Origin of the sequence: Herbaspirillum sp. NPDC101397, from assembly GCF_044767325.1 — a bacterium.
Lineage (GTDB): Bacteria > Pseudomonadota > Gammaproteobacteria > Burkholderiales > Burkholderiaceae_D > Herbaspirillum.
In genome coordinates, this window is the sequence record NZ_JBIWNS010000011.1 from 1 (window position 1) to 108,304 (window position 108,304).

A 108,304-nucleotide genomic window follows, 5' to 3' on the forward strand; every position below is an offset into this window, starting at 1 on the left:
GCATCATCACCGATCTGGGTGTCATTGACGTGACGCCGGGCGGCCTGAAGCTGATCGAGCTGGCCACGGGCGTGACCAAGGAAGACGTGATCGCCAACACCGAAGCCGAACTCGACGTCAGCGCAGTGTAATTCACAAAGTTTGTTCTGCGTTCTCTTCGGAGAGTGGACGGCACAGGGGTCGAAGCCTGTGCCGTTTTTTATGCGCGTTTGATACTTGTGGGTCAGCGCCGCGCCAATCGTTCGCGCACGTGCTCTTCATGGAACACCGTGTGGGCCGGCTTGACCAGATCGCTGCGGCTGACGATGCCGATCAGCTGCAGCGATGATGCGTCGGCTACGACCGGCAGGCGTTCAACGTGATGCGCCGCCATGCGCCGCGCAATCGACTGGCAGGTTTCGATGGGGAAGGCGAGCAGGGAAGTGGACGGCGCCAGCAGTGCGCCGATCGGCGTCGCGCCTTCATGTTTATCGAGATGCGCGAGCAAGGTGCCGCGATCCAACATGCCGACCAATTTCCCATGAGTATCGCAGACCGGAAACGCCCGGTGCCGTTGCGTCGCACCGAAGTAGGCCGAAGCGATGTCGTCCAGGCTGAGCGAGGCGGGGATCGTCACCGCGTCGCGCGTCATCACTTCTTCCACGAACATGCGTTCTTGCGGATCGACGCTGTATTCGCGATAGATGTGCAGGCCGCGTCGCGCGATCTTTTCCGTCATGATGGAGCGGCGCATGACCAGCACCGTGAAGCCATAGGAAATCCCGGTCGCCAGCAGCAGCGGCAGGAAGGCGTTGAAGTCGCCCGTCAGTCCCAGCGCAAACACCGCCGCCGTCAGCGGCGCGCCGAGCACGCCGGCCAGCACCGCCGCCATGCACACCAGCGGCCACAGGGTCGGATCGCTGCCGGGGATCACGTAGGCGATCGCAGTCCCGAGTCCCGCGCCCAGCATCAGCAAGGGCGCCAGCACGCCGCCGGAGGTGCCCGAGCCGAGTGCAATTACCCAGATCACTGCCTTGACCGCCAGCAAGGCCAGCACCGCCGACATCGCCAGATGATGGTTGAGCAGATCGGCGATGACATCGTAGCCCACGCCCAGCGCGCGCGGCTCGAAGTAGCCGCCGATCCCGACCGCCACCGCGCCCAGCGCTGGCCACCACATCCAATGCAGCGGCAAGGCATGGAAGCGATCTTCGATCCAGTACAAGGCGACCGACATTGCCGATGACAGCGCGCCGCTCAGCAGGCCGGCGACGATGCACACCAGCAGCGCCGACAAGCCGACCGGATCGGTATGCAGCGGAAACAGCGGTCCCGGTTCCAGCAGCAGCGGTCGGGCGAAGCCGGCCACCGCGCACGCCAGGATGACCGGCAGCAAGCTGCGCGGCCGCCATTCGAACAGCAGCAGTTCCACCGCCAGCAAGACGGCCGCAACCGGTGTGCCGAATACTGCCGTCATGCCGGCTGTCGCGCCTGCAACCAGCAGGGTCTTGCGCTCCGCCGCGCTGACATGAAAGTGCTGCGCGATCAGCGAGCCGATGGCGCCGCCGGTCATGATGATCGGTCCTTCGGCGCCGAACGGTCCGCCGCTGCCGATCACGATGCCCGACGCCAGCGGTTTGAGCACCGCGACCTTGGCGGACATTTTGCTCTTGCCGAACAGGATGGCTTCGATCGCTTCCGGAATGCCGTGACCGCGGATCTTGTCCGAGCCGAAGCGGGCCATCAATCCGACGATCAGCCCACCAATAACCGGCACCATCACCACCGCCATTCCCAATGTGTGGGTGGCAGGCGAGCGATCCGCAAACGACAGCGTCTGGAAGAAAAAAAGATTGGTAAAAAAATGAATCAGGTTCAGCAGCACGAAGGCGGCGACGGTACTGATGCCGCCGATCACGACGGCAATACCGGCAAGGAAAAGTACGCGGCGGTCGAGGCCGAAGTCACGTTGGTGGCGGCGCATGAGGAATTCGGAAAGGGGAAAAAGGACAACGGCATCCAGGAAAACGGGTGCCGTGAAATATATCACATTGTGATGTATTTAATGAATTCGAGCAAAGAAACGATTTTGTACTGACATTGTTTCTAGGTTTGATGCGGAATGTTTTCGCAATGCGACACTGATGAAATCGAGTTACAAAGACAGGACGAACGCTGGTAACGATTGGTAACTATTCGCGGCATCCGGTTACATGAGGCGCGTTCATAATACAAAGCCCTCACAACCGATGGAAGACACCATGAAGCTGGAGACCAGTCAAAATGACGGCGTGATGATCGTACGCGCCAACGGCCGTCTGGACGCCAACGGCGCAGGCGAATTTATGGTTCAGTTACGCGAACAATGTGATGGTACGGCGAAAAAACTGATCCTCGACTTCAGCGGCCTGACCGAACTCGGATCGGCGGGCTTGCGCGTGCTGTACCTGCTCAGCAAAAAAGCGCAAGGCGCACGCGATTGCTTGCTGGTGGCCGGCATGCGCCCGAGCGTGCGCGACGTGTTTGAAGATACCGGCTTTGTCGCGCTCTACAAAGTCGTCGATACCGTCGAAGAATGCCTGGACGCCAGCCACGCATGATGCGCAGGATGCACCCCGTGCATCCCTTGACCTTGCAGAACTGTCTACGCCACCAGCGGCGTGGCCGTCATCGGGACGAACTTCGGCAGGCTCTCGATGCGTGCGATCCAGGCGCGCACGTGGGTGTACGCTTCGAGGCTGACGCCGCCTTCGGGCGCATGCGCGACATAGCTGTAGCAGGCGACGTCGGCAATCGTCGGACGTGTTCCCACCAGGAAGCTGCGGCCAGCCAAATGCGCATCCAGCAGTTGCAGCAGCGCCGTCGCCTTCTGGGTCGCCAGTGCGTAATCGTGCGGTGCGCCGAACACCTTCACCAGGCGCGCCTTGCCGGGGCCTTCCAGTACTTCCCCCGAGGCCAGTGACAGGAACTGCTGCACGCGCGCCGCATCGGCGGGATCGGATGGCAGCCAGCCAGATTCGCCATATTGCTTCGCCAGATACACCAGGATGGCGGTCGAGTCGTACAGCGTGATGTCGCCGTCCTCGATCACCGGTACTTGGCCGCGCGGATTCTTGGCGAGGAAACTCGCCTCTTTCTGCGCTTTGTTCGGCAAATCCACGTAAATGAACTCGTAAGGCAGGTCCAGCAGCGTCAGGAACAGCTGGACGCGATGGCTGTGACCGGACAGCGGAAAGCCGTACAGGCGGATGGGTTGGGCAGGTTGTGCGACTGGAGGGGTAGGCATTGGAAAACTCCTGAAGGTGACGGTGCAGAACGAGAAAAATCCGGAAGTCCGGTAATTATTCCAAACGTTGTACCGAACGATCGGTACAATAAACAATCAAAAGTAGACTGTCAAATAAATCTATAATCCTTGAAACGCAAAACAACGCCGCCACCTGCCCGGTGCAGCCGCCAACGACGTTGCCTCTCAACGAAGTCATATTTATGCCCGCGCCCACCCTGTCCCGAGACGAAGTCGTCCAACGCATCCTCGCCGAATTCCGTCGCTCGGGTTATCAGGGCGCGACCCTGGCGAGCCTGTCGGAAGCGACTGGCCTGGGCAAGTCCAGCCTCTATCACTACTTCCCCAACGGCAAGGCCGACATGGGCGAAGCAGCGTTGCAAGCCGTAGGCGTGTGGATCGGTGAAAACGTCCTGCCGGCATTGAGTGAATCCGGCTCGCCGGAAAAGCGACTGAAGAAATTCAGCGCCGGCCTCAGCGAGTTCTACGCCAAGGGTTCCAGGCCCTGCCTTACCGACTTGTTCACCATCGGCGAAGCCGGCGAGCTCTATCAGCAATACCTGAAGCAGCGCCTCGGCAATCTGATCAAGGCGCTGGCGGCCGTCGTCACCGAAACAGGGATCGGCGCGGAAGAGGCGACCCGCCGCGCCGAAGACGCCATGATCACGCTGCACGGCTCACTGGTCGTCTCGCGCGCGTTGGGCAGCACCGCACCGTTCACGCGCACCATGCGCAATTTTCCGGCCGTCCTGCTCGGACAATAATCCGCACCCACCCTCTTTAACTTACCCTCCGGCGCTGATGCGCAGCCGCCGGGTATCGAATAGCGAATATCGGTATCAGGTGCCGGCTGCCGCGCGCCATTAGGCATTCCCTATCGTTCCGATTGAAATGATGAACTTGCTTGACATTCGGCTAGTTACTATTATCATGAAAGTAACTGGCCGAATCGTCGGGCGTTACCCCTCACCCTTTCTGGAGAACATCATGAGCAACACAAACAACAAGCCCGGCACCGCCCTCATCACCGGTGCCTCGACCGGCATCGGCGCTACCTACGCAGGCCGCCTGGCGCAACGCGGCTATGACCTGATCCTGGTGGCGCGCGACGTCAAGCGCCTGGAAACCCTGGCCGAACGCCTGCGCAAGGAAACTTCGGTCAAGGTCGACGTCCTGCCCGCCGATCTGGTCAACAAGGCCGACCTGCTGAAAGTCGAGCAACGCCTGCGCAGCGACGCCTCGGTGACGATGCTGGTCAACAACGCCGGCATGTCGATCTCGGGTGAACTGGCCGACGGCAACGTCGACCAATACGACGCCATGATCCAGCTCAACATCACCGCCGTCTTGCGCCTCGCCGCAGCGGTCGCGCCCGGCTTCATCGCGCGCAAGGGTGGCACGCTGATCAACGTCGCCTCGGTGCTGGCGCTGGCGCCTGAACTGTTCAACGGCGCCTACAGCGGCACCAAGGCCTTCGTCCTGAACCTGAGCCAATCGCTGCAAAAGGAACTGGGCAATCATGGCGTGCGCGTGCAGGCCGTGTTGCCGGGCGCTACCCGCACCGAAATCTGGGAACGTTCCGGCACCGACATCGCCAACCTGCCGGCCGAAATGCTGATGGAAGTGGACGATCTGGTTGACGCCGCCTTGTCGGGTCTCGACCTGGGCGAACAAGTCACGATTCCATCGCTGCCTGACGTCGGCCAATGGGAAGCGCTGACTGCAGCGCGCCAGGCCCTGGCCCCGAACCTGTCGCTCAGCAAGCCCGCCACGCGCTACCTCAAGTAAGCCGATCCGCGCATGCGTCACAAATGCATAGCTGATGAAGAATGCCCCGTTGCTTGCACACTGCAGATGGTGGGCGAGTGGTGGAGCATTCTGATTCTGCGCGATTGCCTGCGCGGATTGACCCGCTTCGACCAGTTTCAGAAAAATCTGGCAATATCCCCCAACATGCTGACGCGCCGACTGCAGACACTGGTCGACGCCGGCCTGCTGGAGCGGCGTCAATATTGCGAACATCCGCCACGCCACGAATACATCCTGACCGAACGCGGTCGCGATTTCCGCATCGTGATCGCGGCGATGTACGACTGGGGCAGCCGCAATCTGCCGATCGAAGGACAGGCGGATTCGCCGCGACCTTCATCGCTGCCGGGCGAGGATGCCGAACGCTATTTGCAGGGAAAAAACGAGGAGATCTAGCAATGCGAATTCTGGTAGTGGGAGCCGGCGCAGTCGGTGGATATTTTGGCGGCCGCATGGTGGCGGCGGGACGCGACGTGACCTTCCTGGTGCGTGAGAAACGCGCACAACTGTTGGCGCAGAACGGCCTGCAAATCAAGAGTCCGGTCGGCGACCTGAGCTTGCCCAATCCGCCCACCGTGTTGAAGCAAAATCTGCAGCAAGCCTATGACCTGGTCATCCTGAGCTGCAAGGCCTACGATCTGGGCGACGCCATCGAGTCCTTTGCCGCCGCAGTCGGACCGGACACGATCATCCTGCCACTGCTCAACGGCCTGCAACATCTCGACGTGCTGGCCGCGCGTTTCGGCGCAGAGAAAATCCTGGGCGGGCAATGCGTCATCGCCAGCACCGTCGGCACCGATGGCGCCATCCGTCATCTGAATACTTTCCACGGCATGACCTTCGGCGAGCGCGACGGCGCGGCATCATCGCGCGTGCAGGCGATTGAGCAGCAACTCGCAGGGGCCGGCTTCGACGTCAATGTCAGCACCGCCATCCTGCAATCAATGTGGGAAAAATGGATCATGCTGGCGTCGCTGGCCGGCAGCACCAGCCTGATGCGCTCCAACATCGGCGACATCATGCAGGCGGCCGGCGGGCTGGAATTCGTCAGCGGTTTGCTCGATGAAGCCAGCGGCGTTGCTACCGCCAACGGTCATGCGCCGGGCGGGCCGTTCTTCGAACGCACGCGCAAGATGCTGACCGAGGCAGGGTCGACACTGACCGCGTCCATGTTCCGGGACATCGGCAACGGCGCACGCATCGAAGCCGATCACATCATCGGCGATCTGCTGCGCCGCGGCCGTGAAGCGGCAGTCAAAACTGACTTGCTGCAAATCGTCTACACCCATCTCAAGACCTACGAGGCGCGTCTGCTGAACCAGCCGGCCTGATCGGCCATCATCACGAAATGCACGCGCCTTCAAATGAGGCGCATGCATTTCTATCTACCATCTACCATCCACCACCCAGCGAACGGAACGTCGACACCGCTGCACGCGCATCGTCGGCGCGCACCTGCGCCAGCTGGTCGCGCGCATGCAGCAGCAGGCGGTCTTCTTCCAGCACTTCGGTCAGGCTCAGTACACCGCCCTGATACGCATCCTGCGCCGCACTGCGTGCGCGCTGTCGCGCGGCGACCTCATCAGTCAGCTCGGCGCTTTGTTTCTCAAGTTGCACCAGCGTCACGATGGCGTTCTCGACGTCTTCAGTGGCGCGCAGAATCGATTGCCGATAGCGCGCCAGCGCTTCCTGGTTGACGCCTTTGGCGCGCGCGACCTCGGCGTCGATGCGGCCGAAGTCGAAAAGGCGCCAGCGCAATCCCAACGCCGCCTGCGGCTGAAAGCTGTCAGCGCTGAACAGGCCGGCCGCGCCCAGGCTCTCAAAACCGAGCAGGGCCGACAGCGACAACTTCGGGTAGTACTCGGCCATGGCCACGCCGATGCGCGCATTCGACGCCGCCAGCTTGCGTTCGGCCGCCAGCACGTCGGGGCGGCGGCGCAACAACCCCGCGCTGCCGTCGGCAACGCTGATGGCCGGCACCGCGATATTGTCGGTCGCGCCTGCATCCAGTTCGCGCGCATAGGTTCCGGGTACCGCGCCCATCAATACGTCGAGGCGATTGAGCTGGCGTTCGAGTTCGGTGCGCAGCGGCGGGATGCCGGCGCGCGCCTGCGACAATTGCGCCTGCGCCAAAGCATCTTCACGTTGATTGGACAAGCCGTCGTGCAAACGCAACTTCACCAGCCCCAGCAACTTGTCGCTGGTCTGCACCTGGTCTTCGGCAATGCGGATGCGTGACTGCGCGCTGCGAATGCGGAAGTAGGCGTCTGCCGCTTCGGCTGCAATCGAAATGCGCACGCCGAGGTGATCCGCCTCGGCGGCGTCGCGCTCGGCATCGGCCGCTTCGACGCCGCGCTTGAGCGAGCCCGCCAGGTCGGTTTCCCAGCTGGCGCCGACGCTGACGTCATACAAGGTCTGGGTGCGCTGATAGCCGGGGAAGCTGGATGCAATCTTGCCCAGCGGGCTGTTGAGCGACTGGCGCTGGCGTCCCGCTTGCGTATCCAGGCCGACCTGCGGCAGCCGCTCGGCGCCGGCGTGACGCGCCACTGCTTGCGCCTGCTCCACGCGCGCCAGCGAGGCGGCCAGGTTGAGGTTCTGCTCCATCGCGCGCTGCACGATGCTGCTCAATATCGGATCGTTGAAGCCGGTCCACCACTGTTCGAGTTGCGGCATTGATGCCGAAGGTGCGTACGTTGCCGATGTTGCCGGGCGTTGTTCCAGCAACGACGCGTTGTGGAAGGCGCCGGTCGTCACCGCCGGCGCCTGGTAATCCGGGCCGCTGGCGCAGGCCGTCAAGAAGAGTCCCGCCGCCAGCGCCACCGCCGTCAGGCGTGCCGTGCGCAGTGCGGTGCCTGCAGTGATGCCTCTATATGTGCTGTCGCCCATGTCGCTTCCCCTAAACAAGTGTCGGATGTCGTGTTTTAAAAAGTTACTTGCAAAATGATAGTGTCTAGTTTAATCTAACTATCAAAATGAAAGCAACTAGCAATCTCAAAAATTTTCGCAGTAAAAAAATGCCGCAAGGCGACATCCATCGGGCGCAAGACAGACACTAGAGAAGGACTGGGGCAACAAGATGACAACGCAAGTAACTACAGCAGTCGGCGGCAACGAAGCCAATGGCGCAGCGCCGAAGGGCAAAAAGAGATTCGTCAAATTCGCAGTGCTGGCGCTGGTCCTGCTGGCCGCAGCCGTCTATCTGATTTACTGGTTTGCCGAAGGCCGCCATTGGGAGCACACCGATGACGCCTACGTCGGGGGCGACATCACCGTGATCGCGCCGAAGGTGTCGGGCAACATCGTCAAGGTGCTGGTCACCGACAACCAGCGCGTCAAGGCCGGCGACCTGCTGATCAAGATTGATGACCGCGATTACGTCGCGGTGCTGAACAAACTGGACGCCGCAGTGCAGGCGCAGCAAGCCGCGCTGGCCAACATCGATGCCGAGCGCCGCCTGCAGGAAGCGGTGATTGAGCAGGGCAAGGCCGGTGTCGCCGCCAGCAATGCCGACCTCACCCGCACCCGCGACGACCAGACGCGTTATCAGAGCCTGTCGTCCAAGGCGGCAGTATCGGTGCAGAGCTTCCAAAAAGCCGACGCCGACTACAAGCAGGCGCAGGCCAACGGCCAGAAGGCGCAAGCAGGCCTGGTAGCCGCGCAACGCGAGCTCGATGTGCTCGCCACGCAAAAGCAGAAGGTCCAGGCGGCCATGCAGCAAGCCATCGCCGAACGTAATCTGGCACAGCTGAATGTCGGCTATACCGAATTGCGCGCGCCGGTCGACGGCGTCGTCGGCAACCGCCGCGCGCGTCTGGGGGCGTATGCCGCCACCGGCGCGCAGTTACTGTCAATCGTGCCGGCGGAGGGATTGTGGGTCGACGCCAACTTCAAGGAAAGCCAGATCGCGCATTTCCAGGCCGGCATGACAGTGAAGATCAAGGCTGACGTCTTGCCCGGTGAAACCTTCCAGGGCCATGTCGCCAGCATCGCACCGGCAACCGGCGCGCAGTTCAGCATCCTGCCGGCCGAAAACGCCACCGGCAATTTCACCAAGATCGTCCAGCGCGTTCCCGTGCGCATCCTGCTTGACGGTGAAGCCGCCCGTCTGGGCAAGCTGCGTCCGGGCTTGTCGGTGACGGCGGAAGTGGATGAGCGCACAGGCAACTCCAACAGCAACCGGAGCTGAGCATGAGCGCTGCTGCCACGGGGGCCCTGGCATCGCCCGGCGAGCTCACGCAAAAAGCCAAGATCCTCGCCTTCGCCACCATGTGCGTCGGCATGTTCATCGCCCTGATCGACATCCAGATCGTGTCGGCTTCGCTGGCCGACATCGGCGGCGGCTTGTCGGCAGGCGCCGATGAAACCGCGTGGGTGCAGACCAGCTACCTGATCGCCGAGATCATCGTCATCCCGCTGTCGGGATGGCTGGCGCGCGTCATGTCGACGCGCTGGCTGTTCAGCGCCTCGGCGGTCGGCTTCACCATCGCCAGCATGCTGTGCGGCCTGGCGTGGGATATCAACAGCATGATCTTCTTCCGCGCGCTGCAAGGCTTCCTCGGCGGCTCGATGATCCCGATGGTGTTCACCTCGGCGTTCTTTTATTTCTCCGGGCATCAGCGCGTGATCGCTGCGGCGACCGTCGGCGCGTTGTCTTCATTGGCGCCGACGCTCGGACCAACCGTGGGGGGCTGGATCACCAGCAACTATTCGTGGCACTGGCTGTTCTTCATCAACCTGGTGCCGGGGATTTTTGTCGCGGTGGTGGTGCCGATGCTGGTGCGCATCGACAAGCCGAATCTGTCGCTGCTCAAGGGCGCCGACTATCTTGGCATGATCCTGCTGGCAGCCAGTCTCGGCTGTCTGGAATATTCGCTGGAAGAAGGGCCGCGGCTGGGTTGGCTGGGCGACGACATCATCAGGACCACCGTGTGGATTTCCATCGTTGCCGGCATCGGCTTCATCTGGCGCAGCCTGGCGTACGACAACCCGGTGGTCGACCTGCGTGCGCTCAAGGATCGCAACTTTGCACTCGGTTGTTTCTTTTCCTTCGTCACCGGCATCGGCATCTTCGCCACGGTCTATCTGACGCCGGTGTTCCTGGCGCATGTGCGCGGCTTCAGCGCGCTCGACATCGGCCTGGCGATCTTTGCGACCGGCCTGTTCCAGATCTGTGCGATTCCGTTCTATACCTATCTGGGACGGCGCGTCGATCTGCGCTGGCTGATGATGTTCGGCATGGCCTGCTTCGCGCTGAGCATGTGGAACTTCACGCCGATCACGCACGACTGGGGCTGGCGCGAGCTGATGTTGCCGCAAGCGCTGCGCGGCTTCGCACAGCAGTTCGCGGTGGCGCCGGTGGTGACGCTGACTTTGGGAGCGCTCAAGCCCGAGCGCCTGAAGCAGGCCTCGGGTTTGTTCAACCTGATGCGCAACCTGGGCGGCGCGATCGGCATCGCGGTGTGCGGCACCATCCTCAACGATCGCACCAACCTGCATTTCCTGCGCTTGGCGGAACATCTCAACAGCGCCAATGAATCGATGAACAATCTGCTGCAAAACACCGGCGTCAACATGCTGACATGGGGACTCGACGGCGGCAGCGCGCCGACCGGCGCCTTGCAGCAATTATGGAAGCTGACCATGCGCGAAGCGCAGACGCAGACTTTCGCTGATGCCTTCCTCGCGGTAATGGTGTGTTTCCTGGTGGCGATCGTGCTGATTCCGCTGATGCACAAAGTGGCGCCGCCGAAAGCGCCGTCAGCCGACGCCCACTAAGCCGGTTCGTTAGTCGATGCGTTAATCCGGATCAGCCGGCCATGCGATCGCGAGCAAGCTGGGCGGAGCTCTGACGCACTGCCCAGCGCACCGGCATGGCAGCGATGCCGACGGCACGCTGCAGCAGTGCCCGCTGCAGCGGCCGCAACGGCGTCATCCCCAGTTGTTGCTTGGCCCAGTCGGGCAGCAAGTCCACGCCGGCGCGCGTCATCAGGCGCGTGAACGGCAACGCCAGCGCATTCGGCGCCGGCGCATTCAACACCAGCTCGACCGTCTTGAGCGTGCGCTCTTCGCAGCGCAACTGCGGGCGCATGCTTTCTATATAAGTTTCCAGATCTTTCAGATTGCGCGGCACGTCGACGGCGCCGAGCTTCTCCGCAACCAGCGCAATTTCATCGAGGTAGCGGTTCTGCATCGCCAGGCTGAAGTCCGGATTGCGATAGCGCACGTACGCGCGCAGGAAGCACCACACTTCCGCCGCATGCACCCACGTCAACAGCGCCGGATCGTCGGCGGCATAGGACCGGCCGTCGGCCGCAACACCGCGTACACTGGCGTGGATGCGGCGTACGCGCTCGATCAGGCGTTCGGCGTCGGCGCTGCTGCCGAAGGTCGTCCCGGCGATGAACTGCGCAGTGCCGCGCAAGCGGCCAAGCATGTCTTGCTGAAATGTGGAATGATCCCACACGCCTGCCAGCGGCAGCGGGTGCAGCATCTGCAATAACAGCGCACTGACGCCGCCGATCAGCATCGATGTGAAGTCGCTGTGCACCTGCCAGCAGGGTGAATCCGGACCGAACAGGCCGGGATCGCCCTTGGGCAGCCGGAAGTCCGGACTGCCGGGTGGGCGGCTGATGCTGATGACGCTGGCTTCGATGCGGGTACGCAGTGCTTCCATGGGACTTCTCGCAGGACGGAATGCCATGGTAAGGCTTTTGTCAGTTAGCTGCAGCAGCGTGGTAAATAAGCAGAAAAGGGCTGGATGGCCCAAGAGTAGTGGCTTTAAAGCAAATTATTCTGAGTATAATAAAAGTCTTATTTCAGGGAACCAAAGTACATGTCAATGGTCGAGTTGGCGCTGCGTCGCCCTTACACCTTTATTGTGATGGCGATGCTGATCGTGCTGTCCACGCCGCTCGTGCTCATGAAAATGGCGACGGACATTTTCCCGGAAATCAATATCCCGGTCATCAGCATCATCTGGAATTACAACGGCCTGTCCGCCCAGGAAATGGGGCAGCGCATCGCCTCCCAGAATGAGCGCGGCCTGACCACCGTGGTCAGCGACATCGAACACATCGAATCGCAATCGCTGGCCGGCGTTGCCGTGATCAAGGTGTTCTTCCAGCCGACCGCCAACATCCAGAACGCCATCGCCCAGACCGTCGCCTCGGTGCAGTCGCAACTGCGCCAGCTGCCGCCCGGCATCACGCCGCCGCTGGTGATCAAGTATTCCGCTTCCAGCATTCCGGTCATGCAACTGGCGCTGTCGAGCCCGACGCTGCCCGAGCAATCGCTGTTCGACGCCGCCGTCAACACGCTGCGCCCGCAACTGATCACGATCCCGGGCGTCGCAGTGCCGTTCCCTTACGGCGGCAAGACACGCCTGATATCGGTCGACCTTGACACCCAGGCGTTGCAGGCGCGCGGCCTGTCGCCGGTCGACGTGGTCAATGCCGTCAACACGCAAAACCTGATCCTGCCGTCCGGCACCGCCAAGTTCGGCGCCACCGAATACACGGTCAAGATGAACGGCTCGCCGGAAGCGGTGGCCGGCCTCAACGACCTGCCGGTGCGCACCAGCAACGGCGCCACCACCTATCTGAAGGACGTCGCCTACGTGCGCGACGGCTTCTCGCCGCAGACCAACGTGGTGCGCCAGGACGGCGTACGCGGCGTCCTGTTGTCGGTGCTGAAGAACGGCGGCGCCTCCACGCTGGACATCGTCAACAACCTGCGCGCGTTGCTGCCGCAAGCGCAGCAGACCATGCCGGCCGACGTCAAGATCACGCCGCTGTTCGACCAGTCGCTGTTCGTGAAAGCAGCCGTCAAGGGCGTGGTCGCCGAAGCGCTCATCGCCGCCGGCCTGACCGCGGCGATGGTGCTGCTGTTCCTTGGAAACTGGCGTAGCACGCTGATCATCGCATTGACGATTCCGCTGTCCATCCTGGCCTCGATCCTGATCCTTTACATGCTCGGCGAGACGCTCAACCTGATGACGCTGGGGGGCCTCGCGCTCTCGGTCGGCATCCTGGTCGACCAGGCCATCGTGACGATTGAGAACATCGAGCGCCACATGCACATGGGCAAGCCGCTGCATGATGCGATCATTGTCGGCGCCGGTGAAATCGGCGTGCCGGCCTTCGTCTCGACCGTGTGTATCTGTATCGTGTTCGTGCCGATGTTCTTCCTGTCGGGCGTGGCGCGCTTCCTGTTCGTGCCGCTGGCCGAAGCGGTGGTGTTCGCGATGGCGGCGTCGTACATCCTCTCGCGCACGCTGGTGCCGACGCTGGTGATGCTGCTGATGGGTGGTGTCCATGGGGCGGAGGGTGGCAACAGCGGCGGCAAACCGAGCCTGCTGCAACGCCTGTACCGTGGCTTCGACAGCCGTTTCGAACACGTGCGCCGCGCCTACACGCTGGTGCTGTCGTCGCTGCTGTCGCATCGCCGTCGCTTCGCGCTGGCCTTCCTCGGTTTCTGCGTGCTGTCCTGCCTGCTGTATCCCTTCCTCGGCCGCGACTTCTTCCCCAACGTCGACGGCGGCCAGATTCGTCTGCACATGCGCATGCCGACCGGCACCCGCATCGAGGAAACCGCGCGCGCCGCCGATCAGGTTGAAGCGGCCATCCGCGAAATGATCCCGGCCCACGAGCTGGAAACCATACTCGACAACATCGGCGTTCCGAACAGCGGCATCAATCTCTCGTACAGCAACGCCGGCACCATCGGCACGCTGGACGGTGAAATCCTGATGTCGCTGCATGAAGACCATCGCCCGACCGAGCAACTGGTCAGCATGCTGCGCGCCGAATTACCCAAGCGCTTCCCGGGCATCGAGTTCTTCTTCCAGCCGGCCGACATCGTCACGCAGATCCTGAACTTCGGTTTGCCCGCCGCGATTGACGTGCAGTTCACCGGTCCCAACCTGCAGCAGAACGCCGAGTTGGCGGCGCAGCTGACCAAGCAGATCCGCCAGATTCCCGGCGCGGTCGACGCCCACGTGCATCAACGCCTCGACGGTCCGGCGCTGGACATGCAGATGGATCGCACGCGTCTGCAGCAGTTCGGCCTGTCCGCCGCCAACGTCGGCCAGAACGTCCTGATCGCGCTGTCCGGCAGTTCGCAGACGACGCCGGCTTTCTGGCTCAATCCGCAAAACGGCGTGGTCTACAATGTCGCCGTGCAGTCGCCGCAATATCGCGTGGATTCGCTCGATGCGCTGCTCAATATTCCGGTCGGCACAGGCGGCGCCGCTACCGCGACCGGCGCACCGACCATCACGCAATTGCTGGGCAACCTGGTGGACGTGAAGCCGGCCCGCCAGCAGGCGATCTCCTCGCGCTACAACATCCTGCCGGCCATCGACGTCTACGTCAGCGTGCAGGGCACCGACCTGGCCAGCGTCGCCGGCAAAGTAGAGAAGCTGGTCGCGGAAATGCGTCCGAAACTGCCGCGCGGCAGCCAGATCGCCGTGCGCGGCCAGGTGCAGACCATGCAGTCCTCGTTCATCGGGCTGGGCGTCGGCCTGGCGATGGCGATCGTGCTGGTGTACCTGCTGGTGGTGGTGAACTTCCAGTCGTGGATCGATGCGGCGATCATCATCGCCGCCTTGCCTGCTGCGCTGGCCGGCATTGCCTGGATGCTGTTCATCACCGGCACCACCTTGTCGGTGCCGGCGCTCACCGGGGCCATCATGACCATGGGGGTGGCGACCGCCAACAGTATTCTGATCGTCTCGTTTGCACGCCAGCGCCGCGAAGAGGGTGCCACGCCGCTGGCCGCCGCGCTCGAGTCCGGCGCCACGCGCATCCGGCCGGTGCTGATGACGGCGCTGGCGATGATCATCGGCATGATTCCGATGGCGCTTGGCCTGGGCGAAGGCGCGGAACAGAATGCGCCGCTCGGACGCGCCGTGATCGGCGGTCTGATCTTCGCCACCGTATCGACTTTATTCTTCGTTCCCGTCGTTTTCGCGGGCGTTCACCAACGACTGGCGCGCCGCAAAGAAGCGCGCCAGCAACACGGGCACGGACCGGCCGACCAGCCGCCTCAGCCTCAGCAGCCGTAACAGGAGATTTGAAGCAATGTCGCAAGAACGTCATTCCCAACTCGGCATCCATCCCCTCGACCCGGGCGAGGCTGGAGAGCTGTTGAAGCGCCGGCAGATCGTGCGCCGCACCCGCATCATCGTCATTGTCATCCTGGTGCTGCTGGCCGTCGGCGCTGCGCGCACCGTGATCAGCCGCGTGTTCAACGCGCGCGAACTGCAAGCCGGCACCACCGAGCGCGCCAAGCAATACGTCAAGACCGCGGTTGCCAAGAGCAGCGACGCGACCCAGACACTGTCGTTGCCCGGCACCTTGCAAGGCTATGTACAGTCGCCGATCTCGGCGCGCGCCGGCGGCTACCTCAAACGCTGGCACAAGGACATCGGCGCCCGCGTCGAAAAGGGCGAGCTGCTGGCCGAACTCGACACGCCGGAAATCGACCAGCAACTGTCGCAGGCCGTCGCCGCGCGCCAGCAGGCCGCCTCCAGCCTTGAACTGGCCAAGAGCACGGTCGACCGCTGGGAAGCCCTGCGCAAGAAGGATGCGGTTTCGCAACAGGAACTCGATGAACGCCGCAGCGGTTATTCGCAAGCGCGCTCCAACCTCGCCGCCGCTGACGCCAACGTCGAGCGCCTGCGCCAGGTGGAAGGCTTCAAGCGCATTGTCGCGCCGTTCGCCGGCGTCATTACACGCCGCAACGTCGACGTCGGCGACCTGGTTGATCCGGGCGCAGGCGGCGGCGCCGCACGCGCGCTGTTCCTGCTGTCGCAGACCGATCCGCTGCGCGTCTACATCAATGTGCCGCAGTCGTATTCCAACCTGATCAAGCAGGGCCAGAAAGTGGTCGTCACGCAAGCCGAATTGCGCGGCCAGAAGTTCGACGGCAAGGTGGCGCGCACCGCCGCCTCGATCGACACCACCACGCGCACCATGCAGGTCGAGGTGTCGCTGCCCAATCCGGACGGTGCGCTGATGCCGGGTGCATTCGTGCAGGTGGCCCTGCCGCTCAAGCCGAGCGGCGCGCTGGTGGTATCCACCGATGTCCTGCTGTTTCGCCGCGACGGCGCGATGGTGGCGTCGGTCGACGCCGGCAACAAGATCCGTCTCAAGCGCGTGCAGCTCGGTCGCAATTTCGGCCAGACCGTGGAAGTGCTGGAAGGCATCAACGGCGATGAGCGCTTGATCCTCAATCCGTCGGACTCAGTGGCCGAAGGCGATGAAGTGTCGGTCGCCGCTGAAACTGCCGCACCGAAGGACAAGGAAGGCAAGCCCGCTGCGGAAAAGGCCAAGTCGTGATGCTGCGCCTGCGCTCGATTGTTATTGCCGCGGGTATCGCTGCTGCGCTGGCCGGTTGCGCCGTCGGTCCTGACTATCGCAAGCCTGACGTCGACATGCCGGTGACCTGGCAGCTCGATGCGCCATGGCGGCAAAGCACGCCCGCCGATGAGCAGGCCAAGGGACCGTGGTGGGAACGCTTCGGCGATGCCAAGCTGAACGCCTTGCAACAGCAGGCGATCGACGGCAACCAGACCCTCGCCATCGCTGCCGCGCGTCTGACGCAGGCACGCGCGTCGGCCAACGTGGCCTCCGCCGGCATGTATCCGCAGGTCGGTGTCAGCACGCGCGCGTCGCGCCTGCGCATCGCCGGCAATCGTCCGCTGACCAATTACAACTCGCCCAACTTCGCTACGGTGCAGAACGATTTTGCGCTGGGCCTGAACGTCAACTATGAAGTCGACCTGGCCGGTCGCGTGCAGCGCAACGTCGAAGGCGCACGCGCCTCGTCGCAACAATCGGCCGCCGATTTCGAGAATACCCGGCTGCTGCTGAGCGCGGATCTCGCCGGCAACTATTTCAACCTGCGCGAACTGGACGTCGAACTCGACGTGCTGTCGCGCTCGATTGCATTGCAACGCAAGGCGCTGGAACTGGCGACTTCACGCCATGACCTGGGCGCCACGTCGGGTCTCGACGTCGCGCAGCAGCAGGCCTTGCTGGACACCACACTGACCCAGGTCGACGTACTGCGCAAATCGCGCGCGCAATTCGAGCATGCCATCGCCACGCTGGTCGGCACGCCGGCGCCGCTGTTTTCCCTGGCGCCGGAACTGGTGCCGATGACACCGCCGGCAGTGCCGCTGGGCGTGCCCTCGGACTTGCTGGAGCGTCGTCCCGACATCGCCTCGGCCGAACGCGCGATGGCCGCCGCCAATGCACAGATTGGCGTGGCCAAGGCGGCATTCTATCCGAGCATCATGCTGGCGCCGTCGTACGGCGTCGACAGCCGCAACATCGACACCTTGTTCAACGCGCCCAGCGTGGTGTGGTCGCTCGGCGTGTCGCTGGCGCAGACCCTGTTCGACGGCGGCCGCATCAGCGCCAACGTCGACTTCGCCAAGGGCGGCTATGCAGCATCGGTGGCTTCCTATCGGCGCGTGGTGCTGACCGCGATGCAGGAAGTGGAAGACGGCATCACCGGCGTCGCCGCGCTGGACCGCGCCTACACGCAAGCGCAGGCGGCCATCGTCAGCGCGCGCCGCGTGCTTGATCTCGCAAATAGCCGTTATGAAGGTGGCGTGTCGACTTACCTCGACGTGATCTCGGCGCAGCAATCGCTGCTCAACAGCGAACGCCAGGCGGCGCAATTGTTGGGACAGCGCATGCTGACTTCGGTGTTCCTGATCAAGGCCTTGGGCGGCGACTGGCCCGACGCCGGGATCGTGCTCAAATAGGGCAGTCAGGCTGACTACCGGGACCGGCCCTGTGCCGGTTCCGGTTGGCCCGCCTTCGGGGACGCAACGTCAAGATGTGTCTCAAATTTGTAACAGTTAATTCAAATAATAACGATTATCAATTAGAATTGCTGCTAACCAACAGCGTTGCACCGTCCATCTCGTGGTCGTTTTTGAGAAATCACGAACGGGCACTCCGGGTTTATCCTTCCGCTGGCGCGCCTGTGTGGCGACGGCATCGATCTGTCGGTAAGCAAATAAAATAATTCCTCCCGCCGCCAGCCAGTTCTGAATTTCAGATGTAAGCCAGCCGAAACTTTTACCAAGAGTTCCGTTCATGGCCTACATAAAAAATCGCAAACATGCGCAGCCGCGCTTCAATACCCGGATGACGGCGGCGATCGCCGGCGCGCTGCTGCTGCCGGCTGCCGCCCACGCCCAGCAATCGCAATTGCCCAGTGTCGAAGTGACCGCGACGCAGGACGGCGGCTACAAGGCGGAGCGTGCTTCGTCCGCCAAATATACCCAGCCGCTGGTCGATACGCCGCAAACCTTGCAAGTCATCAAGCGCCAGCTGATCGACCAGCAAAACGCCACCACACTGACTGAAGCATTGCGCAACAGCCCCGGCGTGAGCACCTTCTATCTCGGCGAGAACGGCTCCACCAGCACCGGCGACGCCATCTACATGCGCGGGTTCGACGCTTCCGGCGCCATCTTCGTCGACAGCGTGCGCGACCTCGGGTCGGTCTCGCGCGACATGTTCAACATTCAGCAGGTGGAAGTCCTCAAGGGACCGGCCGGCACCGACAACGGCCGCGGCTCGCCGACCGGATCGATCAACCTGGTCACCAAGCAGGCGGAATTGAACGACTCGTTCGGCGCCTCGGCCACGTACGGCAGTTGGGGACAGAAGCGCGCCACCGCCGACTGGAACAAGCTGCTCAACGCCGACAACGGCACCGCCCTGCGCCTGAACCTGATGAAGCAGGACAGCGGCGTGCCGGGTCGGCACGAAGTCAACAACGATCACAGCGGTATTGCGGCTTCGCTGGCCAACGGCCTCGGCACCGGCACTCGTATCTTCCTGGACTACCTGCACATGGAGCAGAACGACGTGCCCGACGGCGGCGTCCCGACGATCGGCCTGCCGGGCTATCGGAGCCCGCAAACGGCCGCTGCCGGCGCCACCCCGGCCATCCCGCCGCGTGCATACGTGACCAGTGCCCCCAGGGTAAATTCGTCGAACTTCTATGGCCTCACCAGCGACTACAACGACGTCTCCACGGACCGGGTGACCTTGCGCGTCGAGCATGACTTCTCACCGGACCTGAAGCTGCAGAACACCACGCGTTACGGCAGGACCCACCAGAACTACCTGCTCACGTCCTTCATGGGAAGCGCCGCCAACCTGGTGACGCCGAATCCGGCGGATCGGTCGACCTGGACCATCGCCCGTTCGAATCCGACCATCAAGGACCAGACCAACACCATCCTGACCAACCAGACTTACCTCACCGCCAACTTGCAGACAGGCGCCATCAAGCACACGCTGATGGGCGGAGTTGAGTTTACGCAGGAGAAGCAGGACAACGTCGGCTACGACACGAGCGGGAGCTTGCCTGCCGCCAATTTGTACAATCCGAATCCCAATGCCGGGCGCGGGACCTGGACGATGACGCCGAATTCCGGCTTGAATTCGTCCGGCAAAACCAGCACGGTCTCGGCTTACCTTTTCGATACCCTCAAGTTCAACGATCGCTGGTCGGTCAATGGCGGGGTGCGTGTCGACCACTACGATACCGACTCCGCCAGCGGCTACAAGTGCGTCACCTCCGGACGCGGCACGCTCTGTCCGACCGGTGTGGCGGCGGGAACGCTGTTCCGCCAGAATTTCAGCACCAACGGCAACTTGTTCAACTGGAAGCTGGCCGGCATCTACAAGCCGACCGAGAACAGCAGCGTCTATGCGCTGTATGCGACGTCGCAGTTGCCGCCGGGCGGCAACAGCTTCGCCTTGAGCGCTACCGCCAACAGCGCCGATAATCCGAACTTCGCGCCGCAAAAAACCAAGACCGCGGAAATCGGCACCAAGTGGGATGTGCTGAACAAGAAGCTGGCATTGACCGCGGCCCTGTATCGCACCGAGGTCAACAACGAGGTGGAGCTGGACGCGACGTCCGGCCAGTACTTCCAGACCGGGAAAAAGACCGTGCAGGGCATCGAGCTGGGTGTGACCGGCGAAGTAACGCCCAATCTGTCCCTGACCGCGGGCTATACCTACATGAATACCAAGGTCAACAGCGGCGCGGTGGTGACCGCCAACGGCGAAAACAACCTGGCCTACACGCCCAAGCAAGCGTTCACTTCGTGGGCGACCTACAAGCTGCCGCAAGGCTTCACCGTCGGCGGCGGCGCGCGTTACGTGAGTTCGCTGCTGCGCGGCAGCGACGACGTCCTGAGCGGCACACCGCAGTATGCCGATTCCTACTGGGTGTTCGACGGCATGGCCGGCTACGTGGTCAACAAGAACCTCGACCTGCAGTTGAATCTGTACAATATTTTCAACAAGGACTACGTGGCTGCGATCAACAAGAGCGGCTATCGCTATACCCCGGGCACGCCGCGCGCTGTGACGCTGACCGCCAACCTCAAGTTCTGACGCGGTGCCGAACCGGCGCCTGCCGCCGGTTCGCGCGCGTGGTCCATAATGGGCGACTGTCGCGGCAAGAACACGAAACACGGCCCCTCCCGCACGGAGGGGTTTTTCATTGGAGAGCAATCATGATGCTGCATATTCCGGAAGTGTTGACGGCAGCCGAGGTAGCGTTCATCCGGCAGCAGCTGGCGGACGCCGACTGGGTCGACGGCAAGGCGACGGTCGGCGAGCAGGGCGCGAAGGTCAAGCGCAATCGCCAGCTGCCGGAGTTTTCACCGCTCAGCGTCAAGCTCGGCGAGATCGTCCTGGCGGCGTTGAAGAAGAGTCCGCTGTTCTTTGCCGCTGCGCTGCCGAAGACCACCATACCGCCCTTGTTCAACAGTTACGAAGGCGGCGAACATTACGGGCTGCACGTGGACGGTTCGGTGCGTGCCGTACCGGGAACCTCGCTGAGCATACGCACCGATTTGTCATCGACCTTGTTCCTGTCGGAACCGGACGAATACGAAGGCGGCGAGCTGGTGGTCGTCGATACCTACGGCACCCATGAAGTCAAGTTGCCGGCTGGCGATCTGATCCTGTATCCATCGACCAGCCTGCACCGCGTGGAGCCGGTCACCGGTGGCGCCCGCGTGTGCTCCTTCTTCTGGACGCAAAGCATGGTGCGCGACGACTGGCAGCGCAGCATGTTGTTCGAGCTGGACCAGAACATCTCCAGCCTGCGCGCGAAGATCGGCGACACCGAAGAAGTCCTCGGCCTGACCGGCCACTATCACAACCTGCTGCGGCAGTGGGCCGAAGTGTAGGGAACACCGCAAAGGAAAAAAGGGATGCCGTTTGATCGCGGCATCCCTTTTTCTTTTCCGGCCGGCTGCTTCAGTGCGCCGCAGTCGTATCCGCCACCCGCGTCGGCTTCGGCGCAAACCACACCGCCGCGGCCGCCAGGCCGAACGAGATCGCCGCCATCATGAAGATGTGATTGGTCGACAGCATGATGCTCTGCGACTGCAGCATCTGCTCCATGTTGGCGCGCGCCTGGTCGAGCGACATGCCGGCCTGCGTCAGCGTGTTGCTGACGTCGCCGAACTGATCGACCAGGCCGGCCAGTTCCGCATGGTAGTAGATCGACTTGTTTTCCCAGCTGGTGTTGACCAGCGAGGTGGCGATCGCACCCGACATGGTGCGGCAGAAACTCATCAGGCCGGCCGCCGAGGCGGTCTCCGATTCCTCCACGCTGCTCAGCGCCAGGCCGGTCAGCGGCACGAAGAACAGCGGCAGCCCGATGCCCAGCATCAGCAGCGGCCAGCCGATCTGGAAGTTGCTCATGTCGGTGGTGTTGAAGCTGCGGAACAGCGTCACCGCCCCCAGCCACATCACGCCGATGAACACCAGCTTGCGCGGATCGACCTTGGTCGACAGCTTGGCCACGAAGGGCGCCGTCAGCACCGCCAGGATGCCGGTCAGCGCCGTGGTCTCGCCCGAGTGCGTCGCGGTGTAGCCCATGTAGCCCTGAAGCCATAAGGGCGTGAGCACGGTGGCGCCGAAGAACGCGCCGAACGCCAGGCAGATCGTGGTGACGCTGGCGGTGTAGCCGCGGTGGCGGAACACGCGCAGGTCGACAATCGGATTGCGTTCGGTCAGTTCCCAGATCATGAAGGCGATGAAGCCGGCCGCGGCGATCAGCGCCAGCACCACGATTTCGGTGGAGGCGAACCAATCCTTTTCCTTGCCTTCGTCGAGCATGAACTGCAGCGCCGCCACCCAGATCACCATGAGGATCAACCCGATCTTGTCGATCGGCAGTTTCAGCAGCGGCGACTCGTAGCGCTTGAGCATCTTCCAGCCCATGTAGCCGCACAGCAGCGCCACCGGCACGTTGATGAAGAAGATGTACGGCCAGCTGTACTGGTCGCACAGTACGCCCCCGAGGATCGGGCCGGCGATCGGCGCGATCAGCGTGGTCATGGCCCACAGGCCGACCGCGGCGGGCGCTTTCTCCTTGGGGAAAATGCGCAGCAGCAGGGTTTGCGAGAGCGGCATCAGCGGACCGCCGGCCAGGCCTTGCAGCACGCGGAAGGCGATCAGCATGCCCAGCGAATTGGCCATGCCGCACAGCGCCGAGAACACGCCGAACAGAATCATCGAGGTGATGAACACGCGCACCGTGCCGAAGCGGTTGGCCAGCCAGCCGGTCAGCGGCACCGTGATCGCCTCGGCCACCGCATACGAGGTAATGACGTAGGTGCCCTGGCTCGACGAGGCGCCCAGCGCACCGGAGATGGTCGATACGGACACGTTGGCGATGGTGGTGTCGAGCACCGCAATGAAGTTGGCCGCCGCCAGCAGCAGGCCGGCGCCGACCAGCTGCGCCCCCTCCAGCGGCTTCAATGATGCATCGGAAAAATGGGATGACATGGTTGCCGCCTGATTACAGAGTCGGGGACTTTGCGGCGGATGAATTCATCGCCGTGTTTTCGGCACCGCTGCCACTCTTGCCGCGCGTGTCGATCGAAACGTCCATCGACAAGCCCACGCTCAGCGGCCTCTCTGCCAGTTCCTTGCGGTCGATCGAGATGCGCACCGGCAGGCGTTGCACCACCTTGATCCAGTTGCCGGTGGCGTTTTGCGCCGGGATCACAGCGAACGCGGAGCCGGTGCCGCCGGCCACGCCGACCACGGTGCCGTGATATTCAACCGCGCTGCCGTAGATGTCGGCCTTCATCGTCACCGGCTGGCCCAGGTGCACTTGCGACAACTGGCCTTCCTTGAAGTTGGCGTCGACGTGCATGGAGCGGGTCGGCACCACCGACAGCAAGGCGGTGCCGGCCTGGACGCGCTGGCCGACCTGCACCTGGCGGCGGGCGATCACGCCTTCGACCGGCGCGCGCAATACGGTGCGCTCCAGATCCAGCTTGGCTTGGTCGCGCTTGGCGCGCGCCAGCGTGACTTCCGGATTGGTGTCGACGGTGGTGTTGGCGGTCAGCACGGTGCTGGCCTTTTGCGCGCCAACGGTGGCATTGCGATTGGCGTCGGCCTGGATCCGACCGGCTTCGGCGGCCTTCAGGTTGGCCTGCATGGTCAGCACGGTGGTGCGCGCGTTAGTCAGTTCTTCACCCGAGACCGAACCGGATTTTTCCAGCGCTTCGCGGCGACGCAGGTCGAGTTCGGCGCGTTGCAGGTCGGCTTGCGCCGACAGCAGTTGCGCGGCGGAGCGTTTTTGTTCGGCTTCACGCGCCTGCACCTGCGCGACGAAACCGGTGTCGTTGGCGAAGTAACTTTGCACGCGGCGTTCGGCGCGACCCAGGTCGGCTTCGGCCTGCGCCAGCGCCAGTGTTGCGTCGCGGTTGTCGATCACGACCAGCACGTCACCCTGGTGGACGTATTGGGTATCGACCACCTTGACTTCAGACACGATGCCGTTGACGGCCGGCGTGACCTGCGAGATTTCAACGGCGGTGTAAGCGTTGTCGGTGGTCACGTAGCGCGAACCGATGAAATACCAATAGGTGCCGTAGCCGATGGCGACCACGGCGACCACGCCGGCGAAAATGGTGAACAGCTTCTTGCGCTTGCCGGATGCGTTGCCGGTGGTGGAGTCAGTCGTGGAAATGGTTTGAATGGCTTGGGAGTCACTGTGCGACATGGCGTTTTCCTTCGTGGATATATTTGTCTGTAGGGAGTCGATGCTGTGCGGCGCGCGCTCAGCTGGCGTGCTGGTAGCCGCCGCCGAGTGCACGGACCATCGACACGTCGAGGGCGAACAGGCGCGAGCGCAAGGTCGACAATTCGCGCAGGTTGGTCAGCAGCGTGTCTTGCGCGTTAAGCACATCGAGGTAATTGGTGAGGCCGCCTTCGTAGCGGTTGCGCACGATGCGATAGGCATCCCGGGCGGCGTCCGCAGCCGCTTCGGTGCGGTTCAGGCGGCCGCTCAGGGCGCGCTCGCTGACGGCGACGTCGGCCACGTCCTGCAAGGCTTGCGTGACGGCGCTGTCGTAGTTGGCGACGGCTTCGTCATAGCTGGCGCTGGCCGAACGGAACTGGCCGCGCAGGCGTCCGCCTTCAAAGATAGGTAGCGAAATCGCCGGTCCGAAACTGCCGATGCTGGAACCCGATTGCGTCAGCAGATTGGTGCCCAGCGATTGGAAGCCGAAGTAGGCGCTCAGGTTGACGTTCGGGTAGAACTGCGCGCGCGCCACTTTGATCTGTTTTGCGGCGGCTTCGGCGCGCAGGCGTGCGGCGACGATGTCGGGACGGCGGCCCAGCAGGTTGGCGGGCAACTCCTGCGGCAGGTTGAACGGCTTGCTCATGTCGATTACCGGACGCGCGAGTTGCAGGCCGCGATCCGGACCGGTGCCGGCCAGCGCGGCCAGCTTGTTGCGTTGCAGGGCGATCGATTCGTCAACGGCCAGCAGGTCGGCTTCGGCCATCGCACGGCGCGCCACCACTTGCTTGACGCTGCCTTCGGTTTCGAGGCCGTTGAGGCGGCGCTGCATGAATAAATTCTCGGTTTCCTGGCGCACCTGCAGTGCCGCCTGTGAGGTGTCGCGTTGGCTGAACAGGCGCTCCAGTTCGGCGTAAGCGGCGGCGATCGAGGTCGCCAGCGTGATGCGCGCCTGGGCTGCGTCGGCGCGTGCGGCTTCAAGTTCGGACGTGGCGGCCGCCAGTGCGGCGCGGTTCTTGCCCCAGAAATCGATTTCGTAGCTGAAGTCGAGCGTGACACGGGCTTCGTTGTTATAGCCGCGTGGCACGAAGTCGGGCGGCACGCCGTTGTTGTAGCTCTGCTTCATGTGATCGAGCGAGGCGTTGCCGGTGACTTGCGGCAACAGCGCCGCGCCTTGTTGCTGCGCCGCGCCTTCGGCTTTCAGCAAGCGGGCGCGCGCCACCGCCATCGACGGCGCGCCGCGCAATGCTTCGCCCATCAGCGTGTTGAGCTGCTTGTCGCCGTAGGCAGTCCACCAGTTGTCGTCGGGCCAGGCGACAGCGCCTGCATCGACGGTGTTCAGCGATTGCGAAGACTGATAGGCATCGATGGCCTTGGGTTCGGCGCGCGGGCCGAGGTCGGAAAACTGCGCGCAGCCGGCCAGCGTCAGGGCGGCGACGGCCAGCGCCGACAGCGTTGCAAGGCGGGGCAGACCCGGCAGGCGAACTCGGGATGCTTCTTGATCCCCTGAAATAGATGGAACTTGCATGATCGAAATCCACTCATAAGTAAACTGTACAGTTCAGTATAGTATTGACTTTTAAAGAGCGTCAAGCAAAACTAGGGGAAAATGAGGCACGGAAAACGGCACAATGCGGCGTAAATGCTGCAAGCGCACAAAAAAGCAACATCCCCCGGGGAAAATCAGGCGAAGCCAGGCAAGCAAAGGTTTCGCCGCAATGGCAAAGACATCACATGCGCAAGAAGAGTGAAGAGCGGCGGCAATCGATCATCGATGTCGCGGCGGAAATATTTAACGAGATCGGATTCGATCGCGCCTCCATGGCGGAAATTTCGGCGCGCCTGGGCGGCTCGAAGGCGACGCTGTACAACTATTTTTCTTCCAAGGAAGAGATCTTTCTGCAGGTCATGAAGCAGCAGGCCGGCATGCAGTTCGAATCGCTGTTCGCCATTCTGATCCAGGACGACGGCAGCGCCGACATGCGCGACACGCTGCGCCTGTTTGCCAACAAATATCTGCATCTGATCCTGTCCCCGGAAGTGATCGCGGTGCGCCGTCTGCTGTATTACAACGCCGAACGTTCCGATCTCGGTTGCATGTATTACGAGAACGGACCCAAGCGCGGCTGGCAGGTGATTTCCGAATTCATGAAGCGGGCCATGGACCGCGGCGAGCTGCGCGAAGCTGACCCCTGGCTGACAGCGATCCAGTTCCGCGTGCTGGTCGAGGCGGAGTGGGCCGAGGGGCGCATCCTCGGCGTGATCACTTCGATGCCGCCGGCCAAGATCAAGGAGTCCGTCGAACGCTCGCTGGATGCCTTCTTCCGCATCTACGGGGTCTGACCGCAACGCGTTCGCCGATGTCTTGTCACGACGTCATCATCCGATCACATTGTCATGTGAAAATGCTTCGCCGCCAATTCTGAATCGCCTTGCAGGCCAGCAACCACGGCCCTTACGAGCAGACTTCCCGCAAAAATGAACGGTAAACAACCGCCTTCTTCAGCGATGAAGAAGGCGCCCGCATGCGTACCATCGTGGGACGATGCCGTCATTGACGACGCCGTCTTTGCGCGTCCTTTCCGCTGCGCACCATTTTCACCATCTTCATCCGAGGCAATCACATGCGCTGGTTCTACAACCTTAAAATCGCAAAAAAGCTGGTCCTGTCATTTTTGGCCGTCATCATCCTCACCGCAGGACTTGGCGCTTTCTCGATCGTCGAACTGATCAGGGTCAACCGGGCCTCGAGCGACATCGCCACCAACTGGATGCCGAGCGTCAAGGTCGGCCTGCAACTGCAGGCGTCGATGGCGCGCTTCCGTATCTCGGAGTTGCAGCACATCCTGGCGACGGAAGAAAAAGATTACGACGACGCCGAAAAAGCCATGAAGACGCGCATGGAAATCATCCGAAAAGACCAGGCGTCGTACGAGCAGATGATCTCCGAACCGGAAGAGAAGGTGCTCTATCCGCAGTTCCAGCAAACCATGCAAAAGTATCTCGCCGAAAACAAGAAAATCATGGAGCTCTCGCGCGCCAACCAGAAGGATGAGGCGCGCCTGCAATTCAAGGGCGAATCGAACAAGCTGTTCCGTCAGGCGGTCGAGCAACTGGGCGGCCTGGTCAAGATCAACGACGACGGCACCGAGCGTTCCAACACGGATGCCGACCGTACTTTCAACGAAGCGCGCAACTGGATCCTCGGCCTGCTGATTGCGATTGTCGTGATCGCCATGGCGCTTGCGGTATGGGTCGCGCGCATCGTTTCGGTGCCGCTCAACAAGGCTGTCGATGTCGCCCAGCGCGTGGCCGAAGGCGACCTCGGTGCCGACATCCGTTCCGACAGCAAGGATGAAACCGGCCAGCTCATGCACTCGCTGAAGATGATGAACGACAGCTTGTTGCGCATCGTCGGCGAAGTGCGCATCGGCACCGACACCATCGCCACTGCATCGACCGAAATCGCCAGCGGCAACCTTGATCTGTCGAGTCGCACTGAACAACAGGCGGGCTCACTGGAAGAGACTGCATCAGCGATGGAAGAGCTTACCTCTACCGTGAAAGCGAATGCCGATAATGCCCGCCAGGCCAACCAGCTGGCCGTCTCCGCGTCCGAAGTCGCGCAACAGGGCGGCGCGGTGGTCGGGCAAGTGGTCGACACCATGGGCTCGATCAACGAGTCCTCCCGCAAGATCGTCGACATCATCAGCGTGATTGACGGCATCGCGTTCCAGACCAACATCCTGGCGCTGAACGCTGCGGTTGAAGCGGCGCGTGCGGGCGAGCAAGGCCGTGGTTTCGCGGTGGTGGCAAGTGAAGTACGCAGCCTCGCGCAACGTTCCGCAGCAGCAGCCAAGGAGATCAAGGTGCTGATCGACGACTCCGTGGAAAAGGTCGGCTCGGGCAGCAAGCTGGTCGAGCAAGCCGGCGCCACCATGGCGGAAGTGGTCGCCAGCGTGCGTCGCGTGACCGACATCGTCGCCGAGATCAGCGCGGCCAGCACCGAACAGAGCACCGGCATCGAAGAAGTCAACCGCGCCATTACCCAGATGGACGAAGTAACGCAGCAGAACGCCGCGCTGGTGGAACAGGCTGCTGCCGCCGCACAGTCGCTGCAGGAGCAGGCCGGCAAGCTGACGCAGGTGGTCAGCGTGTTCAAGCTCAGGCGCTGACGCTGAGATTGCGACAACAACGCGGGCCGGGAAGGAAGTGCCGCAGTTTCCCGGCCGGCAAGCCCTAAAAAGCCCGTGACGTCTGTTGCGGGCTTTTTTACGTGCAACGTTCGGACCCCGCGTAATCGCGCGTAATGTACCTGTCAGGAATGCGAGCCTACAATCAGCCGCGCCATATCGCGCTCAGGCTGTGTATCCCCGTCAATGGTATACAGCGAGTGATTTTCGTCCCGATCGTCAATTACTTTCACGCCCCTCTATGCGAGTCGATAATGAGACAAGCGTATCGCCTCATGTGAATTCTCATTGCCGAATGGAAATTATTTGTGAGACTATGCGAAATCGGACTAGATTTTGTTAGTAACTAACGGGGTTTCAATCAGAGCGAATTTCCAACCGGGTTCGACCGGGCAAACCGATGACGCCGGCAACGCACGCACTACCCTTGCGCTGCTGCCGCCCGCGATCACGATGGCATGCCACTCCTCAGCCATTCGCCAAGGTAAGCGCAGCAGGAACCAGTGCCCGACGGCAGTAACGGGAGCCATGCGTCCGACGCACGTGCTTCCGCATGCTCCACATGACCACACCTACACAAAGAAAAAATACAATGTTCCAGTGGCTACTGCTTAAAGAAAACGCCTTGAGCGCGGCGGAAAACACGGTCTGGAAAGAGAGCGCGCTGCGTATCATTCTGGTGTCCGGCCTATTGCTGGAACTCGGCATCGGCCTGCTCAGCGCCATCGACGCGTTCAAGGTCGGCGCGTACTACATCATCGCCGTCGTGGTCGGATTCTTCATCGCGCTGATGCTGGGCGTGCTGGCATCGATACGGCGTCCCGTGATCGGCAGCGCGATCCTGATCGCGACGATTTATGCGGCTTCATTCTGCATGGTGTATTTCATTAATGACTCCGACATTGCCAAGTACGGCATCATGTTCGTCTACACGGCGCCGCTGATCGGCCGCATCTTCTTCGGTTCGCGCTTGGCGCTGGTGCTGATGACGATCAACGTCTTCCCGTTCATGCTGCTGCTGCGCAATGAGCCGCTGCCGGTCTACCCGGGACTCGCCGCGCCGCTGGCCAATGCGCACGCCTACATTCAGTCGCTGCTGTTCCTGTTCTTCAACATCTGCGTGCCGCTCGGTGTATTCCGCCTGTTGCACGCGCTGGACGCCTCGGTCCGCCGCCATCGCGCAGCCAGCAGTGAGCTCGAAAGCAGCCATGCGCAGTACCAGGAAATCTTTGAAAACGCCGGTGGCGCGATCGTGCTGTGCGATGTACAGGGGCGCATACTCAAGGCCAATACCTTGGCCGACAATCTGATTGGCCGCACACCTGAAAAATCAGCGCAAAAAGACCAGGATGAAAATCTGTTCGCGCTGCTCGAGCACAAATGTCGCAGCGCCGCCGAAAAGGCGGCCGACATCCTGGCGCTCAAGCGCGGCCAGGAATTTTCCGCCAAGGATGGCCGTCTCATCGCGATAGAAAATATCTCGACGACCTCCGAACAGCATTACATCGTGCTGCTGCGCGATATCTCGCAGCAGCGCCGCATCGAAGAAGCGCTCGACCGCAGCAAGGAGCGCGAAACCTTCCTCAGCAACCATGACCAGCTGACGCGATTGCCCAACCGCGACCTGCTGCAACGGCAACTCGAGGAGCTGATGGGCGCCATGTCGCCGCGTCGCCAGCTGGCGCTGGTGGTGATCCGTCTTGACAGCATCAAGTACGTCAACGACGCCCACGGCAGCGCTGCCGGCGATGCGCTGATCGTGGCCTTCGCCGATGCGCTGCGCCGGCTGCTGCCGGATGGCAGCCTGATCGCACGGCTGCGCAGCGTGGTGTTCTGCTTCACGGTCGAGACCAGTCACGCCAGTCGCGACGCCATCCCCCAGATCGAGCACATCCGGCGCAGCCTGCCGCTAGAATTGCTGGTCGGCGGCGAGCGTCATCCGGTGCAGGTGTCGATGGCAATGGCCTTCTCGCGGCCGGGCGAAACCGGCGGCGACGAGTTGATCCAGCGCGGCAAACTGGCGTTGGATTCGGCACGCCGCTCCGGCACCCAGGACATCACCGTCTTCGACGACGAAGCAGCCGCGCTGATCCGGCGGCGCCTGAGTATCGAGCAGTCGATCGTGATGGCGCTGCGCGAAAACGAACTGCGCCTGGTCTATCAACCCAAGGTCACGCAGGACGGTGACATCGTCGGCCTCGAGGCGCTGATCCGCTGGCGCTCGCCGACGCTGGGCGACGTCTCGCCGGCCGAATTCATCCCGGTGGCGGAAGCCAGCGGCGCGATTCATTTCATCACCGCCTTCGTGGTCGACAAGGTGTGCGCGTATATCCGCCAGACACTGGACTCGGGCCGCCGCTGCCTGCCGATCGCCATCAATCTCTCGGCCATCGACATCGTGCGCGCCGATCTGCTCGACCTGGTCAACGCCGCGTGCCAGAAATACCGCGTCAGTTCCGATCACCTGGAGTTCGAAATCACCGAGACCGGACTGGTCGGCAACGAGAACCTCGCCATCAGCCATCTGGAGGCGCTCAACGCCAAAGGTTACGGAATCACCATCGACGATTTCGGCACCGGTTACTCGTCTTTGCAGAAGCTCAGTCGCTTCCCGACGAAAAGTATTAAGATAGACCAGTCTTTTGTGGCGCAGATCGGTATCAGCGAGAAGAGTGAGCTGATTATCCGTGCAGTGGTGTCGCTGGCGAAGATTCTTTCCTGCACCACGGTCGCCGAAGGCGTCGAAACACTGGTGCAGGAAAAATTCCTCAAAGCGATCGGATGCCAGTTCTTCCAGGGCTTCTACTACTACCCGCCGATGGAGTTCCAGCAGGTCAATCAATTGTTGAAAGGTCGTTAGCCTCAGCTGCGACCGCTTCCGTTTTGATGCCGCAAAAGCATGCACCCGAGCACCAGCAGGCGTAGCCCGCATCAAACTGAAGAGAGACAAACAATGAGCAAGAAAAAACCAGCGCCGACGCCTGTTTATCGCGGCGTCTTCCCGGTCGCACCGACCATTTTCGACGACCACGGCGACATCGACCTCGAAGGCCAGCGCCGCTGTATCGATTTCATGATCGACGCCGGCTCCGACGGCATCTGCATCCTGGCCAACTTCTCCGAGCAGTTTGCGCTCACCGACGACGAGCGCAATGCGCTCATCAGTACCGTGCTCGAGCACGTCGCCGGCCGCATCCCGGTGATCGTCACGACAACCCATTTCAGCTCGCGCATCTGCGCGCAGCGCAGCCGCAACGCGCAGGACGCGGGCGCCGCCATGGTCATGATCATGCCGCCGTACCACGGCGCCACCATCCGTGTCGGCGAGCGCGGCATCCAGGAATTCTTCCAGACAGTCTCGGACGCGATCGACATCCCCATCATGATCCAGGATGCGCCGGTCAGCGGCACCACGCTGTCGTCCACGCTGCTGGTCAAGATGGCGCAGGAGATCGCCAACGTCTCCTACTTCAAGATCGAAGTGCCGCAAGCCGCCAACAAGCTGCGTGAAATCATCGCCCTCGGCGGCGACGCCATCGTCGGTCCCTGGGATGGCGAAGAAGCCATCACGCTGATGGCCGACCTCGACGCCGGCGCGACCGGCGCGATGACCGGCGGCGGCTATCCGGACGGCATCCGCCGCATCCTCGATGCCTACGTCGCCGGCGACACCGAACTGGCCGCGCAGCACTATCAGCAATGGCTGCCGCTGATCAACTACGAAAACCGCCAGGGCGGCCTGGCCTCGTGCAAAGCCCTCATGAAGGAAGGCGGCATCATCAAGTCCGACGCCGTGCGCCATCCGCTGGCGGCAATGCATCCGGCCACGCGCGAAGGCCTGATCAAGATCGCGCGTCGTCTCGATCCGCTGGTGCTGCGCTGGGGTAAATAAGCACGCGGCAATCCACGCTGCTGTTGCGCTGCAATTTCCGGCCGCGTCTTTCGCAAGAAGGCGCGGCCGTTTCATTTGAACCATGACAGAGGCATGACATGTGAACGGCAGCGTGACAGAAGTTCTCCGTTATTACGTACATGTCAAATCGTCAATATCGTGCAAAGCCTTGTCGCGCCGACGATATCCATTCGTTGAATACCTGATATGCGTTAATTAAATCTCTCCAGTCCCTTCCGTCCAGTTTCTTTGCGGCTATATTTCCCTCAGACAGAAAATTTTGCAGTGCATCATTCCTTTTCCACAAAAGGGGCGCTGCTCCAAAAAACACAACGGGAAATCTGAGAGGCTCACATGACCAATCAGTACAGGGCGGGAAAAAAAGCATTGGTGATCGGCGGCGGCGCGCCGAATTCGACCTTGATCGCAGGCGCGCTGACGGCGTTCCTCGACGAGGGCATCGAGTTCGACGTGATCTCGGCGTCCGGCGCCGGCGTGCTGATGGGTTTGCTGTATCAGGCGCCGTTGGACTGCACGCCGCGCGAAGCGCTGGTGCGCTGGGCCGAGGTCGGCGTCGCTGACAGCATCTACAAGATGTTCCCGGTCAATTACAAGATTTTCAACAAGCCGGGCCAGGGGGCGCGCAGTTTCCGCGACCAGGTGCCGCCGCAGATGCCACAGATGCCGCCGCTGGCCGGCTTGCCGAACATGGCCGCAGCTTCGGGCATGCCGGCAAATCCTTTCCTCGACGTCTTCACGCAGCGCTTCGCCGAAGCCTCGGGCGCATGGAACGACTGGATGCACCTGATGCTGTCGGCGATGTCGCCGTCGGACCTGTCGTCCAAGAGCCTGGGCCTGTGTGCGCATCATCCCTTCCTCGAACAGGCGATCGACTTCGACGCCATCGCGCGCATGAAGCCGGAGTTCTACATCAACGCCTACAACATGAGCAAGGCCGAGATGCAGGTCTGGGACAAGGATGAGATCGCGCCGATCCATGTACGCGCCGCCTTGTCGTTCCCGTTCCTGTATCCGCCGACCGAGATCGACGGCGACGACTACATCGAAGGCGCCGCGCTCGACACGCTCAATTTCAATCCCCTGATGAGCGGCGGACAGCACGACGACGTCGACACGCTGGTGGTGCTCGACATCCTCGGCGAGGACCGCCTGATCCGCAAGCCGCGCAATCTCTACGACGCCTGGGTGCGTTCCATCATCACGCCGCTGGTGAAGATTTCCAAGACCGAGATGCGCCTGTTCGAACTCGAACACAATACGCATCCGGACACCGGCGAACCGCTGCGCCGCCTGCTCAAGGTCGACCTCATGAGCGGCATCCCCGACGAGCATTGGCCGGAGGTGCTGGACTGGTCGGCGTCGAACATGCAGCTGTTGTTCGACGTCGGCTACCGCGCCGGCAAGGCGTTTTGCCGCGAACACGGCGAATCGCTGCAGGACGCCTTTGAAGGCGCTCCGATGGCGGCGTAGGACCAGACAGGCAACACACAAAAATCCGCAACACCGCAGTCAATAACAGCAACACCGGAATCGCCAGCATCGCCTCCCACAGGAGGAGACAACGCCAGCACCGCAGCCCACGAAGCCGCGGATTCCATTCACTTTTTGAGAAATGACACGACCATGACGATCACCAAACGCCTTATTCTCACTCTCTCGGTGGCCTTGCTGGCGCTCCTGTTTGTCGGCGTCGACGGCCTCTGGCAGCTGCAGCGCGCGCAGCAACGCTTCGACACCGTACAGAACCGCATTATCCCGAGCATCAGCGGCCTCAATGCCGCCAAGGGCTTCCTCGCCGACACGCGCCTGGCCGGTTATCGCCTCTCCGTGTTCTCCAACCTGAGCGACAAGACCGCACTGGACAAAGCCGTGGCCGACGCCAACAAGGCCTTCGACGACGTTGTCGCCAAGTATGAAAAAGAACAGATTTTCGACGACACCGATCGCAAGATGCTGGAAGCCGACAAGGTCAACATGGAAGCCTATCGCAAGGCGCTGATCCCGTTCTTCGCCGCCGCGCATGCGGGCGACATGGACGGCGTGCGCGCCACACTGGTGGCCGGCAGCCCGTTGGCGCTGTCCGCCGCCGGCGTCAAGAAAGGCATCGACGATCACATCGCCTACAACGGCAAGCTGGTCGACAACGTGCGCGCCGAGAGCGTCGCCGCGTACGAGTTCGCGTTCAAGAGCATGGTCGCGGTCATCGTCGTGGCCTTCCTGTTGACCGGCACGCTGGCGCTGACCCTGTACCGCAACATCAGCGGCAGCCTGCGCAACATCCGCAACACGTTTGAAGAAGTCAGCGCCTCGCTCGATTTGTCGCAGCCGATGAAGGTCGATCGCATGGACGAGATCGGCCACGCCGCCACTGCCTTCAACAAGCTGCGCGCGCGCATCGTCGACGTCATCGGCACCGTGCGCACTTCAACCGACTCGGTCAGCGTCGCCGCCAAACAGATCGCCGTCGGCAACACCGACCTGTCGTCGCGCACCGAACAGCAAGCCGCTTCGCTGGAGGAAACTGCATCCAGCCTCGAGCAGCTGACCTCGGTGGTCAAGCAAAACACCGAGAACGCCAAGCAGGCCAACCAGCTGGCGCTGTCGGCGTCGACCATCGCCTCGCAAGGCGGCGACGTGGTGCGCCAGGTGGTCGACACGATGAACTCGATCAACGAATCCTCGCGCAAGATCGTCGACATCATCAGCGTGATTGACGGCATCGCCTTCCAGACCAACATCCTGGCGTTGAACGCGGCGGTCGAAGCGGCGCGCGCCGGCGAGCAGGGCCGCGGCTTTGCCGTGGTCGCCTCCGAAGTGCGCAGCCTGGCGCAGCGCTCGGCCGCCGCCGCCAAGGAAATCAAGACCCTGATCGACGACTCGGTCGACAAGGTCGGCTCCGGCAGCAAGCTGGTGCAGCAGGCCGGCACCACCATGAGCGATATCGTCACCAGCGTGCAGAAGGTCACCGACATCGTCGGCGAGATCGCCAGTGCCAGCGAAGAGCAAAGCAGCGGCATCAGTCAGGTCAACCAGGCCGTGTCGCAAATGGACGACGTCACGCAACAGAACGCCGCGCTGGTGGAAGAAGCCGCCGCCGCCGCGCAGGCTCTGCAGGATCAGGCCGAGACGCTGGAGCAGGTGGTCAGCGTGTTCAAGCTCGACGCCGCGCGTCTGGTGACGACCGCCGCCTCGCAATCGGCCAAGCGCGCCATCGACATCACGCCGCCGGCCGTGCGCCTGGTGTCGCCTGCACCGCGTCGCCTGGAACATGGCGTCGATGCCTGAGCGTGATTAAAAAGTCGTTGTAAAAAAGGCCGCACTGCTGTGCGGCCTTTTTGTTTGGCGCGGATTTTTGCGGCTAAAGATTTTGCGGCATGAAGCGGCCGCGTCGGCTGACGTTGCGTCCGGCTTCACGGAACTGGCCGTCGCCGGTGTAGTGCACGGTCTGAGGATATTTCGGCGAAGGCGCGGCATGCGCCTTGACCACTTCGAAGATGAAGTAGTTGTAGGTATCGATCAGGCAATCATCGTAAAGCTTGCACTCGAGACTGACGAAGCAGTCGTCCAGCAGCGGCGCTTTGACTTTGGTGGCGGCGCTGGTGTGCAGGCCGAAGCGCGAGAATTTGTCGACCTCGGCGCCGGAACAGTTGCCGATGTCGGCAACGGTGTCGAGCATGTCGGCGGTGGGGATGTTGATCACGCATTCGCGGCTGCTGCGGATCAGTTCGAAGCTGTGATTGCCGGCGGCGATGATGCAACCCACCAGCGAGGGCGTGAATTCCATCACGGTATGCCAGCCCAGCGTCATCACGTCGGTCTCGTCCTGCCAGCGCGATGTCACCAGCACAATCGGGCCGGGCTCAAGATAATGGCGGATGTCGGAAACGGGGTAATCGACCTTTTTGCTCATCACGGATCACCGGTGCGGAAATGAAGATGATCCATTTTAGGCCCGTGATGGCGGCCATTTCTGTAGGACAACAACTGATTTTCGTGCCGAAATGCGCTGCAGACAGCGCAACGCATTAGCGGCAAATCAAGTTATTGTCGATCGGTCATGCCAGTGCGGCAATGTCCGCGTTGTGGATGATGCCGGAGGCCTGACCTCGCTTGAGGACATTGATCATGGCGCGCCCCAGTTGTTCGGTGGTGGTGATGTGGCGTGGGAACATTCCGCGCAACAGCGACAGCAGCGGTCCGGCCAACAGGTAGAACCAGCGGTAGGCAGGTGTCTTCGAGACTTCGCCGTGCATCGGCTGGATCGCGCCGGGACGGAACATATGCGCCGCCTTGAACGGCAGCGCCAGCAGCGCGTTCTCGGTCTTGCCCTTGACACGCGCCCACATTACGCTGCCGCGCTCGGTGCTGTCGGTGCCGGCACCAGAAACGTAGGAGAAACTCATCTGCGGATTGAGCCGGCACAGCGTTTGCGCCGCCGCCATGGTGAGGTCGTAGGTGATGCGGGTGTACTCAGCTTCGCTCTTGCCGCCGGCCGACACGCCGAGGCAGAAGAAGCAGGCGTCGAAACCGCGCAGCTGTTCTTCGACCGCGTCGTAGCGGTACAGGTCAGGGACCAGCAGTTCTTTCAGCTTGGGATGCTGGACGCCGACCGGCGTGCGTCCGACCACTTGCACGGTGGTGATGGCGGGATCGCGCAGGCATTCGCGCAGCAGGCCCTGGCCGACCATGCCGGTGGCGCCGAAGATGAGGACGTTCATAGAGAACTCATTTCATAAATAGGTGTGAATGCGAGCGAGCGTGTCCTGTCTGGGATGAGATGCAAGGCGCGAATCCGGGTCAAGACTGGGCGTCTTGACCCGGATTCGTCACGCTGCAGATCGCCCAAACAGGCCGCTCCCTACGGGTTCTTCCAAGAAAGGGCGCTGGCCGCGTTGCACCCTGCAAGGGTGCAACATGCTGCACGAAGCCCCTGCTACATCCTTGCCAGTGCCCTTTCTGCGAAGAACGCATCTCACACCTATTTGTGAAATGAGTTCTACATTCCCTGAGTTCACGGCTATCTGGGAATGAATCGGGATTGCACAAGGCCGGCGATGGACGGTCGGGACAATAAAAAGCCGGAGACGGCAAACACTCACTGTGTCTGCCGTCTCCGGCCGGTACTTCCCCGAAGGGACGTGCTGCTTAAGTCTGCTTAGCGGCTGTAGTACACGTCGCGATACTCGCGACGGTATTCACGGTAGACCGGACGTTCGCGATATTCGCGCTCAACGTAGACCGGGGCAGGGCGCACATAAACTGGCGCAGGTTGATAGTAGACCTGCTGCGGCTGCTGGTAATACACCGGCTGCGGCGCTTGCTGATATACCGGTTGTGGTGCATAGCTAGGGCCCGAATTGGCGTTGGCGATCATCGAGCCGATCGCGACTGCGCCGATGACACCAGCGGCGATCGCCAGGCCGTTGTTGCCGCCGTGGTCACGTGCCGAGGCCGAAGTCGAAACCGATGCTGCCAACACTGCGGTAACAAGCAGGGCAGGGATGATTTTCTTGCTGATCATGATGATGTCCTTTCAGTTGAGGCGCATCTTATTTCTCGCCACGATTCGAATATATTCTATTTTCGGACGAAGAAAAGCCCCGGCATTACTTGCTTACAATTCTTACCAAGTTGGCGAGGATCACGGCCCACCCTGCCGCCAGCCTGCAACCGAGGCGCGCCCACGTTAGAATGCAGGGCTGCTTTCCCTGGAGAAAGCCAACCGACGCCAGCCCGCATCCATGAATTACACTCCCGGCCGCCTGATGGCCTATGCCTGCCTCGCCCTCAGCATGTCCATGGTGGGCGCGTACGTCGCGTTGACCAAGCCGTTGGCGGCGGCGCTGCCGGTGTTTCTGCTGGCCTGGCTGCGCTTCGGCATAGGCGCGGTAGCGATGCTGCGCTGGCTGAAGAAGCCCGCCAACGAAGCGCCGCTGACACCGCGCACGCGGGTGCTGGTGTTCCTCGAATCCTTCCTCGGCAATTTCCTGTTCACGATTTGCATGATCAGCGGCGTCAGCATGACCAGCGCCGTGTCAGCCGGCGTGATCATGTCGGTGATCCCGGCGGCGGTGGCATTGATGAGCTGGATCTTCCTGCGCGAACGCATCGGCGCGCGCGTCTGGATGGCTGTGGCCTGCGGTGCGATCGGCATCGGGCTGCTGTCGCTGGCCAAGAATCCGCACGCCTCAAGCCTGGATGCCGCCGGCACCGATGCCGCCCATCAGGCCTGGCTCGGCAACATGCTGGTGTTCGCCGCCGTATTGTGCGAAGCCTCGTATGCCGTGATCGGCAAGAAGCTCACCGCCGTGCTCAGTCCCAAGCGCATCAGCTCTATCATCAATCTGTGGGGACTGGTGCTGATGACGCCGTTCGGGTTCTATACCGCGCTGCAATTCGATTTCGCCGCCGTGCACAAGGGCATCTGGCTGTTGCTGGTGTTCTACGCGCTGGCCGCCAGCGTCTGGAGCGTCTGGCTCTGGATGACCGGACTCAAGTCGGTACCGGCCGCGCGCGCCGGCGTGTTCACCGTGATGCTGCCGGTCAGCACCGCGCTGGTCGGTGTGCTGGCGCTGGGCGAGCAATTGACCGTGATCCAGCTGGCCGCCTTCGCGGTCGCATTGGCCGGCATGCTGCTGGTGACCGTGCCAGGCAGGTCCGCTGCGAGCGCCGGTCCGGGTGCAGCGCATTCCTGACCGGTCCTGATTTTTTCACCATGGCGCGCCGCTATCACTACTCCGTCTACGTCATCGAATTGTCGACCGACGTGTTGTACGAGGCGCGCTTCCGCAAGGCCAACCCTGACTATGTGACCGGCAAGCCCTGCGTCTACGTTGGCATGACCGGTCTTAACGTCGACCTGCGTTTCGACAAGCACAAGGCCGGCATCCAGTCCAACCGCTACGTGCGCGACTTCGGCTTGCGCCTGCTGCCCAAGCTGTACGAAATGTACAACCCGATGCCTTATGACGGCGCACGCGACATGGAAGTGGAACTGGCGATCGGCCTGCGCGAAGCCGGCTATGGCGTGTGGCAAGCCTGAGCAAAGGCGTTCCTACCACGCCGATTGCTGCTCGTTGCCCTTATGCAGATGCGTGCTGAAACGCGCTGCGATGAAGTCGACGAAGGCGCTGACCTTGGCCGACAGATTCAGCCGTTCCGGATACACCGCATAGATGTCGGAGTCCGGCAGCGACCAGTCGGCCAGTACTTCCCGCAAACGTCCTGAGCGCAGGTAGGGCGCCACGTCCCACTCCGAGCGCATCAGGATGCCGTGCCCGGCCAGCGCCCAGGCCAGCGCGATTTCGCCGTCGTTGGTGCTGAGCGGGCCGCGCACCTTGACGCCCTCGCTGCGCTTGCCGCGGCTCAGGTGCCAGGCGCCGTAGGCGGCTTCGTTTTCGCGCAGTACGATGCATTTGTGCTTTTGCAGGTCGCGCGGCACCGCCGGCGCCGCCATCGTCTTGAGGTAGGCCGGGGCTGCGCACAGTACCCGCCGGTTGGACGCGATCTTGCGCGCGATGATGCGCGCGTCCGGCAGCTCGCCGACGCGGATGCCGATGTCGTAAGCCTGGTCGGCTAGGTTGAGCGCGCGCTCCGACAGCTGCAATTGCACTTCGACCTCGGGATGGCGCCGGGCGAAGTCGGCCACCACCGGACCGACATATTTGCGGCCGAAGCCGAAACTCGCATTGATGCGCAGCAATCCCTTCGGGACTGCGCGGCTGCGGCTGACGGTCTGTTCCAGTTCTTCGATCTCGGCCAGGATGCGCGCGCCCTCGGCCAGGTAGATCTCGCCTTCGTGCGTCACGCTCATGGTGCGCGTAGTGCGATTGAGCAGCCGCACCCCGAGTCGCCGCTCCAGGTTCGCCAGCCGTTTGGTCACTGCCGGCGGCGTCACGCCAAGTTCGCGGGCGACGGCGGCGAGGCTGCCTTGCTTGACCAGGATATTGAAAAAAGCGAGGTCGGAGAGATGGTTCATGGCGTTTCCGATTATTAAATTGAAGTAACTAATAGGCTTAGTTCGAGTGAATTATAAGCCTGCAAAGCCGCCGTACAATGGCTCCATTCCAGCTCGCCAACGAGGAGTCGCCATGTTTTCAGGATTCGAACGCCAGGTCGCCGCGGTCAACGGCACGACGATCAACTACGTACGCGGCGGCAGCGGCCCGGCCTTGCTGCTGCTGCACGGCCACCCGCAGACGCACGCGATCTGGCACAAGGTCGCCGCCGCATTGGCGGAGCGCTTCACCGTCATCGCCGCCGACCTGCGCGGCTACGGCGACAGCGGCAAGCCGGCCGGCCTGCCCGACCACAGCAATTATTCCAAGCGCGTGATGGGACAGGACCAGATCGACCTGATGGCCTCGCTGGGCTTCGACGAGTTCTTCCTGATGGGACACGATCGCGGCGGCCGCGTCGCCTACCGCATGGCGCTTGATCATCCGGCCGCGATCCGTAAACTGGTGCTGCTCGACATCGCGCCGACGCTGGCCATGTACGAGCAGACCAGCCTGGAATTCGCCACCGCGTATTACCACTGGTTCTTCCTGATCCGTCCGGCGCCGTTTCCCGAGACCCTGCTCAGTTCGCATCCCGAGGATTACCTGAAGCACACCATCGGCGGCCGCAGCGCCGGCCTCAAGCCGTTCACGCCCGAAGCCTACGCCGAATATCTGCGCTGCCTGCGCGATCCGGCCACCATCCACGGCATCTGCGAAGACTACCGCGCCAGTGCGAGCATCGACCTCGAACACGAGCGCCACGATCTCGCCGCCGGCAACAAGATCCGCTGCGACGTGCTGGCGCTATGGGGAAAACAAGGCGTCATCGAACGCTGTTTCGACCCGCTCACGGAATGGCGAAAGTTCACGCAAGAAGGCCGGCTCGGCGGCCGTGCGCTGGCCTGCGGCCACTACGTCCCGGAAGAAGCGCCGGAGGAACTGCTGGCCGAAGTACTGCCGTTCTTCCACGCCTGAAACCTGCTCTGCCAGCCCACAGGAAGACCATCATGCCAACCCGCACCTTCTACCAGAAACTGGTCGACTCGCACACGGTCGCCGTGCTCGACGAGCAGCACGTGCTGCTCTACGCGGATCTTCACATCATGAACGAATACACCAGCCCGCAAGCCTTCAGCAGCCTGCGCGAGCAAGACCGGCCGGTGCTGCGTCCGCGCCAGCAGCTGGCCGTGGTGTCGCACATCATCCCGACGCATCCGGTCGGCAACGCGCAGCGCGTGATCTTCGATCCGCCGTCGGCACTGCAGGCGAGCAACCTGAAACGCAATTGCAGCGACTTCGGCATCACGCTGTTCGACACCACCGACGACGACCAGGGCATCGAACACATCATCGCACCCGAACACGGCTGGGTGCGCCCGGGCATGGTGATCCTGTGCGGCGACAGCCACACGACGACGTACGGCGCGCTGGGCGCATTGGGTTTCGGCGTCGGCACCTCCGAAGTCGAACACATCCTCGCTACGCAGACGCTGGTCTATCGCCTGGCGCAAGACATGCGCATCCGCGTCGACGGCGAGCTGCCGCCGGGGACGTCAGTGAAGGACCTGATCCTGATGATCATCGGCCGCATCGGCGCACAGGGCGCGCGCGGTTACGCGGTGGAGTTCTGCGGCACGACCATCGCCGCCTTGTCGGCCGAAGCGCGCATGACTTTGTGCAACATGGCGGTGGAAGCCGGCGCACGCGCCGCGTTGATCCGCCCCGACGCCACCACCTTCGCGTACGTGCGCAGCCATGCGGCCAATCTCGACGACGCCGCGTTCGCCCAGGCGATGGAAGACTGGCGCGCGCTGCATTCGGATGAAGGCGCGCACTTCGACGTCGAGTACGTTTTTCACGCCGCGCAGGTGGCGCCTTACGTCACCTGGGGCACCAGTCCCGACCAGGCTATCGCGGTGGATGCGCTGACGCCGCCATCGGATGAGGGCGCCACTGCGCAGGCGCTGGCGTACATGGATTTGCAGGCGCAGCAGTCGCTGCTCGGGTTGCCGGTGGATCGCGTCTTCATCGGTTCATGCACCAACGGCCGCATCGAGGATTTGCGCAGCGCCGCCGCCATCATCCGCGGCAAACATGTGGCAGCCTCGGTGCGCGCGATGGTGGTGCCCGGTTCCGGCGCGGTGCGCCGCCAGGCCGAGCGGGAGGGACTGGCGCAGATATTCATTGACGCCGGTTTCGAGTGGCGCCAACCGGGCTGCTCGATGTGCCTGGCGATGAACGACGACGTGCTGGAACCGGGCGAGCGCTGCGCCTCGACCACCAACCGCAATTTCGAAGGTCGCCAGGGACGTGGCGGCCGCACCCATCTGATGAGTCCGGCGATGGCGGCAGCGGCGGCGCTGGCCGGCAGCATCGCCGACGTCAGGACCTTGCATCCGGGAGCGGGAGACAGCCATGCATGAAGCATTGCAAACACAGACACTGCGCGGCGTAGCCGCACCGATCCTGATCGACAATCTCGACACCGACCAGATCATGCCCAAGCAATTCCTGCGCATCATCACCAAGCAGGGACTTGACCGCGGCGTGCTGTACGACCTGCGCTTCCATCCGGACGGCAGCGAGCGCAAGGAATTCATCCTCAATCAGGATGGTTTTCGCGCGGCGAAATTCATCATCGGCGGCCCCAACTTCGGTTGCGGCTCCAGCCGCGAACATGCGGTGTGGGGTTTGCAGCAGCTCGGCATCGAGGCGGTGATCGCGCCCAGCTTCGGCGAGATATTTTTCGGCAATGCGCTCAACAACCGGCTTCTGCTGATCGTGCTGCCGCAGGAGCAGATCGACGCCTTGCTGCAGGACGTCGCGTCCGGTCATCATGAATTGGAGATTGACCTGCATACCTGCGCAGTGCACAGCGCCACGCAGGACTTCAGGTTTCCGCTGGCCGAGCGCCACCGCAAGATGATCGTCGACGGACTCGACATGGTCGGCGCCACCCTGCAGATGCTGCCAGCCATCACCGAGTTCGAACGAGGCCATCGCGCGCGGCATCCGTGGGCCGACGCCTTGCGCTGACGCACCTTCTTCTTCAGGGGATCCGATTCCACACTTCAAACGTCTGTTCACGTGCAATCAGGCCGTCACGCATCGTGAAGTGATGGATCAGGCGCAGCTCGACGCGCACGCCGACCGACAGCGGACAGTTGCGGATGCCGGGACCGGCGATACGGAAGCGCGCCAGCATGTCGTCCACCACGCGCGTCTCGGTGGCGAAGCGGTCCAGCGGTTCGATTTCCACCTCCGCCATCGCGCCGAACATGGCGACATACATCTCACGAATGGCTTGCTTGCCGACCAGCCGGATTGCGCGGTGCGGCGCTTCGAACACGACGTCGTCGGTGTACAGCGCCAGCACGCTGTCGACGTCGCGCGCCTCGTCGCGGATGTGGCGGTCGACGACGTCGAGGTTGTGTTGGATGGCGTTCATGCGGCTTTCCCTTTTTTGGTAAATAAGTCAGTTATTCTGTCTATTATAGACATATAGTCTGTCTATGTGTCAAGATGGAGCATGACCAAGAAAACCAGCAAGCACCTCGCTGTCGGCAGCAAAGACGGCAAGATCGACAAGGCCGGCGTCGGCAAGAAAAGCAAAGTCGCCGCACGCGCCGATACCATCCCGGACCGGCATCGCACGCTCGGCGCATTGTTGCGCGGCGCCTACGATCGCATGGCCGTGTGGCTGTACGGCGAACTGGCGGCGCGTGGTTTCACTGAAGTGCGGGTGGCGCACAGCGCCGTGTTTCGCGCCATCGCCGCCGACGGCAGCCGCGTAGTCGATCTGGCCGCGCGCGCCGGCATGACCAAACAGAGCATGGCCTACCTGGTCGAGCAGCTGGAGGGTTTCGGCTATCTCGATATCGTGCCCGATCCCGACGACGGGCGCGCTAAGCTGGTCACGTTGACGCGGCGCGGCAAGGCACTCCACGCCGCCGCCGTCGAACTGAGCGCGCAGGCCGAACGGCGCATGGGCGGATTGCTCGGCGAAGAGCGCATGTCTTTGCTGCGTGACGCGCTGGAGCAGGTCTACGATGACTGGGATCCGGCCGATACGCCTCAACGCTGATCCCGATGCATTTTCGGCAACATCCGCCGTGAGATGGAAATCGCCCGGTTTTATCCTTCATTTTCTCCATATGGCGCCCCCGGGCGCAGTGATATAACTATCGCCATCGCGCACCTATAACTACATCAGCGCGATGTCGAAAGGACAGGGACATATGGAGAAGCAAGGCAAACGCAGCATGGTGTTGCTGGCCATGGCGGCGCTGCTGGGGTGGCAGTTGCCCGGATTGCAGTCGCCGGCGATGGCTGCCGACAAGAACGTCTCCATCGGATTCGCCGGACCGCTCACCGGTCTGAGCAGCGCCAGCGGCACCAGCATGCTCAATGCAGTCAAGATGGCGGTCGACGAGATCAACGGCGCCGACCTGCGCGTCGGCGGCGACCGTCTGGTGCTCAAGCTGCAGGTGCAGGACGACAAATCCAATCCGCGTATCGCTGAAATCGCGGCGCGCTATTTTGCCAAGAGCGATACCGCCGGCGTGGTCGGTATTTTCAACAGCGCGGTCGCTGTCAGCTCGTCGGTGATCTATCAGAAAGCCGGTATCCCGCATTTCGCCATTTCAGGTACCCGGCGCTTTACCCAGCAGGGCCATGACAGCGCTTTCCGCATCGCCGCCTACGACGAGCAGCGCGCCGCCGTGCTGGCCGCTTACGTCGCGCAGGAACTGCACAAGAGCCGCGTCGCGATCGTGCATGACGACAGCGTGTTCGGGCGCGACTACAAGGAGAAATTCGAAGCTTCCTTCACCAAGCTCGGCGGCAAGATCGTCAGCGTCAATTCGGTCAGCGCCACGACCTACGACTTCAACGACATCCTCAAGGCGATCCGGGTCGGCAAGGCGGACGCGGTGTTCTTTGGCGGACTCGGATCGCAAAGCGCGATGCTGGCGCAAAACATGTACCGGCTGGGCATCGAGGCGCCGCTGGTGACGGCGGCCTCGCTGGTGGGGCCGATGTATTTGCAGACGGCCGGGCCGGGTGCGGAAGGCACGGTGTCAATCATGCCCGGCGCCCATCAACGCAAGTCGAAGCAGTTCGAAGCCTTCGAGAAGAATTACCAGCAACGTTACAACGCCGCGCCCGGCGCGTACTCGGCGGTGGCGTATGACCAGGTGCAGGTGCTGGCGGCCGCGATCGTGCGCGCCGGTTCGGCCAATCCGCGCAAGGTGACCGCGGCCTTGCATGCGATCAAGCACAACGGCCTGACCGGTACGATTTCTTTTGACGCCCACGGCGATCTGCGCGATGTGAATTTCTCTACCTACCAGGTCAGGAATTCGGTGTGGACCATGTACAAGCAGTACCACGTCGGCATGGGTAACTGAGGTTCGCCTGCAAGGTAATAGTCTCTATTGAAGCTTGCCGGCGAATTTCGCCACGGCGGCCATCGCGCAGGCGTCGTCCTTGTCCCCACCCGGAGCGCCTGACACGCCGATTGCGCCGATGATCTGGTTGCCGGCAAGGACCGGCACGCCGCCGCCGAGGATCAGCACATCGGAGACATCCTTGAGATTGGCGCTGACCATGTCGGCAGCAATCAGCCGGGCCGTCTCGGAGGTGCTGCGTTTGAAGGCCACCGCGGTATAGGCCTTGCGGCGGCTTGTGTTCACGGTGCTTGGTCCGGCGCCGTCGTCGCGCAGCACGGCGCGCTCCTGCCCGGCCTTGTCGACCACCGCGACCGTAACCTGGTAACCGTCCTTGCGGCATTGCTCAATAGCGGCAATCGCGATGTCGCGGGCCAGGTCCTGCGAGATCTGTTTTTCGGTCAGGACTTGTGCATGCGCCTGGAGCGATGCACCGGCGGCTTGTGCGGCCAATGCCAGCAGCAGGAAAATTCTCTTCATGTCGGCCTCTGTTCAGTGTGGGCGGAAATAGTAGCGTTCCGCTCCTTCCGGATGGGCGTGCTTCGGCAGAAGCCGGGTTATTTTCGTGGGCCAACGAGAAAAATCAAATAGATGATCAAGAGATGTATAGAACGCATTTCGCCAGCGGTCAATTCGCGCATGTGGCCGACGATGCCGCCGGAAATCTACAGCGCTGACTCCTGATCGCCGTGGACAGAATGATGATGCGCCCGCGCCAGCAGCTCGAATGAGCGCAGGCGATCTTCCAGTGCGTAAGTCCAGGCGGTGATGCCGATCTCGTCGGCGCCGGCGTTGTTGGCCAGCCGATGCAGCTTGCCCATGACCTCGTCGGCGGTCCCGACAAAATTACGTTCGAGTTGCAGCTCGATGCGTTCGCGCTGCTGCGCCGTGTAGGGATAGGCCAGCGCGGTGTCCACCGACTCCAGCGGCTCGCGCACACCGTCGTCGAGACGCGTGCGCCACAAGCCGCGCGAGGCGAACAGGCGGCGCGCTGCTTCATGCGTATCAGCCGCCAGCGCCCAGGCCATCATGGCCGTATAGGGCGCTTCGCATAACGCACCGGGGCGGAACGCGGCGCGGTAGGCGTCGAACGCGGCCTCGGAAATTCCCACGCTTTGTTCTGCCGAATAGTTGAAACACATCGGCAGACCAAGCTGGCCGGCAGAACGCGCACCGTCGATGGAGGTCACCAGCAGCCAAGCTTGCGCGACGCCGGGATTGTGCGGCAGCGTCTTCAATCCGGCCAATTTGTCATCGTCGCCCGGCGTCTGCTTGGACAGCCACGTACACAGCTCACGTATCTTTTGTTCAAACTTCAGGCGGTCGCCGTCGCCTCCGGGATTGAGCGCGCGGAAGGCATTGCCGTCACCGCCCGGCGAACGTCCAAGCCCGAGATCGATGCGTCCGGGCGCGAGCGCCTCCAGCACATTGAACTGTTCCGCCACCTTGAACGGCGCATAGAACGGCAACAGGACGCCGGCGGCGCCGATCCGGATGCGCGAGGTCAGCGCGGTGAGCGCACCGAGCAGAACCTCCGGCGCGCTGCCGACGATGGCGGGATTGCTGTGATGCTCCGACACCCAGAAGCGGTGATAGCCGATCCGTTCGCAGTGCTGCGCCAGCTGCAAGGTATCGCGCAGCGCGTCGGCGTGCGTCGTGCCGGCGGAATAAGCCGACTGGTCGAAGGCGATCAGGAGTTTGCGCGCAGCGGTCATGGCGTGCGCAGGGGAATCACATAAGGAATATCGCCGTCGCTGCCGATGCGCGCGCTGACGCCGTAGACCGCCTCGATGTGCTGCGGCGTGAGCACCTCGCGCCAATGTCCCTGCGCCACCACACGGCCTTCCCTCAGCATCACCAGGCGATCGGCGAAACGCGCCGCCAGCGCCAGGTCGTGGATGGCGATCAGCACGCCGCTGCCTTGCGCGTCGGCGATTTCGCGCGCGGCGGTCATGGCTTCCAGCTGATGATGCAAGTCGAGATCGCTGGTCGGCTCATCCAGCAACAGCAAACGCCCCTGCTGCACCAGCGCACGCGCCAGCAGCACGCGTTGCCGTTCGCCGCCGCTGAGTTCGTCGCAGGGGCGCAGCGCCAGCGTCTGCAGTTTGAGGCGCTCGATGGCGTCGAGCACGATGCGGCGATCACGATCGCCGCTGTTCCAGGTGCGGTGCGGCGCGCGGCCCAGCGCAATCATGTCGGCCACGCGCAGCGACATGGCCGGACCGGTATGCTGCGGCACATACGCAATGGCGCGCGCCAGGTTGCGGCGCGACATGTCCTGCAGATTGTCGCCGGCCAGCGTCATGCCGGCGTGCTGCGACGGCATGATGCGGTTGATGCATTTGAGCAGCGTGCTTTTGCCGGCGCCGTTGGGGCCGACCAGGCAGACGATTTCTCCCGCGCCGACTTGCAGGTCGATGTTGTCGAGGATCAGGCGCTTGCCATGACGGTAATGCAATCCGGAGATGTCGAGCATCACAGGCCCGCCTTGTGCCGGCTCGACAGCAACAGATGCAGGAACAGCGGCACGCCGACGTAGGCGACGACGATGCCGACCGGGATGATCACCGGCGCGAACAACAGGCGTCCGGCCATGTCCGACAACAGCACCAGCAACGCGCCGACGATGGCCGAGAAGGGTAACAACCAGCGATGGTCGCCGCCGATCAGCAGGCGCGCGATATGCGGCGCCACCAGCCCGACGAAACCGATCACGCCGGTGAAGCTGACCACCGCAGCGGTGATCATTACCGCCACCACGGTCACCACGGTGCGCACGCGGCCGACCGCAAAGCCCAGCGAGGCGGCAATGTCGTCGCCGCCGGCGGCGAACGCATTGAGCGCCCAGGCATGCCATTGCAGCAGTGGCGCACCAAGCAGCAAGACGCCGCCGGCCACCGCGACTTCATTCCAGGTGCTGCCGTTGAGCGAGCCGAAGGTCCATTGCACGATGGCCGCGAGTTGCTGTTCGGTGGCGACGAACTGCACGCTGGCGGTCAACGCGCTGAACAAATAGGTCAGGCCGACGCCGCCCAGCACCAGCATGGTGGCGCTGACGCCGCGCAGCGCCGAGAAGGCCAACACCAACGTCGCGCACAATACCGCGCTGGCGAAGGCGGCCGCGACGGTCATATACAGGCCGCTCCAGGCGCCCGCGATGCCCGTCGCACCTGACAAGATCGCCAGCGATGCCCCGAACGCCGCCGCCGGCGAAATACCGACCGTGTAGGGACTCACCAGTGGATTGCGCGTGATGCCTTGCATGGCCACGCCTGCCAGCGCCAGGCCGGCGCCGGCCACCACCGCCATGACGACGCGCGGCAGCCGCAGCTGTTGCAGCAGCGAGATTTGCCACGCCGGAATGTCGCTCAGCCACGCCGCCGGCAGTAGCGGCGCGAACAGAGCGCGGAGGCTGGTCGCCATGCCGAATTTTTGCGCGCCCAGCGATCCGGCCAGCGCCATCGCGGCGATCAGCAGAGCGACGCCGGCGACCATCGCCAGCGCATTGCGACGCTGATGACGCTGCAACGCTTGCATGAGAAGAGTCTTGTTCATTTGCGCAGCTCCGCCAGCGATGCGGTGTAACCACCCGGCGCCGGCACCTGTTGAAAATCCTCCAGCCAGGTGCGCATGACCTGGTCGGGATCAATGTCTTTGAAGCGATCCGGATACAGCCATTTGGCGATCTGTAATGCACCGATGATCTTGGAACAACCGCCTGCCAGGTAATAGCTGATGTGATACACCTGCACAGGGAGATTGCGCACCGCCGGAATGCGATCGAAGCCGGGGCGCGCGGCGACCGCTTCCAGTACTTGCAGCGAGAACGCACGGCTATGCGGTTCGTACTGGCCTGGTTCAAGTTTGACGATGACGTCGGGCATGCGCGCGACGACTTCTTCCGGATCGACGCTGAAGCCCTGCACACTGCCGCGCGCCGACGGCTGGCTGAGGACGCTGACGTCGCGGAACACATTGACGCCGCCGCCGACCTCGACCATGTCGTGCCAGCCGGAGCCCTTCAACAGGGTCTTGTAGGCGCCGACTTCTTCAATGTAGACGCGCTTGCGCTGCGCCATCGGCAGGTTCTGCAAGCGCTGCGCCAGCAGGTCGCGGTAGCGGCGATAGAAAGCGTTGAGTTTGGTGGCGCGTTGCGGTTGCTCGAACAGTCGGCCGAACAGCGTGACGTTTTCTTCATGCTTGAGCACGTCCCAGGCAGTGACCACTACCACCGGGATGCCGAAGCGGCCGAGCACGGTGACCGCCTTTTGCCAGTCGCTGTTGCGCGGGAAGAAAACCGCATCCGGCTGCATCGCGACGATGGCTTCGTAATTGGGACTCGACTGCCCCTGTCCTGCCAGCATGGCCGGCGTCACCGTCGGCCAGTAGCTATGGCTGCGCGCGGAGTCGATGTCGACGCCCACCACCGGCTGCATGCCGGCCACGGCGCGCACGAATTCGGTGGTGTAGCGGTTGAAGACGACCACGCGTTTCAGCGGCGTCTTCAGGGTGAGTTCACGACCGACGTCGTCCTTGAACGTCAGGCTGTGAAGGGTGTCTGCGGCATGGACCGAGGGCGCCCGCACCAGCAACGGCAGCCCCAGCGACAGCAGCAACAGCCGTCGTCGTTGGGGCTGCTGCTGTTGCTGCAGCGGAATGATCCGGTCAAAACGCATAGTTGCCGGTGACCGTGTAGGTGCGCGGTGCGCCCAGGATCCATTGCGTCGCCGTGCCGGCGTAGGTCGATGCGGCGTAGACCTTGTCGGTGAGGTTGTCGATGCGCAAATCGAACTTCAGCTTCGGAGTCGCCTTCCACGCCACGCCGGCGTCGAGCACGGTGTACGCCGGCAGGCGCGACTGGTCGGTGTTGTCCGAGTAGCGATCGCTGACGTAATGGGCGCCGGTGCGGGCTTCCACTTGCGGCGTGGCGTTCCACAGCACGAACAGGTTGCCGGTGCGTTTCGGCACGAACTGCGGACGGTAACCGGCCAGCGAGGTCGCCTTGCCGCCGACCGTGGCGACGAAGTTATCGAAGCGCGCCTGCAGCACCGAGGCATTGGCCTCGACGCGCCAGTCGTCGTTGAGCTTGAAGGTCAGCGAGCCTTCCAGGCCGCGCGACGATTGCTGGCCGACGGTGTCGGAGAGGGCGGTGTTGTTGATGTTCGGCGCCAGCAGGTTGTTCTTGATGATGCGATAAGCCGCCAGCGTCCATTCCACGCGGCCGTTCCACAAGGCTTGCTTGACGCCGACTTCGGCCTGCTTGCCCTTGGACACGCCGTACTGCATCTGCGATGCGCTGATGCTGGCCAGCGAGGTGACCGGATCGGATGCCACCGCGTATTGTGCGTACAGCGAGGTGTCGGTCACCGGTGTGAAGACCACGCCGGTATTCCATGACACCGCATTCTGGTTGCCGTTGGCGGTCAGGCGCGTGATGAAGTCATCGCGCTTGGTCTGGTAGTTGTCGCCGCGCAGCCCGCCGGTGATGGCCCATTGCTTGTTCAGCTGATAGCGGTCTTGCAGGAACAATCCGGCCTGGTCGACGGTAACGCGATACAAGGCGCGGATGGCCGGCGAGTTGCCCTGTGCGAACGTGCCCGGATTGAAGTTGAGCGCATTGACGGTGGTGCTGCCGGCGAAGTTGCCCGCGGCGTTGGTGTTGTCGTTGCGGTCGTAGAGTGAGCGGTTGAGGTCAAAGCCGACCACCAGCTGGTTCTTGTTGCCGAACAGCTCGCTGTCGATGGTGGCGTAGCCGTGATCGCCGTATTGGGTCTGTGCGCCGACGATGTCGCGGTAGTTGGAGCGCGCGACGTTGCCGGTGGCCGGGTTGTACGTGTAGGTATAGGTTTCCTTGTAGCGGCGGTCGTGCTTGATCAGGTAGACGTCGTTGTTGAGCACGACCTTGTCGTTGAGCTCGTAACGCGCGCGCAGATAGGTGCGGTTTTCGGTGAAGCGCACCTGGGCGTCATCGACGTTGTAATTCTTGAAGCGCGTGCCGGGTACGATGGCGCCGTTGACGATGGGCGTGCCTTCGTAGCTGCCCGGATGGATATCGGCGTAGTCGTTGGCCAGCGTCAGAGTCAGGTCGCGCGTGGCTTTCCACAGCAGCGAACCGGACACGGTCAGGCTGTCGCTGCGGCCGCGGTCCATCCAACCGTCCGAATTGACGTGGCTGACGTCGAGGCGATAGGCCAGCGTGTCGCTGAGCGGGCCGGTGCTGTCGAAGGCCTTGCGATAGGTGCCGAAGGAGCCGGCCGAAAACTGCACCTCATTGGACTGCTGTTTCAGATTCAGATCGGGCCGCTTGGGCACGACGTTGACCGCGCCGCCGACGAAGCCCGTGCCGTACAGCACCGAAGCGGGGCCGTTGAGGAACTCCACGCGTTCCACATTCCACGGATCGACCGGGAAGGTCACGACGCCGCCGGCGTTGTACAACTGCAAGCCGTCGTACAGTTGCGAAATCGAATTGGGGCCGTAGAAGCCGCGCGCCGACAGCGAGTTGTTGCCGTTGCCGGAAAACGGCACCGAGGTCACGCCGGGCGAGCGCGTTTCGGCGTCGAGCAGGGTCTGGTAGCCACGGTCGCGGATGGTGTCGCCCATGATGACGGCGACGCTGGCCGGGGTTTCCAGCGGCGTCAGGTTGAGACGGCCGCCGGCGGTCGAGGGCGCCTTCAGGCTGCCGCCGTCCTGGGTCGATACCGTGATCTCGGGTAGCGAGGCCTCGGTCGCTTGTGCGAAGGCGGCGCCGGCGTGGAGGGCGGCAAAGGTACCGAACGCGCCGGCCAGCGCATACGGCAAATGAGACAGGCGCGGTTTGCCCGTGCGCAGCGATGCAGAGTGTTTCATGTGAGCTTCCCTTTGATGACCGCCATATCCGTGGCGCGTGGTGTATGGTGGCGGTCTGTTTTTGTACGGCGCGCATCCCCGCGCGCTGTGATCAAAGGAAACGGGCAAAACGGTGAGTGAGTGAAGTGCGAAGACGGCGGACGCACGAATGCGGCAAGCGACGACAGCTCTCGCAAACGGAGGCGGTCGAGCGGATGACGGATTCGGTATGCAGTGCGCAGTGCTTCGCAGTTCACGACATACCCCGGCCGCTCGCTTCCATCCGTTCTGGCCGGTATCCGGGCTAACAGGGCCGATCGCCTCGCCTTCCCATGCCTGAAATCTGAAGCGGCACAGTGGACTATGGAGGAAACCTGTCGCGCTACATCAATGCGCGACGCCTGTTTTACCGTTGCGGGGACAGCACACGTTTGCCGCTGCAACAAACTAATACACAGCGCGTGTTTCCCGTTTAACTGCGGTCAAGGAATCTGACCGCGAGCACCAAAACTCCGCCATGATACGTGCGCAGATGGCTTCCTGCAATGCGGCCGTCCGGGTCCGCCGTTGCTGACATGCTGAATATTTTCCTTCCTGCAACAAGGACGCGTACAGGTGCAAATTCCCGACGCTCGCTATACTTGTCGTCTTTACCGGGAAGGACACCATGAATTCGCGACTCCGCTTTACGAACATACTGCAGTTCACCGCCGTTGCGGCGGTGCTGGCCACCGCAGGTTTTTCCGGCAACGCCGCCGCCCAGGCCACCATCAAGATCGGCGAGATCAACAGCTACAAGGCACAGCCGGCTTTCCTCGAGCCGTACCGCCAGGGCTGGGAAATGGCGCTGGAAGAAATCAACGCCGCAGGCGGCGTGCTCGGCAAGAAGCTGGAAGTGATTTCGCGCGACGACAACGGCAATCCGGGCGACTCGGTGCGTGTGGCCGAAGAGCTGGTCAAGCGCGAACAGGTGTCGCTTCTGTTCGGCGGCTTCCTGTCCAACACCGGTCTGGCGCTGACCGACTACGCCAAGCAGCGCAAGATATTCTTCCTCGCGGCCGAACCGCTGACCGACAAGATCGTCTGGCACAACGGCAACAAGTACACCTATCGTTTGCGTCCTTCGACCTACATGCTGGTGGCGTCGCTGGTCAAGGATGCCGCCAAGCTCAAGAAGAAGCGCTGGGCCATCGTCTATCCGAATTATGAATACGGCCAATCCGCCGTCGCCAGCTTCAAGACGCTGATGAAGGCGACGCAGCCGGACATCGAATTCGTCGCCGAGCAGGCGGCGCCGCTGGGCAAGATCGACGCCGGCGCGGTCACGCAAGCCCTGGCGGACGCCAAGCCGGATGCGATCTTCAACGTGCTGTTCGCGACCGACCTCGGCAAGTTCGTGCGCGAAGGCAATACACGCGGTCTGTTTGAAGGACGCGAAGTGGTGTCGCTGCTGTCGGGCGAGCCGGAATACCTCGACCCGCTGCGCGCGGAAGCGCCCAGCAACTGGCTCGTGACCGGCTACCCGTGGTACGCCATCAATACGCCCGAGCACAAGAAATTCGTCGACGCCTATCGCAAGAAATACAACGACTATCCACGCAACGGTTCGCTGGTCGGTTACAGCGCGCTGATGTCGATTGCGGCCGGGCTGAAGAAAGCCGGCAGCGCCGATTCGGACAAACTGGCGGCAGCGTTTTCAGGTCTGAAGGTGGAGACGCCGGTGGCGACCATCACCTACCGCGCGCAGGATCACCAGTCGACGCTGGGTGCTTTCGTCGGCCGCACCGGCGTCAAGGACGGCAAGGGCATCATGAGCAGCTTCGTGTACGTCGACGGCGCCAGCCTGCAACCATCGGACGCGGAAGTGAAGAAGCTGCGCGCCGCCGATTGATCAGGCAGCGTCAGGCCCGCACCACATTCCTGCCGGCGTTTGCCGGCAGTTTTGTTTCCGGCTGTGTTTCTTCCATCGCCACCCGGTTTCGGCCGCCATTCTTGGCGACGTACAGAGCGCGGTCGGCGCGCGCGTTGAGGCGGTCGGGACTGTCGTCGCGTCGCGCAAAGGCGACCCCGATGCTGATACTGTAGCGGCAGGCGCCGAACTGGCCCGACACGATCTGGGCTTCCGCCTGTGCGCGCAGCGACTCCGCCATGGCAGCGGCATCGGCTGCGCTTGTGGCCGGCAACAGCAAGCCGAACTCTTCTCCGCCCAGTCGCCCCAGCGCATCACCCGGCCGCATGACGCCGCGCGCCATCTGCACGAAGGCGCGCAATACGTCGTCGCCGCCGGCGTGGCCATGGGTGTCGTTGATGCGCTTGAAATGATCCAGATCGATCAGCAGCAGCACCGGCGGCGCTGTCGGCTGTATCGGCTGCCCTTCCGCCAGCAAATCGCGCGCGATGGTTTCGAAGCGTTTGCGCGTGAGCGCACCGGTCAGGTGGTCGTGGTTGAGCGCGTGTTCGACCTTGGCCAGCATGGCGTCATGCACGATCATCACCGCGATCATCGTCAGCGTCGGCATGACTACCGCGCCGACGGTCAGCAAGCTGATGTTCCAGACACTGTTGAGCATGGCCAGCGATTCGTCCGGCGCCAGCGTCAGGAAGTACAGGCCGCGCACCAATTGCGTCGCCGCGAACAGGAAGGCCATCAGCGCCGCGAACCAGAAATTATATGGACTGCGATCGCGCGGGCGATGGCGCAGCAGGATCACGCCGACGGCAGTACAGATGATGGCGTTGAAGCTGGTGGAGGCGGCAACGCGCAGCGGCAGGTTGGCGTCGACGTAGCGCCACACGACCATGGCGACGCCGACCAGCGCCACGCCGGCCAGCATCTGCTTCCACCGCGTCGGGCGGCCGAGAAAACGCGCGCAGCCGGCGTAATAGAAGGCGCCCGCCAGCGACACGATGACGTTGGCAACGACGATGGAAATGGCATCGGGAATTGTATTGCGCAAGGCCAGCAACGGAAGCGACACCACCATTGCCAGGTTGGCGAAAAACCATTCGCGCACACCCGCCACCGGTGAACGCAGCAGGGATCCCAGCACCAGCAGCATCGCCACGCTGAACAGGGCGGTCGTGGTGAGAATCGAGACAACGGTCAGCATGGCGCGCAATGAAATCAAACAGGAACGTATTGTAATGCGCAAGGCCCGGCCGGCGGCGGTCGATGATTTCTTTGCATAAAGTGTCGGCAGAGCAGCGCGCGCAGGCATTCATTGCTCTTTCTTGTATTTTTGTAAAAAGATTTCTGACCATTTCTGCCAGTTCAACCTCATTTCCACCTGGAAATCCGGCGCTAATCCAGCACTGGAAAGGGTTGTGTATAAAAACTATTGAATTGATGAAAACTATCAATTTTTACTATTCATTGATATTCCCTAAGATTGCGTCAGCTAGCGGTTGTTGTGCACCGCAAGATGCGAACAACCGCCAAAACAAGATAAAAAGCGCCGACTCCGGACGGCGTACAACCTCAGGGAGCATCACCATGAACCAATCGCCACGGCCTGCCATCAGCGTCGCAGCCCGCCTCGGAATCAGCTTCGCCATCGTGTTGGCCATGATGGTGGCGCTCACCGTGCTCAGCATCATGAAGGTCAATGCCATCGAAGGCAGCCTGAGCACCATCAGCGACGACAACAACGTCAAGCAGCGTTACGCGATCAACTTCCGCGGCAGCGTGCACGATCGCGCCATCGCATTGCGCGACCTGACCCTGGTGGGCGACGCCGAAGTCAAGGACGTCACCGGCCTGATCAGCAAACTGGACAACGACTACCAGCAATCGGCGCAACCGCTGGACGCTATCTTCTCCGGTGAAAAAGGCAAGAACATCCGCGCCGAAGAACGCGCCGACCTCGCCGCCATCAAGGCCATCGAAGCGCGCGCCATGCCGCTGGTGCAACGCATAATCGTCGCCCGCACCTCGGGTGATACCGAGGGCGCCCGCCAGATCATGCTGCAGCAAGGCAAGCCGGCTTTCGTCGAATGGCTGGCGTCGATCAACAAGTTCATCGACCTGCAAGAACAGATGACCCAGGCTGAATCGGCCCGTGCACGCAACCTGGCGCACGGCTTCCAGGCGCTGATGCTGGTCCTGCTGGCGATTGCCATGGCCACCGGCGTCGTGCTGGCGACATTGATCACCCGTCACATCCGCCGCGCACTTGGCGCCGAACCGGCGCAAGTCAAGGAACTGGCCTTCGCAGTCGACCGCGGTGAGCTCTACCACGCCATCGAGCAGGACAAGGATCTCGGCAAGGGACGCGACAGCATCATGGCCGCGTTGTCGGAAATGAGCAGCAACCTGCGCCGCACCGTCGCCGAAGTCCGCGACGCCGCCAGCGACGTCACCGAGATCAGCGCCCAGATCGCCGAAGGCAATCGCGACCTCGCAGCACGCACCGAAGACCAGGCCGCTTCGCTGGAAGAAACCGCCTCGGCGATGGAGCAACTGACCTCCACCGTCAAGCAGAACGACGACAACGCCAAGCAAGCCAACCAATTGGCGCGCAATGCTTCCGCAATCGCCATGCAGGGCGGCGCGATCGTGGGCCAGGTGGTGCACACCATGGATTCCATCAATACATCCTCGCGCAAGATCGTCGACATCATCGGCGTGATTGACGGCATCGCGTTCCAGACCAATATCCTGGCGCTGAACGCCGCAGTGGAAGCCGCACGTGCCGGTGAACAAGGCCGCGGCTTCGCCGTGGTCGCCACCGAAGTGCGCAGCCTGGCGCAACGCAGCTCGGCCGCCGCCAAGGAAATCAAGTCGCTCATCGATGACTCGGTTGAGAAGGTCGACACCGGCGCCAAGCTGGTCGGCCAGGCCGGCGAAACCATGGAGCAGATCGTCGCCAGCGTGAAGCACGTCACCGACGTGGTCGGCGAAATCTCCGCCGCCAGCCACGAGCAAAGCATCGGCATCGAAGAAGTGCACCGCGCCATCGCGCTGATGGACCAGGTCACGCAGCAGAACGCCGCCCTGGTGGAACAAGCCAGCGCCGCCGTCAGCACATTGCAGGACCAGGCCGGCAGGCTGAACCAGGCAGTCGGCGTGTTCAGCCTGGAAGATCCGGCGCTGTCCGGCTCCGCCCGCATCGTGCCGCTGCGTCCGCTGGGCGTCGACGCCAACGTGGTCAACCCGGCTTTGCAGATCAGGGATGAACGCCGCAGCGCCTGATGCTTCAGGCAGATCGCAAGGAAAAAAGCCCGCGCATGCGGGCTTTTTTTTGGGGGGCTGACGCTCGGCCCCCAGTCGCCTGGGGCAAGGTGAGCATGGTTGCGCGCCACCGGCTGCCGCGTTCTCATGGAGGCAACATCATTGCCCTTCGGAAATCAGGATTTGACTGATATGCCGACTACATTCTGATGAGTATGATTGATTCAAATGCAGCGTTTCCTACCGCAACATTCGACCGAAAGGATTCAATCATGGGCTCCAGCATCAGCTTGACCAGCATCGGAATCATTCTTCTCGACGTGCTCCTCGTGTGGGCCTGTTTTTCGGTCGACAAGCATCTGAAATTCCTCGACGCCGAAGATCAGCGGGCCGAGGAAGAAGACGACCATCGCCTGCGCCTGATTCCCATTTTCAAGGACGTGTCGCAGCATGGTCGCGACGCCCATATTTAGAGCGCGTCGCTCACTGACTCAGATACCGTATCTCCTCGCAGCCCGACACGGCTGCCTCGCCCGCAACCGGCCCATTCCGGTGGCGGGCTTTTTTATTCGCGCATCTCTGCGTGAGCGTCTTTATTTCTCCGCACCCCACAGGCGTCGTCCGGAATTGTCCAGCTCCGTGAGGTACAGGCGCATGTCGAATTCGTATTGATGGTAGTTGGGCTCCATGTACGAACAGAGTTTGTAGAACGCCTTGTCGTGTTCTTTCTCTTTTATATGCGCCAGCTCGTGGACGGCGATCATGCGCAGGAATTCAATCGGCGCGTCCTTGAACAAGGCGGCGACGCGAATTTCATGTTTGGCCTTCAGCTTTCCACCCTGGATACGTGAAATCGACGTGTGCATTCCCAGCGCGTGATTGATCACGTGAATCTTGCTGTCATACCCGACCTTGTTGATCGGTTCGGCATTGCGCAGGAACTCGGTTTTGAGATCCTGGACATACTGGTAAAGCGACTTGTCGGTGCGCAGATCATGCGCCTTCGGGTAACGCTTCATCAGCACCTCGCGCAGGCGATCCTGCGCCAGCAGTTGCGACACTTGCTCGCGTGTTTGTTCGGAATAAGCGTTCAGGTATTTCAGTGATGACATGAGGAGAAAAATTGAAGGAAAGCAATGCGGCCACTCTGGCGCCACCCGACAAGAAAACAAAAAATTGTTTTGCGCAATCTTATCGTCGATAATTATGGGCATGAACGATACTACACAACGCCCCCCACTCCCTGATCGGCTCTCGATCGATCCGCGTAGCCCTTACTTCAATGCCGCCATCTTCGAACACGAAGTCGGCATCAGGCTCAACGACAAAGAGCGTACCGACGTCGACGAATACTGCATCAGCGAAGGATGGATCAAGGTCCCCGCCGGCAAAGCGCTCGATCGCAAAGGCAATCCCTTGCTGACGAAGGTCAAAGGCAAGGTCGAAGCTTTCTACAAGTAAAGAGACTTTTTCAATTCATCGTTATTGACGTCCTCACCAGCGTGCAAGGGCACGTGCACTTCGGTTTTCCCGAAAGTGCATGTGCCCTTTTTGCTGTGGCTCCGCAAGAGCGCGGGTAACTCAGAACTTGGTGGCGATGCCCAGTCCCCACTTGCGCTCGGCGTCGCCCGTGTCCGGCAGCAGGCCGTTCGAATAATCGAGGCTCAGACCCACGTTCTGGTTGAAGTTGTAGGTCAGCGCGCCCTTCCAGTAATGGATGCTGCGCGAACCCTGCAAGGCCTTGAGGCCGGTATAGGTGGTGGTGAAGTCGAATGGCAGCTTCGGATTGGTCGAGGCCAGCGTGAAGCCCGCCTGTGCGCCCAGGCGGATGAAGTCCTGGTGCTGTTCGTAGACCGCCGCTTCGCCGCGGTCGAGATACGTACCGTTGCGGCTCTGGCCGATCAGGATGGGCTTGAAGGCGAGGCCGTTGTTCCAGCGGATGAAATCGTTGAGGATGCCGGGGCGCACCATCGTGTAGGTAAAGTTGATGGTCAGCAGGCGGCTGCCATCGGAACTGTTGACGAGGTAGTCCGGCCGCGCCGTCAGGTCTTCGGTATTGGCCGACCCCGGATGGGCGAAGTGGAATGACGAGAGCACGCCGGCCTGGCCGGTACGGGTGGTGTCCACCGTGATGGCGCCGCCGTTGTAGTTGGTGATGCGGTTCTGCTTGAAGCCGACGTAAGGCACCGCCTCGTAAGTGCTGCCGTTGCCGTCCATGGGACGCTTGTCGAAGGAATACCCGGTGAACACCACGATGTCGTTGGTGCGCGATTGCGCCACGTCGTCATTGGCCAGCGTCAGGTGGGCGCGGTCGACCGATGCATACGCAGCCTGGTTGCTGCGATCGATGGACAGCTGATCGGGGTTGCCGCGAACGCGCACCGGATCCATCCAGCTTGGTTCATGCGACGTCGGCGTTGCCGGCGCTGCGGTACCGGCGGATACGGATGCGGGAGCGGCTGCAGGAGCCGCTGCGGCCGCCCCGGCAGCCGGCGCGGCGGTCATGACGGCGGCCGACGCAGCATGCGGCAGCTTGAGCTGCGCGTCGCTCTGGACGCAGGTCAGGCTGCTTTGATTGTCGGCGTCGAAGAAGGTGTTGGCACCGGCGCCACCGGTCGGCTTGAATTGAGCGTCCTTGCCATCCAGCAGATTCTGCAGGTCGTCAGCAATGTGGTCGGCGTTGCAACTGTCGCCTTTGCATGCGCCGCCCGACGGTTTTTCGGCGGCGCGTTTCTTGAGCAGCCATGACGCCAGCGCCCGGTAGGACGACAGCGGCGCCGGATGTTCACCCACCGCCAGGTAGGCGGTGCTCACCGGATAAGCGGCCAGCAGGCGCGCCGCCAGCTTTTCCTTGTCCACCTTCAGATCGGCGGCGCAGAGCGCCGCGGCGTCGGCTGCCTGAGCCAGGGGCGCAGCGCCGGAAGCGGACAGCAGCAGGAGCGCCGCCAGCGATTGCATTCGTCTTCGCATTGATAACCTTGTCGTCTTTGAAATAGTGGCATTGACCGATCTTCCGGCCAAAAGCAGGTATGAACGCGTCACACCGAAGAATGTTCAATGCCAATTGAAAATTTATGGGAACGACCAGGTTTGCCTGGCCTGCACGGCGGGCGCGCGGCCGCTCACGTCGCAGCGGCATGAGCAGAAGCAGGGCAGGGGGCAGGGGTGGTGGGCAGGCGGACAAAGACAGTCTCTGACGAATCGTGACTGATCCAGCCCTGAGCCCATTGCGCTCACGTCAAATTCAGGCCGCCATCTGCAAGCAATATCTCGCCGGTAAGGTAATCGCTCTCCACCAGCATCATCACCAACTGGGCGATGTCTTCCGGAGCGGCAGCTCTGCGCATGGGCGAGCGGGTGCGCCACAGCTCTTGCGCGGCAACCCATTCGGCGGTGAGCGGCGTATCCACCAATCCGGGAGCAATCGCATTGACCCGGATGTCCGGCGCGAGGGAGAGGGCCAGCAATTTCGTGACGTGATTCAGCGCCGCTTTGGTCGCCGCATAGGGAATCGATGCACCTTTTGGTCGAACGCCGGCATGCGAACTGATATTGACAACGCAAGCGGGGCGGCCTGAAGTTGCGGCATTGCGGAGCGCCGTTTCCGCCAGCGCGGTCAGGTGGAACGGCGCGATCAGGTTCACTTCATTCAATTCGCGCCAGATGGCTGAGTTGGCTGCCATGAGATCATCGTGAGGGACGACGCGGCTGATGCCTGCGTTGTTGACCAGGACGTCGAGACGCCCCCAGCGGGCAACAGCTTCGGCGACGAGTCGTTCCCGGTCGGAGTCGACCGAGAGATCCGCCTGGACGTAGAAGGCGGCAGGCAATTCCCCCGCAATTTTCCTTCCCGCGTCAGATGATGCCCTCGAGTGAATCACGACGGCAAAGCCGTTCTGAGAAAACTTCCTGGCGATGGCGGCCCCAATGCCCGAGGTTGATCCGGTGACCAGCGCGACAGGCAAATTGGTTTTCATGGCGGTTGAGGAAAGGATTGATAACGGAACACAGGATAGCAAGTTCCGGTGTCTTCGCGGCGCAAGCAAGTGGCAGTGTGCCGGGAAAAAAAGGCACATCGCAAGCGACATGCCTGGTCAACGCCGCGGCGCTGTCGTGATTGATCGCAGCTGGCCACCGGGCGCGATGCGGAGGATGGCGCCGGCATCGAAGAGATCCGCAGTCAGGCCAGCTTTCCCGTGGTGGCTTCCAGCAGGGACCATGCTTCGTCGCCCATGCGGCGTTTCCATTCGCCGTAAAAACCGGCGTGACGCAATTTTTCCTGGAACGGCGCCCGGTCGACCTTCGCGAACTGGACCCCTTTGGTCGCCAGGTTGCCGGCGAGTTCGCCATTCAGCTTTTCGACATCGGTGCGCTGTTTCACCGCCGCCTCGTTGAATACCTTGACGACGATATCGCGCGACGATGCCGGTAGCGACTCGAATGACTTCCTGTTGGCGACGGTCCAGAAGCCGTCCCACATGTGGTTGGTGTAAGAGACGTATTTGGAGATCTCATACATTTTGGAGAAGTAGATGGTCGCCAGCGCATTCTCGATACCGTCCGCCATCCGGGTTTGCAGTGCAGAATAAGTCTCGGCCCAAGGAATCGACACCGGCGCGGAGCCAAGCGACTTGAACAACGATGTCCACAAAGGGCTGGGCGGGACGCGGATTTTGAAGGCTCTCAGGTCGTCCGGCGTGCGAATGGGTTTGGACGACGACAGGACCTGGCGGAAGCCGTTGTCCCACATCTTGTCGAACGCAATCAGGTTGGACTTCAGGAAGGCCGCCTGGATGTTTTTCCCCAAAGGACCGTCCATCGCCTGCCATACCTTTGCATAGTCGGAGAACGCGAAGCCGATGCCGTTGATGGCAGCCACCGGAACCAGCGATCCCAGGATCAGCCCCGACTGGACGAAAATGTCGATCGCGCCGGCCCGCACCTGCGACAACATGTCCGCATCCGTGCCGAGCTGGCTGGACGGAAAAATGCCGATCTCGACCTGGCCGTTGGTCAGCTCCCTGATCCTGGCGCTCGCCTCCGTCAGCCGTATATTGAGCGGGTGATCGGCCGGCATGATGTTGGCGCATTTCATCTTGAATTGCGCCTGCCCCCAGACCAGCGAAGGGAAGGCGATTGAAGCGCCGGCGGCGGCTGCGCCGGTAAGGATGAGCTTGCGTCGGTTGATGTCCATGTCTGTCTCCTCGTTTTCGTTTTGTGCTCAGTTTTCGGCAAAAAAATTCAGGAGCTCGTTGGCAATGAACTCCGGTTGTTCTTCCGTGACCCAATGGCCGGCGTCGGGAATCAATCCGCCCCGCACATCTTCCGCAACGCGTTGCAGGGATTCCAGCGTTTCCATCCCGCGACCGAATCCTCTGGCGCCGCCAAGCGCCAGCACCGGCATCTGCAACTTTCCGTCCTTCTGCAGCATCACCTGGTTGTCTTCGGCATCCTGAGGAAGCGCGCGATAGAAGGAATACATCGCCCGCATCGCGCCCGGTTTGACATAAGTGCGCAGGTATTCCCTGCGGTCCTCTTCGCTGATGCAGTTCGGCCGGTAGCCGTAGTTTTCGAAGAACCAGTTGATGATCAGATGTTCCCGGTCCTGGAACAGTGCTTCCGGAAGATCCGGGGTGCGAAAGAGAGAGTGATGCCAACGTCGGCCGTTCTGCGAAAAGTCGGCGCCGTCGCCGGGAATTGCCACGTCCAGAATCGCCAGCTTCTTCACTGCATCCCGATGCTGCGCCGCCAGCGAAAAAGCGGTCGGTCCACCCCAGTCATGTCCGACCAGATGGAAGGCGTCGATACCCAGTTTCTTCAGCAAGCGCCATACGTCATTCGACACGGTCTTCTTGTCGTAGCCGGCGGCTGGCCGGGACGAGTCGCCCAGGCCTCGCAAATCGGGCGCGATCACGCGATAGTGCTGCGCCAGGTGAGGCATCACATACCGCCATTCGTGGGAGGTCTGCGGAATGCCATGCAGCAAAACGACGGGGAAGCCGCTGCCGGCCATGAGGTAGTGCAGCGTGACCTCGTCGAGGTCGGCAAAATGCTGGGTGATGTTCGTCACATTGTCTCCGGGGCAAAACAAAATAAGGATCTTCAGAGATCGCTGAATAAACATTCGGCGTGCTGTCGATGACAGTTTTTGCGCGGCCTCTGTCTGTGGAAATTTTTCTTCTTGCCGCTTTTTCTTAAAAAGTGATAATCATCATAGTTTGCAAATTTTGCATTTGCTACAGACGAAAACGGAAGATGGTTATGCAAATATGGATAGCCATGGGAGACAAAAAATGAGCAATTTCGATTGGGATGATTTCAGGGTATTTCTTGCCGCAGCGCGCACCCAGTCGGGGCTCGAGGCGTCCCACCTGCTGAAGATGAGTCAGTCGACCGTTTCGCGGCGACTGGGAAAACTGGAAAAGGACGTCGGCGCGAAGCTCTTCGATCGCAGCGCCCAGGGGCTGCGTCTGACCACGGCCGGACATCATCTTTTGGAGCACGCCGAGAAGCTCGAAAGCACGCTGTCCGTGATCGAGTCGCAGGTCTCCCAGGGCGATCGCATGGAGCTGAGCGGAGAGATCAGGATCGGCGCCACGGAAGCCTTCGGCACCTTCTTCCTGATGCCGCACCTCGCCAATTTCTGCCAGCGCCATCAGGCCGTGAACATGGATGTCCTGCCGCTGCCGCGATCGCTGAATATTTCAAAAAGGGAAGTCGATACCTCGGTCGCACTGGATCGTCCCAGGACCAACAGTTTTGTCACCAGGAAGCTGGGCGAGTACCGCCTGCTGCCCTATGCAAGCCGCGAGTACCTGGAGCGCCATCCGCCGATCAGGCGCGTCGAGGATTTTCAGGATCACCGCTGGATCGATTTCGTGGATGACCTTCTGTTCTCGCCGCAACAATTCCATTTGCACAAATGGAGTTCATCGCTGCCGCGTTGCCTGCGCAGCACCAGCGTCGTCGCGCAGGCGCAAGCGGTAAAAGCGGGGCTGGGAATCGCCATCATTCCCTGCTTCCTCGGCAGCGTGACGGACAACCTGGTGCCGATCCTGCCGGACAAGGTCGACATCACCCGCTCGCTGTGGCTGGTCGCGCCGCCCGAGCGCCGTGAACTGGCGCGCATCCGGGCGCTCTGGGACTACGTGCGCGATATTGCCGAGCTCAATGCAGACTATCTCGATGGGAAAACAACGGAGATGACCTGGTTGAAATGACCGGGCCGCACGTGGCCGGTGCAAAAAGATGCTATCGGACAGAGAAATAGTTCGGCAATACGCGATTGAAATCGCAAGTGTCGACTGCAACGGAAATCACAAATCGCAGAAAGTCGTCCGCGTCGACTTTCTGGTTCACGATCACATAGGGAATGCGCGGAATTGCCGGCGTTGTATGGATGACGCTCAGTTGCCCGCTGGTGATGTTGGCTTCGAAAATTTTTCGCGGTAAATAGCTGATGCCCATGCCCGACATGGTTAGTGAAGCCAGCGCCGTAAGGTTGCTGCTTGACAGCGTGCTGTCGATGTTGACGCGATTGTCGGTCAGCCAGCGCTTCATGATCATCCCCAGGCCGGAGGCGTTGAGCTGACCGATGATGGTGTAATTCGTCAGTTCCCTGAGTGGAAGCGGTGCGCTTTCTTTCAAGTACGTCGGATTGCACATCCATGAGTATTCCACCGAATCAAGCGGAACAATGTCGAACTGCGGATCACGAAATGCGTCCGGCACCACGACCATATCAAGCCCTCCCGATTTGAGACTCTCGATCAGATGTGCACTGGTGTCCACCACCGGTTCCAGCGTCACGCCGGGATGGCTGCCCCGGATGCGTTGGATGAGCTGCGGTAGCCAGGTCAGGGCGGTCAGTTCGGTTACCCCCAGGCGCAAGGTTCGTGGTGCGACGGGATGCACCTTGCTCATATCCATGATGCGCGTGCGCAGATCAATCATCTCCTTGGCGTGCGACAGCAACTCTTCGCCGCGTGGGGTGAGCTGCGCGCGACGTCGGCTTCTGTCGAACAGCTCGAAGCCCAATACCGACTCCAATTCCTGCAGACGTTTTGAAATGGCCGATTGCGTCGTGTTCAGGCGCGCAGCAGCCGCTTCCAGTCCGGCCAGTTCTGCCGACCAGTAAAACGCTTCCAGTTGTTTGATGGTGATCATGAGTGTGCTTGCCGGAAATGAGCTTGTGCGCATTTTATATGAATTTAACTCCAGTTATTTTGGAAAATTATTCCCTTGTGGAATGTATTCGTGGTGCTTAAGATCATCGCAAGTATCTTGATTGCAGATCAGGCGCAACGCGCTGGTCTGCACGTCAGTCCCATTTTATTGACGCATCCCGACAACCGTTTTTGTTGACCCTTATCGAACCCCATGACTTTCATCGCCGACCGTTTGAATCTGATTAGCCCGTCCCCCAGCATCATGGCCATGAGCCGCGCCAAGGAATTGATCGCCGCCGGTATCGATGTCTGCAACATGGCCGCCGGAGAGCCGGATTTCGCCACGCCGCCGCACATCATCGAAGCGGCTTACGCAGCAATGCTGGCCGGGCAGACGCGCTATACCGCCGTCGACGGCACCGCTGCGCTGAAGCAGGCGATCTGCGAAAAATTCCAGCAAGAAAACGATCTGGCTTACACCCCCGATCAGATCTCCGTCGGTGCGGGGGCCAAACAGGTGCTGTACAACGCGCTCGCCTGTTCCGTCAACGACGGCGATGAAGTCATCATCCCCGCGCCGTATTGGGTGTCCTATCCCGACATCGTCCGGCTGAACGGCGGCGTGCCGGTGTTCCTGGAAACATCCGCAGAAAACGGTTTCAAGATCACGCCGCTGCAATTGCAGAACGCCATCACGTCGCGCACCAAATGGCTGGTGCTCAACTCGCCGAACAATCCCAGCGGCGCGATCTATTCGTCCGAAGAGTTGGCGGCGTTCGGCAAAGTGCTGGCAGTGCATCCGCAGGTCTACATTCTGACGGACGACATTTACGAACATCTGATCTATGACGGCGCGCGCTATGTTTCCTTTGCGCAGGCCAATCCTGCGCTGGCCGATCGTACGCTCACCGTCAACGGCGTCTCCAAGGCGTTTGCCATGACCGGCTGGCGCATCGGTTACGCCGGCGGCCCGAAGCCCTTGATCAAGGCGATGGAAAAACTGCAATCGCAGACCAGCGGCAATCCTTCTTCGGTCAGCCAGGCAGCCGCCGCAGCGGCACTAAAGGGACCGAAGGATTTCTTCAAGGTATGGTTGGCGGAATTCGAGGCGCGTCGCAATCTGATCGTCTCGCTGCTCGACGGCAAAGCGGGCCTGCAATGTTCGCCGCCGGAAGGCGCGTTCTATGCCTACGTGTCGTGCGCCGCCCATCTCGGCAAGACTACGCCGCAAGGCAAGCGCATCGACAACGATGGCGATTTCGTGATGTATCTGCTCGATGAGCATCGGGTCGCCACCGTGCAGGGCGCCGCGTACGGCGTGTCACCGGCCTTCCGCGTGTCGTTCGCCACCTCCATCGATACCGTGCGTGAAGCTTGCCGTCGCATCGTGGCGGCGTGCGAAGCGCTGCGCTGAGAAGAGAACAGGTACGCCGATGAATGCCGACTTTCGTCCGCGCCCATATGGCGGCGATGCTGCGTCGATGGCGCCGCGCCTGTGGCATGAAGCGGATGCACTGGCCCTGCGCGAACCCCTGCTCGCGCAGATGTGCCGCAGCGCCGTGGGCGACGACGCCGGCATGGCGACCCTAGCCGACATCCTGGCGCGCGTGCTGGCGCGACGGTTGTCGGGGCCGGACATCGCGACGTCGGCGCTCGAAGAATTATTCCGTCACGTCTACAGCGTGGCGCAAGCCTTGCCGGAATGGGCGGCGCTCGACATCGAGGCTGTGCTGCGGCGCGATCCGGCGACCGAATCGGCCTTGTCGGTCGTGCTGTATCAAAAAGGATTTCAGGCGATCCAGTTGCATCGCGTCACGCACGTCTTGTGGGAGGAAGGGCGCAAGGACCTGGCTTTGTACCTGCAGAGTCTCGGCAGCCGCGTGCTGGGCGTCGATATCCATCCTGCGTGCCACATCGGTCACGGCGTCATGTTCGACCACGCCACGGGAATCGTGATCGGCGAAACCACGGTGATCGGCAACGGCGTATCCGTCATGCAAGGCGTCACGCTCGGCGGCACCGGCAAGATGAAAGGCGATCGCCATCCAAAGATAGGCGAAGGAGTGCTGATCGGCGCCGGCGCAGTTTTGCTGGGCAATATCACTGTCGGCGCGCACGCCAAGGTAGGTGCCGGCAGTGTAGTTCTGATTGACGTGGCGCCGCAGACCACCGTCGCCGGCGTGCCGGCGCAAGAGGTCAGCGCAGCGACGTTGAAGCAGCCGGCCGAAGAAATGGATCAGTCCTTATCCGACGGCGCAACGAAGCGACAACCCGGCAGATGACGATCCGGGCAGCAGCAGATTCAGGCAGCAATACCGCAACAGGCAGCACGCAAGCTCAGCGCGTTCGCTGAGCACATCCGTCACCACCAATCAGGGGAGTTCTACAGTGAAAAAGCAACTACTTGTAATGACCGTCGCCGCAGCTGCATGCGCCTGTACGTCATCGGTATTCGCCCAGGCCGGCGATACGCTGTCGCGCATCAAGGCGAGCGGCACGATCACCATGGGCGTGCGCGAATCGACGGCGATGTCGTATTCGCTGGGCGACGGCAAGTACACCGGCTTTCATTACGACGTGTGCGCCAACATCATCAAGGATCTGCAAAAGCAACTGAACCTGCCCAAGCTGGAAACACGCTATCAGCCGGTGACCTCGCAAAACCGTATCCCGCTGGTGCAGAACGGCACCGTCGATCTCGAATGCGGCGCCACTACCAATAACGCCTCGCGTCAGCGCGAAGTCTCGTTCGCGGTCACTACCTACGTGGAAGAAGTGCGCATGGCGGTCAAGGCCAACTCGGGCATCAACTCGATCCGTGATCTCAAGGGCAAGACCGTCGTCACCACTACCGGCACCACCTCGGTTCAACTGTTGCGCAAGAACGAACGCGCCAACGGCATTGAATTCCGCGAGCTGCAGGGCAAGGACCATGCCGACAGTTTCCTGCTGCTGGAATCGGGTCGCGCCGACGCTTACGTGATCGATGCCTCCACGCTGGCCGCCTTCATCGCCAAGGCGAAAGCGCCGAAGGACTTCAAGATCGTCGGCGAGGTGCTCAGCGTGGAACCGATCGCCATCATGCTGCGCAAGGATGATCCGGCTTTCAAGAAAGCCGTGGATGACAGTCTCAGGGCGCAGTTCAAATCCGGCGAAGTGGCGCGCCTGTACGACAAGTGGTTCATGAAGCCGATCCCGCCAGCCAATGTCGTGGTCAATCTGCCCCCCTCCGATGCCACCAAGGACGCCTGGGCGCATCCCAACGACAAGCCAACCGAAGACTACATGAAGAAATAAGCGGGATGCACCGGTACGACTTTCGTGCCTGGTCGGGCGCAGCTACCCACCGGAAGCAGCGTCCGACGCTCCGGATTGACGACAGACTTCAATGAGAATCAGCAAGTGAACACATTCGACTGGCAAGTTTTTATGCAAGACCCCGGCGGCAAGCACGCCACCTATCTGGAATGGATGATCTATTCCTGGGGCTGGACGCTCGAGGTCGCCATGCTGGCGCTGGTAGTGGCGATTCTGATCGGCTTCATCGTCGGCACCGCACGCACCTTGCCGAACAATGCGTTGGCTGTCCGGCTGGGCAACGGCTGGGTTGAGTTGTTTCGCAACATTCCTTTGCTGGTGCAGATTTTCATCTGGTATCACGTCGTGCCGGCGCTGATACCTTGGATGAAAGATGTGCCGGGCTTCGTGCTGGTGGTGATCGCGCTTGGTCTGTTTACCTCGGCGCGCATCGCCGAGCAGGTACGGTCCGGCGTTCTGGCGTTGCCCCGTGGTCAGCGCTACGCCGGCATGGCGCTCGGCCTGACCACGGCGCAGTGCTATCGCTACGTGCTGTTGCCGATGGCGTTTCGCATCATCATCCCGCCGCTCACCAGCGAGACCATGAACATTATCAAGAATTCCTCCGTCGCCTTTGCGGTGTCGGTAACTGAATTGACGATGTTCGCCATGCAGGCGCAGGAAGAGACCTCGCGCGGCATCGAAATTTATTTCGGCGTGACCGTGCTGTACATCGTTTCCGCGTTCGGCATCAACCGCGTCATGGCCTTCGTCGAACGCCGCCTGCGCATTCCCGGCTTTAGCTTCAGCGGCGGAGGACAGTGACATGCATCTCGATTTTTCCTTTTACAGCTGGGACCTGATCCGCGGTTTCGTGCTGGGTGGCCTGTGGTTTAGCGTCAAACTCACCCTAGTGGCGACCGTCGGCGGGATCATGGTCGGCACGCTGCTGGCACTGATTCGCCTGTCGGGCATTAGGGCATTGGCTTCGCCCGCCACGGCCTACGTCAACGGCATGCGCAGCGTGCCGGCAGTGATGGTGATCCTGTGGTTCTTCCTGCTGGTGCCGTCGGGTTTTTATCAGTACTTTCCGGGCGGGGCCACGCATCGCGCCGAGTATTCGGCCTACATCACGTTCATCGCCTTCGAAGCCGCCTACTTCAGCGAAATCATGCGCGCCGGCATCCAGTCGATCCAACGCGGCCAGGTCTACGCCGGCATGGCGCTGGGCATGACCTACGGTCAGAACATGCGTCTCGTGATCCTGCCGCAAGCACTGCGCAACATGCTTCCGGTGCTGCTGACGCAAGTGATCATTCTGTTCCAGGACACCTCGCTGGTGTACGCGATCGGCGCCTACGACATGCTCAAGGGATTCGAAACCGCAGGCTCCAACTACAGCCGTCCGATCGAGGCATATCTGCTGGCTGCGGTCGTGTATTTCGTCATCTGCTTCGTGTTCTCGAAGTCGGTGAAAAAACTGAACAACAAGATCGCCATCATCCGCTGACCTCCGGATACCGGATCTGCGCAAGACAGGCGAACCAAAGAAGTTACAGGAGACATTTGCATCGTGATTGAGTTGAACAACGTATCAAAATGGTACGGCGCCACGCAGGTGCTGACCAATTGCAGCGCCCGCATTCAAAGCGGCGAAGTGGTTGTCGTGTGCGGTCCATCCGGCTCCGGCAAGTCGACGCTGATCAAGACGATTAACGCGTTGGAGCCGTTTCAGGAAGGTGAAATCCATGTCGACGGCGCAGCCCTGCACGATCCGCGCACCAATTTGCCGAAGCTGCGCAGCAAGGTCGGCATGGTGTTCCAGCATTTCGAGCTGTTTCCTCATTTGTCGGTGACCGAAAATCTTGTCATCGCGCAGATCAAGGTGCTGGGCCGCAATGCCGAGGATGCCCGTCAACGCGGACTGAAAATGCTCGAACGCGTCGGCTTGCTGGCGCACAAGGAAAAATTTCCCGGCCAACTGTCGGGCGGTCAGCAACAGCGCGTGGCGATTGCACGCGCCTTGTCGATGGATCCTATCGTCATGCTGTTCGATGAGCCAACCTCGGCGCTGGACCCAGAAATGGTCGGTGAAGTGCTCGACGTCATGGTCGGCCTGGCGCACGAGGGCATGACCATGATGTGCGTCACGCATGAAATGGGTTTTGCGCGCAAGGTCAGCAACCGCGTCATCTTCATGGATGTTGGCGGCAAGATTCTGGAGGACTGCAGCAAGGAAGAATTCTTCAACAACCCGACAGCGCGCCAGCCGCGTTCGCGGGATTTCCTGGACAAGATTCTGCAGCATTGAAGCACGGTTTTTTTAAGATAATTTAAGGAGCAACAGCATGAATTTCGGAGTCAAAGGGCGCATCGCGCTCGTCCTGGGCGCGGGTGGTGGACTGGGCAGCGCAATCGCCAAAACCCTGGCCGCAGAAGGCGCGAACATCGCACTGGCCGATCTCGATCCAAAGGCGCTGGAACCGATTGCGGCGGAACTTGCTGCCGCCGGCGTCAACTGCATCTCGTTGCAATGGGATCTGGCCGACGCCGCTGCAATTGAAAGCAACATTGCCGCCATTGAGGCGAAGCTCGGTCCCGTCGACATTCTCATCAACAATACCGGCGGCCCGCCGCCGACGCCTGCGGCCGGTCAGAGCGCGGCGCTGTGGCAAAAGAGTTTCGAGTCCATGGTGTTGTCGGTGATCCAGATTACCGATCGTGTCTTGCCGGGCATGCGCACGCGCGGCTGGGGGCGTATCGTGACCAGCACTTCCTCGGGCGTGGTGGCGCCGATCGCCAACCTCGGTATTTCCAATGCACTGCGCCTGTCGCTGGTGGGCTGGTCCAAGACGCTGGCGCGCGAAGTCGCCGCCGACGGTGTGACGGCCAATATCGTGTTGCCCGGACGCATCGCCACTGCGCGCATCAGTTTCCTCGATCAGGCCAAGGCCGCGCGCGAGAATCGCCCGGTTGCCGAGGTTACTGCTGAAAGCACCGGCACGATTCCCATGAAGCGCTACGGCACGCCGCAGGAATACGCCAACACGGTCGCCTTCCTCGCCAGCGATCTGGCTTCCTATATCACCGGATCGGTCATCCGCGTCGATGGCGGCCTGATCGCCAGCATCTGAAACCAAATGGACACGATCATGGAAAATGTTCCGATTCCGGCGACGCTGTCGCCCGCCATCGTGCAGACTCTCTGCCAGCTGACCACCGCCACTATCAGCACGGTGCTTTTCAAGAAAGGCCTGCGCAACGTCTGGCTGCGCGGCGCCATGCCATTGATGGCCGGCCAGCCGCGGGTTGCAGGTCGCGCTTTCACGATGCGCTTCATACCGATGCGTGAAGATCTTGCCAATCCGCAGGCTTGGTCGTCCCCGCGCTCGACGCGTGTAGCGATAGAACAGATGCCCGCCGGTTGCGTCGCCGTGGTCGATGCAATGGGTGTCACCGACGCCGGCATCCTGGGTGACATCCTGTGCGCGCGCATGCGCTATCGCGGCGTTCTGGGGCTGGTGACGGACGGCGTGGTGCGTGATATTTCCGGCGTACGGTCCAGCGGCTTGCCAGTTTGGGCGCGCGGCACAGCGGCGCCGGCGGCGGTTGCCAGCCTGACTTTCGTCAACTGGCAGGAGCCGGTCGCCTGTGGCGGCGTCGCAGTGTTTCCGGGCGACGTCGTGGTGGTTGATGAAGACGGCGCCATCGTCATCCCCGACGCCTATCTCGACGAAGTTCTCAGCGCCGGTCCTGAACAGGAGAAGCTCGAGGCCTGGGTGCTCTCCAAGGTGGAGGCGGGCGAAGCTTTGCCGGGCCTGTATCCGCCCAACGAAGCGAATCAGGCGCGCTACAAGAACGGCGAATAGCCGTCCGCGCAAATCTCCAATATGCGTTGACGCCGGCCGCATGCAGCATGGCCGGCGGAGCGACTGCGCAATCGTATTCTTGAGGGGGGGACATGTCGGACGTATTGGTGCATGAAATGCCGGCTATCGAAGCGACGGCAACTCCCGCGCGAGCCGGACGCAGGAGATCCTGGAATGACGTTACGGTTTCGTTCAAGCTGACGGTGTCGATGTTTGCACTATTGGCCGCCATGCTGGGCGTGGCGGCGCTACTGCAATTCCTGTTCATCCGGGTGGCCGAGAGCGGCATTGACGATGTCAAGCGCTACGACCGCAACATCGTGCTGGCGGTGCAATGGCTGGGCACAGCGCAATTGTGGACGGAAAGAATGGTGGTTGGCCTCAACACGGTCGATGCCGATCTGATGCTGCACTATGAAGAATCGGTCAAGGCCGGCATGACGGCTATTCGCAAGCTGCGCGGGGAATTCTCCAACGCAGCCTTGAGCGGCCCCGCTCTTGGGCATTTGCAGGCCATCGACGCGCAGCAGGCGCGCCTGATCCGGCTCCACGCCGACGCAACTGCTTTGGCCAACAAAGGTGATCTGATTGGCCTGCAAAAATTGATCGCCAACAGCTTTCAGCCGGGCATCGACGGTTACATCAGAGCGCTCAACACCTTCGCGCGCGATCAGGAGGAAGAGCGCGATCGCGCCGTGGACGCCGTGCAGGAGAAGCGCGATCGCATGATGCTGGCCGGGCTGGCCTGTGCGGGCGGGCTGTTCATCATCGCCGGCTTTATCGTGCTGGGCATCGTGCGTTCGATCACGCGACCGCTTGCGCATGCGATCAACGTGGCGGAATGCATCGGCGCCGGAAAGCTCTCGCAATCCATCGATACCCAGCGGGGCGACGAGTTCGGCCGGCTCTTGCAGGCGCTGGCGAACATGGCGACATCTCTGCACGATGTCGTCACGGAAGTGCAGCACGGCATTGATGCCATCTCTTCTGCATCCGCCGAGATCGCTTCCGGCAATCAGGAGCTGTCGTCGCGCACTGAGCAGACCGCCGCAAGCCTGGAGCAAACCGCGTCCAGCATGGAGGAACTGACGTCTACCGTCAGGCTGTCTTCGGAAAAGGCGGTCAGCGCCAATGCATTTGCGGCCACTTCGACGGTCTCGGCCAAAAACACCAGCGCGATCGTGCGCAAGGCGGTGGCGAGCATGGAGAAGATTTCGATTTCGTCGGGAGAGATCGCCAACATCATCGGCGTCATTGACGGACTGGCGTTCCAGACCAACATCCTCGCTCTCAATGCCGCCGTGGAAGCGGCGCGAGCAGGCGCGCAGGGGCGTGGATTCGCCGTGGTCGCCGGGGAGGTACGTACGCTCGCGCAACGCAGCGCGCAAGCCGCGCGCGAGATCGCGGCGCTGGTGAATACCTCGGTGGCTTCAGTCCACGATGGCGTGCGCCATGTCGATGAGGCTGGCAAAGCGATCACCACCATCGTCGACAGTATCCACAACATGAGCGTACTGATGAGCGAGATCACCAATGCCGCCGGCGAGCAGAATAAAGGTCTGGATCAGATCAATGAGGCGGTTTCGCATCTGGATCAGATGACGCAGATGAACATGGGACTGGTGCAGGAATCGGCAGTAGCATCCGAAGCGCTCCGGCATCAGGCCGACCGACTGTCGGATGTGATCCGGCTGTTCGACGTCGGCGCTGCCGACAACGGAAGAACGAAGTAAAAATTCTGAAAAATGGACGAAAGCGCTTGTGGCAATCACTGCGCTCACACAAAAGAGAGATAGACCCAATGAACGCTACGTCCCAAAAGAAAGCCTGGTATCGCCGCTTAGGCATGCAAGTGCTGTTGTCGCTGGCGCTCGGCATAACGACAGGTTTGCTGGCATCTGGTTTTGCCTCGCAACTGAAAATCCTCGGTGACATTTTTCTGTCCCTGATCAAGGCCGGCGTGGCGCCACTGGTGTTCCTGACCATTGTGCATGGCATTGCTTCGGCAGGCGACATCAACAGCGCCGGTCGCGTTGGTTGGCGCGCCATCGTCTACTTCGAGGTCGTGTCGACGCTGGCGCTGGTCATCGGCCTGGCGGCTGCCAATCTGCTCCAGCTTGGCAGCCACATGAGTCACCTCAACGTCGCTGCCGTGCCGCCCGCTTTCGCAAAGGCAGAAAGTCAGGGATTTTTCGCCTTTGTCATGCACGTCGTGCCGGATAACTTTGTCGCCGCGTTCGCCAAGGGAGACTTGCTGCAAGTCGTGTTGCTGGCGGTGATGGTGGGCATCGGAATTCTGGCAATCCCGATAGCGCGCCGCGAAAAAATCAACAGCGGCCTCGAAATGGTTTCCGAGGTATTGTTTTCGTTCATCAATCTGGTGATGAAATTGGCGCCCATAGGCACGTTTGGCGCGATGGCCTATGCCGTCGGCAGCAACGGAATCACCGTGCTGATCGCGCTGGCGCAACTGGTGCTGAGCTTCTACGGCGTGATCCTGCTGTTCCTCGCGCTGGTGTTGGGAACGCTTTGCAAGCTGGCTGGCTTCAGCCTGTGGCGGTTCCTGCGTTACATCAAGGATGAGATTTTCATCGTGCTCGGAACGGCGTCTTCCGAAAGCGTCCTGCCGCGCCTGCTGGTGAAGTTGGAACAACTCGGCTGCGCCAAGCAAACGGTCGGACTGGTGCTGCCGGCGGGATATGCGTTCAATCTCGACGGCACTTCGATCTTCATGTCGATGGGCTTGCTGTTCATCGCCAACGCCTTCGGCATCCCTCTTACTCTGCAACAGCAGGCCGGCATGCTGGCGCTCATGCTGCTGACTTCAAAAGGAGCCGCCACGGTGGCGGGTGGATCTTTCGTGGTGTTTGCCGCCACCGTCACGTCGACCGGCATTTTGCCGCTCGAAGGATTGGCGGTTATCTTCGGCGTCTATCGGTTCATGTCTTTTGGAATCGCTCCCTGCAACACGATTGGCAATAGCGTAGCGACGGTCGTGGTGGCGAAATGGTCGGGCACGTTCGACGCCGACAAGGCCTGGAGACATCTTTATCCCGAACGGTATTCCATTGAAAGTTAGCAGCTGTACGGCGCCCATGCTGCTGATGAATCACCGCTCCTCATCTGGTCGCGTGTTGCGGGAATGCCGGACTTACCTTCTCTCCTCTTGGTGGCGGCAGATATTGCCATGTATCGCCGCCACTTTTTTTGACTCAATCGGTCAGCCCGGGCTTCCGATGCGGAGCTCTTGGCTATCTGAATTTTCAGACCGACCTCGGCTCATCGCTGGAAATGGCCGTCATCCGTCGGCGTCCGGGAAAAGCGATCCCTTCTTGGGGGAATGGCGTGCATCATGGCCAAGTACAGCCTGGAGTGCAACGAACTCTGAATGTATGTTCCCGAACTAAAAAAGCTACAGCGTTTCGATCCCTCGTTCCAGACACTTCAATTCCGGAAATAGTTGTGAATGTTCAATCCTGGCCGGGCGCGGTCCTCCAGGTTCAATGCGTATGCTGATGATGCGAATCAGGAAAGTGCGCGTGCGTGTGCTCGATCCTGGAATGCCGGTGCACATGCCGATGCGGCTCACCCGGCAGGACCGCGGAGTCATGCGCATGCTGATGATGCTCATCGTGCAGGTGTTCATGCTCATGTTCCGTTTCATCATGGATATGCGCATGCTCGTGCGTCTCCGAGAGATGAAGCCAGATACCGAGCGCCATCAACAGCCCGGCAACGATCAGCGGCGTGGTCAGGGGTTCGCCCAATATCAGCGCCAGCAGCGCGCCAAAAAAAGGCGCGATGGAAAAATAGGCGCCCGTGCGCGCGGTTCCGAGATGGCGCAGCGCCACGACAAACAGAGCAAGGCTGACCCCGTAAGCCAGAAAGCCGAGCGTCATCGCTGCGACCACAACTGCTGGGGAAGGCAAGCTGGCTCCCATCAGCAGCGCAAGTACCAGATTCGTACAGCCGGAGAAGAGACCCTTCACCGACGCGACCCATGACGCATCGTTGAGAGATACTTTGCGAGTCAGGTTGTTGTCCACGGCCCATGCCAGGCAAGCGCCAAGAATCGCCAACGAAGGCCACAGCGCCGACAAGTCGGCGCTGTCGGGCCAGCTGAGAACGACTGCCCCAAAGATGATGGACAGCATGCCCAGGGCAATGCGCCGGTCAAAATTCTCCTTGAAGACAAACCAGGCGAGCAGCGCGGTAAACACGCCCTCCGCATTCAACAGCAAGGACGCTCCCGAGGCAGGCATGGAGGTCAAGCCGGTCATCAGCAACACGGGCGCGACAACGCCGCCGGAAATGATCGCGCCGGCAAACCAGAGTCGCTCCTCGCGCGGCAAGCTTACTTTTTCCGCGCCTGTGATTTTCCGATAGACGGCAAGGCCGATGCCGGAGCCAAGATAGAACAAACCGGCCAGCAACCAGGGAGATGCGTTGGCCAGGATCAATTTGGCGAGGGGAGTCGCTGCGCCAAAAAGGAGGGCGGCCAGCAGTGCCGCCTTGACCCCGCGTGACATCGAATGAGATTGCATGGCGATTCCTGTGCGGAATAGAACAGGAAGTCATTGTACCGGCTTGCCTTGGCCAATCAGCGAATGACGCCTCTGCAGGCGACGGTGATTGATTCACGATCCGGATGGGTCGACTCTGCCAGCTTCTCCGCTGCTTGCTTCACTTGCAATCACTTGCGCGCTTTGCGCCTGCGTCCATCCCTGGCGCGAAACACGTCTTCGGCGTGTTTCAAAAACAAGCCGGCAAGGTGCGAGTGCGGACGATGCGCACCCCAGATGAAGCCGATCCGGCGCACCGGCGCGTGGCTCGGCAGGGGCACCCGCGCGATCGACAGGCCGCCCGACCACAGCGCCGACCAGTCGGGCAGCAGCGATACGCCGAGCCCGTGGTCGACCATGACCGCAATTGACATCAGGCCGTTGATCTCGAGCCGCTGATGCGGACGAATGCCGTGGTCGCGCAGATAGCGATCGGCCAGCTGGCCGCCCCAGACCGTGCGGTCGTAGCGGATGAACGGTTCATTGCGCAGCAGCTCGTGCGGATCGCGACCGGCCATGCCGACCGGCGCCACCACCACCAGCGGTTCATCCATCAGGGGACGCCACTCGCAGGTTTTGGGAATCGCGAACTGCGGCTCGACCACCACCGCCGCATCCAGCTCTCCCGCCGCCACCATGCGGCACAGCTCGACCGAGCCGTTGGACACCACCGACACCGACAGATCGGGATGATCCGCATACAGCTTGCGCAGGACCGGCGGCAGCACGGTGGTCAGGGCCGAGACGAAGGTGCCCAGGCGCAACTCGCCGATCGGCATTTCCTTGATGGCCATCGCGCGCAGATCACGTTCTTCGCGCAACATGCTGCGCGCGCTGTCGAGGATGTTCAGGCCGGCTGCCGTCGGCTTCACGGAACGGCCGGAGCGTTTGAGCAGCGGCGTGCCCAGTTCTTCCTCGAGCGCCCTGACGCGCGCGGCCAACGCCGCCGAGGTCAGGTCCAGGCGGCGCGCCGCCTCGGCGATCGAACCGCACTCCACGGTGGCGACAAAGCTTTGTATGTAGCGGATGTCCATCGGACGATACTAAAAAATATCTTCTTTTAAAGCAAGAAATACCAAATTGTTTTTTGTAATGAAAACGCCCAGTATCCCGTGCATGGCCTGGCGGCAGGCCGGCTTCCACAACAACAGCGCGAGACAAAAAATGAAACCCAGGCAAAGCGGTTTGAAAAAAGGACTGACCAACTACGGCGACCAGGGATTTTCGCTGTTCCTGCGCAAGGCGTTCATCAAGGGCGCCGGCTATACGGACAAGGCGCTTGAACGCCCGGTGGTCGGCATCGTCAATACCGGCAGCAGCTACAACCCCTGCCACGGCAACGCGCCGCGGCTGATCGAAGCGGTCAAGCGCGGCGTCATGCTGGCGGGCGGATTGCCGATGGATTTTCCGACCATCTCGATCCATGAGAGCTTCTCGGCGCCGACCAGCATGTACCTGCGCAACCTGATGTCCATGGATACAGAAGAGATGGTGCGCGCGCAGCCGATGGACGCCGTGGTGTTGATCGGCGGTTGCGACAAGACGGTGCCGGCGCAACTGATGGGCGCGGCTTCGGCGGGCATTCCTTCGATCCAGCTCATCACCGGTTCCATGCTGACCGGCAGCCATCGCAGCGAACGGGTGGGGGCGTGCACCGATTGCCGGCGCTACTGGGGCAAATACCGCGCCGAAGAAATCGGCGCGGAAGAAATTGCCGAGGTCAACAACCAGCTGGTCGCCAGCGTGGGCACTTGCTCGGTCATGGGCACCGCCAGCACCATGGCCTGTATCGCCGAAGCCATGGGCATGACGGTGCCGGGCGGCGCTTCGCCGCCGGCCGTGACCGCGGACCGCATCCGCGTGGCCGAAGAAACCGGCGCGCAGGCGGTGCAGATGGCGCACGACGGCCTGACCATCGACAAGATACTGACGCCCGCCGCTTTCGAGAACGCCATGCGGGTGTTGCTGGCCATCGGCGGTTCCACCAACGGCATCGTCCACCTGACCGCGATTGCCGGGCGCATGGGACTGGAGATCGACCTGGAGGCGCTTGACCGCATGGGGCGCGAGACGCCGGTGCTGCTGGACTTGAAGCCTTCGGGCCAACATTACATGGAAGACTTCCACCACGCCGGCGGCATGGCGACCTTGCTGCGCGAACTAAAGCCGCTGCTGCGCCTGGAGGCCATGACGGTGACCGGCCGCACGCTGGGAGAAGAGATCGAACGCGCCGGCGACGGCTTTCCGCAAGACGTCGTGCGCCCGGCGACCAATCCCATTTATCCGCAAGGCAGCATCGCCGTCCTGCGCGGCAACCTGGCGCCCGGCGGCGCGATCATCAAGCAGTCGGCGGCGGACGCCCGGCTGATGGAACACGTTGGGCGCGCGGTGGTGTTCGAGAACGTCGAAGACATGGCCAGGCGTATCGACAGCGATGAATTGGACGTCACCGCGGACGACATCCTGGTGCTCAAGAACATCGGTCCCAAGGGCGCGCCCGGCATGCCCGAAGCCGGCTACATTCCGATTCCCCGCAAGCTGGCGCGGGCCGGCGTGAAAGACATCGTGCGGATTTCAGATGGCCGCATGAGCGGCACCGCATTCGGCACCATCGTCTTGCACGTCACGCCCGAGTCAGCCATCGGCGGACCGCTGGCCTGGGTGCGCAACGGCGACCGCATCCGTCTGAGCGTGTCGAGCCGGGAAATCGCCTTGCTGGTGACGGACGAAGAACTGGCCCGGCGTGCACAAGAGACGCCGCTGGTCATTCCCACCGCCGAGCGCGGTTATGCCAAGCTGTTCCTCGACACGGTGACGCAGGCGGACCAGGGCGTGGATTTTGATTTCCTGCGTGCGGCCAGGATGGTGGGCAAGACGCCGGAGTGAATTGCTGCAATCCGGCGCCACCAGCTCAGCGCGACAACATGACGTCGATACGATGTTCCTGACGATCATCGACCAGCGTCAGGACAGCCTCAGCTAAGGCTATGCCATCGACGCTGAAGCGACATGCTCCCGGTAACCCGTTTCCCTTCGTTTGCGTGATCATGATCCGATAGGCAGTGTCGCCGTAACGATAGTCGATGCCATAACTGTCCCAGTCATCCGGCACGCAGGCATTGATGGTCAGCTTGTCGCCTTCGACGTGCAAGCCCAGCAGCGATTCAACCAACAAGCGGTACATCCATCCGGCCGAGCCGGTGTACCAGGTCCAGCCGCCGCGGCCGGTGTGCGGCGTGACGGCGTAGACGTCCGCAGCGACCACGTAAGGCTCGACCTTGTAGACCGCGATCTCTTCGGCATTGCGCGCGTGATTGATGGGATTGATCATGCGCATCAGGCTCCATGCCGACTGTCGGTCGCCCATGCGTGCGAAGGCCATGATTGTCCAGATGGCCGCATGTGTGTATTGCCCGCCGTTTTCGCGCACGCCGGGTACATAGCCACGGATATAGCCGGGATTCTGATCGGAGCGGTCGAACGGCGGGTCGAGCAACTGGATCAGCTTGTCGTCGTCGCGCACCAGGCGTTGACGCACCGATTGCATCGCCTGTTGCGTGCGATCGGCATTGCCGGCGCCGGACAGCACTGACCAGCTTTGCGAGATCGAATCGATCTGGCACTCGACGTTGGCGTGAGAACCGAGCGGCGTGCCGTCGTCGAAATACGCACGCAGATACCAGTTACCGTCCCAGCCGTTCTTTTCGATGTGCTGCTGCAGCGTCTGCGCCTGCGCGCGGCACTCGGCCGCGAACGCCTGATCCTGATGGATCACCGCAACATCGGCGAAGCGCTGCATCACTTCGTAGAAGAAGAAGCTGAGCCAGACGCTTTCGCCCTTGCCATGTTCGCCGACCTTGTCCATGCCATCGTTCCAGTCGCAGGAGCCGATCAGCGACAAGCCGTGTACGCCGAATTGCAAACCGTGGCGGATCGCTCGGACGCAATGCTGATAGAGACTGGCGCTGTCGCCCGACCGTTGCGGCAGGTCGTAGTAGGAATCTTCCTCTGCCCCGACGGCGCGGCCTTCAAGGAAGTGTACGGTCTCATTCAGCACGGAGGTGTCCCCGGTGATCGTGACATAGCGATGCACCGCCAGCGGCAGCCACAGGTAATCGTCCGAACAATGCGTGCGTACACCGCGATCGGTTGGCGGATGCCACCAATGCTGCACGTCGCCTTCGACGAACTGATGCGCGGCGCACAGCAATAAGTGGCTGCGCACCAGGGTGGGTTCACTGTGCACCAGCGCCATGCCGTCCTGCAGCTGATCGCGGAAGCCGAACGCGCCACCCGATTGGTAGTAACCGCTGCGCGCCCACATGCGGCATGCCAGCGTCTGGTACAACAGCCAGCCGTTGGCCAGCACGTCCAGCGCCGGTTCCGGCGTGGCGACCTGGATCGCACCCAGCGTGCGTTGCCAGTAATCCTTGACCGACGCCAGCGTTGCCTGTGCCGCCGTCACACCGCGATGACGCAGGATCAACGTGGCGGTATCGGTCTGGCGCGTATCGCTGAGGCCGAGCACGAACACCAGCTCACGCTCCTGGCCGGGCGCCAGGTCGAACGTGGTCTGTATCGCGGCGCAGGGGTCCAGGCCGGCGCCGGTCTTGCCCGACAGGCGCTGCCGTTCGAGCGCGATGGGGTCCTGCAGTGAGCGGTTGCGTCCGATGAACTCCTTGCGGTCGCAGGTGACGGTCTTGGCCGCAGCATCGAGGTCGAAGAAGGCGACGCGTTGCGGAAACTCGGTGTTGTAGTGATTGCTGGCCAGTAGTGCGCCGGTGGCGGTATCGGTCTCGGTGTTGACGTGCATCGCCGTCTTGCCGCGCAAGTCGCCGAGCACCCATTCGACATAGCCGATGGCGGACAAACGACGCTGCGTCTGTGAATCGTTGCGTACGCGCAGCACCATGTATTTCACTGGCGAATCCAGGGCGACGAACATGCTCAGCGCCGAGAAGATAGCGGCCTCGCTATGCTCAAACACGCTGTAGCCGAAACCATGGCGCGTCAGGTATTCACCCGTGCCGCGTCGCGGCAGCGGCGTCGGCGACCAGCTGGCGCCGCTGTATTCATCACGCAGATAGAAGGCTTCACCACCGCCGTCGCTGACCGGATCGTTGGCCCACGGCGTGAGGCGGAATTCATGCGCGTTCTCGGCCCAGCTATAAGCTTGCCCGCTCTCCGACACGACGCTACCGAATTGCGCATTGGCGATGACGTTGCTCCACGGCGCCGGCGTATGACGGTCGTCACCGGTGACGATCAGATATTCACGACCGTCGGCGCTGAAACCGCCCATGCCGTTGTCCAGCAAGGGCGCCGGTGCACGTACTGCTTGCAATGTCGCGACCGCGGTGTCCGCAATGAGCTCGGTCTTCGGCGACAACAACGGCATCTTCACCTCAGGCGCATCGCGCCGTGCAACTTGCTCGGCCAGGGTGCCGCTGCTGTCGTTCAGGATCACGCGCGCCACCGATTGGAACAGGATACGGTCTTCGTCGGAAATCTGATCGAGCAGACGTACGAAGATGCCGCCCGGACGATCAATGGTATGGACGCCGGTGACGGAGGAGATCAGGTTCAGGATCTGCTCCTGCAGCACTTGCCGATAGCCGGCGTGATCTTCGTTCCAGATCACCAGATCGACCGCCAGCCCCTTCGAGCGCCAGTAGGCATGCGCCTGCACCAGCTGGCGCACCAGTTCGATGCTGGCTATGTCGCGTATCTGCACCAGCACGATCGGCAGGTCGCCCGAGATTGCATAACTCCATAGCGCCGACTGGCCGCGCCGGTTGCGCGCGAGGATGCTGGCGTCGGCGCGCAGCAGGGGATTGGCGTAGACCACCGAGTTCGCCAGGCGACCGTACAGTTGCGCATCTGCTTCGCTGGCGTTGAGCTGGCGCAGCACCACCTGGTTGTGGGTCCATGCCAGTTCCATGACGCGATCGGCCAGATGGCGATCCTGGTACTTGCCGATCAGTTCCGCGCAGACATCGCGGGTGGCGGCCACGCCCGTCACCACGTCGATGGTGACGGATTGCTCCGCCTCCAGCGTGATGCGGCGTCGGATCGCCATGATCGGATCAAGCACCGAACCGGCGCTGTTCGACAATGGTCCGGTCTGCCGCATTGCCTGCGGTGTCGCCGGCGTGTTGCCGCGACCGAGGAACTGCATGCGGTCGGTTTCATACGATGCTGCATCAGCATGAGTATCGCTGCCGCCATGTACCGCCATCAGGTGGAACATCCACGGCACGACTTCATTGGCTGATCGGGGCCGGCGCGTGCACAGGATGGCGCCGCGCTGCATGTCGATCTCGGTCTGCACGAACAGGTTGCTGAAGGCCGGATGCATTGCGTCCGCCGCCGATGGCGCCAGCACGACTTCGCCATAGGTGGTGATTTCCAGCGTGCGTGTAGTGCGCGAACGATTGGTGATTTTGGTGCGGCGCAGTTCGATGTCGTCTTCCGGCGAGACCACGATTTCGGTATGCATCTCGATGTCGCGATCATTGCGGCGAAACTCGGCGCGGCCTTCGGAGAAAATCACTTCGTAATGCGTCGGCATGGCCAGCGTCGGCTGATAGGCGGTCGACCAGAACTCCTTGTCGCGGATATCCTGAACGTAACAGAAACTGCCCCAGTGATCGCGTGTGGTGTCTTCGCGCCAGCGCGTGACGGCGACATCGTTCCAGCGGCTGTAACCGCCGCCGGCGCTGGTGACCATCACGTGATAACGTCCGTTGGACAGCAGTTGCACTTCGGGCGTGCGCGGATCGGGACGGCGCACGATGCGAATCTGCTGGTCCTGCGCCGTGGAAGCGACGCGTACATCGGCAAGCTCGGAGGCACTGGAATAATTCGCCCCGGCCTTGGGCACGCGCTCGTGCAGCAGCGACATGGTGGCCTGGAACAGCGGATACGATTCGAAGCGGCGCTGCATCGGCCGGTCCAGCAACAGATACGCCAGCGACAGGAATCCCATGCCCTGGTGATGCGCCATGAAAGAGCGGATCAGGGCATTGCCCTGGCCGCGCGGCAGGCGCGATGGGGTGTAGTCGATGGCCTCATACATGCCGAAGACGCCTTCGAATCCTGCCGTACTCATCGCCTGCAGATTCCCGCAAGCCTGTTCCGGCGCGACCATCAGCGCCATCATCGAGGCGTACGGCGCAATCACCAGGTCGTCGCCCAACCCGCGCTTGAAGCCGAGGCCCGGCACACCGAAGGTGCGGTACTGGTAATTCAGGCTGGCGTCGAAGCTGTGATAACCGGACTCCGACATGCCCCAGTAGACGCCGCGCTGTGCGCCGTAGCTGATCTGCCGTTCCACCACCGAGCGATAAGTCTGGTCCAGCAGGGTGCCGGCAAAGGTCGGCATCACCAGCAGCGGCATCAGATACTCGAACATCGAACCGCTCCACGACAGCAGGATGGGCTCGCCGCCGGCCAGCGTCAGTTGCCGGCCGAGCGCAAACCAGCTGTCTTGCGGCAACTGTCCCTGCGCGATGCCGACGAAGGTCGCAAGGCGCGCTTCCGATGCCAGCAAGTCGTAGAAGCCGGTATCGCGCCGGCGTTCAGTGACGTTGTAACCGATCGCCAGCAGATGCGTGGCGGGGTCGTACAGGAAGCGGTATTCCATGCGTGCGAACTCGCCGGCCTGCACTGCCAGCAGATCGATGGCGGCCAGGCGCGCGGCAGCCAGGTCGCGGGCTTCCTTGAACAGTGCTTGCAGAGCGTCTGGAATGCGCTTGCTTTCCATCGCATTGATTGCGGATTGCGTTTGCAAAATCAGCACCGGCAACTGCGCAATCTGACGCAGGCTGAGTGCGCCATTGAGCGTGGCTGCGAGCGACGGGAATTCCTCGCAGCAGCGTTGGAGCTGATCCGATCGCAGCCAGGGCGCCAGCGCATGCAGTTCGGCCAGCGCTTCGCGGCATTGGCTGGCAAGCGCGCGTTCCCACCGGCGCAGTTGGCTGAATCGTTGCGGTTGTTTGTCGGACGGCGAACCTGGTGTGCTGGTCGTGCTGGAGAACGATACCTGATTCAGCCCGCGGGAAAACTCATCCACGTGCCGATTCAGGCTCTCCAGTACGACGCAGGCCTGGCTCAGCGACGTCGGCGGCGTCGCGCAGGCGCTGTCCAGTTCGCTGGCGAACAACGGCGACAATTGCTGCTCTTCGGTCAGCGGCAAGGTCCGCGACAGTTCCTGCAGGATCAACTGCGCGGCGCGGATGCCGGGGAACAACTTGGCATGCAGTACCGGTGCATCGGCCAGCGCCTGCAAACCGGGCAGCAAGGTCAGCAGATGGCCGGCCAGGTTGCCGCTGTCCACGGTCGACACATAGGACGGCGGCAGCGGATGGAGGTATTGGGTGTCGTACCAGTTGTAGAAGTGTCCCTGGTAACGCTCCAGCGCCGCCATGGTCTGGAAGGTGTTGCGCGTGCGCTCCAGTAACTGGCCGCCGGGGATGTAGCCGAAATCATAGGCGGTCAGGTTGGCCAGCAGCGACAGGCCGATATTGGTCGGCGAGGTGCGCCGCGCCAAGACTTCCACCGGATGTTCCTGCATGTTGTCGGGCGGCAGCCAGTTGTCGGCCGGACCGACGTAGGTTTCGAAGAACAGCCAGGTCTTGCGCGCCAGCGCATGCAGGTAAGCTTGCTGCGCCTGGTCCAGATGCGGCGCGCGCCGCGTGATCGGCTGGCTGATGCGGAACACGATCACCGGCGCCAGCCACCACAGCAGCAGGATCGGCGTCGCGGCCGCCAGCGCCGCAGGATGATGCAGCACGAGATACACCGCCACGGCCAGCGCCAGCAAGGGCGATTGCCACATCGCCGCATAATAGGAGCGCAGTCCGTTGCCGGCGCGCATATTGGCTTCACCGGAACTGTTCCATTCCAGCAGGCTCTTGCCGGAGACATGCAGACGCCATTGCGTGCGGACGATGGCGTCCAGTTGATACCAGCTCTCGTAAGGCAGCAGGCTGATGGCAAGACCTGCATGCACCAGTTGTGCGCCCAGCGTCGTCAACGCTGCTGAAACGTGTTGTTGCAGACGGATGTCGTCGGGTTTTCTGATCAGATTGAGCAGTAACGAACACACGGCCGGCACCAGCGTCACGGCCAGCACGACACCGCTCCAGAACCACGCCTGCGGCAACAGCACCCAGCCGCACAGGGTCAACAGCGTCAGCGCCGGCGCGACCAGGCTGCGGCGCAGATTGTCAAACAGCTTCCAACGCGACAGTGCCGACAGCGGCGTCTTTTCGTAGTGCAGCTTGCCGGCCGCATCGCGCCGGACCGGCACGCGCGGCCACATCCACGCGGCGATCTGCCAGTCGCCGCGGATCCAGCGATGGCGGCGGCTGACGTCGGCGCTGTAGCGCGACGGGTATTGTTCATACAATTGCACGTCGCTGATCAGGCCGGCGCGGACGTAATTCCCCTCCAGCAAATCATGGCTGAGGATGCGGTTTTCGGGCATGCGTTCCTGCAAGACTTTTTCAAAGGCGTCGACGTCGTAGATGCCCTTGCCGATGAAGGAACCTTCGCCGAACAGATCCTGATACACGTCGGAGACGGTGCGCGTATAGGGGTCGATGCCGGTTTCTCCGCCGTACAGCAACTCGTAGCGCGAGGCCTGCGCGCTGGGCGAACTCACGGCAATGCGCGGCTGCAGAATGCCGTAGCCGTCGCTGATCTTTTTCTGAACGGCGTCGTAGACCGGACGATTCAACGGATGGGACATGGTGGCCACGAACTGGCGTGCGGCGTCGCGCGGCAGTTCGGTGTCGGTGTCCAGCGTGATGACGTAGCGGGTGTTGATGAGACCGCCGGTGTCGCCGATGGCGGCGCTGAAGGCTTCCTGTCCACCGCCGCGCAGGAAGGCATTGAGGTCGCCCAGTTTGCCGCGCTTGCGCTCGTAGCCCATCCAGGTCGCCTGTGCCGGATTCCAGCGGCGCGGACGATGCAGCAGCAGGAAGTTGTCGCCGCCGGCGCGCGGATACTTGAGATTGAGCGCGTTCAGCAAGCCGGTGGCGAACGCCAGCAGGGGCGCATCTCCGGGCGTGCTTTCGACGGCCGCGTCGGCAAAGTCGGTCAGCAGGCAAAAGCGCAGATTGACGTCCTGGTTGGCAAGGAAGCGCACTTCCAGCGCCTCGACCAGATTCTCGGCGCCGGCGTTGGTGGTGAGCAAAGTCGGCACCACCACCAGCGTGCGACATTCAGGTGGAATGCCGGCGGACAGATCCATGCGCGGCAACAATCGCGGCGGCGTCAATAGCGGCACCAGCCAGTTGACGAGCGATTGCGCCAGCTGGCTCGCTGGCAGGGCGGCCAGCAATCCCAGCAAGGCCAGCCACAGCGGATGCCACTGTTGTGCGCCGCGCTGGTGCGCCTCGGCCAATACCCACCACGTCGACAAGGCGGTGATCACGAAGATGGCGCCGAGGTACGTCGCCACAGGACGTGTCGACGCCAGTCGCGTCAGTTTTGTGCGCGACGAGACACGCACGGCTGCTGCAGCCCGCAACGATGCCAGGCCCTCGCCGATCAGGTAATAGCCGACATGCGCGCGTCGATCCACGACGTCGTTGCGCGGCGCTGTCGCGGCAGCGCGCGCCATGACGATCGCCTGTCGCGCGACTTCCGTTTCTGACTGCGGCCCTTCACGCGAGATTTTTTCGACCACGTGGCGATAGCGATCGCGCGTGGCGAAGTCCATGCGGGCATAGGTGTCGTCGGGATCCTCACGCAGGATGTGATCGACTGCGCTCATGGTTTCGACGAACTCGCGCCAGTCCATGCTGGTCAGGAAACGCAGGGAGCCGATGCTGTTGCTGATCGAGACCTGGTCGGCCGCCTGGCTCTGGCTTTCCTGCTGCACCAGCTGTTCGATGCTGTTGCCGGACGCGGTCAGGCGTTGCGCCAGCCAGGTCAGGGGCAGCGTAAGCGTCGGACTCTGGCCTTGCAGCCGGCGCACCAGTTCGGCGACGAACGCGCTTTCCATCGGCGGCGCCGAGCGCGCCATGTCGGCTACTTGCAGGATCAGGTTGCTCGGGTTCTTCTCAGCCACGTCGAGCATGGCGTCAGCCCAGGAATGCGCCAGGTTGCGGTTGATCAGCGTGGCCGACAGGCGTGCCGCAACGCGTCGCAGATTCTCGATCAGCGCCAGCCTCAGCATGATGGGAATGGCCCACAGCTCGCCCAGGTTGAGCGTGGTGGTCTGCTGATACGCGATGACGAAGCGGCTCAGGCTTTCCGGATCGACGCGGCCGTCGCCGTGCGAGATCGTCTCCAGCGCGATGTCATAGACGCGCGGACTGCCGGCGGAATGGCCGTTTAGCAGGCGCGGCAATTCCTTGCTGTAGTTCTTGGGAAGATGGCGCTTGGCGGTGCGGATTTGTTCTTCGATCAGGTAATAATTATCCAGCAGCCATTCCGCCGCAGGCGTCACCTGGCGTCCGGCCTTGATGGCCTCGGTCAGGCGCGTGCAGGCATCGATGATGGTGAGTTCGTTGTCGGCCAGTCGCACCAGCAGCTTGTCGGGACCGTAGTCCGGATTGAGCTTGTGGGCGTTGGCCAGCACGCGGCCATGCTGCTCCATTTGCAAGGCGCTGAACAATTCGGCGCGCAGCGGGAGTTCTTCTATGAGGATGTTCTGGTCTTCGTTCATGATTCACGTCTTTCATCCTGCCGGCACCAACGCCCATGCCTGACGCCGGAAGCCGCGATCATGCGATCTGCGGCGGCGGGGAGCAATCGTTTGGTGCAAGCGTATAAACGCCGCCGACAACGCAGTCATGCGCAGTGAGCGGTCAATGGGGTCTGGCGGAAAGAGCTGAATCCAGGTTTGTGTGCTCCGGGTCACACGCAGGATGGCTGGGTTCGATACGGGTTGAATCGCCGCGCACATGCAAGCTGTTGCGGGGCGTTTCAGAAAGAGGATGGATGTATTGCGTCAGGATAGCTGGTTGTCGGCAATCCTCTGGGAGTGTACGTCAATTCCGGCCTGATGATGTCATTCAGGCCGGTTGCGGATAGCTGATTCTGCTGTCAGATATGGCCCCGTCGCGCTTACCTGATCATGGAACGAAAATAAAAGCCCCCGTATTACAGGGCTTTTATTTGTCATATCGATCTGTCAAAGAAAACCGATTGATATCCAGGGGATGAAGGTAATGGCAATCAAGCCCAGCAGCAGCATTCCGAGATACAGCCAGATGCGTTTAAGCGCCACTTCCGGTTTGACTTCACCGATGATGCAGGCGGCGTAGTAGCACAGGCCGAAGGGTGGGGCGAAGACGCCCAGTCCCATCGCCAGGATCACGACCATGGCATAGTGGATTTCATGAATGCCGAGCTGGCGCGCCACCGGGAACAACAAGGGACCGAACAACACAATCGCCGGGATGCCTTCCAGCACGCTGCCGAGCACGATGAAGGCAACGATGGAGACCAGCAGGAAGCCGGTGGCGCCGCCAGGCACCGCCGTCATCATGGCCGCCAGGTCATGTGAAAACCCCGATTGCGTCAAGGCCCATCCCATCGCACTGGCTGCGCCGACGATGAAGAGAATGGCGCCCGACAACGCCGCCGTCTGCACCAGGATAGGCAAGGCCATGTGCCACTTCAGGCTGCCCCGATAAATGATCAGGCCGACGATGAGCGAATAGGCGATGCCGATGGTCGAGACTTCGGTCGCCGTCGCCACGCCTTCCACCACTGCGGTACGGATGACGAAAGGCAGCAGCAAGGCGGGCACTGCGATGGCGAAGGTTTTCAGCACGCGCTTGAGCGGCGCGCGGCTGGTCGCGACGTGGTCCGATCCGGCGCGCCACCATGCCACCACCGCCAGTACGATGGCAAGGACGAAAGCGGGCATGATGCCGGCGGTGAACAGCGCCGCGATCGATATCCCGGTCACGGAGGCAATCGCAATCAGGACCAGCGAGGGCGGGATGGTTTCGCTCATCGCGCCGGAAGCCGCCAGCAGGGAAATCAATTCGCTGTCCTGCATGCCGCGCTTGCGCATTTCAGGAAACAGCACCGGCGCCACTGCCGCCATATCCGCTGTCTTGGAGCCGGAGATGCCGGACACCAACAGCATGGCGCCAAGCAGCACATACGACATGCCGCCGCGCACGTGACCCACCAGTGCCGCCAGGAATTCCACCATCACGCGTGCCAGGCCGGTCGCATGCACCAGCTGGCCCAGCAGCACGAACATCGGCACCGCCAGCAGGATCAGGCTGCTCATGCCTTCATCCATGCGGCCGACGACGATGACCACCGGCGTCGTGGTGGTCGTCAACAGATACGCGCAGGTCGCAATTGCAAAGGCGAAGGCGATCGGCGCACCAGCCATGACGGCCGCGCCCAGCAAGCCGATGAAGAAGATCGGCAACGCGCTTTGTCCCATCGCGGTGAGCATCGGCGCCGCCAGATAGCAGGCACCGGCGATCACGGCCAGCAACGCGGCGACCGTGAAGATGTCGCGCTTGTCGTGATGCATCAGGCGCAGCGCACAGCTCACCAGCGCGATCAGGAAGCCGGCCGGCACGGCCAGCGCGCGCACCATGCCGCTCCAACCCAACGCCGGCGTTTCGACAAAGCCCTGGTCTTCGACATAGTCGAAGCTCGGATGGATCATCATCAGGAGCAGCACGGCCGTAACGCCCACGGCAAGGGTCTCGGCCCAGGCCTGTGCGCGTGGCGACAGCTTGGAGACAAAGAAAGTGAGGCGCATATGGCAGGAGCGCTGCACCGCCAGCGCACTGCCCAGCATCGCCAGCCACAGGAACAGGATCGACGCCAGTTCATCGCTCCAGATCAGCGAACTGTGCAGCACCGAACGCGCGATGATGCCGATGAACAGCAGCACCACCTCGGCGACCAGCACGGTGGCGGTGAGGACTTCCACCGATTTTTCCAGCCAGTGCTGCGCGTTGCCGAGCATGTTGCCGGCCGGACCGTTCAGCGGCATGGGCGGTGCGGCGCTGTGCACGGCGCTCACGACATTTTCCCTACGACGGCCTCCAGCGCGGCCCATGGCGCGGCGCCGAACTTGTCGCGCCATTCCTTGTAGAAGCCGGCATCCGACAAGGCCTTGCGGAAGGAATCACGATTGGCGGTTTCGAAGACGATGCCTTTCTTGATCAGCTGATCCTTGAGCGTGGTGTTGAGCTGCTCGACGTCGCCGCGCTGCTCCATGTAGGCGCGATCGAATTCGCGTTGCACTATTTTCTTGAGGTCGTCGGGCAGGGCGGCGAACGCGCGGCGATTGCCCAGCATCCAGAACGGATCCCAGATGTGGTTGGTCTGGGTAATATATTTTTGCACCTCGTAGAGCTTGCCGGAATCGATGGCGACCAGGCCGTTTTCCTGGCCGTCGACCAGCTTGGTTTGCAGCGCGGTGTAGAGCTCGTTGAAGTTGATCGAGGTCGGATTGGCGCCCAGCGATTTGAACAGCGAGGTAAACATCGGCGACACCGGCACGCGGATGCGGTACCCCTGCAGGTCGGCCGGCGTCTTGATCGGCTTGGAGGCGGACGATATCTGGCGGAAGCTGTTGTCGCCGGCCTTGGCCACCGAGACGAAGCCGCTCTTGTCGATCTGCGCGCGGATCAGCTTGCCGAGATCGCCGTCGACGCTGCTCCATACCTGCTGATAATCGGAATAGGTGAAGCCAACGTTGGTGATGGCCGCCAGCGGCACGACGGTGGAGATGACCGAGCCGGCGATGTTGAGGAATTCCACGCCACCCGAGCGCACCTGGGTCAGCAGGTCGGTATCCGAGCCCAGTTGGCTGGCCGGGAAGAAGCGGATGTCCAAGCGCCCTGCGCTGGCTTCGCGGATACGGTCGGTGGCCTGCTTCAGGCGTGCATTGATCGGCTGGTCGAGCGACTGGCCGGTGGCCAGCTTGTAGTTGAATTCGGCGGCACGGGCCGGCCCGGACCAGACCGTGAACAACGGCAACGTCGCCGCTGCGGTCAGCAGGCTGCGGCGTTTGGCGGAAGGCAGGGTTGAGGATGCGTCCGACGACGAATCCGACAAAAAATCGCCGCGTGGCGGTGTGGTTTGCTTCATGCTGTTGTCTCCAGTTTTTTATAGGTCGGAATCCGGTTTGAAGGCCGCTTTCCTGGTGAAGGCGCCTGGTTGCCGGATACGGTGCAGCTTGTCTGGCTGCCGCAATCGACATCGTGGTCGACTGCTGTCGAGATTCCTTGGTCGCCTTCTGCGAGGTTGCCTGGGGGAGTCCGTGATTGAATGTAAAAGGTTTGTTGGTGAAGTACAATTAATTTATTTTTAAGCATCGTGTAGAAAATTTAAAGAGTTGACGCCATGTATCTTCCTCTTCGCTCGATCAGTGTTTTCCACGCGGTGGCCCGCTCCGGCAGCATTTCGAGCGCGGCGGAAGAGCTCAACGTCACGCCCTCGGCGGTGAGCCAGCAGATCCAGGCGCTGGAGACGCATCTCGGCACCTCATTGATGGTCAAGGTCGGCCGCGGCGTCGCCCTGACCGAAGCCGGCGAGCGCTATTTCTCCATGATCGCTGAAGAGATCGATCGCATTTCCGAGGCCACGCAAAGTATTCGCGGCCTGCGTCCTGTCACGCTGCTGACGGTGCGGGCGACGCCGACTTTATCGAGCAAATGGCTGCTGCCGCGCCTGCGCTCGTTCCTCGACGCCAATCCTGACCTCGAAGTACGGCTAAACGGCACCAATGAAGTCACCGACTTCACGCGCGAGACCGTGGACGTTGAAATCCGTCACGGGCGCGGCCAATGGCCGGGCCTGTTCACCGAAGGATTGACGGAGGAATGGTTTTTCCCGGTGTGCAGTCCCGGTTATGCCGCCGCCGGCAGCATGAGCGTGGCCGATGTGGCACAGCATCGCCTGATCCAGTCGGTCAAGTCGCAGGTGCAATGGCCGTACTGGTTTTCCATGAGCAAGATCACGCCGCCCAACCAGATGCGCCGGGTGCTGTTCGACCGCAGCCACATGGCGGTCGACGCCGCCGCCGACGGCATTGGCCTGGCGCTGGAAAGCAGCCTGATGATGTGGCGCGAACTGCGCGACGGCAACCTGGTTTGCCCGGTACGCCATCCGCCGAAGATTTCCCAGACCACGCAATGGATCGTCTGCCCGGTCGATCATCTGCGTAAAAACAAGGTCAGCGTCTTCATCGACTGGCTGCGCGTGGAAGTCGCGCAATGGCAGGCGGAGCAAGCGCAATATCTCCGTTTGCCGTTTTCAAAATAATCTCCTCCCTCCCTCGTTTCCTTCGCCTTGTTTTTTCTATCGATTAGAAAAACTAAGTATTTCTCTCGTAAATGTTAATTGTTTTAACAGGATGCGCTGAGTAAACTTTTTTGCACGAGTCGGGCGAAGTCCAAGCTGCACGAGAAGCAGTTCGTCCGATGCGTAAAAGTCTGTCGGTTGGCTTGTCCCGCGGCGTCGGTTTTCCGCGTGGTGGTACAAGGCATAGCGGCAATTTCACGCTTTCAGGTATCGCACCCCAAGCCGAGAACGCGGGAGACACGGGCGATGCCTTCTGTTATTGACGAGGATTAACAATGAATCTGTACAGCTTGCTGCGCGAACGCGCGGCGGCCGGCCGCCCGGTGCGCGTCGGCCTGGTCGGCGCCGGTAAATTCGGCTCCATGGTATTGGCGCAGGCCCGGCTGATCGAAGGCATGCACATCGTCGGCGTGGCCGATCTGAATGTGGAAAAAGCCCATGCCGCGCTGGAGCGGGTGGGCTGGGAGAAGGATCGATATCAGGCCAAAACGCTCGGCGACGCCGTCAAGAACGGCACCACCTGCGTGCTCGACAATGCCGCCGCACTGGCCGATTGCCAGGAAATCGAATGCATCATCGAAGCCACCGGTCATCCGATCGCCGGCGTGCGCCATGCCTTGTCTGCGATCAATGGCGGCAAGCACGTGGTGATGGTCAACGTCGAAGCCGACGCCATGTGCGGTCCCTTGCTGGCGGCGCGCGCCAAAGCCAAGGGCCTGGTCTACAGCATGGCCTACGGCGACCAGCCGGCCATCATCTGCGAGCTGGTCGACTGGGCGCGCTCCTGCGGCTTCGAGCTGGTCTCGGCCGGCAAGGGCATGAACTACGAGCCGCGCTACCGCTACTCGACACCGGACACCGTGTGGGGATTCTTTGGCTGGACCGACGAAGAAGTCGCCAAGGGCGATTTCAATCCCAAGATGTACAACTCCTTCACTGACGGCACCAAAGCCGCGATCGAAATGGCGGCAGTGGCCAACGGCACCGGCCTCGATTGTCCGGACGACGGCCTGGCGTTCCCGCCGACCGGCCTGCATGATCTGGCCAGCGTGTTCCGTCCCGCCGCCGACGGCGGCCGACTCGCGCGCGCGGGCTTGGTGGACATTGCGGCCAGCCAGGAGCCGGATGGCCGCGAAGTCTTCAACAATATCCGCTACGGCGTCTTCGTCACCTTCAAGGCGCCGACCGAATATGCACGCGCCTGCTTCAAGCAATACGGCCTGCTGGTCGACAAGTCGGGCTGGTACGGATCGATGTGGCGGCCGTTCCACATGATCGGACTGGAGACCAGCATCAGCGTGTTGTCGGCGGTGCTGCGCGGCGAGTCCACCGGCTGCTCGAAGGAATTCCGCGGCGATGCGGTCGCCACCGCCAAGCGCGACTTGCAGGCCGGCGAGATGCTGGACGGCGAAGGCGGCTACGCCGTGTGGGCCAATGCGATTCCGGCGGCGAAAAGCCTGGCGCTGGGTGCGCTGCCGATCGGCCTGGCGCATAACGTCAAGCTCAAGCGCCCGGTCAAGAAAGACACTGTGGTCCGCTTTGAAGACGTCGAGTTGTCCAGCGATCTGGACGTCGTGAAGCTGCGTCAGGAAATGGAGCGGCACGCCCGCGCCAATCCGGGCGGCAGCATCCTGCTGCGCTAGGAGTCGCGCATGGCAAATGCAACAGCATTTGTCGTCATTGCCGAGTTCGAGGTCAAGTCCGCCGCCATGGCGGACTTTCTCGCGCTGGCGCATGACGATGCACAGCATTCGGTGGCCGACGAAGCGGGGTGTCGCCAGTTCGACGTAGTGAGCTTTCCCGGTTCGACGCGTGTACTTTTTTATGAAGTGTATGACGACCGCGACGCATTTGATCTGCATCTGGAGACGCCGCACCTGGCACGTTTCAGAGCAGGATTTCCGGCCTGCATCGAGCGTGAATTGCCGGTGCGGTTTGGCAGCACCGGTAGCGGAGATGCGACATGACGGCACCCGCAAAAATCAAGACCATCGGTTTCATCGGCACCGGCATCATGGGCTTTCCGATGGCGCGTCATCTGGCGCAAGCGGGTTATCGGGTACAGGCATGGAATCGTACGCCGGACAAGGCGCAGCGGCTCTCCGCGTTCGGCGCCGAGGTGGTTGCCGAGGCCGCGGATGTCATCCGTGACGCGGACGCGTTGGTCTGCATGCTCAGTTCAGGCCCCAGTTGCGATGCATTGCTGCTGGGTGAACAAGGTCTGATCGCCGGCATGCGCGCGGGCTCCTTGCTGCTCGTCATGAGTTCGATTCCGGTCGAGACCGCCCGCCATCAGGCGCAACAGGCCGCCGCGCGCGGCGTGGCGTATGTCGACGCTCCCGTCTCGGGCGGTGAAAAAGGTGCGATCGAAGCCAGCCTGGCGATCATGGCCGGCGGTACGGCGCAAGCCTACCAGCAAGCATTGCCGCTACTGGAAAAAATGGGACGGCCGACGCACGTCGGTCCGGCCGGATCAGGCGAATTGGCCAAGCTGGTCAATCAGATGATGGTCGCCAACAATATTGCCAGCGTGGCGGAAGCGCTATTGCTGGCTGAGCGTGGCGGCGCGGATCCGGCAAAAGTGCGCGAGGCGTTGCTGGGCGGCTTTGCCGACTCGACCATATTGCGCCAGCACGCGCTGCGCATGATCAGCGGCGATTTTGCGCCGGGCGGTCCGGCGCGTTATCAGGTCAAGGACACCAACACGGCGATTCGTTTCGCCGCCAGCGTCGGACTGGATCTGCCGATGCTCAACAAGGCTGACCGGCTGTTCGCCGACATGCTCGACAACGGCGACGGCGATCTCGATCACAGCGGCGTGATACGGGAACTGCGCCGGCGCAACCAGCTTCCTGTCTGAGGATCATCCATGACGAGCCGGTTGCACCGGCTCGCCGAAGCGCAGCAGATGGCTGCGGGTCGGCAAGGAGGGGGTGGTCCTCATTCAGTGTGACTAAGACATGGTCCATGCAATCGCCTCGGAAGCATGCGGTCGACGCCCGGTAATGTCCGCGCGGATTGCCGTGGCGTCGCCCAGATCGGCAGCCGTGAAGGCCAGCGGTATTTTCACGCGTTGCACCCACAACGCTGCGGTGGCGGGGGCGGCGCGTTTCCAGCTCAGGTACATGAAGCGCGCCGCAGCCGTGCCGTGGACAAAGGGGCCGGCGAAGTCGATATTGCCGTTTCCCTTGTCCTTCATCAGAACCACGCACTCGAACGCCATCGCGCCGTCGCGTTTGCGGTTGCCGGCATACACGTTCTGATCTTTATCCTGCAGTCCGACGTCAGCCGGCTCGTCGAGAGACGGCAGCGTTTTGCAAGTCAGGGTCACCTTGATCTCGCGGGCCAATGCGCTCATGCGGGAATCCTTATGTTGATGTTGATGTTGCTGGGAGTGTTGCGTGGGTGATGCGCTTGTCCGCAGTGCAAGCGCGGGACGGACAAGCGTCAACATTAATGCACGAAGGTGATGTCGTCCTTGGCCTGCGGCGGGATCTTGATCGCAATCGCCTTGACCGGGCCGGCCGTCACCACGGCGCCGGCGTGCGGCGTGCCTTTGGGGATGATGATCAGGCTGCCGGGTTTGAACTCCTTGAGTTCTCCGCCCAGCCACATGGATCCGGTGCCTTCGACGATGTACTGGATCTCATCGGTCTTGGAATGGATGTGCTTGTCGACGTTGCCCGACTGCAGATTGATGGTGGCGTTGTCCGTGTTGACCAGAGTTTTCGAGCGCAACTCAGGATAAGGTGTGGCGGGCAGCGCGGCGTGGTTGATGGCATTCAGGTCGATCACGGTCGCCACCAGCGGCGCTTGCTGCGCGTGGGCAGCCGGAACCAGATGTTGCAGCAGTGGCGATGCTGCAATGCCGGCCGCAAATGCGCCGACGATGGCGAACGCGATGAGGGTGTTTTTTTGACGCATGGAGTCTCCGTTTTTTTAGTTGTCGCAGGTTGCGCGGATAGCCGATAGGGGCTGCGTCGATCATAGCATTGCCTACGCTTCAAGGTGGTTGGCGTCCGGCTCCTGGAACATGTCGATCATCCCCCTTGCAGGATCTTCTCCGGCAAGCAATTCATAGAATTTTTCACCTTCCGCCGCGACCTTGGCGCTGCGCTCGAACATGGCTTGCTCAAATTGATGAAGAGCGGTTTCCAGGTCATCGGCATGCAAGGCGATGGCCTTGGCAAGTTCGGCGCCGTCGTACAGCGCCAGGTTGGCTCCCTCGCCGTTGGGGATGCTGAGGTGGGCGGCGTCGCCGATCAGGCTTACTCCCGGCACCCGTTGCCAGCGGTGTTCGTTTGGCAGAGCGTGAAGCGGACGCCATAGCGGGACCGTGTCGCTGTCGGTGATCAGTGCAGTGAGTTCAGGCGCCCAGCCCGTGAACTCATCTGCAATACGCGCGCTTGCCTTCGCCTTGTCCGTGAAGTCGATATCGGCAAACCACTCCAGCGGCTTGGCCAGCATGGCATAAGTGTGCAGCGTGTCATGGCGCTCGCGATGCGCCATGATCGCCTTGCCTTGAACGGGGGCGCCCATTTGCCCGGTGCCGACCGCTACCGCGCTGGCCGGGTGGCGAACGCCCGCATCGAACAGAAACGTCTCCACGTACGACATCCCGGAATACCGGGGCGTGACGGTGGAGAGCAGCGGACGCACCTTTGACCAGGCGCCATCGGCGCCGACCAAAAAATGCGTGATGACGGTTCCGCCATTGGCAAAGCTGACTTCATGGCGGCCGTCTCCCAACGAGCGCACACCGGCGACTTTGTACCCCCACCGTACTGTCCCGGCCGGCAAGGAATCGAGCAGCATCTGCCTGAGCTCACCGCGTTGCACCTCGGGACGGCCGCCGTTGCCGTCATCCGGATTCTCGAACAGCAGGCTGCCGTCGGGACTTAAAACCCGCATCGCCTGCCGTCCCTCCAGGATCAGTTCCTGGAACTGCGTGAGCAGGCCGGCGTCTTGTAGCGCCAGCTGCCCATTGTAATCATGGATGTCGAGCATGCCGCCCTGAGCGCGCGATTCGGCCGAGGGTTCCGCTTCGTAGACGATCGACGTAATGCCGTGCAGGTGCAGGACACGAGCCAGTGTGAGGCCGCCGAGCCCGGCCCCGATGATGGTGATTGAGGTATTCATATGGATTTTCCGGGAAGCGGCTGTTAAGTTTGGAACGACGTTCCAATATATTGGAATGGCATTCCATTTATGTCAAGATGTCGCATGGTAAAAAAAATGCAGCGTCGTCCACGACGTGATGAATCCTTGTCGCGGGAGCAGATCATCGAAGCCGCAATCGAACTGCTCGATAGCGGCGGCGAGCCAGGTTTGACCTTCCGCAACCTGTCCGAGCGCCTAGCCACAGGTCCGGGAGCCATCTACGGACACGTCGCCAACAAGAATGATCTGCTCGAAGCCGCCTGCAGCGCGGTGATTGGACCTGGTGTGAATTCACAGGCGAAGGACATGCCGCCGAAAGCGGCGATTCGCGCCTTAGCGCTGATGATGTTCGATGCGATGGATGCGCATCCGTGGATCGGTTCCGCGCTGGCGTGGGCCGCTGGAAAGTCGACCATGGTGAGCGTGCTGGAGCGTATCGGGCAACAAGTGCACGCGCTTGGCGTGGCACCCGAGAAACACTGGGTCACCGTGTCAGTGCTGTTGAACTACGTCCTCGGAGTAGGCGGGCAGAATGCCGCCAATGCGCAAGCGGCGCGGGCGCGAGAAGCGGAGAGAGATGAATTCCTGAGTACGGTGGCAGACGCCTGGTTGCAGCTCGACCCCGATCGCTATCCGTTCACACGCAGTATCGCTACGCAAATGCGTGTCCACGACGATCGCGCTGACTTCCTGGTGGGAATTGATCTGATCCTGGCGGGCATTGAATCTGCCGGGACGGCAAGACCGCAATAGGGCGAACGCATTCGCTCCTGAAGTTGTTCGCTAACGGCCGACTATGGACATCTGCATGTTCTTCCTTGTTTGTCGCAATCATGTTCAGCATACTGATCCAGTCAGATAATCATCGATCACGTTGAAGGGAAGCGAATGCCGACATCCGGACTTGACGCCGTGCTTGCCGAACTTATCGCCCGCGAACCCATTTTTCATCGAAGGGAGTTCGGGACAGGGCGTGAAGCATTGCTCGACATGACTGCCGACGATTTTTGGGAAATCGGCGCAAGCGGCGATATCTACGACCGTAACTTCGTCATCGAAACATTGTTGGAGCGATACGAAACGCAGGAGGAAGGAGACTTTTCCTGCAGGGAGTTTCACATCCGGCAGTTGGCTGACGATCTCTACCAACTCACCTACTTACTGCAGCAGTCCGGCCGGCGTACACGAAGAACGACGCTGTGGAGAAATACTGATGGAAAATGGAAAATCGTCTTCCATCAAGGAACACTGATTTCCTGACACGCTTTGGCGATGTCTGCGTCTGGCCGGTTGCAGACAAAGTTCACTATGTCTAATGCTCCATCCATTGCCGAACGCCAGTATGCTCGTCAAATAACTGCCGTTGATTGTCGGGCAGGCGGCTTCGTTGAACACGCAGTGTGAAGCCACCATATAGCTTGCCTTGATCGTTCGCAAACCAATCATAGACGTCTGCACGTCGGCAATGCACGTATTTTCCGGGCGGATACCAGGTATGGAGTTCAGCCGGTGCTTCGAAGATGAGTCCCAAAAACGCATCCGCTTCGTCTGGATCAGTTTCGGCAATATTTACCCAAAGGAAGAGGAATCGCTCCTCTCCAAGTTTCTCAGATGCCACAGGATCTCTGAGACGAAGTTTCACGCAACATACGGAGGCTTTGCCATCACGCACGAATGAATCAAGTCGGTCAAATGTCGCTGCAGCCGATTGATAAGCGACTTGCATCTCGGTATCGCTACCGTGTGTTCGCGTAAATAATGGTTCTTTCGTTGAACGCCTAAAGACGTCTTTGATTTTTCCCCACATAGACCTTCCCCATTTTGATTCTTGTAATGCGCCATGTGCATTTGTTAGTGAAGAACGTTATTGCTGACTATAGTAGAGCTTGTTTTAATTTCCCCTTCTGGCCGATTGCGGACATCTCTATGGACCTTATCTTGATTGCATGAACGATGCTGTCGTTAAAAATAATCCTTGGAAGAAACCATTGAAGAAACCCGTAAAATCTTCATGGGCATGCATTCGCGCGTTTCTGAGAGTTGACAGATTCGATCACTGAGCCATACGGTTTGGCAGAAGGATTAAGCCGCATGTTTTCTCTATATGCCTCGACGGTATGATCCAGATCGCTGCATGCCGCTTTTCGATCGCCCAGAGCGACATGCACATCAGACATGAGGTAGTAGACATTCGTCAAGGAGTCAAATTTCTTTGCTTCTTGAAGAAGGACCTCTGCGCGAAGGAAATAGTTGAGCGATATCTCATAAAACTCCTTCGTTTTCTCCAGACGGTTGTCGTAAGTCACGGATTTATCGAGGAAGCCATCACGTCTATATATTTTTTCCCACTTGACTACCGCTACGGACTCCAACAGAAGGGCATATTCTCGATACGTATTCCCGAGTCCATGAACGTCATCTTTTTCCTTAAAGACAGACATCGCCTCCTGAATTAGACGTTCTGCCGGAATTGGTCGATTCTGCCTAACAAAAAGATCATGGGCGTCGTCCAGTTTTTTCCATGGGTTCGAAGTTGCCGCAACGTCAAAGGCTGCGCAGTTGCAGAGCAGAAGAGTTGCAATAAATGCTCCGGCTAACCGAAGTTTTCTCATATTCCGCCTTATTAAAACTATTTGGGATCTTCTCAACGATTGAATATTATCGGTGCTGCTGATTTTCTGCAGTGCTGAAAGATTCGCAATGACAAGTACGCTACGAGCTGGTTGCGGACGTCGGCCTCCCTGTTCAGGCTGCGCCGGCGGCAGTCGACCATTTATAACGGTTCAAGATCCGCAGGAAACTGGCTCGCTTTTTCCCATTCCACCTCACTTAAGTCTTCGCGAATGTCACGACGATGCCATGCTCTATTGAGATGGGAAAAGACGTGTCCAAGATCAATCCGTAGATTAGCTTCATCATATTCAGGATCCTGACGCATATCCTCGATCAACGTGGACAGATGTTCTTTTGCATCTTCCAATTCCGACATCAGGAAAATCCATCCTATAGGTGCGTTTTCTTTTGCAATCACGAATGGGCTTCCTTTTTCACCAATGCCGACTTCTGGCCGGTGGCGGACGCACGCTCAAAAAAATGAATTATTGAATACACAGCGGATTTTGGTGTTTCGCGTCCGTCATAACTCGCCTCAAAAACCTCAGCACCTCCAATGAATCATAACAACGTTCATGACGCCCTTTGATCGGTAAGTCAACTGTTTGGGAGCCCTTCATCTTCAGCAAGAGACTTTCACTATTCTTTCCATCGGTTAGTTCTACATCAATAACATCGATGAATCGCAATACTATTAAATTGCCGTTGTCATTCCAGGTCAGTCCTTGGTCGAATATGGCAACCACATCTTCTTCAATGTTGGAATTTCGATAGTAACCAAGCAATGCTCCTAAGTTCGATATCCTGGACGGACATGTCAACTCATCGACTTGGGGCTGTGCATGCTCGTAGTTCTTAAGTGCCTTCAAGATTCGATGTACTCGCATGGCTGTTGTGATTTTCATTATGAATAATGACAAGAGTTATGGCCGTTCCTGGCCGATTGCGGACTTCGGTGAATAAGATTCAAACGGGATGGGGAGAGGCTGTGAACGAACGATAGTCCTGATCCCATAGCCTGGCCACCCAAAATCTCTCAACATAGTAGGCGATCTGCTCGTGCGCCTCCTTCAAGGATAAAGCGCGAGCCCAACTGACATATTTAGCAAACGCAGTTCGTCTCTCACTCAATGCACTGACTACATCTGCCGTAGACAGCGTTGAGAAGTCTAGTCGCCCATAGGGAAGAGACATCAATCTTGATGGATCAAAAGTCCAATCATGCGGATTAGTGTTCAGCAACGCCTCGCAATCGAATACCCATGGATATTCCCCGGGTTCACTGGGAGCCACAGCGGGAACAGTTTCGGATTTGTCTCGCAGAAACGAGTGGCGAAAACAGGCAAGATGAGCCATCGCTCCACCGCTGGCAAGCCGTCCCCCACCGCGTACCCAAGCAATCTGGACCATCCCGTCATCGCTTAGCAGTCGCGCCCCTTTCTTTTGGAATCCGAGGGCTTTTAACGGATGGGTGACTATCTCGTCAAAAATCTCTTCAAATTCGTTTTTCTGCATAACTTCGCATTTGCCTAAAAGCGTTTTCGTACCGGATCATAGATTCTACACAGTCAGCTTCTGGCCGATTGTGGTGCCACGCTTGGGACTTTACGGTGTTGACGATGCCTATCCTGTCTTGCGGGGCTTGATCGTGCTCGACAGGATTGACGCCAGACACGTTTCCATGGATGCTGTAGGCCCATGAATAAAGCGCGACTGGAAGCATTCAGCGACGGCGTTATCGCCATCGCAATCACGATCATGGTGCTGGGCCTCAAGATGCCGGACGGCGCGAGTTTGGCCGAGTTGCTCAAACTGGTTCCACAGTTGCTCAGCTACGCGCTGAGCTTCACGTATGTCGGCATCTACTGGGTCAATCACCATCATCTTCTGCAACTGGTCAGCCGCGTCAACAGTCGCATTCTGTGGGCTAACCTGCATTTGTTGTTCTGGCTGTCACTGATTCCTTTCGTCACCAATTGGGTCGCCGAACATCATCGCGATCCTGTGCCCGTAGCCTCGTACGGCGCCGTGCTGCTGATGTGCTCGATAGCGTTCCTGGTGTTGCGGCGTACGTTGATTGCAGCGGAGGGGGGCGACTCCCGGCTGGCGAAAGCCATCGGCAAAGGCGTAAAGAACTCTGCTTCGATCTTGTTGTACGCGCTGGCCATTCCCTTGTCGGTCTGGGATCCTCTGACCGGTACCGTCATCTATGTCGTGCTTGCCGTGCTCTGGTTCGTTCCAGATCATCGCCTGGAAAGTTCCGGTACTCGCAGCTGAATTCGGCTGAGCATACTCGCAGTTCTTAAGTGCCTTCAAGATTCGCGGCACTCGCATGGCCATAGCTCTTTTCTTTAGGAATAATGAAAAGAGCTATGACTGCTTCTGGCCGGTTGCGGACTTCGCTATCGAAGCGTATCCAACCATTTTCTATCAACGGCAAAAAGCCCGCATCTTGCGGGCTTTTTGCTTCTTCAGATGTACGTTTTGTTTATATTCCCTCGCCCTTGCTGGTCAGTGACTGCTTTAACTGATTTACCGAATCAAGGAGTGACAAGATGGTCGACCAGAACACATAGATCAAGAAGAACATACCAACAATGGGAATAAGAGTGACTACGACATAAACAGGGACGTTCTTATTTGTTCGTGCCGCTATTTGCGCGACAAAGACTGCATAAATCAACTGTACGATAAACATCGGTAAGAAACTGATAAGTGTCGCGCCCACAATATTTCCTTTTCTGATTGGTTATAAACATTATGAATTGAAAGACGAGATTTATATTCGTCCATGGCTTTCCACCCTTAGCCAATTGAGGACATCGCGAACTGTATCAAAAAATCCCGCAAATGCAGGCTTCTTTCTTTTCATGAAAGTCTGCTTCTGGCCGACAACCGACATTGCGGAACTGTAGCAGCAACAAACTCGACATTTACATGTCAGGAGAGATTCTCCGGCGCTACTGCGCGCTCTGAGGTAGTTTTCGCAATTCAACCGGGCTCGGAATATCATTCCAATCCATCAACACCTGCTCGCTGCGCGGCCCGTTCTTGCGCAACCAGTCGGCCATTTCCGGCCCCACCTTCTGGCCATAGATGCGGTGCGAATGCACGATGATGAGACCCGTGCCATCCATCAGTACAACGCGTGCGAATACGGCCTCGAGAAACCCCTGGCTTCCTAGGACCGCGCCGATGAAATGCTCAGCGGGGCGGATCTGGGTACGGGGGACCGAATTGGTTCGCAGGACTTTTCCGGCGGCTTGATAGGTGCTTAGTATTCTGTTGGCCAGCTCCGCTAATTTGTCTCCATCGGAGACCTTATCGATGACATTGATGGTGATCATGTCGTTCCACCGGCTCAGGTCGCTCTCGGCTGGCGGCGTGAATTCGTTCTGACCGTTCTTTGACCAACGATGAAGGTAATTCACGCCATCGAGGTTGAGGTCGTTGGCGCTTACCGCCTGCGCCAGTGTCGGCATCAGTGCGAAAGCGAATGCCAGGGCCCGCAGATAACGTACTTTCGAAGCTAAACGTTTCATTTCGACGTCCTTTTTTTGTTGTCGATGGATCAGGCCTTGTCGTATCAAGTACGTCATGGCAGCTGCTGCCCGACTCCGGACTTCTGCTGACCGTATTGACGGTCGTTCGCGCGATCAGGAGTGAATGGCTCGCACGGCGCCCAACATGTCATGCACGCCAAGCGCCATCATGGCGAGAAATGCGATCAATGCCAGGTAGCAGACACTGTAGTTGAGCTTGGTTGCAGCCGAAACCCCGTAATAGCGCGCATTGTCAGAGTGACTCGGGTCGTAATTCCAAGCCAACCGGAGTTGAGGCAAAGCCAGTATTGCGACCAGGATCAGCATAGGGCTGGGATGATAGATGAACAGCCCTATCAATACTGGAACACCAGCGAACCAAATCCGTGGCGACAACACTGCAGTAATACGGCCGCCGTCGAAGGGAGACAATGGGATGAGATTGAACAGGTTGAGGAAGAAGCCACTGTATGAGACTGCAAGCAGCAGCGAGCTGTCCATCTGCCGTGCCGCGAAATAGCAGACCAGAGCCGCAATGCTGCCGGCAAGTGGGCCGGCCATGCCAACATAGGCTTCCGTTTCGGCATTAAAAGGCTTGTCCTTCATCTCTATCCAGGCACCGACGAATGGGACGAAAGTCGGCAATCCTACGTTCATCCCTCGATTACGGGCTGCCCAATAATGGCCGTATTCGTGGATCAACAGCATGCAGATGAAGCCCAGCGCATAGCGCCAGCCGAAGATCAACGTATAGGCTAATAGCGACAGCAGCATTGAACCGCCGGACGCAAGCAGTTTACCGAGCTTGAGCCCGGAGAGGGCAAACACCAGCAGTTTGATCATGATGTCTGGTCAGTGCGGATCGGTCTGCCTGGATTGCGACGCTGGAGTGGTCGGCGCTTCGGGTGTCGGCAAAACGGGTGCTGCCGGAGCAGGCGTGTCCTCAGCAAATACAACCGGGGGAACAGCCTTCGGCTTTCCGGTAAAAAACTTCTTGAAGGCTACGCCAAATCCGACTACTGCCAACAGGATCACCTTGAAGAACTTAGCGGCGAACGCGGCGATGACGGCTAGCAGGCCCAGTTTTTTGACCGCGACGCCCGCAACCAGCGCGGCAAGGCCGTATTCGGCAACATGGTCGGTGGACGAGTTGAAATCGGCGTATCGCTTGCCGTCATTGAAACTGATCGCCGCGAGCAGCTGTTGCGCCGTGGGCTTGTATTGCTGCAGCAGATCCAGTGGGCTCACCATGGTGAGCGAGAGATAGCCTTCACGACCCAAGGCCAACGTACGGTAATTTACGGAGAGGTCGGCAGGGGCATCGTGCTTGTCTTTGCTGCCGATGATGGCCGACCACACCAATTTGTGTGTAGCTGCATCATATTTGGGTACCTCTGCCCAACCGGTCACTTCGATCTCGGGAATCCCGTGTTGCTTGCGCTCAGCATTGGCCGTGTCGGTGCCCTCCTTAAGGTTGCTCAGGATGTCGTCCGCCTTCCAATCCTTGGCATCGTCGTCGCGCACGTAGCCGCCTTTTTCCACAGTCAGCACACTCATCCATGAACTTGCAGCGTCGGTAGGAAGAATGATGCCGACCAATGCTTTTTCATCGACACGATTTCCGAGAGAACGCAAATAGCGGGCTGCTGCCGCCGAAGGTATGAATGCGGTCTTGGCTGGCAGGGCAAGCTTTGCCTGATCCTGGATGTCGATGGAAGCAGGACCATGCTGGAGAACCTTTTCAGCCTCCTGTGCGGCAGCTTTTTGCTCGGATTCGGTCGCTTGATCCAGGGCGTTGGCGTTGCCAAAGATAAGGAATAAAAATGCAAAAAAAACAATGAAGAAACGCGATGGAGCTTTCATGGATAGAATTCCCCCTTTTTTATTTGTTGATGTGGGCGCATGGGTGCAGCCGCATTTTGACAGAAAGGAAGTTCCTGCGGTATGAGATTTCTTGGCGTAACAGCTTCTGGCCGGCTACAAACGTCAATGCGTTCGCGAACCCACAGCTATCTCTTAAATACCTACCAAGTAGTATTGAAATTTATTGTCCGGATATTGTGCTTCGTGCATAAATCGGCGAAGGCTGAATTTGCCCGGCGGATGGGAACTGAAAATCTTCGCGGGGCTCGACAGGCAATGGAGGCGCTGAGTAAAGCCGCAGTGCCGGCATTGCCATCTTCGGACTTGGTTGCGTAGCACAAGGCCGCGTCGGAAAGATGTCCTTATGCTCAGCCCCTGCGTTACGCTATCCTGGCGGCTCGCAACGTGAGACACGGAAAGGAATTCTGGCATGGATAAACAACGCATTGTCGATGTATTGGCGTCACTCGACGCAATCCACATCCGCAGCATCGACACGGCAGAATGCGATAGCGCGAAGTGGGCGGCGACCAGAATCCGCAATGCGGGCGAGGCCGATATGGCGGACGTGCTCAAGGATCTGAGTCGGCACCTGTTCTCGTTCAAAGGCCCCTTTTACGAGTCATTTGATGACAGCAAGGAATTGGACGAAATGCGGTCGATCTGTCGGCGGTCTATCGAGATTGCAATGGATGCCGCGGGCACACGTGACTAGCGTGAAGTTCGTGTTGAGGTCGGCTTCTGGCCATTAACGGACAATCTGATTTCAGCCAAAGAAATGTCCTCGTTGGGATCGGCGCTGCTAGAGCACTTCTTCGCTCCGCTGCTTGGCATCTTCTCTCGCATCTTCCATTTGCCGCCTGATATCAACCTTCGCTCGCCGATGTGCCGCATGTGCCTGGTGACTAATAGGGGCGGTCGTCATCAGTTCTCTTAGATTGGCCGTACTTTCGTCGTATTGCTGATGCATGGCTACTCCTGACTAAGGGTTTAGGCTTTTTACCACACATGAATGACTACGTGTCCACACTCTCCATTTAACAGTCTTAAAGATTTCGCTCCCAGAAATTTCATAAAAATCAAATCTCGGTTTTTATTTTCCAGCGGCCGCTTCTGGCCGGTTGCGGTCATTCAATGTAGGCTGGTTATAAATAAATTTAAATAGTATTCCTGCTCGTTTAAAGAATGAGATTCATCATTCA

The 108,304-nt window shown here is 61.1% G+C and carries 93 protein-coding genes, 1 pseudogene and 1 riboswitch; of the genes and pseudogenes, 50 read left to right on the forward strand and 44 right to left on the reverse strand.

What is annotated here, in order from left to right:
- A pseudogene (locus ACIROW_RS22300) lies at positions 1 to 131 on the forward strand (succinyl-CoA--3-ketoacid-CoA transferase); the annotation flags it as partial.
- Positions 132 to 223: 92 nt separating this feature from the next.
- Here the strand turns inward: ACIROW_RS22300 and ACIROW_RS22305 are convergent.
- Complete coding sequence (locus tag ACIROW_RS22305; RefSeq protein WP_402278978.1) at positions 224 to 1,963, reverse strand: chloride channel protein; 1,740 nt, start codon at positions 1,961 to 1,963, stop codon at positions 224 to 226.
- 277 nt (positions 1,964 to 2,240) lie between these two features.
- Here ACIROW_RS22305 and ACIROW_RS22310 point away from each other — a divergent pair, with 277 nt between their 5' ends.
- On the forward strand, positions 2,241 to 2,579 hold the full coding sequence (locus ACIROW_RS22310; protein WP_402278980.1) for an STAS domain-containing protein: 339 nt from the start codon (positions 2,241 to 2,243) through the stop codon (positions 2,577 to 2,579).
- A gap of 44 nt (positions 2,580 to 2,623) precedes the next feature.
- Here the strand turns inward: ACIROW_RS22310 and ACIROW_RS22315 are convergent, their stop codons facing one another.
- Entirely contained in the window at positions 2,624 to 3,265 is a 642-nt protein-coding gene (locus ACIROW_RS22315) for a glutathione S-transferase family protein (RefSeq protein WP_402278982.1), read from the reverse strand.
- A gap of 203 nt (positions 3,266 to 3,468) precedes the next feature.
- Here ACIROW_RS22315 and ACIROW_RS22320 point away from each other — a divergent pair, with 203 nt between their 5' ends.
- The 4 genes from ACIROW_RS22320 (at position 3,469) to panE (ending at position 6,405) form a co-directional block, all read left to right on the forward strand.
- Entirely contained in the window at positions 3,469 to 4,029 is a 561-nt protein-coding gene (locus ACIROW_RS22320; RefSeq protein WP_402278984.1) for a TetR/AcrR family transcriptional regulator, read from the forward strand.
- Between the two features lie 223 nt (positions 4,030 to 4,252).
- Positions 4,253 to 5,053: an SDR family NAD(P)-dependent oxidoreductase gene (locus tag ACIROW_RS22325; protein WP_402278986.1), complete on the forward strand. Its 801-nt coding sequence runs from the start codon at positions 4,253 to 4,255 to the stop codon at positions 5,051 to 5,053.
- Between the two features lie 12 nt (positions 5,054 to 5,065).
- A complete protein-coding gene (locus tag ACIROW_RS22330) occupies positions 5,066 to 5,470 on the forward strand; it encodes a helix-turn-helix domain-containing protein (RefSeq protein ID WP_116435922.1) in 405 nt (134 codons plus the stop codon).
- A gap of 2 nt (positions 5,471 to 5,472) precedes the next feature.
- Positions 5,473 to 6,405, forward strand: coding sequence for a 2-dehydropantoate 2-reductase (gene panE / locus ACIROW_RS22335; protein WP_402278988.1), 933 nt, complete (start codon positions 5,473 to 5,475; stop codon positions 6,403 to 6,405).
- A gap of 61 nt (positions 6,406 to 6,466) precedes the next feature.
- Here panE and ACIROW_RS22340 read toward each other — a convergent pair whose 3' ends face one another.
- Complete coding sequence (locus tag ACIROW_RS22340; RefSeq protein WP_402278990.1) at positions 6,467 to 7,960, reverse strand: efflux transporter outer membrane subunit; 1,494 nt, start codon at positions 7,958 to 7,960, stop codon at positions 6,467 to 6,469.
- 190 nt (positions 7,961 to 8,150) lie between these two features.
- On the opposite strand from ACIROW_RS22340, the gene ACIROW_RS22345 reads away from it, so the two are divergent.
- Positions 8,151 to 9,260 carry an HlyD family secretion protein gene (locus tag ACIROW_RS22345; RefSeq protein WP_402278992.1) on the forward strand — a complete coding sequence of 370 codons (1,110 nt, stop codon included), beginning with the start codon at positions 8,151 to 8,153 and terminating at the stop codon, positions 9,258 to 9,260.
- A gap of 2 nt (positions 9,261 to 9,262) precedes the next feature.
- Positions 9,263 to 10,849, forward strand: coding sequence for a DHA2 family efflux MFS transporter permease subunit (locus ACIROW_RS22350; protein ID WP_402278994.1), 1,587 nt, complete (start codon positions 9,263 to 9,265; stop codon positions 10,847 to 10,849).
- A gap of 31 nt (positions 10,850 to 10,880) precedes the next feature.
- Here the strand turns inward: ACIROW_RS22350 and ACIROW_RS22355 are convergent, their stop codons facing one another.
- A complete protein-coding gene (locus tag ACIROW_RS22355) occupies positions 10,881 to 11,747 on the reverse strand; it encodes an oxygenase MpaB family protein (protein ID WP_402278996.1) in 867 nt (288 codons plus the stop codon).
- A 159-nt stretch (positions 11,748 to 11,906) separates the two neighbouring features.
- Here ACIROW_RS22355 and ACIROW_RS22360 point away from each other — a divergent pair, with 159 nt between their 5' ends.
- Genes ACIROW_RS22360 through ACIROW_RS22370 form a run of 3 tightly spaced genes read left to right on the forward strand, consistent with a single transcriptional unit; the run spans position 11,907 to position 17,849 of the window.
- The gene (locus ACIROW_RS22360) at positions 11,907 to 15,137 is read left to right on the forward strand and encodes an efflux RND transporter permease subunit (protein ID WP_402278997.1); all 3,231 of its coding nucleotides are present in this window, start codon (positions 11,907 to 11,909) and stop codon (positions 15,135 to 15,137) included.
- A 16-nt stretch (positions 15,138 to 15,153) separates the two neighbouring features.
- Complete coding sequence (locus tag ACIROW_RS22365; protein ID WP_402278999.1) at positions 15,154 to 16,413, forward strand: efflux RND transporter periplasmic adaptor subunit; 1,260 nt, start codon at positions 15,154 to 15,156, stop codon at positions 16,411 to 16,413.
- Complete coding sequence (locus ACIROW_RS22370; RefSeq protein ID WP_402279169.1) at positions 16,413 to 17,849, forward strand: efflux transporter outer membrane subunit; 1,437 nt, start codon at positions 16,413 to 16,415, stop codon at positions 17,847 to 17,849. Before ACIROW_RS22365 ends, ACIROW_RS22370 begins: the two co-directional genes overlap by 1 nt.
- A 96-nt stretch (positions 17,850 to 17,945) precedes the next feature.
- On the opposite strand, the gene ACIROW_RS22375 is transcribed toward ACIROW_RS22370, so the two are convergent.
- Positions 17,946 to 18,188 (reverse strand): hypothetical protein, encoded by a 243-nt coding sequence (locus ACIROW_RS22375; protein WP_402279001.1) that lies wholly within the window; start codon positions 18,186 to 18,188, stop codon positions 17,946 to 17,948.
- Here ACIROW_RS22375 and ACIROW_RS22380 point away from each other — a divergent pair.
- Together ACIROW_RS22380 and ACIROW_RS22385 are read left to right on the forward strand one after the other, a co-directional pair.
- Positions 18,187 to 20,511: a catecholate siderophore receptor Fiu gene (locus tag ACIROW_RS22380; RefSeq protein WP_402279003.1), complete on the forward strand. Its 2,325-nt coding sequence runs from the start codon at positions 18,187 to 18,189 to the stop codon at positions 20,509 to 20,511. The two genes, ACIROW_RS22375 and ACIROW_RS22380, sit on opposite strands and share 2 nt — an antisense overlap.
- Before the next feature lie 122 nt (positions 20,512 to 20,633).
- Entirely contained in the window at positions 20,634 to 21,314 is a 681-nt protein-coding gene (locus ACIROW_RS22385) for a Fe2+-dependent dioxygenase (RefSeq protein WP_402279004.1), read from the forward strand.
- 70 nt (positions 21,315 to 21,384) lie between these two features.
- On the opposite strand, the gene ACIROW_RS22390 is transcribed toward ACIROW_RS22385, so the two are convergent.
- Genes ACIROW_RS22390 through ACIROW_RS22400 form a run of 3 tightly spaced genes read right to left on the reverse strand, consistent with a single transcriptional unit; the run spans position 21,385 to position 25,697 of the window.
- Positions 21,385 to 22,923 carry a DHA2 family efflux MFS transporter permease subunit gene (locus ACIROW_RS22390; protein WP_402279006.1) on the reverse strand — a complete coding sequence of 513 codons (1,539 nt, stop codon included), beginning with the start codon at positions 22,921 to 22,923 and terminating at the stop codon, positions 21,385 to 21,387.
- A 13-nt stretch (positions 22,924 to 22,936) separates the two neighbouring features.
- Positions 22,937 to 24,151, reverse strand: coding sequence for an HlyD family efflux transporter periplasmic adaptor subunit (locus ACIROW_RS22395; RefSeq protein ID WP_402279008.1), 1,215 nt, complete (start codon positions 24,149 to 24,151; stop codon positions 22,937 to 22,939).
- A 58-nt stretch (positions 24,152 to 24,209) separates the two neighbouring features.
- Entirely contained in the window at positions 24,210 to 25,697 is a 1,488-nt protein-coding gene (locus ACIROW_RS22400) for an efflux transporter outer membrane subunit (RefSeq protein ID WP_402279010.1), read from the reverse strand.
- Between the two features lie 206 nt (positions 25,698 to 25,903).
- Between ACIROW_RS22400 and ACIROW_RS22405 the strand changes: the two genes are divergently transcribed.
- Positions 25,904 to 26,512, forward strand: coding sequence for a TetR/AcrR family transcriptional regulator (locus ACIROW_RS22405; RefSeq protein ID WP_402279012.1), 609 nt, complete (start codon positions 25,904 to 25,906; stop codon positions 26,510 to 26,512).
- Between the two features lie 44 nt (positions 26,513 to 26,556).
- Here ACIROW_RS22405 and ACIROW_RS22410 read toward each other — a convergent pair whose 3' ends face one another.
- Entirely contained in the window at positions 26,557 to 26,793 is a 237-nt protein-coding gene (locus ACIROW_RS22410) for a hypothetical protein (protein WP_402279014.1), read from the reverse strand.
- Between ACIROW_RS22410 and ACIROW_RS22415 the strand changes: the two genes are divergently transcribed.
- The 5 genes from ACIROW_RS22415 to ACIROW_RS22435 all read left to right on the forward strand — a co-directional run bounded on the left by ACIROW_RS22415 (position 26,794) and on the right by ACIROW_RS22435 (position 35,560).
- On the forward strand, positions 26,794 to 28,344 hold the full coding sequence (locus tag ACIROW_RS22415) for a methyl-accepting chemotaxis protein (RefSeq protein ID WP_402279015.1): 1,551 nt from the start codon (positions 26,794 to 26,796) through the stop codon (positions 28,342 to 28,344).
- 610 nt (positions 28,345 to 28,954) lie between these two features.
- Entirely contained in the window at positions 28,955 to 31,222 is a 2,268-nt protein-coding gene (locus ACIROW_RS22420; RefSeq protein WP_402279016.1) for a putative bifunctional diguanylate cyclase/phosphodiesterase, read from the forward strand.
- Between the two features lie 93 nt (positions 31,223 to 31,315).
- Positions 31,316 to 32,254, forward strand: coding sequence for a dihydrodipicolinate synthase family protein (locus tag ACIROW_RS22425; protein WP_402279018.1), 939 nt, complete (start codon positions 31,316 to 31,318; stop codon positions 32,252 to 32,254).
- A gap of 354 nt (positions 32,255 to 32,608) precedes the next feature.
- A complete protein-coding gene (locus tag ACIROW_RS22430; protein WP_402279020.1) occupies positions 32,609 to 33,745 on the forward strand; it encodes a patatin-like phospholipase family protein in 1,137 nt (378 codons plus the stop codon).
- Between the two features lie 153 nt (positions 33,746 to 33,898).
- Positions 33,899 to 35,560: a methyl-accepting chemotaxis protein gene (locus ACIROW_RS22435; protein WP_402279022.1), complete on the forward strand. Its 1,662-nt coding sequence runs from the start codon at positions 33,899 to 33,901 to the stop codon at positions 35,558 to 35,560.
- A 73-nt stretch (positions 35,561 to 35,633) separates the two neighbouring features.
- Here ACIROW_RS22435 and ACIROW_RS22440 read toward each other — a convergent pair whose 3' ends face one another.
- From ACIROW_RS22440 to ACIROW_RS22450, 3 genes are all read right to left on the reverse strand, one after another.
- Entirely contained in the window at positions 35,634 to 36,185 is a 552-nt protein-coding gene (locus ACIROW_RS22440; protein ID WP_402279024.1) for a flavin reductase family protein, read from the reverse strand.
- 145 nt (positions 36,186 to 36,330) lie between these two features.
- A complete protein-coding gene (locus tag ACIROW_RS22445; protein WP_402279026.1) occupies positions 36,331 to 36,993 on the reverse strand; it encodes an NAD-dependent epimerase/dehydratase family protein in 663 nt (220 codons plus the stop codon).
- A 437-nt stretch (positions 36,994 to 37,430) separates the two neighbouring features.
- Positions 37,431 to 37,796: a hypothetical protein gene (locus tag ACIROW_RS22450; RefSeq protein WP_402279028.1), complete on the reverse strand. Its 366-nt coding sequence runs from the start codon at positions 37,794 to 37,796 to the stop codon at positions 37,431 to 37,433.
- A 220-nt stretch (positions 37,797 to 38,016) separates the two neighbouring features.
- On the opposite strand from ACIROW_RS22450, the gene ACIROW_RS22455 reads away from it, so the two are divergent.
- Entirely contained in the window at positions 38,017 to 38,970 is a 954-nt protein-coding gene (locus ACIROW_RS22455) for a DMT family transporter (RefSeq protein ID WP_402279030.1), read from the forward strand.
- A 20-nt stretch (positions 38,971 to 38,990) separates the two neighbouring features.
- Entirely contained in the window at positions 38,991 to 39,317 is a 327-nt protein-coding gene (locus ACIROW_RS22460) for a hypothetical protein (protein ID WP_402279032.1), read from the forward strand.
- Positions 39,318 to 39,329: 12 nt separating this feature from the next.
- On the opposite strand, the gene ACIROW_RS22465 is transcribed toward ACIROW_RS22460, so the two are convergent.
- Positions 39,330 to 40,253, reverse strand: coding sequence for a LysR substrate-binding domain-containing protein (locus ACIROW_RS22465; RefSeq protein ID WP_402279034.1), 924 nt, complete (start codon positions 40,251 to 40,253; stop codon positions 39,330 to 39,332).
- A 112-nt stretch (positions 40,254 to 40,365) separates the two neighbouring features.
- Between ACIROW_RS22465 and ACIROW_RS22470 the strand changes: the two genes are divergently transcribed.
- From ACIROW_RS22470 to leuD, 3 genes are read left to right on the forward strand one after another with little or no spacing between them, the layout of a single operon-like run.
- Positions 40,366 to 41,250 (forward strand): alpha/beta fold hydrolase, encoded by an 885-nt coding sequence (locus ACIROW_RS22470; protein ID WP_402279035.1) that lies wholly within the window; start codon positions 40,366 to 40,368, stop codon positions 41,248 to 41,250.
- Between the two features lie 32 nt (positions 41,251 to 41,282).
- Positions 41,283 to 42,698 (forward strand): 3-isopropylmalate dehydratase large subunit, encoded by a 1,416-nt coding sequence (leuC, locus tag ACIROW_RS22475; protein ID WP_402279037.1) that lies wholly within the window; start codon positions 41,283 to 41,285, stop codon positions 42,696 to 42,698.
- Positions 42,691 to 43,311 carry a 3-isopropylmalate dehydratase small subunit gene (gene leuD / locus ACIROW_RS22480; protein WP_402279039.1) on the forward strand — a complete coding sequence of 207 codons (621 nt, stop codon included), beginning with the start codon at positions 42,691 to 42,693 and terminating at the stop codon, positions 43,309 to 43,311. Before leuC ends, leuD begins: the two co-directional genes overlap by 8 nt.
- A gap of 13 nt (positions 43,312 to 43,324) precedes the next feature.
- On the opposite strand, the gene ACIROW_RS22485 is transcribed toward leuD, so the two are convergent.
- Positions 43,325 to 43,723 (reverse strand): nuclear transport factor 2 family protein, encoded by a 399-nt coding sequence (locus ACIROW_RS22485; RefSeq protein ID WP_402279041.1) that lies wholly within the window; start codon positions 43,721 to 43,723, stop codon positions 43,325 to 43,327.
- An 81-nt stretch (positions 43,724 to 43,804) separates the two neighbouring features.
- On the opposite strand from ACIROW_RS22485, the gene ACIROW_RS22490 reads away from it, so the two are divergent.
- The gene (locus tag ACIROW_RS22490) at positions 43,805 to 44,359 is read left to right on the forward strand and encodes a MarR family winged helix-turn-helix transcriptional regulator (RefSeq protein WP_402279043.1); all 555 of its coding nucleotides are present in this window, start codon (positions 43,805 to 43,807) and stop codon (positions 44,357 to 44,359) included.
- A gap of 154 nt (positions 44,360 to 44,513) precedes the next feature.
- Positions 44,514 to 45,683 carry a branched-chain amino acid ABC transporter substrate-binding protein gene (locus ACIROW_RS22495; RefSeq protein ID WP_402279045.1) on the forward strand — a complete coding sequence of 390 codons (1,170 nt, stop codon included), beginning with the start codon at positions 44,514 to 44,516 and terminating at the stop codon, positions 45,681 to 45,683.
- A gap of 24 nt (positions 45,684 to 45,707) precedes the next feature.
- On the opposite strand, the gene ACIROW_RS22500 is transcribed toward ACIROW_RS22495, so the two are convergent.
- From ACIROW_RS22500 to ACIROW_RS22525, 6 genes are all read right to left on the reverse strand, one after another.
- Positions 45,708 to 46,202, reverse strand: a complete 495-nt coding sequence (locus ACIROW_RS22500) for a heme-binding protein (protein ID WP_402279047.1) — start codon at positions 46,200 to 46,202, stop codon at positions 45,708 to 45,710.
- A gap of 185 nt (positions 46,203 to 46,387) precedes the next feature.
- Positions 46,388 to 47,437 (reverse strand): LLM class flavin-dependent oxidoreductase, encoded by a 1,050-nt coding sequence (locus ACIROW_RS22505; protein ID WP_402279049.1) that lies wholly within the window; start codon positions 47,435 to 47,437, stop codon positions 46,388 to 46,390.
- Positions 47,434 to 48,198, reverse strand: coding sequence for an ABC transporter ATP-binding protein (locus ACIROW_RS22510; protein WP_402279051.1), 765 nt, complete (start codon positions 48,196 to 48,198; stop codon positions 47,434 to 47,436). The genes ACIROW_RS22505 and ACIROW_RS22510 overlap by 4 nt, the downstream gene beginning before the upstream one ends.
- Positions 48,198 to 49,277, reverse strand: coding sequence for a FecCD family ABC transporter permease (locus ACIROW_RS22515; protein WP_402279053.1), 1,080 nt, complete (start codon positions 49,275 to 49,277; stop codon positions 48,198 to 48,200). Before ACIROW_RS22515 ends, ACIROW_RS22510 begins: the two co-directional genes overlap by 1 nt.
- Complete coding sequence (locus tag ACIROW_RS22520; protein ID WP_402279055.1) at positions 49,274 to 50,398, reverse strand: ABC transporter substrate-binding protein; 1,125 nt, start codon at positions 50,396 to 50,398, stop codon at positions 49,274 to 49,276. Before ACIROW_RS22520 ends, ACIROW_RS22515 begins: the two co-directional genes overlap by 4 nt.
- The gene (locus ACIROW_RS22525; protein ID WP_402279057.1) at positions 50,388 to 52,571 is read right to left on the reverse strand and encodes a TonB-dependent receptor; all 2,184 of its coding nucleotides are present in this window, start codon (positions 52,569 to 52,571) and stop codon (positions 50,388 to 50,390) included. Before ACIROW_RS22525 ends, ACIROW_RS22520 begins: the two co-directional genes overlap by 11 nt.
- A gap of 251 nt (positions 52,572 to 52,822) precedes the next feature.
- A riboswitch (cobalamin riboswitch) is annotated at positions 52,823 to 53,074 on the reverse strand.
- Positions 53,075 to 53,217: 143 nt separating this feature from the next.
- On the opposite strand from ACIROW_RS22525, the gene ACIROW_RS22530 reads away from it, so the two are divergent.
- Positions 53,218 to 54,441 carry an ABC transporter substrate-binding protein gene (locus ACIROW_RS22530; protein ID WP_402279059.1) on the forward strand — a complete coding sequence of 408 codons (1,224 nt, stop codon included), beginning with the start codon at positions 53,218 to 53,220 and terminating at the stop codon, positions 54,439 to 54,441.
- A gap of 10 nt (positions 54,442 to 54,451) precedes the next feature.
- On the opposite strand, the gene ACIROW_RS22535 is transcribed toward ACIROW_RS22530, so the two are convergent.
- Positions 54,452 to 55,660 (reverse strand): GGDEF domain-containing protein, encoded by a 1,209-nt coding sequence (locus tag ACIROW_RS22535; protein ID WP_402279061.1) that lies wholly within the window; start codon positions 55,658 to 55,660, stop codon positions 54,452 to 54,454.
- Positions 55,661 to 56,043: 383 nt separating this feature from the next.
- Here ACIROW_RS22535 and ACIROW_RS22540 point away from each other — a divergent pair, with 383 nt between their 5' ends.
- Together ACIROW_RS22540 and ACIROW_RS22545 are read left to right on the forward strand one after the other, a co-directional pair.
- Complete coding sequence (locus tag ACIROW_RS22540) at positions 56,044 to 57,741, forward strand: methyl-accepting chemotaxis protein (RefSeq protein WP_402279063.1); 1,698 nt, start codon at positions 56,044 to 56,046, stop codon at positions 57,739 to 57,741.
- A 251-nt stretch (positions 57,742 to 57,992) separates the two neighbouring features.
- Positions 57,993 to 58,193: a hypothetical protein gene (locus tag ACIROW_RS22545; protein ID WP_402279064.1), complete on the forward strand. Its 201-nt coding sequence runs from the start codon at positions 57,993 to 57,995 to the stop codon at positions 58,191 to 58,193.
- 120 nt (positions 58,194 to 58,313) lie between these two features.
- Here ACIROW_RS22545 and ACIROW_RS22550 read toward each other — a convergent pair whose 3' ends face one another.
- Positions 58,314 to 58,832, reverse strand: coding sequence for a YgjP-like metallopeptidase domain-containing protein (locus ACIROW_RS22550; protein WP_402279066.1), 519 nt, complete (start codon positions 58,830 to 58,832; stop codon positions 58,314 to 58,316).
- Between the two features lie 100 nt (positions 58,833 to 58,932).
- On the opposite strand from ACIROW_RS22550, the gene ACIROW_RS22555 reads away from it, so the two are divergent.
- Entirely contained in the window at positions 58,933 to 59,181 is a 249-nt protein-coding gene (locus ACIROW_RS22555) for a DUF3297 family protein (RefSeq protein WP_053197472.1), read from the forward strand.
- Between the two features lie 120 nt (positions 59,182 to 59,301).
- Here ACIROW_RS22555 and ACIROW_RS22560 read toward each other — a convergent pair whose 3' ends face one another.
- From ACIROW_RS22560 to ACIROW_RS22575, 4 genes are all read right to left on the reverse strand, one after another.
- A complete protein-coding gene (locus ACIROW_RS22560) occupies positions 59,302 to 60,690 on the reverse strand; it encodes a hypothetical protein (protein ID WP_402279069.1) in 1,389 nt (462 codons plus the stop codon).
- 263 nt (positions 60,691 to 60,953) lie between these two features.
- The gene (locus ACIROW_RS22565; protein ID WP_402279071.1) at positions 60,954 to 61,697 is read right to left on the reverse strand and encodes an SDR family NAD(P)-dependent oxidoreductase; all 744 of its coding nucleotides are present in this window, start codon (positions 61,695 to 61,697) and stop codon (positions 60,954 to 60,956) included.
- A gap of 203 nt (positions 61,698 to 61,900) precedes the next feature.
- Positions 61,901 to 62,914, reverse strand: a complete 1,014-nt coding sequence (locus tag ACIROW_RS22570) for a TRAP transporter substrate-binding protein (protein WP_402279073.1) — start codon at positions 62,912 to 62,914, stop codon at positions 61,901 to 61,903.
- Positions 62,915 to 62,941: 27 nt separating this feature from the next.
- A complete protein-coding gene (locus ACIROW_RS22575) occupies positions 62,942 to 63,790 on the reverse strand; it encodes an alpha/beta fold hydrolase (protein WP_402279075.1) in 849 nt (282 codons plus the stop codon).
- Positions 63,791 to 64,013: 223 nt separating this feature from the next.
- Here ACIROW_RS22575 and ACIROW_RS22580 point away from each other — a divergent pair, with 223 nt between their 5' ends.
- Positions 64,014 to 64,940 carry a LysR family transcriptional regulator gene (locus tag ACIROW_RS22580; protein ID WP_402279077.1) on the forward strand — a complete coding sequence of 309 codons (927 nt, stop codon included), beginning with the start codon at positions 64,014 to 64,016 and terminating at the stop codon, positions 64,938 to 64,940.
- A gap of 31 nt (positions 64,941 to 64,971) precedes the next feature.
- Here the strand turns inward: ACIROW_RS22580 and ACIROW_RS22585 are convergent, their stop codons facing one another.
- Positions 64,972 to 65,886, reverse strand: a complete 915-nt coding sequence (locus ACIROW_RS22585; RefSeq protein WP_402279079.1) for a LysR family transcriptional regulator — start codon at positions 65,884 to 65,886, stop codon at positions 64,972 to 64,974.
- A gap of 213 nt (positions 65,887 to 66,099) precedes the next feature.
- Between ACIROW_RS22585 and ACIROW_RS22590 the strand changes: the two genes are divergently transcribed.
- From ACIROW_RS22590 to ACIROW_RS22635, 10 genes are all read left to right on the forward strand, one after another.
- Entirely contained in the window at positions 66,100 to 67,302 is a 1,203-nt protein-coding gene (locus tag ACIROW_RS22590; RefSeq protein ID WP_402279081.1) for a pyridoxal phosphate-dependent aminotransferase, read from the forward strand.
- Positions 67,303 to 67,321: 19 nt separating this feature from the next.
- Entirely contained in the window at positions 67,322 to 68,170 is an 849-nt protein-coding gene (cysE, locus tag ACIROW_RS22595) for a serine O-acetyltransferase (RefSeq protein WP_402279083.1), read from the forward strand.
- A 106-nt stretch (positions 68,171 to 68,276) separates the two neighbouring features.
- A complete protein-coding gene (locus ACIROW_RS22600) occupies positions 68,277 to 69,185 on the forward strand; it encodes an amino acid ABC transporter substrate-binding protein (protein WP_402279085.1) in 909 nt (302 codons plus the stop codon).
- 132 nt (positions 69,186 to 69,317) lie between these two features.
- Positions 69,318 to 70,010: an amino acid ABC transporter permease gene (locus ACIROW_RS22605; RefSeq protein WP_402279088.1), complete on the forward strand. Its 693-nt coding sequence runs from the start codon at positions 69,318 to 69,320 to the stop codon at positions 70,008 to 70,010.
- Between the two features lies 1 nt (position 70,011).
- Complete coding sequence (locus ACIROW_RS22610; RefSeq protein WP_402279091.1) at positions 70,012 to 70,695, forward strand: amino acid ABC transporter permease; 684 nt, start codon at positions 70,012 to 70,014, stop codon at positions 70,693 to 70,695.
- Between the two features lie 63 nt (positions 70,696 to 70,758).
- Positions 70,759 to 71,496, forward strand: a complete 738-nt coding sequence (locus ACIROW_RS22615; RefSeq protein ID WP_402279093.1) for an amino acid ABC transporter ATP-binding protein — start codon at positions 70,759 to 70,761, stop codon at positions 71,494 to 71,496.
- Positions 71,497 to 71,533: 37 nt separating this feature from the next.
- Positions 71,534 to 72,319 (forward strand): SDR family oxidoreductase, encoded by a 786-nt coding sequence (locus ACIROW_RS22620; RefSeq protein WP_402279096.1) that lies wholly within the window; start codon positions 71,534 to 71,536, stop codon positions 72,317 to 72,319.
- An 18-nt stretch (positions 72,320 to 72,337) separates the two neighbouring features.
- Positions 72,338 to 73,054 carry a ribonuclease activity regulator RraA gene (locus ACIROW_RS22625; protein ID WP_402279098.1) on the forward strand — a complete coding sequence of 239 codons (717 nt, stop codon included), beginning with the start codon at positions 72,338 to 72,340 and terminating at the stop codon, positions 73,052 to 73,054.
- 92 nt (positions 73,055 to 73,146) lie between these two features.
- Positions 73,147 to 74,787 (forward strand): methyl-accepting chemotaxis protein, encoded by a 1,641-nt coding sequence (locus ACIROW_RS22630; protein ID WP_402279101.1) that lies wholly within the window; start codon positions 73,147 to 73,149, stop codon positions 74,785 to 74,787.
- Between the two features lie 68 nt (positions 74,788 to 74,855).
- Positions 74,856 to 76,133, forward strand: a complete 1,278-nt coding sequence (locus ACIROW_RS22635) for a cation:dicarboxylate symporter family transporter (protein ID WP_402279103.1) — start codon at positions 74,856 to 74,858, stop codon at positions 76,131 to 76,133.
- A 421-nt stretch (positions 76,134 to 76,554) separates the two neighbouring features.
- Here ACIROW_RS22635 and ACIROW_RS22640 read toward each other — a convergent pair whose 3' ends face one another.
- Both ACIROW_RS22640 and ACIROW_RS22645 read right to left on the reverse strand, forming a co-directional pair.
- On the reverse strand, positions 76,555 to 77,598 hold the full coding sequence (locus ACIROW_RS22640) for a DMT family transporter (RefSeq protein ID WP_402279106.1): 1,044 nt from the start codon (positions 77,596 to 77,598) through the stop codon (positions 76,555 to 76,557).
- A 149-nt stretch (positions 77,599 to 77,747) separates the two neighbouring features.
- On the reverse strand, positions 77,748 to 78,650 hold the full coding sequence (locus ACIROW_RS22645) for a LysR family transcriptional regulator (RefSeq protein WP_402279108.1): 903 nt from the start codon (positions 78,648 to 78,650) through the stop codon (positions 77,748 to 77,750).
- Between the two features lie 130 nt (positions 78,651 to 78,780).
- Between ACIROW_RS22645 and ACIROW_RS22650 the strand changes: the two genes are divergently transcribed.
- Entirely contained in the window at positions 78,781 to 80,502 is a 1,722-nt protein-coding gene (locus ACIROW_RS22650) for an IlvD/Edd family dehydratase (RefSeq protein ID WP_402279110.1), read from the forward strand.
- Between the two features lie 25 nt (positions 80,503 to 80,527).
- Here the strand turns inward: ACIROW_RS22650 and ACIROW_RS22655 are convergent, their stop codons facing one another.
- The 3 genes from ACIROW_RS22655 to ACIROW_RS22665 all read right to left on the reverse strand — a co-directional run bounded on the left by ACIROW_RS22655 (position 80,528) and on the right by ACIROW_RS22665 (position 92,709).
- A complete protein-coding gene (locus ACIROW_RS22655; protein WP_402279113.1) occupies positions 80,528 to 89,296 on the reverse strand; it encodes a GH36-type glycosyl hydrolase domain-containing protein in 8,769 nt (2,922 codons plus the stop codon).
- A gap of 468 nt (positions 89,297 to 89,764) precedes the next feature.
- A complete protein-coding gene (locus ACIROW_RS22660; RefSeq protein ID WP_402279171.1) occupies positions 89,765 to 91,606 on the reverse strand; it encodes a TRAP transporter large permease subunit in 1,842 nt (613 codons plus the stop codon).
- A gap of 26 nt (positions 91,607 to 91,632) precedes the next feature.
- Entirely contained in the window at positions 91,633 to 92,709 is a 1,077-nt protein-coding gene (locus ACIROW_RS22665) for a TRAP transporter substrate-binding protein (RefSeq protein WP_402279116.1), read from the reverse strand.
- A gap of 255 nt (positions 92,710 to 92,964) precedes the next feature.
- Between ACIROW_RS22665 and ACIROW_RS22670 the strand changes: the two genes are divergently transcribed.
- The 4 genes from ACIROW_RS22670 to ACIROW_RS22685 all read left to right on the forward strand — a co-directional run bounded on the left by ACIROW_RS22670 (position 92,965) and on the right by ACIROW_RS22685 (position 96,784).
- Positions 92,965 to 93,885, forward strand: a complete 921-nt coding sequence (locus tag ACIROW_RS22670; protein ID WP_402279118.1) for a LysR substrate-binding domain-containing protein — start codon at positions 92,965 to 92,967, stop codon at positions 93,883 to 93,885.
- A 314-nt stretch (positions 93,886 to 94,199) separates the two neighbouring features.
- Entirely contained in the window at positions 94,200 to 95,567 is a 1,368-nt protein-coding gene (locus ACIROW_RS22675) for an NAD(P)H-dependent oxidoreductase (protein WP_402279121.1), read from the forward strand.
- A gap of 9 nt (positions 95,568 to 95,576) precedes the next feature.
- On the forward strand, positions 95,577 to 95,891 hold the full coding sequence (locus ACIROW_RS22680) for a putative quinol monooxygenase (RefSeq protein ID WP_402279124.1): 315 nt from the start codon (positions 95,577 to 95,579) through the stop codon (positions 95,889 to 95,891).
- Positions 95,888 to 96,784: an NAD(P)-dependent oxidoreductase gene (locus ACIROW_RS22685; protein ID WP_402279126.1), complete on the forward strand. Its 897-nt coding sequence runs from the start codon at positions 95,888 to 95,890 to the stop codon at positions 96,782 to 96,784. Before ACIROW_RS22680 ends, ACIROW_RS22685 begins: the two co-directional genes overlap by 4 nt.
- A 93-nt stretch (positions 96,785 to 96,877) precedes the next feature.
- Here the strand turns inward: ACIROW_RS22685 and ACIROW_RS22690 are convergent, their stop codons facing one another.
- The 3 genes from ACIROW_RS22690 to ACIROW_RS22700 all read right to left on the reverse strand — a co-directional run bounded on the left by ACIROW_RS22690 (position 96,878) and on the right by ACIROW_RS22700 (position 99,063).
- Positions 96,878 to 97,282 carry a DUF5990 family protein gene (locus ACIROW_RS22690; RefSeq protein WP_402279129.1) on the reverse strand — a complete coding sequence of 135 codons (405 nt, stop codon included), beginning with the start codon at positions 97,280 to 97,282 and terminating at the stop codon, positions 96,878 to 96,880.
- A gap of 95 nt (positions 97,283 to 97,377) precedes the next feature.
- Positions 97,378 to 97,848: a cupin domain-containing protein gene (locus tag ACIROW_RS22695; protein WP_402279131.1), complete on the reverse strand. Its 471-nt coding sequence runs from the start codon at positions 97,846 to 97,848 to the stop codon at positions 97,378 to 97,380.
- Between the two features lie 72 nt (positions 97,849 to 97,920).
- On the reverse strand, positions 97,921 to 99,063 hold the full coding sequence (locus tag ACIROW_RS22700) for an FAD-dependent oxidoreductase (RefSeq protein ID WP_402279134.1): 1,143 nt from the start codon (positions 99,061 to 99,063) through the stop codon (positions 97,921 to 97,923).
- 84 nt (positions 99,064 to 99,147) lie between these two features.
- On the opposite strand from ACIROW_RS22700, the gene ACIROW_RS22705 reads away from it, so the two are divergent.
- Together ACIROW_RS22705 and ACIROW_RS22710 are read left to right on the forward strand one after the other, a co-directional pair.
- Complete coding sequence (locus ACIROW_RS22705) at positions 99,148 to 99,837, forward strand: TetR/AcrR family transcriptional regulator (RefSeq protein ID WP_402279137.1); 690 nt, start codon at positions 99,148 to 99,150, stop codon at positions 99,835 to 99,837.
- Between the two features lie 135 nt (positions 99,838 to 99,972).
- Positions 99,973 to 100,344 carry a DUF4440 domain-containing protein gene (locus ACIROW_RS22710; RefSeq protein ID WP_402279140.1) on the forward strand — a complete coding sequence of 124 codons (372 nt, stop codon included), beginning with the start codon at positions 99,973 to 99,975 and terminating at the stop codon, positions 100,342 to 100,344.
- 52 nt (positions 100,345 to 100,396) lie between these two features.
- Here ACIROW_RS22710 and ACIROW_RS22715 read toward each other — a convergent pair whose 3' ends face one another.
- The 5 genes from ACIROW_RS22715 to ACIROW_RS22735 form a co-directional block, all read right to left on the reverse strand.
- Positions 100,397 to 100,891, reverse strand: a complete 495-nt coding sequence (locus ACIROW_RS22715) for a DUF2314 domain-containing protein (protein WP_402279142.1) — start codon at positions 100,889 to 100,891, stop codon at positions 100,397 to 100,399.
- Between the two features lie 202 nt (positions 100,892 to 101,093).
- Positions 101,094 to 101,696 carry a hypothetical protein gene (locus ACIROW_RS22720; protein ID WP_402279144.1) on the reverse strand — a complete coding sequence of 201 codons (603 nt, stop codon included), beginning with the start codon at positions 101,694 to 101,696 and terminating at the stop codon, positions 101,094 to 101,096.
- Positions 101,697 to 101,857: 161 nt separating this feature from the next.
- The gene (locus ACIROW_RS22725; RefSeq protein ID WP_402279147.1) at positions 101,858 to 102,115 is read right to left on the reverse strand and encodes a hypothetical protein; all 258 of its coding nucleotides are present in this window, start codon (positions 102,113 to 102,115) and stop codon (positions 101,858 to 101,860) included.
- Positions 102,116 to 102,182: 67 nt separating this feature from the next.
- The gene (locus tag ACIROW_RS22730; protein WP_402279149.1) at positions 102,183 to 102,602 is read right to left on the reverse strand and encodes a hypothetical protein; all 420 of its coding nucleotides are present in this window, start codon (positions 102,600 to 102,602) and stop codon (positions 102,183 to 102,185) included.
- A 61-nt stretch (positions 102,603 to 102,663) separates the two neighbouring features.
- Positions 102,664 to 103,212, reverse strand: a complete 549-nt coding sequence (locus ACIROW_RS22735; protein WP_402279152.1) for a hypothetical protein — start codon at positions 103,210 to 103,212, stop codon at positions 102,664 to 102,666.
- A gap of 183 nt (positions 103,213 to 103,395) precedes the next feature.
- Between ACIROW_RS22735 and ACIROW_RS22740 the strand changes: the two genes are divergently transcribed.
- Positions 103,396 to 103,974 (forward strand): TMEM175 family protein, encoded by a 579-nt coding sequence (locus ACIROW_RS22740; protein ID WP_402279155.1) that lies wholly within the window; start codon positions 103,396 to 103,398, stop codon positions 103,972 to 103,974.
- A 683-nt stretch (positions 103,975 to 104,657) separates the two neighbouring features.
- Here the strand turns inward: ACIROW_RS22740 and ACIROW_RS22745 are convergent.
- The 3 genes from ACIROW_RS22745 to ACIROW_RS22755 all read right to left on the reverse strand — a co-directional run bounded on the left by ACIROW_RS22745 (position 104,658) and on the right by ACIROW_RS22755 (position 107,102).
- Positions 104,658 to 105,239: a hypothetical protein gene (locus tag ACIROW_RS22745; RefSeq protein WP_402279157.1), complete on the reverse strand. Its 582-nt coding sequence runs from the start codon at positions 105,237 to 105,239 to the stop codon at positions 104,658 to 104,660.
- Positions 105,240 to 105,353: 114 nt separating this feature from the next.
- Complete coding sequence (locus tag ACIROW_RS22750; RefSeq protein ID WP_402279159.1) at positions 105,354 to 106,082, reverse strand: site-2 protease family protein; 729 nt, start codon at positions 106,080 to 106,082, stop codon at positions 105,354 to 105,356.
- Between the two features lie 9 nt (positions 106,083 to 106,091).
- Positions 106,092 to 107,102 (reverse strand): DUF2167 domain-containing protein, encoded by a 1,011-nt coding sequence (locus ACIROW_RS22755; protein ID WP_402279161.1) that lies wholly within the window; start codon positions 107,100 to 107,102, stop codon positions 106,092 to 106,094.
- Positions 107,103 to 107,532: 430 nt separating this feature from the next.
- On the opposite strand from ACIROW_RS22755, the gene ACIROW_RS22760 reads away from it, so the two are divergent.
- Positions 107,533 to 107,817: a hypothetical protein gene (locus tag ACIROW_RS22760; RefSeq protein ID WP_402279163.1), complete on the forward strand. Its 285-nt coding sequence runs from the start codon at positions 107,533 to 107,535 to the stop codon at positions 107,815 to 107,817.
- An 87-nt stretch (positions 107,818 to 107,904) separates the two neighbouring features.
- Here the strand turns inward: ACIROW_RS22760 and ACIROW_RS22765 are convergent, their stop codons facing one another.
- The gene (locus tag ACIROW_RS22765) at positions 107,905 to 108,072 is read right to left on the reverse strand and encodes a hypothetical protein (RefSeq protein ID WP_402279166.1); all 168 of its coding nucleotides are present in this window, start codon (positions 108,070 to 108,072) and stop codon (positions 107,905 to 107,907) included.
- Positions 108,073 to 108,304 lie beyond the last annotated feature (232 nt).

Coding starts and splice junctions, on each gene's coding strand:
- ACIROW_RS22460 (WP_402279032.1), top strand. CDS start 38,991: ATGGCGCGCCGCTATCACTACTCCGTCTACGTCATCGAATTGTCGACC.
- ACIROW_RS22715 (WP_402279142.1), bottom strand. CDS start 100,891: ATGTGGGGAAAAATCAAAGACGTCTTTAGGCGTTCAACGAAAGAACCA.
- ACIROW_RS22420 (WP_402279016.1), top strand. CDS start 28,955: ATGTTCCAGTGGCTACTGCTTAAAGAAAACGCCTTGAGCGCGGCGGAA.
- ACIROW_RS22635 (WP_402279103.1), top strand. CDS start 74,856: ATGAACGCTACGTCCCAAAAGAAAGCCTGGTATCGCCGCTTAGGCATG.
- ACIROW_RS22345 (WP_402278992.1), top strand. CDS start 8,151: ATGACAACGCAAGTAACTACAGCAGTCGGCGGCAACGAAGCCAATGGC.
- ACIROW_RS22620 (WP_402279096.1), top strand. CDS start 71,534: ATGAATTTCGGAGTCAAAGGGCGCATCGCGCTCGTCCTGGGCGCGGGT.
- ACIROW_RS22435 (WP_402279022.1), top strand. CDS start 33,899: ATGACGATCACCAAACGCCTTATTCTCACTCTCTCGGTGGCCTTGCTG.
- ACIROW_RS22760 (WP_402279163.1), top strand. CDS start 107,533: ATGGATAAACAACGCATTGTCGATGTATTGGCGTCACTCGACGCAATC.
- ACIROW_RS22630 (WP_402279101.1), top strand. CDS start 73,147: ATGTCGGACGTATTGGTGCATGAAATGCCGGCTATCGAAGCGACGGCA.
- ACIROW_RS22415 (WP_402279015.1), top strand. CDS start 26,794: ATGCGCTGGTTCTACAACCTTAAAATCGCAAAAAAGCTGGTCCTGTCA.
- ACIROW_RS22705 (WP_402279137.1), top strand. CDS start 99,148: ATGGTAAAAAAAATGCAGCGTCGTCCACGACGTGATGAATCCTTGTCG.
- ACIROW_RS22490 (WP_402279043.1), top strand. CDS start 43,805: ATGACCAAGAAAACCAGCAAGCACCTCGCTGTCGGCAGCAAAGACGGC.
- ACIROW_RS22360 (WP_402278997.1), top strand. CDS start 11,907: ATGTCAATGGTCGAGTTGGCGCTGCGTCGCCCTTACACCTTTATTGTG.
- ACIROW_RS22700 (WP_402279134.1), bottom strand. CDS start 99,063: ATGAATACCTCAATCACCATCATCGGGGCCGGGCTCGGCGGCCTCACA.
- ACIROW_RS22720 (WP_402279144.1), bottom strand. CDS start 101,696: ATGAGAAAACTTCGGTTAGCCGGAGCATTTATTGCAACTCTTCTGCTC.
- ACIROW_RS22695 (WP_402279131.1), bottom strand. CDS start 97,848: ATGCGTCAAAAAAACACCCTCATCGCGTTCGCCATCGTCGGCGCATTT.
- ACIROW_RS22560 (WP_402279069.1), bottom strand. CDS start 60,690: ATGCGAAGACGAATGCAATCGCTGGCGGCGCTCCTGCTGCTGTCCGCT.
- ACIROW_RS22670 (WP_402279118.1), top strand. CDS start 92,965: ATGTATCTTCCTCTTCGCTCGATCAGTGTTTTCCACGCGGTGGCCCGC.
- ACIROW_RS22375 (WP_402279001.1), bottom strand. CDS start 18,188: ATGAACGGAACTCTTGGTAAAAGTTTCGGCTGGCTTACATCTGAAATT.
- ACIROW_RS22465 (WP_402279034.1), bottom strand. CDS start 40,253: ATGAACCATCTCTCCGACCTCGCTTTTTTCAATATCCTGGTCAAGCAA.
- ACIROW_RS22590 (WP_402279081.1), top strand. CDS start 66,100: ATGACTTTCATCGCCGACCGTTTGAATCTGATTAGCCCGTCCCCCAGC.
- ACIROW_RS22440 (WP_402279024.1), bottom strand. CDS start 36,185: ATGAGCAAAAAGGTCGATTACCCCGTTTCCGACATCCGCCATTATCTT.
- ACIROW_RS22450 (WP_402279028.1), bottom strand. CDS start 37,796: ATGATCAGCAAGAAAATCATCCCTGCCCTGCTTGTTACCGCAGTGTTG.
- ACIROW_RS22485 (WP_402279041.1), bottom strand. CDS start 43,723: ATGAACGCCATCCAACACAACCTCGACGTCGTCGACCGCCACATCCGC.
- ACIROW_RS22350 (WP_402278994.1), top strand. CDS start 9,263: ATGAGCGCTGCTGCCACGGGGGCCCTGGCATCGCCCGGCGAGCTCACG.
- ACIROW_RS22750 (WP_402279159.1), bottom strand. CDS start 106,082: ATGATCAAACTGCTGGTGTTTGCCCTCTCCGGGCTCAAGCTCGGTAAA.
- ACIROW_RS22390 (WP_402279006.1), bottom strand. CDS start 22,923: ATGTCATCCCATTTTTCCGATGCATCATTGAAGCCGCTGGAGGGGGCG.
- ACIROW_RS22425 (WP_402279018.1), top strand. CDS start 31,316: ATGAGCAAGAAAAAACCAGCGCCGACGCCTGTTTATCGCGGCGTCTTC.
- ACIROW_RS22530 (WP_402279059.1), top strand. CDS start 53,218: ATGAATTCGCGACTCCGCTTTACGAACATACTGCAGTTCACCGCCGTT.
- ACIROW_RS22610 (WP_402279091.1), top strand. CDS start 70,012: ATGCATCTCGATTTTTCCTTTTACAGCTGGGACCTGATCCGCGGTTTC.
- ACIROW_RS22315 (WP_402278982.1), bottom strand. CDS start 3,265: ATGCCTACCCCTCCAGTCGCACAACCTGCCCAACCCATCCGCCTGTAC.
- ACIROW_RS22545 (WP_402279064.1), top strand. CDS start 57,993: ATGGGCTCCAGCATCAGCTTGACCAGCATCGGAATCATTCTTCTCGAC.
- ACIROW_RS22745 (WP_402279157.1), bottom strand. CDS start 105,239: ATGAAACGTTTAGCTTCGAAAGTACGTTATCTGCGGGCCCTGGCATTC.
- ACIROW_RS22585 (WP_402279079.1), bottom strand. CDS start 65,886: ATGATCACCATCAAACAACTGGAAGCGTTTTACTGGTCGGCAGAACTG.
- ACIROW_RS22520 (WP_402279055.1), bottom strand. CDS start 50,398: ATGCGTTTTGACCGGATCATTCCGCTGCAGCAACAGCAGCAGCCCCAA.
- ACIROW_RS22320 (WP_402278984.1), top strand. CDS start 3,469: ATGCCCGCGCCCACCCTGTCCCGAGACGAAGTCGTCCAACGCATCCTC.
- leuD (WP_402279039.1), top strand. CDS start 42,691: ATGCATGAAGCATTGCAAACACAGACACTGCGCGGCGTAGCCGCACCG.
- ACIROW_RS22660 (WP_402279171.1), bottom strand. CDS start 91,606: ATGCCGCTGAACGGTCCGGCCGGCAACATGCTCGGCAACGCGCAGCAC.
- ACIROW_RS22570 (WP_402279073.1), bottom strand. CDS start 62,914: ATGGACATCAACCGACGCAAGCTCATCCTTACCGGCGCAGCCGCCGCC.
- ACIROW_RS22330 (WP_116435922.1), top strand. CDS start 5,066: ATGCGTCACAAATGCATAGCTGATGAAGAATGCCCCGTTGCTTGCACA.
- ACIROW_RS22580 (WP_402279077.1), top strand. CDS start 64,014: ATGAGCAATTTCGATTGGGATGATTTCAGGGTATTTCTTGCCGCAGCG.
- ACIROW_RS22755 (WP_402279161.1), bottom strand. CDS start 107,102: ATGAAAGCTCCATCGCGTTTCTTCATTGTTTTTTTTGCATTTTTATTC.
- ACIROW_RS22645 (WP_402279108.1), bottom strand. CDS start 78,650: ATGGACATCCGCTACATACAAAGCTTTGTCGCCACCGTGGAGTGCGGT.
- ACIROW_RS22430 (WP_402279020.1), top strand. CDS start 32,609: ATGACCAATCAGTACAGGGCGGGAAAAAAAGCATTGGTGATCGGCGGC.
- ACIROW_RS22535 (WP_402279061.1), bottom strand. CDS start 55,660: ATGCTGACCGTTGTCTCGATTCTCACCACGACCGCCCTGTTCAGCGTG.
- leuC (WP_402279037.1), top strand. CDS start 41,283: ATGCCAACCCGCACCTTCTACCAGAAACTGGTCGACTCGCACACGGTC.
- ACIROW_RS22305 (WP_402278978.1), bottom strand. CDS start 1,963: ATGCGCCGCCACCAACGTGACTTCGGCCTCGACCGCCGCGTACTTTTC.
- ACIROW_RS22500 (WP_402279047.1), bottom strand. CDS start 46,202: ATGAAGAGAATTTTCCTGCTGCTGGCATTGGCCGCACAAGCCGCCGGT.
- ACIROW_RS22510 (WP_402279051.1), bottom strand. CDS start 48,198: ATGCTCGACATCTCCGGATTGCATTACCGTCATGGCAAGCGCCTGATC.
- ACIROW_RS22605 (WP_402279088.1), top strand. CDS start 69,318: ATGCAAGACCCCGGCGGCAAGCACGCCACCTATCTGGAATGGATGATC.
- ACIROW_RS22505 (WP_402279049.1), bottom strand. CDS start 47,437: ATGACCGCTGCGCGCAAACTCCTGATCGCCTTCGACCAGTCGGCTTAT.
- ACIROW_RS22370 (WP_402279169.1), top strand. CDS start 16,413: ATGCTGCGCCTGCGCTCGATTGTTATTGCCGCGGGTATCGCTGCTGCG.
- ACIROW_RS22685 (WP_402279126.1), top strand. CDS start 95,888: ATGACGGCACCCGCAAAAATCAAGACCATCGGTTTCATCGGCACCGGC.
- ACIROW_RS22690 (WP_402279129.1), bottom strand. CDS start 97,282: ATGAGCGCATTGGCCCGCGAGATCAAGGTGACCCTGACTTGCAAAACG.
- ACIROW_RS22445 (WP_402279026.1), bottom strand. CDS start 36,993: ATGAACGTCCTCATCTTCGGCGCCACCGGCATGGTCGGCCAGGGCCTG.
- ACIROW_RS22675 (WP_402279121.1), top strand. CDS start 94,200: ATGAATCTGTACAGCTTGCTGCGCGAACGCGCGGCGGCCGGCCGCCCG.
- ACIROW_RS22565 (WP_402279071.1), bottom strand. CDS start 61,697: ATGAAAACCAATTTGCCTGTCGCGCTGGTCACCGGATCAACCTCGGGC.
- ACIROW_RS22380 (WP_402279003.1), top strand. CDS start 18,187: ATGGCCTACATAAAAAATCGCAAACATGCGCAGCCGCGCTTCAATACC.
- ACIROW_RS22385 (WP_402279004.1), top strand. CDS start 20,634: ATGATGCTGCATATTCCGGAAGTGTTGACGGCAGCCGAGGTAGCGTTC.
- cysE (WP_402279083.1), top strand. CDS start 67,322: ATGAATGCCGACTTTCGTCCGCGCCCATATGGCGGCGATGCTGCGTCG.
- ACIROW_RS22400 (WP_402279010.1), bottom strand. CDS start 25,697: ATGCAAGTTCCATCTATTTCAGGGGATCAAGAAGCATCCCGAGTTCGC.
- ACIROW_RS22525 (WP_402279057.1), bottom strand. CDS start 52,571: ATGAAACACTCTGCATCGCTGCGCACGGGCAAACCGCGCCTGTCTCAT.
- ACIROW_RS22310 (WP_402278980.1), top strand. CDS start 2,241: ATGAAGCTGGAGACCAGTCAAAATGACGGCGTGATGATCGTACGCGCC.
- ACIROW_RS22730 (WP_402279149.1), bottom strand. CDS start 102,602: ATGAAAATCACAACAGCCATGCGAGTACATCGAATCTTGAAGGCACTT.
- ACIROW_RS22740 (WP_402279155.1), top strand. CDS start 103,396: ATGAATAAAGCGCGACTGGAAGCATTCAGCGACGGCGTTATCGCCATC.
- ACIROW_RS22640 (WP_402279106.1), bottom strand. CDS start 77,598: ATGCAATCTCATTCGATGTCACGCGGGGTCAAGGCGGCACTGCTGGCC.
- panE (WP_402278988.1), top strand. CDS start 5,473: ATGCGAATTCTGGTAGTGGGAGCCGGCGCAGTCGGTGGATATTTTGGC.
- ACIROW_RS22395 (WP_402279008.1), bottom strand. CDS start 24,151: ATGTCGCACAGTGACTCCCAAGCCATTCAAACCATTTCCACGACTGAC.
- ACIROW_RS22665 (WP_402279116.1), bottom strand. CDS start 92,709: ATGAAGCAAACCACACCGCCACGCGGCGATTTTTTGTCGGATTCGTCG.
- ACIROW_RS22515 (WP_402279053.1), bottom strand. CDS start 49,277: ATGAACAAGACTCTTCTCATGCAAGCGTTGCAGCGTCATCAGCGTCGC.
- ACIROW_RS22650 (WP_402279110.1), top strand. CDS start 78,781: ATGAAACCCAGGCAAAGCGGTTTGAAAAAAGGACTGACCAACTACGGC.
- ACIROW_RS22735 (WP_402279152.1), bottom strand. CDS start 103,212: ATGCAGAAAAACGAATTTGAAGAGATTTTTGACGAGATAGTCACCCAT.
- ACIROW_RS22550 (WP_402279066.1), bottom strand. CDS start 58,832: ATGTCATCACTGAAATACCTGAACGCTTATTCCGAACAAACACGCGAG.
- ACIROW_RS22340 (WP_402278990.1), bottom strand. CDS start 7,960: ATGGGCGACAGCACATATAGAGGCATCACTGCAGGCACCGCACTGCGC.
- ACIROW_RS22540 (WP_402279063.1), top strand. CDS start 56,044: ATGAACCAATCGCCACGGCCTGCCATCAGCGTCGCAGCCCGCCTCGGA.
- ACIROW_RS22680 (WP_402279124.1), top strand. CDS start 95,577: ATGGCAAATGCAACAGCATTTGTCGTCATTGCCGAGTTCGAGGTCAAG.
- ACIROW_RS22405 (WP_402279012.1), top strand. CDS start 25,904: ATGCGCAAGAAGAGTGAAGAGCGGCGGCAATCGATCATCGATGTCGCG.
- ACIROW_RS22470 (WP_402279035.1), top strand. CDS start 40,366: ATGTTTTCAGGATTCGAACGCCAGGTCGCCGCGGTCAACGGCACGACG.
- ACIROW_RS22365 (WP_402278999.1), top strand. CDS start 15,154: ATGTCGCAAGAACGTCATTCCCAACTCGGCATCCATCCCCTCGACCCG.
- ACIROW_RS22555 (WP_053197472.1), top strand. CDS start 58,933: ATGAACGATACTACACAACGCCCCCCACTCCCTGATCGGCTCTCGATC.
- ACIROW_RS22495 (WP_402279045.1), top strand. CDS start 44,514: ATGGAGAAGCAAGGCAAACGCAGCATGGTGTTGCTGGCCATGGCGGCG.
- ACIROW_RS22765 (WP_402279166.1), bottom strand. CDS start 108,072: ATGCATCAGCAATACGACGAAAGTACGGCCAATCTAAGAGAACTGATG.
- ACIROW_RS22625 (WP_402279098.1), top strand. CDS start 72,338: ATGGAAAATGTTCCGATTCCGGCGACGCTGTCGCCCGCCATCGTGCAG.
- ACIROW_RS22325 (WP_402278986.1), top strand. CDS start 4,253: ATGAGCAACACAAACAACAAGCCCGGCACCGCCCTCATCACCGGTGCC.
- ACIROW_RS22355 (WP_402278996.1), bottom strand. CDS start 11,747: ATGGAAGCACTGCGTACCCGCATCGAAGCCAGCGTCATCAGCATCAGC.
- ACIROW_RS22710 (WP_402279140.1), top strand. CDS start 99,973: ATGCCGACATCCGGACTTGACGCCGTGCTTGCCGAACTTATCGCCCGC.
- ACIROW_RS22655 (WP_402279113.1), bottom strand. CDS start 89,296: ATGAACGAAGACCAGAACATCCTCATAGAAGAACTCCCGCTGCGCGCC.
- ACIROW_RS22455 (WP_402279030.1), top strand. CDS start 38,017: ATGAATTACACTCCCGGCCGCCTGATGGCCTATGCCTGCCTCGCCCTC.